This is a genomic window from Actinomadura napierensis, from assembly GCF_039529375.1.
Lineage (GTDB): Bacteria > Actinomycetota > Actinomycetes > Streptosporangiales > Streptosporangiaceae > Spirillospora > Spirillospora napierensis.
This window is the reverse complement of the sequence record NZ_BAAAMR010000014.1, coordinates 1-110,705: the sequence shown is the minus strand read 5'-3', so window position 1 is coordinate 110,705 and position 110,705 is coordinate 1. Positions and strand designations below refer to the sequence as shown.

Below are 110,705 nucleotides of genomic sequence, written 5' to 3'. Positions count from 1 at the left end.
ACGTCGACGACTTCCAGGCTCTCCTTGGCGTCGCCGGAGTTCTTCTTCTCGTTGATGGCGTCACCGAGCATGACCAGGCAGAACGGGCATGCGGTGGAGACGGTGTCGGGGTCGGTGGTCAGCGCCTCGTCCACGCGTTCGGTGTTGATGCGCTTGCCGATCCGCTCTTCCATCCACATCCGGGCGCCGCCGGCGCCGCAGCAGAACCCGCGGTCCTTGTGGCGGTGCATCTCCTGCGTCTTGACGCCGGGGACGGTGGCCATGATGTCGCGGGGCTGCTTGTAGACCTTGTTGTGGCGGCCCAGGAAGCACGGGTCGTGGTAGGTGATCTTCTCCTCGATCGGGGTGACCGGGGTGAGCTTGCCCTCCTCGACCAGGTGCGCCAGCAGCTGGGTGTGGTGGACGACCTCGTAGTTCCCGCCGATCTGCGGGTACTCGTTGGCCAGGGTGTTGAAGCAGTGCGGGCAGGTCGCCACGATCTTCTTCACGCCGGCGTCGTTGAGGGTCTCGACGTTCTGCTGGCCGAGCATCTGGAACACGAACTCCATGCCCAGGCGGCGGGCCGGGTCACCGGTGCAGGCCTCCATCGGGCCGAGCACCGCGAACTTCACGCCCGCGATGTGCAGCAGTTCGGCGACGGCCTTGGTGGTCTTCTTGGCCCGGTCCTCCAGGGCGCCGGCGCAGCCGACCCAGAACAGGTACTCGGTGTCCTCGGAGACCTTGTCGTCGACGACCTCGACCTCGAAGTCCAGCTCCTCGATCCACTCGAGGCGCTTCATCTCGGACATGCCCCAGGGGTTGCCCTTGTTCTCGAGGTTCTTCAGCATGACGCCGGCCTCGGACGGGAACGAGGACTCGATCATCACCTGGAAGCGGCGCATGTCCAGGATGTGGTCGATGTGCTCGATGTCGACCGGGCACTGCTCCACGCACGCGCCGCAGTTGGTGCACGACCACAGCACGTCGGGGTGGATGACGCCGTCCTCGCCGACGAGCTCCTTGTCGACCTGCATGGCGAGCTTCTGCTCGTCGGTGAACTTCTCCCGCTCCTCTTCGGAGGCGAGCATGTACGGGGCCTTGGCCAGGGCGTGGTCGCGCAGCTCCAGGATGACCATCTTGGGCGACAGCGGCTTGCCGGTGTTCCAGGCCGGGCACTGGGACTGGCAGCGACCGCACTCGGTGCAGGTCGCCATGTCGAGGAAGCCCTTCCAGGTGAAGTCCTCGATCTTGCCGCGGCCGAAGACGTCCTCGTCGGGGTCGGCCTCCTCGAAGTCCAGCGGCTTGCCGCCCGACATCATCGGCTGCGCGGCGCCCAGGCCGTCGGGGCGGCGCTTGAACATGACGTTCAGCGGGGCCAGGAAGATGTGCAGGTGCTTGGAGTGCACGACGAACACCAGGAACACCAGCGCGACGCCGATGTGCAGGAGCAGCCCGATCTCTTCCAGGATGTCCAGGGTGTGGGTGGACAGGCCGTCGAACAGGTGCCCCACGACCCAGGAGAAGTAGGCGCCCTTGCCGTAGTTCAGGTTGCCGTTGGCCCACCCGACGCCGCGGAAGAAGAACATCGTCCAGATCACGTTGAAGATCATGAACAGCGTGATCCACGCGCCGGACAGGTGCGAGCCCTTGAACCGGGACTTGCGGTCCAGCCGCTTGGGGGAGTTCTTGATCCGGATCGCCGTGAAGGTGATCAGGCCCGCGGTGCAGGCCAGCGCGATGGTGTCCTGGATCGCGCCGATCGGCGGCCAGGTCTGCAGCCACGGGATCTTGTGGTCCAGCCCGGCCAGCAGCGCGACCGCCGCCTCCAGGTAGACCGTGATCAGCAGGAAGAACGCCCACATGACGGCGGCGTGCGCGGCGCCGGCCAGCGACCACTTCAGCAGCTTGCGCTGACCCAGGACCTCGGTGACCTGGCCCTCGATGTCAGCCTTCTTGTCACGCTTGACCTGCAACACCCGGTCGGGGTCGGGCTGCCCGGCCATGGCCGTGTTGTACAGGAAGAGCACCCGCCGGGCGGCGAGCGCCAGGGCGACCGCCGTTCCGGCGAGCCCAATGACCAACGTGATCCAGAACACTGTTCCGTCCTCCTGGGGTACGGGCGATGGCAGTCAGCGTAGGGCTCGCGACAGACCGCGTCTCATCCGGGGCCCGAATACTACTCGGTAGTAGCTTATGTGGTCACGTGCGCTGGTCAGCACGTCTCTCGACCGGTCCGCGGCCCGGTAGGGCACGGACGGGGTGTTCCACCGTCCCCTCACCTTACGGATTTGGCGGACCGATGAGTATCGGGCGGTTTCCGAGTCAAATCCACAGGAGAAGGACTCGTCCAGCACGCTCCCGTCCAGCGGTACGTGCGGCGGGACCCACCGAAACGCATTCAAGGAGACCGGCGATGACCTCGAACCCCGACCTCGCGCCCGCGGCCCGGCGGCTCGCGGACCTGATCAGCACCGTCCGCGACGACCGGCTCGACGCCCCGACGCCCTGCTCGGACTCCTCGCTCGCCACCCTGATCGACCACGTCGACGGGCTGTCGCAGGCGTTCACCATGGCCGCCGAGAAGGACGTCCCCGAGGGCGGGTCGCAGCCGCCGTCCCCCGACGCGTCCCACCTGGCGCCCGACTGGCGCGTCCGCGTCCCCGAACGGCTCGACGCGCTCGCCGCCGCCTGGCGCGAACCGTCCGCCTGGGAAGGGATGGCGGAGGCGGGCGGTGTGCAGATGCCCGCCCAGGTCATGGGACGCGTCGCACTGAACGAGCTGGTCGTGCACGGCTGGGACATCGCCAGGGCCGGCGGGCAGCCCTACGTCTGCGGCGACGACGAGGTGCAGGAGTGCCTGGTCTTCGTCGGGCAGGCCGTCGAGCAGAGCGGCGGCAAGGGCACGCCCGGGCTCTTCGAGGCCCCCGTCCCCGTCCCGGACGGCGCGTCCCCCCTCGACCGGCTCATCGCCCTCACCGGCCGCGACCCGTCCTGGACGCCCTAGCCGCACCGGCCTCGGCGGCATGGGCGATCCCCCGGCACATGCCGCCGAAGACCCGGTCGTGGAACGGCTTGACCGCCCACCAGCCGGTCCAGGACGCCGCGGGCGCGCTAGGCGGCCCGGCACCGGCGTGACCGCCCCGACCCACAGGCTCGACAGCCACGGGCTCAGAACGGGCACCGGGACGACGAGCCGCCTGCCGAGCCCGGCGACGGCGGCGTAGCGCCGCATCATGTCGCGGTAGGTGAGCACGTCCGGCCCGCCGATGTCGAAACCCCGGCAGACCTCGGCGGGCAGGTCCGCGGACGCCACCAGGTAGTGCAGGACGTCCCGGATCGCGATCGGCTGGATGCGGGTGCGCACCCAGCGCGGGGTGACCATCACCGGCAGCCGCTCGGTCAGGTACCGCAGCACCTCGAACGAGGCCGACCCCGACCCGATGATCACCGCGGCGCGCAGCCACACCGCCGGCACCCCGGCGTCGAGCATGATCCGGCCCACCTCGGCGCGGGACCGCAGATGCGGCGACAGGTCCTCGTCCGGGGCCATCCCGCCCAGGTAGACCAGCCGCCCCACGCCCGCGTCCCGGGCGGCCGCGGCGAAGGTGCGGGCGGCACGGCGGTCGGCCTCGGCGAACCCGGCCTCGCCGCCGATCGCGTGGATCAGGTAATAGGCCACGTCCACGCCGTCCAGGGCCCGGCGCGTCGGCTCCGGGTCGGTCGCGTCGGCTTCGGCGATCTCCACCCGCCCCGCCCACGGGTGGTCGCGCAACCTGCGCGCCGTGCGGGTCATGCACCGCACGCGGTATCCGGCGTCCAGCAGCGCGGGCACCAGCCGGCCGCCGATGTAGCCGCCGGCCCCCGTCACGAGGCACAGACGGCCGTCACCCGTGCGATCGTCCATGGCGCGCTCCTGCCCGCGGTCCGTCCGCGGCCGGCGCACGCCATGGCCGGCCGCTTCGGACCGGGCCCCCGCGCCCCGCCCGTGCGGAGCGCCGTCTTTCCCCTGGTCGAGTGCTCCGTACCCCCCGCCCGCCCGGGCAAGCGCGGCCGGCCGGAGGCTCCGCGCCGCGGTCACGATCGGCGGGCATGGGCCTTCTCGCCGTCGCAACCTCTGAGCGGGGCGCTACCAGGGGATCGGGCCGTCGTCGTCCTGGAAGGTGCCGGTGGGGCCGTCGTCGGGCAGGGTCGCGAGCCGGACCGCGATCGCCGCGCCCTGCTCGGGGGTGCGGACGCCGCGGAAGCCGTTGAGGTCGGTCGCGCAGAAGCCGGGGCAGCCCGCGTTGATCAGGATGTTCGTGTCGTGCAGCTCCTTGGCGTACTGGACGGTGACGGCGTTGAGGAACGTCTTCGAGGTCGCGTACGCGGCGGCGATCGGGCCCGTCTGGGCGCCCGGAGTGGTCTGCCGGGTGAGGGAGCCGACGGTGCTGGACATGTTCACGATCCGCGGGGACGCCGAGCGGCGCAGCAGCGGCAGCATCGCGTTGGTCACGCGGATGACGCCGATCACGTTCGTCTCCACGGCCGTCCGCACGGTGTCCAGGTCGACCCGGGTGGGCTCCTGCGGCATGCCGCCGGTGATCCCGGCGTTGTTGACCAGCACGTCGAGGCGTCCGGCGCGCTCCTCGACCAGCCGCGCGGCGGCGGCCGCGCTCGCGTCGTCGGTCACGTCCAGCGGCACGCCGAACGCGTCGGCTCCCGCCGCGCGCAGCTTCTCGACGGCGGCCTCCCTCGGCCCCTCGCTGCGGGCGCCGACGCCGACGCTCCAGCCGAGCGCGCCCAGGCCGGCCGCGATCTCGTATCCGATCCCCTTGTTCGCGCCGGTGATCAGCGCGATCGTCTTTTCGGTCATGCATCGATCGTCACGCCTCCCCCTGCGTCCTGGCCAACACCGTCTGGGTGGGCCGCGATACCCGGCGGGTATCGTGGCGGGCATGGAGACGCGGGAGCTGCGGTACTTCGTCGCCGTCGCCGAGGAGCTGCACTTCGGACGGGCCGCCGAGCGGCTCGGCATCGCGCAGCCACCGCTCTCACGGGCGATCCAGCAGCTCGAACGGCGCCTCGGGGTGACGCTGCTGGACCGCACCAACCGCACCATCGCGCTGACCGAGGCCGGGACGGTGCTGCTGCACGAGGGCCGGGCGGCCCTGGACGCGGTCGAGGCCGCCGACCGCCGGACCCGCCGCGCCGCCGCCGCGTCCGGCGATCCCGGGATCGTCCTCGTCACCAAGGCCGGGGCGTCCAGCGAGCTGCTGCCGAAGCTGCTCGACGCCTACGCCGCCGAGCCCGGCGCGGTGACCGTCGACGTGCTCCTGTGCGCGCCGGGCGAGCAGGAGCGGCTGCTGCGCGACGGGCGGGCCGACGTGGCGCTGCTGCACCGGCCGTTCGACTCGGCGGCCGGGTTCGACACCGAGGAGCTGCGCACGGAGGAGCAGGTCGCGGTGCTGCCGGCCGGGCACCCCCTCACCGCCCGCGCCCACCTGCGGCTGGCCGACGTCACCGCGCTGCCCGGCCTGCCGATGCCGCGCTGGCCCGGCCCGGACGGCACGTACCCGGACGGCCCCGGTCCGCGAGTCCACGACCACGCGCAGCTGCTCCAACTGATCGCGCTCGGCCGGGCCGCCGCCGTCCTGCCGGAGTCGTCCCGCGCCCGGCTGCCCCGCGACCTCGCCACCGTGCCGCTGCTGGACGCGCCGAAGGTGACGACGGTGATCGCGTGGCCGCCGCACAGCCGGTCCCTGGCCCTCGCCGGCCTGGTCCGCGCCGCGACCCGCCTCTAGCGCCCGCGCTCCCGCCAGGCGCGCTCCCACTGCCGGGTCAGCATCGGATAGACGATCAGGTGGCGGAACGGCGCGATGAACGCCATGTACAGCCGCCCGAACCGGCCGTTGGGCTTGACCAGGACCGCCATCCGGAGCTCGTGGCCGCCATCTGCGGCCGGCGCCCAGCCGAGATGCATGACGCCGTGGACGGTCCGGTTCGCCATTTCGCGGACGTCCTCGTCGGCGAGCCGGTAGACGGGGGTGAACGGACCGTCCGGGGCGAGGCCGTCGGCGGTCGCGCGGAGGTCGGACGGGAGGCGGTCGCGGACGGGCTCGACGCGGCTGCCGAGGCCCGTCCGCGACCTGTCCACGCCGAGCAGGGCGCCGAGCTTCATGCGCACCGCGAGCAGGAGCCTGACCGGGGGCGCCTGGTTGGCGAACCCGCCGGCCGTCCGCATCGCTTCGAGCATCGCGGGGAAGTCGTCCGGCCCGGCGCCCGGGGTTCGGTACGACCACACGTCCTGCAGCTGGAAGTCGCGGGTGAACTCGTGGACACGCCATGGCCGCTCGGTGTGGGCCCGGTCCGGAAGCCTCATGGGCGCCGTCCTTCGTCCAGGTATACGGTTGCGTACAACAGCAGGCTAACGCCACTTATACGGGTGCGTATAGATGGCGGCGAGGTGAGGTGGGGCACTTGGCGGGCGCGACCCGGACGCCGCGGGAGCGATGGATCGAGGAAGGGCTGCGGGCCCTCGCCGAAGGCGGCCCGGACGCCGTGCGCGTCGAGGCGCTCGCCAAGCGGCTCGGCGTCACCAAGGGCGGGTTCTACGGGTACTTCGCCGACCGCGACGCGCTCCTGGAGGCGATGCTGGACGCCTGGGAGCGCGAGAGCACCGACGAGGTGTTCCAGCGCATCGCGGAGGAGGGCGGCGACCCGGCCACCCGGATCCGGCGCGCCGGGACGCTCACCTTCTCCGGCGACCGCCTGCTCCCCATCGACCTCGCCGTCCGCGACTGGGCCCGCCGCGACGAGGCCGTCGCCGAGCGCCTGCGCCGCGTGGACAACCGGCGCATGGCCCTGCTGCGGGAGATGATCGGCACGTTCTGCTCCGACCCGGCCGAGGTCGAGGCCCGCAGCCTGATCGCCTTCTGCGTGGCGATCGGGCACCACTTCCTCGCCGCCGACCACGACGGCCTGACCCGCGGCGACGTCCTCACCCGCGCCGCCGACCTCGTCCTGAACCCGAGCCGGTAGCGTTTTTTGAACACGTTCGATTTTCTGCGCTACGCTCCTGTACAGACGGAGGTGGAGCGCCATGAAGCTGGTGATTCCCGGCGGCACCGGGCAGGTGGGCACGATCCTGGACCGGGCGTTCACCGGCGCGGGCCATGAAGTGGTGGTGCTGACGCGGCGGCCCGCGCGGGACCGGGAGCTGCCCTGGGACGGGCGGACGCTCGGCCCCTGGGCGGAGGCGTTCGACGGCGCCGACGCCGTGGTCAACCTCGCCGGACGCAGCGTGAGCTGCCGCTACACCCCGGCCAACCTCCAGGACATGATGGATTCGCGGGTGCTGTCGACGCGGGTCGTGGGCGAGGCCATCGCCGCCGCCGCGCGCCCACCCCGCGTCTGGCTGCAGATGAGCACCGCGACCATCTACGCCCACCGCTTCGACGCGCCCAACGACGAGGCGACCGGCGTCATCGGCGGCGACGAACCGGACGTCCCGCGCTACTGGGAGTACAGCGTCCGGATCGCCAAGGCGTGGGAGCGGGAGCAGAAGCGCGCGGCGACACCGTCCACCCGGAAGGTCGCCCTGCGCGCCGCCATGGTGATGAGCCCCGACCGCGGCGGCGTGTTCGACGTGCTGCTGCGGATGGCGCGGCTCGGCCTCGGCGGGCCGGTCGCGGGCGGCGCGCAGTACATGTCGTGGATCCACGAGCGCGATCTCGTCCGCGCGGTGGAATTCCTGATCGACCGGGACGACCTCGCCGGGCCGGTGAACCTCGCCGCGCCCGCTCCCCTGCCGCAACGCGCGTTCATGCGGGAGTTGCGCTCCGCGTGGGGCATGCCGGTGGGCCTGCCCGCGACGAAGTGGATGGCCGAGATCGGGGCGCTCGCCCTGCGCTCGGACACCGAACTGCTGCTGAAGAGCCGCCGCGTCGTCCCCGGCCGCCTCCTCGACGCCGGCTTCACCTTCACCCACCCCGAATGGCCAGAAGCCGCCACCGACCTCGTCCAACAAATCCGCGCCCGCTGAGGTCCACGGCGCTTAGGCGTGCCTGGCAAAATGCAACGCGTGGCCATCAAACTTGAGAACGTCGGCATCACCGTTCGCGACCTCGAAGCAGCGATCTCCTTTTTCACCGACCTCGGGCTCACGGTCGTCGGGCGTGACACGGTCAGTGGCGAGTGGACCGACACCGCCGTCGGCCTTGATGGCAACCACGCCAACATTGCGATGCTCCAGACGCCGGACGGTCACGGTCACCTTGAGCTCTTCGAGTACATCCACCCCAATGCGATCGAGTCGGAGCCCACTCGTCCCAACGAGATCGGCATGCACCGCGTCGCCTTCTCAGTCGACGACATCGACAAAGCCCTTGAGATAGCCGCGAAACACGGGTGCCGTCCGCTTCGCGGCGTGGCCACCTATGAGGACATCTACAAGCTCACGTATGTCCGCGGTCCCAGCGGCATCATCGTGATGCTCGCCGAGGAGCTGAAGAAGAACTGACGTCCGATCGGCCCAATGAGGATGTGTCGCCAGCAGCTCGCGCTGGGAGCCATGCACCGGAAGCGCATGGCCGACCCACCTCCATAGCGCCGACGCACCCACCGGGAACCACATGACCGGGGGCTGTCCGCCGGCGGACCGGCGGACAGCGCGTTCCGTCAACTGGTGGTGCGAGTGATCTGGATGGCGGGGCTGACCTTGAACTCGCCGGTGAAGGTGATCGTCTCGCCCGACGCGCGCACTCCCGCGCAGCCGACGGAGCCGTTGTTGTTGGCCGTGGTGAACGGGGTGGCGACCGCGCTGTTGTACTTCAGGGTCTGGGTGCCGTTGGCGTAGCTCGCCGCGATCTTGCCGAACGAGAACCGGCAGTCGTCCGCGAAGATCGTGATGCCGAACGGGGAGCTCTGCGCCCCCGAGATGGTCGTCGTGCCCGTGGCGGCGTCGTAGCCGGTGGCGGTGTAGGAGATGGGCCCGACGCCGACGCCCACGTTCCCGAGGATGACGGCGGTGCCGCCGCCGGGGCGGGTGCACGGGCTGCCGAGGGTGTCGGTGTTGGTTCCGAGCGACGTGGTGGCGCCGGTGGCGGTCCTGCTCGCCATCTGCCCCCACTGCTTCACGCTGGTGCAGGTGACCAGGGTCGCGCCCGCCTGATTCTTGATGGTCACGGTACCCGTCGAGGCGGTGGTGTACTTGCCGTCGGCCGCCGGATTGACGACCTTCCAGGTGGTGGTGGCGGCGTGCGCGGCGACCGCCGGCGCGCTCAGCGCCAACGGAGCCGCCGCGGCCGCGGCGAGGGCGATGTGCTGGGAGAAGCGCCGGGAGAGGGGACGAGGCATAGGGGGAATGACCTCCTTCTGCCCGCATTCGCGGGCCGCCGGTGGAAGATCCACTGGCTGGCGGAGTCAACGTAACCCGAGGCCCCGACCAAGATCAATAATCAATTTCACCGGACGCGCGTCCCCGCACGTCAGAAGTTGCCGCCCACCCTCGCCCGGCATCCGGGGGTCGTTGCGGTCAGTCGCTCGACTCGTCGGCGGGCGACGGCTTGGCGATCACGAAGGTGCCCCGCCCGTGGACGCCTCGGACGAGGCCATGTTCACGGAGGAGCCTGATCGCCGCCTCCGCCGTGTTGACGGACACCTTGAACTCGTCCGCGACGGCTCGCACGGCGGGAATGCGGCGGCCCACGGGATAGACGCCGTCCACAATGCGCGCCGTGAGAACCCCCGCCACCTGGAGATACAGAGGCTCCATGCCGTCGAGATCGATACTCACATGGAAACACTAGGTCACCTGGAATCACGCTTGGACATATCATCACATTCAGAAACACCAGGGGACACTGGGTGTCACTGGGGGTAGCCTCAGCAGATGAAGCGGCCCCGGCGCGGTGGTGGTGCACTGCGCCGGGGCCTAGGAATCGACCGTCGATAGGAGGCGATCGACCCATGACCCCTGAGAGTAGAGCGCGGCTTGAGGCGCTGGGCGTGGTTCTGCGGGTGTACGGGCTTCAGGCGTCCATGACCGAGGACGGGTTGCGCGTCGTCAATCGGGCGGTGGCGGGGTGCTGTGCGGCGCATCCGGCCGATCTGATCAGCGTCGGGGCGCGGGAGGACGACGGCGGGCGGCTGTGGTTCTTCACGTCGTGGCGTCACCCGGTCGCGGAGGTGGAGCGCGTCGTGGACGCGGTGATGGTGATCCGGGGGCTGCTCGACGGGGAGCCGGGGGTGGCGTTGTGATCGAGGCGGTCACGGTCGTCGCGTCCGGGGCGGCGGTGCTGGCGGCGGTCATCGGCATGGTCGTGGTCGAACGGCGGCCTCGGTATCGGGGGCGGCATCGCTCGCTGTTGTGATCGCCGAACGGCTGAGCCTGTACCTGGCAGGTGTACCTCCAGCGGGGCGCTGGTTGGTCTGTGCGGCGCGGCGCAGGGTGGGCGGCATGACGACAGAGATTTCGCCGAGTGCCGCGCGGCTGGGGCTGCGCGGGTGGCTCGTCCTCATCACGTTGTGCGGCGCCACGTTCATGACCGGGCTGGACTACTCGATCATCACGGTGGCGCTGCCGGAGATCGGCCGGGACCTGGGGTTCTCCAGCACGTCGGCGCTGCAGTGGGTGGCCACCGCGTGCCTGCTGCCGACGGCCGCGCTGATGCCCCTGTTCGGGCGGGCGTCCGACATGGTCGGCAGGCGCCGGTTGTTCATGGCCGGGGTGGCGGGGTTCGCCGGACTGTCGCTGCTGGCCGCGCTGGCGCCGAGCCCCGGGCTGCTGGTGGCGGCGCGGGCCGGGCAGGGGGTCGCGGCGGCCATGATCGGTCCGGCCGCGCTCGCGCTGATGACCGGCGCGTTCCCCGAGGGGCCGCAGCGGACGCGGGCGCTCGGGGTGAACGGCGCGCTGCTGTCGCTGGGGTTCGTCATCGGGACGATCGGCGGCGGGCTCATCACCAGCGGGCTGAACTGGCGCTGGACGATGCTCATCCTGTTCGGCATCGGCTCGCTGGTCATGGTCGGGGCGGTCGCGGTGGTCCGCGAGACGGCGGGACGGAGCCGGACGCGGCTCGACGTGCCCGGTGCGGTGCTGGCGAGCGGCGGGCTGTTCGCCCTGGTGTACGGGATCTCGACCGGCGGGGACGATGGTTGGGGCAGTGCGCGGACGCTGACGGTACTGGCCGCCGCGGTGGTGCTGCTCGGCTCCTTCCTGGGTGTAGAGGCTCGGCATGCGGCTCCGCTCGTCCCGTTGCGGCTGCTGCGCCGTCCGACCGTCAAGTGGGGCATGGCCGTGGGGCTGGTCACCTTCGGGATGTGCGGTGGGGCGACGCTGCTGCTCAGCATCTACATGCAGGACGTCCTGGGCTACTCGCCCCTGGAGACCGGGCTCGGGTTCCTCGGCGAGGGCGTCGCGGCCCTGGCCGGCGGGACGCTCGCGGCCCGGCTCATCAACGCCCGCGGGACGGTCACGACGATCGCGGCCGGGCTCACCGTGCAGGCGGTGGGCACCGCGGCGATGGTGTTCCTGCCGGTCCACGGCGGTCTGGTGCTGTTGCTGGCCACCTCGGCGGCGATGGGCTTCGGGCACGTCCTGACGGTGGTGGCCGCCGTCACGACGATCACCTCGGGGCTGCACCAGGCGGACCAGGGCGTCGCGGGCAGCCTGGCCCAGATGCCCACGTTCGTCGGCGCGATCGGCGTGGCCGGGCTCACCGCGATCGTGGCGGCCCGCGCCGAGGCGCTCGCCCCGTCCACCACCGAGGCCCTGGCCACGCTGGGCGGGCTGCACGCCGCCTTCCTCGCGGCCGCCGCGGTCGCGGTGTTCGGCGCGGTGGCGGGCGGCGTCCTGCTCCATCGGACGGGCGGGCGGCCGGTTGAAGAGCCGGACGAGCGCTGCCTCGCGACGACCTAGGGAGCGGCTGCGGCGACGAGTTCGGCGAGTCGCCGCAGCCGTTCCTGTGACGGGGTGCCCGGTTCGGCCTGGAAGACGGTCACGCCCTGCCCCTCGTCGTCGGGCGTCCGGAGGAGTTCGGCGGTGAGGGTCATGACGCCCACGTCCGGATGCCGGTAGTCGCGTGAGATGGACGCGCAGTTGGAGACCGGATGCTCCGTCCACAGGGCGCGGAACTCCGGGCTGAGCGTCGTCAGTTCCTCGATCAGGGCGGTCAGCCCCTCGTCGCCGGGGAACCTGCTCAGCGAGCCCTCCAGGTAGGCGATGTCGTCGCGGGCCTTCTGCTCCCAGTCGACGAAGAGGCTCCGGGAGAAGTCGGTCTCCAGGAAGTCGATGCGGACGAAGTTGGGCTTCTCGTCGCCGTCGAAGTCCCAGTGCGGGGCCAGCAGGGCATGGGCCAGGCGGTTCCACGCGAGGAAGTCGCCCCGCCTCCCCACGGCGACGGCGGGGACGTCGGTGAACGAGTCGACCATCATCCTGATGCCCGGACGCAGCCGTTCCGGCTTGACCCGCTCCCGGGACCTGAGGACGCGGGCCAGCCGGTGGAGGTGGCCCTTCTCGTCGTCGTCGAGCCGGAGGACACGGGCGAGGGAGTCGAGGACCTCGTCGGAGACGTTCGGGCTCTGCCCCTGCTCCAGCCGCGTGTAGTACCCGACGCTGACCCCCGCGAGCGGCGCCAGCTCCTCCCGGCGCAGCCCGGCGACCCGCCGGTGCCTCACCCCGGGGCTCAGCCCCACGTCCTCGGGGCGGAGCCGGGCACGGCGGGACCGGAGGAACTCGCCGAGAGCGGAACTGGGATACATGACGGCGGATCAGACCCGTTCGAAGACGGCGGTGAGGCCCTGGCCGCCGCCGATGCACATGGTTTCAAGGCCGTAGCGGGCCTCGCGGCGGTCCATCTCGCGGGCGAGGGTGGCGAGGATGCGGGTGCCGGTCGCGCCGACGGGGTGGCCGAGGGAGATGCCGGAGCCGTTGACGTTGATGCGGTCCCAGTCGGCGTCCTTGACGTCCCATTCGCGGGTGACGGCGAGGACCTGCGCGGCGAACGCCTCGTTCAGCTCGATGAGGTCGATGTCGGCGAGGGTGAGGCCGGCGGCGGCGAGGGCCTTGGCGGTCGACGGGACGGGCCCGATGCCCATCGTGCGGGGCGGGACGCCCGCGCGCGCCCACGAGACCACCCGGACGAGCGGGCGCAGCCCGAGTTCGGCGGCGCGCTCGGGGGTGGTGACGATGCACGCGGCGGCGGCGTCGTTCTGGCCGCTGGAGTTGCCCGCCGTGACGGTGGCCTCGTCGTCGGTCTTGCCGAGGACGGGACGCAGCCTGCCCAGGGTCTCCATGGACGTGTCGGGCCGCGGATGCTCGTCGGTGTCCACAACCGTGTCGCCCTTGCGGGACGTCACGGTGACAGGGACGATCTCCTCCGCGAACCGGCCGGAGCGCTGGGCCTCGACGGCGCGCTGGTGGGAGCGGACGGACAGCTCGTCCTGCTCCTCGCGGCCGATGCCGTACTCGCGGCGCAGATTCTCCGCCGTCTCCAGCATGCCGCCCGGCACCGGGTGGTTGACGCCGCCGGCGGTGGTGCGGCCGCGCGCGAGGGTGTCGTGCAGTTCGAGGGACGGTCCGCGCAGGCCCCAGCGGGCGGAGGTCGTGTAGAACGGCGCGTTGCTCATGGATTCGGCGCCGCCCGCGATGATCAGCTCGCTGACCCCGGTCTGGATCTGCATGGCGGCGTTGAGCACGGCCTGGAGCCCCGAGCCGCAGCGGCGGTCGACCTGGAGGCCGCCGACCTCGATGGGCAGCCCGGCGTCGAGGGCGGCGACGCGTCCGATGGCGGGGGCGTCGGCGCTCGGGTAGCACTGGCCGAGGAAGACCTCGTCGACCGCGTCGCCGGGCAGCCCGGCGCGCTCGACCACGGCGCGGATCACGGTGGACGCGAGGTCGACGGGCTGGACGGTCTTGAACACCCCGCCGAAACGGCCGATCGGGGTCCGCAGCGGCTCGCAGATCACCGCGTCGCGCATGGTGCTCACTCCTCAATCCAGGCAAGGCGGGCACTTCGCAGGTTATGCCTTGGACGGCCGCCACCCGCGTCCGGGCTCGCGTCCGGTAGGGAGTTGAATGCAGGGCAGGCGAGCGAGGAGGCGCGATGCACGAGTGGGCAGAGCGGGCGGCGACCGTCCGGGTCATCGGGACGGGCGCGATGGGGCGCGGGATCGCGCAGCTCGCGGCGGCCGGGGGGCTGACCGTGGAGCTGGCGGACATCCGGTTCGAGGCCGTGGTGAGCGCGGTCGAGCACGTGGAGGCGATGTTCGACAAGCTGGTCGCCAAGGGCCGGATGACCGCGGACGACGCGGCGGCGGCGAAGGGCCGGCTGAAGGCGGTCGGCGAGCCGCTGACCCCGTTGCAGGGCTGCGACCTGGTCATCGAGGCCGTCCGGGAGGACCTGGACACCAAGCGGGAGCTGTTCGCGGCGCTGGAGAAGGCCGCCGACGAGCGGGTCCTGTTGGCCACGAACACCAGCTCGCTGCCCGTGACGGCGATCGGGGCGGCGCTGCGGGACCCGTCGCGGCTCGCGGGGCTGCACTTCTTCAACCCGGTCCCGCTGATGCGGCTCGTCGAGGTGATCCCGGGCGCGCGGACGGCCGGCTGGATCCCGGACGCGCTGGCCGACCTGGTGCGGCGGCTCGGCCACGAGCCCGTGATCGCGCCCGACGCGCCGGGCTTCCTGGTCAACCACGCCGGGCGCGGCCTGGTGACGGAGGCGCTGCAGATCCTGTCCGAGGGCGTCGCGGAACCGGTCGACATCGACCGCATCGCCCGGGACGTCCTGGGCCTGAAGATGGGCCCGTGCGAACTGCTCGACCTCACCGGGATGGACGTCTCGCACCCGGTGATGGAGTCGATCTGGACGGGCTTCTACACCGAGCCGCGGTACCGTCCGTCCCGCATCGGCCGCGCCCGCATGGAGGCGGGCCTCCTCGGCCGCAAGACGGGCGAGGGCTTCTACAAGTACGCGGACGGCGTGAAGCAGGAACCGGACGAGACGGCGGTTCCGGACGTTCCGCTGCGTCCGGTGTGGATCCACGACGTGGAGCCGAACGTCCGCGAGGGCCTCGGCGCGCTGCTGGCGGACGGCGGCGTGGAGGTCGAGACGGGCAGTGAGCCGTCCGGTGACGCCGTCGTGCTGGTCGCGCCGTTCGGGGAGAGCGCGTGGAGCATCGCCGGACGCGCCGGGCTGCCCGCCGACCGCGCCCTGGGCATCGACCCGTTCGGCGGGTTCTTCACCCGCCTCACCCTCACCGTGCATCCGGGCGTCGACCGGCAGGCCGGGCGCGCCGCGCTCGCCGCGCTGGCCGCGACGGGACGCGCCGTGTCGGTCGTGCGGGACGCCCCGGCGACCGTCGCGCAGCGGCTCATGGCGTCGGTGGTGAACGTGGGTTGCGGCATCGCCGAGCTGCGGCTCGGCCGCCCCGAGGACATCGACACCGCCGTCCGGCTCGGGCTCGGCTACCCGCGCGGGCCGCTGGAGATGGGCGACCAGGCCGGCGCGGCGCAGGTCCTGCGCGTGCTGGACGGCCTGCACCGCGCGACCGGCGACCCGCGCTACCGGCCGAGCGGCTGGCTCGCCGAACGGGCGGCGCTCGGCCTCCCCCTCACCGAGACCGGCACCGCCCCGTCCGACCTCCTCCGTTGAGTTGCGGCGAGTCGTCGTTATGGCGCGCCGCATAACGACGACTCGCCGCAAGTCAACGCATCCGATGGCGGTCAGGGGAGGGCGGGGGCCTTCGGGCCGGAGTCGGTCCACCCCACCGCGAGGTACCGCGTCCGCTGGAACTTGGACTTCACCTTCGCGGCGGCGCCGGTCTGCTCCACCGACTCCGACAGGACCAGCGAGGTCTTCGGGTCGATCACCAGGCGGTAGAGCGGCCCGCGGGTCGACTGGAGGACCAGCCCGACGCCCTTGCGGCCTCCCTCGTCGGCCGCCCGGCCCGCCGACGTGACGCCCGGCAGGGAGGCGAGGGCGCGGTAGGCGGCGCCGCGCACCTTCGGCCGGGTGGGCACCTCGGCCAGCAGCCCGGCGAGGCACTGCTGCAGGAAGCCGTTCCGCGCGCTCCCGGGCACCGGGCCGTCGTCGTTGTCCAGCATCGCGTTCCGCAGGGCGTTCTTCAGTGCGTCGGACTGCGCGGGGAGCGCCTGCGCCTGCTCGAACGACATCTCCTTGTCGCAGACCGAGACGGTATGCGGGCCCTTCATCTTCACCACGTCGCCGGGACGGGGGGAGGTCGACAGGACGAGGCCGCCGCCGCCCGGGGTGTCAGCGGTCCCGAGATCCCACCGGGTGGGCGAGCCGTCCCGCCGCCAGGCGAGCTCGTCGGCGACCGAGTGGGGGCGGGCGCCCACCTCCCGGTGGCCCGACCAGGCGACGCCGGCCGCGTTCGTCCACGTCTCGTTCACCACCAGCTTGTCCATCCAGTACCGGTTGCTCTTCGGCCCGACCTGGGTGGGAAAGGCCTGAAGCGCCCGGACATGCCAGTACTCGCCGGCGGCGGGGGCGGCGTCGGCCTGCTTCGCGGCGGCGAGCAGCACCGTCCGCGCGGACACGGGCCGCGCGTCGACGGGGTCGGGCGCGCGGGGCGTGGTCCCTGAGGACAGTGTCACCGCGCCCGCGACGACAGTGGCCGTGGCGGCGAGGCCGAAGCCGCTCCACAGGGCGGGACGGCGCCAGGCGCGGCGCGCCGGGCGCTGCGGCGCGCGCATTCCGTTGAGAAGGCGGTGGCGGACGGCGGCCTCGGTCTCCGGCGTGGGCGGTTCGTCCAGCATCGTGGCGATCATCTGGAGTTCGTCCATGGTCACATTCCTTCCGAGCCGGCGGGCAGGGCCGCGCGGAGCTTGCGGCGGGCGCGGTTGAGGCGGGAGCCGACGGTGCCGTACGGGACGCCCAGCACGTCCGCGATCTCCTCGTGGGAGAGCTGGGCGAGGGCCTTGAGCAGGACGACGTCGCGGTCCTTGCCGGACAGCCCGGCGAGCGCGCGGGCCAGGGAGGGTTGCAGGCTTTCGGCGGACACCGACGTCGCGACGCGGTCGTCGTGGCCGCCGGGGTCGCGGTCGACGCCGACTCGCGCGAGCACCCGGTAGCGGCGGGTCTCGGTGCGGCGGTGCTGGGCGATCAGGTTGGTCGCGATGCCGAACAGCCAGGGCCGGACGGCGCCGCGGGACGGGTCGAAGGAGGTGCGGCGGCGGAACGCGGCGAGGAACGTCTCGGCGACGACGTCGTCGGCCGCTTGCGGTCCGAGGCGTCCTGCGACGTAGCGGTGGATGTCGGCGTAGTGCAGGTCGTAGACGGCGGTGAAGCGGTCGCCGTCGCGGACGGACGCGGTGAGCAGTTCCGCGTCCGTCGGGGCCGTGTCGGGCGGGGCGGTCACTCGGCCGCCCGTTCGGTGGGGACCGGCATCAGGCACCTCCGGGGGGATCGTCGTCACTTCTACTCCGCCCGGTTCCTGATTCGCTTTCACGCGGGTTCGGTGACCTGCTCCGCCTCGGCGGAAGCGGCGGCCGGACGGGGGACGCCGCGCAGGACGAGCGCCGCGAACAGGGCGGCGGCGAGGGTGGCGCCGCAGCCGGCGAGCGACCCGGCCGACACCGCGTGGACGAAGGCGTCGCGCGCCTGGTGGGCGAGGGCGGGGTCGCCGAGCGCGAGGGCCTCGCCGAGCGAGTGCTTCGCGGCGGCGGGCGCGCCGTCCGGCAGGCCGCGGGCGTAGACGGCGGAGATGACGCTGCCGAGAACGGCGACGCCGAGCGCGTTGCCGAGCTCTTGGCCCGCGTCGTTCACCGCGGACCCGACGCCGGCCTCCTCGGCGGGGACGGCCGCCATCAGCAGGTTGTAGGCGGGCGGCGAGCCGAGGCCCATGCCGAACCCGATCACGACCAGCCCGGTGATGACCGGTCCGAAGCCGTCGCCGGGGCCGGCGAGGGCGAGGGCGCCGAACCCGGCGGCGATGACGAGCAGGCCGGTGACGAGGGTGGGACGTCCGCCGAGCCGGGGCTCCAGGGCGGCGCCGAGGCCGTTGCCGATCGCGGCGGCGACGGCGCAGGGCAGCAGGGCGAGCCCGGCCTTGAGCGGGCCGTAGCCGAGGACGAGCTGGAGCATCTGGGTGAGGGCGAACAGCGTTCCGGCGATGACGAAGCCGAGGACCGCGATGACGGCGGCGGAGCCGGAGAAGGCCCGCTGCCGCAGCAGGGCCAGGTCGAGCATCGGCTCGGGGTTGCGGCGCTGCCAGAGGACGAACGCGGCGAGGGCGGCGGCGCCGACGGCGAGGCTCACCAGGGTGCGGGCGCCGGTCCAGCCGTGCTCGGGCGCGGAGATGATCGCCCACACGAGCGCGGCCATGCCGATGGTCGACAGGACGGAGCCGAGGACGTCGGGCCGGCGGCGCGGGCCGCGCGACTCGGGCACCAGGACCAGCAGGCCGATGACGGCGACGACCGTGACGGGGACGTTCACCAGGAACACCGACCCCCACCAGAAGTGCTCCAGCAGCAGCCCGCCGAGCGCGGGCCCGCCGGCGACGCCGATCATGGACGCCGCGCCCCAGATCCCGAACGCCTTGGCGCGCTCGTCCGGGCCGAACACCTGCACCATGATCGACAGGGTGCCGGGCATCAGGAAGGCGCCGCCGAGGCCCATGACCGCCCGCATCGCGATCAGCTCGTCCGGGTTCGCGGCGAACGCGCCGAGCAGCGAGCCGCCGCCGAACAGCGCGAACCCGACCAGCATGGCGCGGCGCCGACCGAAGCGGTCGCCGAGGCCGCCGGCGGTGAGCAGCAGGCCGGCGAAGACCAGCGAGTAGGCGTCGATCGTCCACTGGACGTCGGACATCGTGGCGTGCAGGTCCTTCAGCAGCGACGGGATCGCCACGTTGAGGATCGTGTTGTCCACGGTCACGGCCAGCAGGCTCAGGCACAGGACGCCGAGGATCTGCCAGCGCCGGGGGTGCGGCGCGGGGGCGGCTGCGTTCATCGGAGGGCTCCTCGTACAGTGTTCGAGTTGACTCGCACACCGTACGACGAGACTCGCACACTGTTCAAGCCCCGGTACCCTGTACGAGAACGGCGAGGCGGGGAGGCTGGGGAGGCGCGCGATGGCGGAGACGAAGAAGGCGAAGAAGAAACCCGAGTCGGTGTGGACGAGGCCGGCGCGGGCCAAGCGCGAGCAGCCGTCGCTCGGCCGCGAGCAGATCGTCGACGCGGCGCTGGAGCTGCTCGACGCCGAGGGCCTGGACGGGCTCAGCATGCGGCGGCTCGGCACCCGGCTGAACTCCGGCGCCACGTCGGTCTACTGGCACGTCACCAACAAGGACGAACTGCTCGAACTGGCGCTGGACCGGGTGATGGGCGAGGTCCGCGTCCCGGCCCCGGACGGCGGCGGCTGGCGGGACGCCGTCGCCGGCTACGCCCGCAGCCTCCGCACGATGATCCACCGGCATCCGTGGACGGTGCCGCTGTTCGGCGTCCAGCCGATGATCGGCCCGAACGCCACCCGCGTCCTCGAAGAGGTGATCGTCGCGTTCGACGGCGCCGGCCTCACCGGCATGGACCTGGAGAACGCGATGTCGCTGATCGCCGACTACGTCATCGGCGCGGCCGGCAGCGAGGCGAGCTGGCAGAACACCCGCGACGCCGCGACCGGCGAGGACTGGCTGGAGACCCTCGCCCCCTACCTCGCCGAGATCGCCGACCGCCATCCCCGGCTCACCGCCCACATCAGGGACGTCTGGGCCCGGGAGACCGCCGACGTGCTGGAACAGCGCTTCGACTACGGCCTGTCCTGCGTCCTGGCCGGCATCGAAGCCCACCGCCCCCGTTGACTTGCGGCGAGTCGTCGTTATGGGACGTTCCATAACGACGACTCGCCGCAACTCAACGAAAAAGAGGGCGGGTCAGAAGGGGAGCTTCGCGGGCGGCTTCGGCCTGGCGTCGGTCCAGCCCGACGAGCGCACCAGCCAGTAGTCGATCACGAAGCCCGGCGCCTGCGACCGGTAGGCGCCGCCCGGCCGGGTCAGCACGCTCCGGCTGCCGAGCAGTTCACCCGTCGCCGGGTCGAAGATGATCTCCTGGTGGGACGTGTAGGAGCCCTGCTCGGCGGCGGGGTCGCCGAGCTCGCCGGTCACCTCGGTGGTGGTGTCGGCGGCGGCCAGCGCGGTCCCCCTGCGGCCCAGCCCGTCCACCACCGGCCCGATCGCCCGCACCCCGGGCTGCGCGGCGAGAGCCCGCATCAGCCCGGCCCGCACCGCGGGCGGGAGCGGCAGGTCCATCATCAGGCGCTCGGCGTTCAGGACCTTGGCACGCGAGCCGTCCGGTTCCTTCGCGATCTGCGCGCCGATCTCGGCGATCTTCGACTGGAGCTTCTCGATGCCCCGCGCCCTCTCGGCGCGCCTCTTCGGGTCGCCCGGGACGGGGGCCCGCCGCATCGACTCCGCCTGCCTCTCGAGCGCCTTCTTCCGCAACTCGAGCGGGGACGCCCTGTCGAGGAACCGCGCGGCGAGGCGCTCGGGGTCGGTGGGCAGGTTCTGCAGGTCCTTGACCGCGATGTCGCCGCCGGCATGGAACCAGCTGCCGCCGCCCTTGGCGTCCGGGTGGTCCGCCTTCCACGGAGTCGAGCGCCGGTCGTAGGTGGAGTAGTGGTCGTTGGACCACACGCGGAACTTCGACGGCGAACCGGCCTTGCGCCACAGCGCCTCGTCCTTCGGCGTCGGCGGGCGTGCGGGCAGGTCGCGCCCGAAGAACGCCTCGCCCGTGCCGGTCTTCGCGCCCGTCCACTCGAACGTCTCGCTGTGCGCGCCGACGATCGCGTACGCGCCGGTCTTCGGCCGCACGATGTAGGACAGGCCGTGGATCTGGTCGGTGTACCAGTATTTCCCGGTCGGCATCAGCTCCGCCTTCGCCGCCGCCGCGAGGACCGCCTGCTTGTTCAGGTCCACTCCGGACGGTGCCTTCGGCGGCTCCGGCGCCCCCTGGCCCGTCGCGACGACGGCGACGGTCGCCGCCGCGCCCACCGTGACCAGGCCCGCGCCGAGGCCGAGCGGCCACCGGGACCGCATCCGGCGGCGCGCACCGGGCGCCCGGACGCGCCGGCCGCCGGACATCTCGTCCGCCAGCATCCCGAACGCCTTCTCGGACGCCTCGGACGAGGGTCCCGGCGGCTCGGCCAGCAGCCGCCGCACGCCGTCCAGTTCGTCGATCCCGCTCACGCCGTCGCCTCCTCTGCGATCAGGGCCGGGTGGTCTCCGCCGAGCGACTCCCGCAGGCGGCGCCGGGCACGGTGCAGCCGGGACGCGACCGTGCCCGTCTTCAGGCCGAGCGCCTGCCCGACCTCCTCGTACGACAGGTCGGCCAGCGCCACCAGGAGCAGGACGTCCCGCTCCCCGCGCGGCAGCCGGGCCAGCGCGTCCGCGATGTCGGTGCCGGCGTCCCCGGCGGTGACGCGCGCCGCGACCAGGTCCTCGTGCCCGTCCTGGACGTTCTCGGCGGGCGTCCGCGCGAGCGCCCGGTAGCGGCGGCCCTCCGCGCGCCGGTGCAGGCCGACGAGCCGGGTGACGATCCCGTACAGCCAGGGGCGGACCGTCCCGCGCTCGGGATCGAACCGGCCCCGCTTGCGGAAGGCGATGAGGAAGGTCTCGGCGGCGATGTCGTCGGCCGCGTCGGAGCCGAGCCGGCGGGCCGCGTACCGGTGGATCTCGGCGAAGTGGCGGTGGAAGATCTCCGCGAACGCATCGGGTTCGCGCCGCGAACGGGCGATCACCTCCGCGTCGGAGCCGGGTCCCGGCGGGCCTCCGCGCTCCGGCGGGCGGTCGTGTGCCATGGAGGGATCCTCGCTGTGGGGGGAGGGAAGGTCACCCCGTTCTCAACCGATCCCCCGGAACGCCTTCGCCCCCGGCCGTACGGGTGGCCGGGGGCGGGGCGGCGGGGGGCGGTGGCGAGGATCAGAAGGGGAGCTTCGCGGGCGGCTTCGGCCTGGCGTCGGTCCAGCCCGACGAGCGGGTGGCCGAGTAGTCGATGACGAAGCCCGGCTTCATCTGCGCGTACCTCCCGCCGGGCCGGGTCAGCGTGTCCTGGACGGACAGCAGCGCGCCGGTCCGCTCGTCGAAGACGATCACCTGGCGCGAGCGGTACGCGCCCCGCTCGTCCTTCGGCCCGTCCGTGATCGTCGTGGTGCGCTCGGTGGAGGCGAGCGCGACGCCGCGGCGGCCCAGCGGGTCGGTGACGTGCCCGATCGCCTGGACGCCCGGCTGCGCGGCCAGCGCCCGCATCAGTCCCGCCCGCACCTTCGGCGGCATCGGGGAGTTGCCGAGGAGCGACGCGACCCGCCAGATCCTGGCGTAGGCGGCCTGCTCCGCGCTCGGAGCCCGTCCGCTCTTCGGGGACGTCCCGAGGCTCCTGCCCACCTCCGCGTCGCTCAGGAAGAGGCGGGCGAGCGCGGACGGGTCGGACGGCAGCCTCCGCAGCTCCTCGACCGACTTGCCGAGGAAGTCGCCGCCCCCGCGCGGGTCGATGCCGGCCTCCGGGCCGTCCGACCGCCACTGCGTCGCCTTGGTGCGGTAGGTGGTGAAGCCGCCGTCGGTCCGGACGCGGAAGCTCGACGGGGACCCCGCCTTGCGCCACAGCGCCGCGTCCCGCGCGGTCAGCGGGCGGGCCGGCAGGTCGCGCAGGTGGTGCCCCGCGCCCGTGCCGGACTTCGCGCCCTGCCAGCCGAACGACTCGCTCTGCGCGCCGACGATCGCGTACGCGCCGGACTTCGCCTGCACGACGTAGGACTGGCCGTCGATCTGGTCGGTGTACCAGTACTTCCCGATCGGCGCCTGCTCCGCCTTGGTGGCAGCCGCGAGCACCGCCTGCTCGTTGAGGTCGATGTTCTGGGACGGGCCGGGGCCGCCGGGCGAATCGGGGGTACCCGACGAGCCGATCGTCGCGATCCCCACGGCCGCCGCCGCTCCGGCCGCGACCACGCCGGTCACCGCCCAGCGGACGGGACGGCGCCCCCGCGCCCGTCCCCCGGCGGGCGCGGCCTCCGGGTCCGCCCGGAACGCCCGTCCGAGGTCGCGGTCCCGGCGCGCGCGGGCGGCGGCCGGGTCCGCCGGCGGGTCGAGCTGCGCGGGCCGGGCCGCGGCCAGCGCCTCCATCACGTCGTGCTTCATCGGACGGCCTTCCTTTCCGGGGTGACCAGGGACGGGCGTCGCGCGGGCACGCCGGGGTCCGGCGTCCGCGCCTCCGCGGTGCGCAGCTCGCGGGCCAGCGCGTCCCGGCGGTCCCGCGCCCGGTACGACTCGCGCAGCAGGTTGCGGGCGATGCCGAGCAGCCAGGGCAGCGGCTCGTCCGGCAGGTCGCGGACGCGCCGCCACGCGACGCAGAACGTCTCACTGGTGATCTCTTCGGCGGCCTGCACGCCGACCCGGCTCACGGCATAGGCGTGGACGCGCGGATGGTGCGCGTCGTAGAGCGCCGTGAACCGGGCGATCTCTTCGGGGTCCGACAAGGTCCGAGCCCTTCGTCCGGGGGTGCTTCACCCGGGTAGTGCTCCGGGCCCGCCGTTTCTTACCGGGGCATCCCGGATCAGCGGGCCGGGAAGGGCAGCGCGGTCGGCGGCTTCGGCTCGGAGTCCGACCAGCCGGAGCTGCGGAAGGTCTCGTAGCTGATGACGAAGCCGGGCTTGCGCGTCCGGTACGGGCCGCCGGGCGTGACCAGTTCGTCCTGCATGGACAGCAGTGCGCCGCTGCGCTCGTCGAAGACGAACACGCTGCGCCACGTGAAGGTGCCCTGATCCTCCTTCTTCGTGCCGTACTCGCCGTCGTCCGTGGAGGGCACGGCGTCGGCGGCGAGCGCGACGCCCGTGCGGCCCAGCGGGTCGGTGTCGCGGGCGATCGCGCGGACGCCCGGCAGGGCGGCCAGCGCCCGCATCAGGCCGGCCCGGACCTTCGGCGGCGTCGGGGCGGACAGGAATCCTCCCGCGATCCGCATCTTCGCGGCGGGCGTCATCGTCCGCTCCACCGCGCGGGGCGCCTTGGCGGCCTTCTTCCCGAACCGCTTCCTCAGCGCCTCGTCGGAGAGGATCAGCTTGGTGAGCGCGGCCGGGTCGGTGGGCAGTTCCTGCAGCTCCCGGGCGGTTTTCCCCCAGAAGAACTTGCCCCCGCCCTCGGGGTCCAGGCCCACTTCCGGACCGTTCGACCGCCACTTCGACGCCTTGGTGGTGTAGGTGGCGTGATGGTCGCCGGACCAGGTGCGGAAGCTCGACGGCGACCCGTCCGCGCGCCACACCGCCGCGTCCTGCGCGGTCAGCGGGCGGGCCGGAAGGTCGCGGTCGTAGTACATCTCGCCCATGCCGGGCTTCACGCCGTCCCAGCCGAACATCTCGTCGGCCGCGCCGACGATCGCGTACGGCGCGCCCGACTTCGAGCGCACGATGTAGGACTGGCCGGACACCCGGTCGGTGTACCAGTACCTGCCGGTCGGCGCCTGCTCCGCCTTGGTGGCCGCGGCGAGCACCGCCTGCCGGCCCAGGTCGATGTTCCCCGGCGCCTTCGGCGATCCCGGCTCGTCCGCCGCCCCCTGCCCGGTGGCCGCGATGGCGACGGCCGCCGCGGCACCGGCCGCGACCACGCCGAGGCCGATCCCGAACGGCCGTCCGAACCGGGTGCGGAGGCGGCGCGGCGCGCTCTCCCCGTCCCAGAGGGCGCGGGCCCGCTCGATCTCCGTCATGGTCGGCGGCGCGGGCTCGCCGTAGGCTTCCCGCACGGTCCGCAGCTCATCCATGGTCGTCCTCCCCGTCGCGCATCGGATTCGTCCCGCCGAGTGCCTCGCGGACCTTCTTCCTGGCCCGGCTGAGCCGGGAGCCGACCGTCCCGTACGGGACGCCCAGCGCCGCCGCGACCTCCTCGTGGCTCAGCTCGGCGAGCGCGACCAGCAGCAGCACGTCGCGCTCGCCCTTCGACAGTCCCGCGATCGCCCCGGCGAGCCGTCCGCGCAGGCCCTGCGCGCTGACGCGGGAGTCGATCACGTCGGCGTGGCCCTCGATGGCCCGGACGAGGCCGGGGCCCATCCGCTCGCGGGCCCGCAGCGCCCGGACCTCGCCGCGCCGGTGCTTGCCGATCAGGTTCGTCGCGATGCCGTACAGCCACGTCCGGACGTTCGCCCGCGCGGGGTCGTAGCGGTGCCGTCCGCGGAACGCCTCCAGGAAGGTCTGGGACGCGATGTCGGGCGCGGCGTCCGGGCCGAGGCGGTTCGCGGCGTACCGGTGGATCTCGGCGAAGTGGGCGTCGAAGACCTCGCCGAAGCGTTGCGGGTCGTGCAGGGACGGCCGCGGCGCCGGGCCGGCGCCGGCCCGGTCCGGCGTCGCGGCGAGGGGGTCCGCTGTCATGGGGTGCCTTTCCGTGGCGCGGATGGCGGTCACACACGTATCACCCGCAACCCGGTCCCACTTTCCCGGTTTCCTGCCGCCGCCGGGAACTGGAATAGGTCGCTCATACGTCCTGTTGTAGAGGACGTCAGCAAAGTTGAGTCCGCTCGACTCAAGTCATTTGACAACGAGGCGAGGGCCGGGCACTCTTGCGGACAGACAAGACATCGACCGGCCGCACCCCGGGGGCGACCGGGGCGCGATAACACCGGAAACGACGGAGGACGAGAGACATGGCACGTGCGGTCGGCATCGACCTCGGGACGACCAACTCGGTCGTCGCGATCCTGGAGGGCGGCGAGCCCACCGTCATCGCCAACGCGGAGGGGTCGCGGACCACGCCGTCCGTCGTCGCCTTCGCCAAGAACGGCGAGGTCCTGGTCGGCGAGGTCGCCAAGCGCCAGGCGGTGACCAACGTCGACAGGACGATCCGGTCGGTCAAGCGCGAGATGGGCACCGACTGGAAGACCAAGATCGACGACAAGGACTTCACCCCGCAGCAGATCAGCGCGTTCGTGCTGCAGAAGCTGAAGAGGGACGCCGAGTCCTACCTCGGCGAGACGGTCACCGACGCGGTCATCACCGTGCCCGCCTACTTCTCCGACCACCAGCGCCAGGCCACCAAGGAGGCCGGCCAGATCGCGGGCCTGAACGTCCTGCGCATCATCAACGAGCCGACCTCGGCCGCGCTGGCGTACCACCTGGAGAAGGAGAACGAGGCCACCATCCTGGTGTTCGACCTCGGCGGCGGCACGTTCGACGTGTCCCTGCTGGAGGTCGGCGACGGGGTCGTCGAGGTGAAGGCCACCAGCGGTGACAACCACCTGGGCGGCGACGACTGGGACCAGAAGGTCGTCGACTGGCTGGTGGAGAAGTTCAAGAACGCCAACGGCGTCGACCTGGCCAAGGACAAGATGGCGCTGCAGCGGCTGCGCGAGGCCGCGGAGAAGGCGAAGATCGAGCTGTCCGGTTCGTCCGAGACGCAGATCAACCTGCCCTACATCACCGCGTCGGCCGAGGGTCCGCTGCACCTGGACGAGAAGCTCACCCGGGCCGAGTTCCAGCGGATGACCTCCGACCTGCTCGACCGGACCAAGGCGCCGTTCCACTCGGTGCTCAAGGACGCCGGCATCACGGTGGGCGACATCGACCAGGTCGTCATGGTCGGCGGCTCCACCCGGATGCCCGCGGTGTCCGAGCTGGTCAAGGAGCTGACCGGCGGCAAGGAGCCGAACAAGGGCGTCAACCCCGACGAGGTCGTCGCGATCGGCGCCAGCCTGCAGGCCGGTGTGCTGAAGGGCGAGGTCAAGGACGTCCTGCTGCTGGACGTGACCCCGCTGAGCCTCGGCATCGAGACCAAGGGCGGCATCTTCACCAAGATCATCGAGCGGAACACCACGATCCCGACCAAGCGGTCGGAGACGTTCACCACCGCCGACGACAACCAGCCGTCCGTGGAGATCCAGGTCTACCAGGGCGAGCGCGAGATCGCCGCGTACAACAAGAAGCTCGGCACCTTCCAGCTGACCGGCCTGCCGCCGGCGCCGCGCGGCGTCCCGCAGATCGAGGTCACCTTCGACATCGACGCGAACGGCATCGTCAACGTCAGCGCGAAGGACCAGGGCACGGGCCGCGAGCAGTCGATGGTCATCACGGGCGGCAGCGCGCTGCCCAAGGACGACATCGAGAAGATGATGCGCGACGCCGAGCAGTACGCCGAGGAGGACCGCCGGCGCAAGGAGGAGGCCGAGGTCCGCAACCAGGCCGACACCCTCGCCTACTCGACCGAGAAGTTCCTGCGGGAGAACGACGAGAAGGTCCCCGCGGAGCTGAAGACCGAGGTGGGCGACGCGGTCGCCGAGGTGAAGAAGGCCCTGGAGGGCACCGACGTCGAGGCGATCAAGGGCAGCGCCGAGAAGCTCGCGCAGGTCTCCCAGAAGATGGGCGCGGCGATGTACGCGCAGAACCCCGAGGGCGCCCAGCCGGGCGCCGAGGACGCCGGCCCGACGGCCGACGCCCAGGGCGAGCAGGACGACGAGGTCGTCGACGCCGAGATCGTGGACGACGACAGCAAGCCGAAGGGTGATGCCTCGTGACCTCACCCGACAAGGGCGAGGAGAAGGAAGGCCCGGTGATCCGCGACAGGCGGCGCATCGATCCCGAGACGGGGAAGCTGCGGGAGCCGGCGGGCGAGCCGGCCCCGCAGGCCACGGCCGACGGCGACGCCGGGGCATCCGACGAGGAGGTCTCCTCGCTGAAGACGCAGCTGAACGAGCGGCTGGCCGACCTCCAGCGGCTCAAGGCCGAGTACGACAACTACCGCAAGCGGGTCGAGCGGGACCGGGTCGCGGTCCGCGAGCAGGCCCTCGGGCAGGTGCTGTCCGAGCTGCTCCCGGTGCTGGACGACATCGGCCGCGCCCGGGACCACGACGAGCTCACCGGCGGCTTCAAGTCCGTCGCGGAGAGCCTGGAGGCGGTCACCGGCAAGCTCGGCCTGGAGAGGTTCGGGGAGAAGAGCGAGCCGTTCGACCCGACCGTCCACGAGGCGCTCATGCACTCCTACTCGGCGGACGTGGCCGAGACGAGCGTGGTGGACGTGCTGCAGCCCGGTTACCGGATCGGGGAGCGGGTCCTGAGGCCCGCCCGCGTCGCGGTGGCCGAGCCCGACCCGAACGCCGGCGGCGACGACGAGAGCGGCGACGACGGCGACGAGTGATCCCGCCTCCGGGCGGAGCGAAGACGCCCGCCCGGGCCCGTCCCTGCGAAGACGGGCCCGGGGCCGGGCGGACGAAGATTCGACGCAAGTGGCGATAGCAGAGAGCGGGGCGCCGTGAGCACCAAGGACTACCTGGAGAAGGACTACTACAAAGTCCTCGGTGTCTCGAAGTCGGCCTCGCAGGAGGAGATCAAGAAGTCCTACCGGAAGCTGGCGCGCAAGTACCACCCGGACGCCAACAAGGGGGACGCCGACGCCGAGGACCGCTTCAAGGAGGTCTCCGAGGCGTACGACGTCCTGTCGGACGACAAGCGCCGCAAGGAGTACGACGCGGTGCGGTCCATGCCGGGCGGTTTCCGCGGCCAGCAGGGCGGCGGGGGCTTCCCCTTCGACCTGGGGGACATCTTCGGGCAGACCGGGGGCACGCAGACGGGCGGCGCGGGCGAGCGCATCGGCGACCTGTTCGGCGGCCTGTTCAACCGCGGCGGCGGCACCCGCACGACGGGGACCGGGACCGGGACGCGGCGGGCGCGGCGCGGCGCGGACGTGGAGACGGACGTGACGCTGTCGTTCGGGCGCGCGATGAACGGCGTGACCGTCCCGATCAAGCTGACCAGCGAGGCGGCGTGCCCGTCGTGCCGGGGCACCGGCGCGAAGGCCGGCACGGTGCCGCGGGTGTGCCCGAACTGCGAGGGCACCGGGCACGAGACCCGCAACCTCGGCAACTTCGGCTTCCAGGAGCCCTGCCGGGAGTGCCACGGCCGCGGGCTGGTCGTGGACGACCCGTGCCCGACCTGCCACGGCAGCGGCCGCAAGCAGTCCGACCGCACCATCCAGGCGCGCGTCCCGGCGGGCGTCGCGGACGGGCAGCGGATCCGGCTGAAGGGCAAGGGCGCGCCGGGCGAGAACGGCGGCCCGCAGGGCGACCTGTACGTGAACATCAAGGTCCTGCCGCACAAGGTGTTCGGACGCACCGGCGACAACCTGACGATGACCGTCCCGGTGACGTTCCCGGAGGCGGCGCTCGGCGCGGAGATCCGGGTGCCGACGTTCCAGGGCCAGCCGGTGACGCTGCGCCTGCCGGAGGGCACCCCGAACGGCCGCACGTTCCGGGTGCGGGGCCGCGGCGCGGCGCGCCGCGACGGCACCATGGGCGACCTGCTCGTCACCGTGGACGTGCAGGTGCCGAGCAAGCTGGACGACCGGACGCGCGAGGCGCTGGAGCGGCTCCGCGACGCGGGCGCCGGCGAGGACCTGCGCGGTGAGCTGCTCCAGCAGGCGAGGACGGAGTGAGCCAGTGGAACCGTTCGGCGACGACACTCCGGTCTATGTGATCTCGGTGGCGGCGCAGCTGTCCGGACTGCACCCGCAGACGCTGCGCACCTACGACCGGATGGGGCTGGTGTGCCCCGGCCGCACGGCCGGGCGGGGCCGCCGGTACTCGATGCGCGACATCGTGATGCTGCGCGAGATCCAGCGGCTCTCCCAGGAGGAGGGCGTCAACCTCTCCGGCATCAAGCACATCCTGGAGCTGCAGCGCGACAACGTGCGGCTCCGCGAGGAGCTCGCCAAGGCGCACGCCGCCCTGGAGGAGCTCGCGAACGAACTCGAATCGACCCGGTCGGTCGCGGCGCGCCTGGCGCAGCAGCGGCGGCACGGGGACCCGGGCGGCACTCCCGGCTCCGACCTGGTGCCGATCAGGCACACCAGCGTCGTGGTGTGGCACGAGCGCAACCGGGAGTAACTCTCTCAGGAGTACGGGGACATGGACGTCAAGCTGACGCAGAAGAGCCAGGAGGCGGTGTCGGTCGCGATCCGCCGGGCGGCGGCCGAGGGGCACCCCGAGGTGGAGCCGCAGCATCTGCTGGTCGCGCTGATCGGGCTGCCGGAGGGCACCGCGGTGCCGCTGCTGGAGGCGGTCGGCGCGGACTGGCAGGCGATCCGGCGGCGGGCGGAGGAGCAGCTCGCGGCGATGCCGAAGGCGCAGGGCTCGACGGTCGCGACGCCGCGGCTGTCGGGGCAGCTGAGCCGGGCGGTGAACACGGCGGGCGCGCGGGCGCAGCAGCTGGAGGACGAGTACGTCTCGACCGAGCACCTGCTGGTGGGCCTCGCGGCGGACGGCGGCCCGGCGGCGGGCCTGCTGAAGGAGTTCGGGGCGACGCCGCAGGCGCTGCTGGACGCGTTCGAGAAGGTGCGCGGGCACGCCCGCGTGACCAGCGAGAACCCCGAGGGCACCTACCAGTCGCTGGAGAAGTACGGCGTCGACCTCACGGCGGCGGCGCGCGAGGGGCGACTCGACCCGGTGATCGGGCGCGACTCGGAGATCCGCCGGGTCGTGCAGGTGCTGTCGCGGCGGACGAAGAACAACCCGGTGCTGATCGGTGAGCCCGGCGTCGGCAAGACCGCCGTCGTCGAGGGCCTCGCGCAGCGGATCGTCGCGGGCGACGTGCCGGAGTCGCTGCGCGGCAAGCGGCTCGTCTCGCTGGACCTCGCCGCGATGGTCGCGGGCGCGAAGTTCCGCGGCGAGTTCGAGGAGCGGCTGAAGGCCGTCCTGAACGAGATCAAGGAGTCCGAGGGGCGGGTCGTCACGTTCATCGACGAGCTGCACACCGTCGTCGGGGCGGGCGCGGCCGAGGGCGCGATGGACGCCGGCAACATGCTGAAGCCGATGCTGGCGCGCGGCGAGCTGCGGATGATCGGCGCGACGACGCTCGACGAGTACCGGGAGCGGATCGAGAAGGACCCGGCGCTGGAGCGCCGGTTCCAGCAGGTGTTCGTGGGCGAGCCGTCCGTGGAGGACTCGATCGCGATCCTGCGCGGGCTGAAGGGCCGCTACGAGGCGCACCACAAGGTGCAGATCAACGACTCGGCGCTGGTCGCGGCGGCGACGCTGTCGGACCGCTACATCACGTCCCGGTTCCTGCCGGACAAGGCCATCGACCTGGTGGACGAGGCCGCGTCGCGGCTGCGCATGGAGATCGACTCCCGGCCCGTCGAGATCGACGAGCTGCTGCGCGCGGTGGACCGGCTGAAGATGGAGCAGATGAACCTGGAGAAGGAGACCGACGAGGCGTCCCAGCAGCGCCTCGAACGCCTCCGCGCCGACCTCGCCGACAAGCAGGAGCACCTGAACGGGCTGAACGCCCGCTGGGAGCGGGAGAAGGCGGAGCTGAACCGGGTCGGCGAGATCAAGGAGAGGATCGACCAGCTGCGCGGCGAGGCGGACCGCGCCGAGCGCGACGGCGACCTGGAGACGTCCTCGCGGCTGGTGTACGGGGAGATCCCGGAGCTGGAGAAGCAGCTGGAGGCGGCGTCGGAGGCGACCGAGAACCGCGACACGATGGTCAAGGAGGAGGTCGGCCCGGACGACGTCGCGGACGTGGTCGCGTCCTGGACGGGCATCCCGGCGGGACGTCTGCTGGAGGGCGAGACGGGCAAGCTGCTGCGGATGGAGGAGGAGCTGGGGCACCGGCTCATCGGCCAGACCGCCGCGGTGAAGACGGTGTCGGACGCGGTGCGCCGTGCGCGCGCGGGCATCTCCGACCCGGACCGCCCGACCGGCTCGTTCCTGTTCCTCGGCCCGACCGGCGTCGGCAAGACCGAGCTGGCGAAGGCGCTCGCGGAGTTCCTGTTCGACGACGAGCGGGCGATGACCCGCATCGACATGAGCGAGTACTCCGAGAAGCACTCCGTCGCGCGGCTGGTCGGGGCGCCCCCCGGGTACGTCGGCTACGAGGAGGGCGGGCAGCTCACCGAGGCCGTCCGGCGCCGCCCGTACTCGGCGATCCTGCTGGACGAGGTGGAGAAGGCGCACCCGGAGGTGTTCGACGTCCTGCTCCAGGTGCTGGACGACGGGCGCCTCACCGACGGGCAGGGCCGCACGGTCGACTTCCGCAACGCTATCCTGATCCTCACCTCCAACATCGGGTCGCAGTTCCTGGTGGACCCGGCGCTGGAGAACGGGGCGAAGCGGGAGGCGGTGTGGGCCGCGGTCCGCGACTCCTTCAAGCCGGAGTTCCTGAACCGGCTGGACGACGTGATCCTGTTCGACGCGCTGTCCACCGAGGAGCTGACCCGGATCGTGGAGCTGCAGGTCGACCGGCTCGCCGACCGCCTCGCGGACCGGCAGCTCACGCTGAAGGTGACCGAGGCGGCCCGCGAGTGGCTGGCGCTGACCGGCTACGACCCGCTGTACGGGGCGCGCCCGCTGCGCCGCCTGGTGCAGACCGCGATCGGCGACCAGCTGGCCCGCGAGCTGCTCGCCGGCGACGTCCGCGACGGCGACGACGTGGTCGTCGACCTCGACGAGGCCGCCGACAAGCTCACGGTCCAGCCGTCCAGGGGCCTCACCCTCACGAAGTGAAAGAGTCCGATCGGACGGGCCGGCGCGTGACCGCGCCGGCCCGTCGCGTTCGCCGGGCGGGGCGTGGATTTCGGCCCTGACCCGCCCTGACCCGCTCAGATCTCGAGGTTCTCCTCGATGTCGCGGAGGCGGTGGCGGGCGAGCGCGAGGTTCGCGCGGCCCCGGTCGAGGGCCGTGTAGAGGAACAGGCCCTTGCCCTTGCGGCCGGTCACCGGCCGGATGACGTGGTACTGGCCGGAGAGGCTGATCAGGATGTCCTCGATCTCCTCCTTGATGCCGAGCTGCTCGATGGTGCGGAGCTTGGCCCGCACGACCTCGGTGTTCCCGGCGGCGGCGACGTTCAGGTCGAGCGCCTTGGAGCTGCCGAGGTGGCCGAGCGCCATGCCGCTGTTGAAGTCGACGACGGCCGCGCCGATGGCGCCGTCGATCGTCATCATGTCCTTGAGCGACAGGTCCAGGTTGGACATGGGTCTCCCTTTCCTTCGTGCGTCGGTGGGTGGGCGTTCAGGCGCGGTGCGGGGCCGCAGGCCGGGCGGCGAGGTGGGCGGCGATGCCGCGGGCGGTGGGACGGGCCTCCAGGTGCAGGCGCCCGACGTTGACGCCCGCCTCGGCGAGGACGGTCAGGGACGCGGCCGGTCCGGCGGAGTAGGTGACGACGTAGCCGTCCACGCCGCGGATGACGACCTCGTGGAACGCGCCGCCGTGCGCGGTCTGCGCGATGCGGTGCGCGAGCGACAGCCCGGACGCGGTCACCGCCGCCATCCCGGACGGTTCGACGGACGGCGGCAGGTCGTCGGCGATGAGCAGGCCGTCCACGGAGGCGACCAGGCTTCCGGTGAGGTGGGGGACGCGCGCCCGCAGCGTCCGCAGCTCCGTCATCACGTCCGGTTCGAGCGTCCGCGCGGTCACGGTCATGGCTGGTCGCGGCACCTTCGTCAGCCTTTCGATCGGTTTCCCGGAGCGCTCGCGCAAGGTCACCCGAGCTCCACGAGGGCGGAGCGGAGCCGTGCGAGCAGGTCTTGGTCGGCCGGCGCCCATCCGGTGGGCTGCACCCACGAGGCGGACGGCGCGGCAGGCGGCGGCGCGGCAGGCGGCGGCGCCGTCCCGCCGCGGTGGCGCTGGGTGCGCACCAGCGCCGCCGCGGCGAGGCCGCGGACCGCGAGCAGGCAGGCGAACGCCGTCCGCCCGAGGTCGCGGGCCAGTTCGGCGGGGGTGCGCCGGTCGTCGGCGTTGAGCAGGATCTCCGCCTGGAGCCCGGTGAGGATGACGCGCTGCCGCCGGACGCGGCGCACCGGCACGACGGGCGCCGCGTCCAGGTCCTCGTAGGGCCAGGCGGAGTCCAGCAGGGTGCGGCGCCGGCGCCGCTCGTGGACGAGCGTCGCCGCGGTGATCCGCCGGGCGGGCCCCCGTGCCGCGGGCCCTTCGGCGAACACCGGCTCGGCCCCCGAGCCGAGCAGGAAGTAGGCGGCGTCGAACATCGCGAGCAGCGCCGGCAGTTCGGGGTCGGGGCCGCCGAAGGCCCCGTTCAGCTCGCCGGGGCCGGGCGCGTGCCGGCTCACGGCGCGGGTGACGGCTCCGCCGTCGAGGTGGAGGGCGCCGTCGTCGCCGATCCGCAGCACGCCGGTGGCGCGTTCGCGTTCCAGCATGCCGAGCGTCCGTGCGACGCGGCCCTGTGCCCCGCCCTCGTCCTCGTCCTCGTCCTCGGCGGCGGCGGCCGTATTCCGGTCCGCCATGTCAACGCCCGGCCATTTCTTCGACGAGGCCTTTCAACCGCAGCCGGGCGAGCGCCAGATTGCCTTTGTCGCGGTCGACGAGCAAATGGACGAACAGGTGCCCGTCGAGGTCGGCTCCGGTGATGGCGAGCAGGTGGTATCCGGCGGATCCGCAGACGATGATCTCCTCGATGTCGTCGCCGGCGGCGGTGGCGCTGAGCGCCGGGGAGCCGAGCACGGCCCGCACGACCTCGGTCGCCCCGGCGGCGTCCTCGTGCTGGTCGACGAGGTCCTCGCGGCCCGCGCTCGCGACCGCGAGGCCGCTCGCGCAGTCGACCAGGGTCACCCGCTGCGCCCCGGGGATCGTCATCATCCGTGCCAGGCAGTCGTCGATACCGGCCACTCATTCCCCCACCGAATGAGAGTTGCAGGAAAACCACCATAACCCTGGCTTTGCCGCTCGCAACGCGAAAGAGGTAAAGCACCGCATCGGCCGCTCGACGGGGTACGAATACCATCGAGTATCGGAACCGGTCGGCAGCGTCCGGGGTGCGGAAGATGTCCGGAGGATTGGAATCGGCCCGAACGTCCCCGGCCATTCCGGGGTGACCGCAAACCGTCCGCCGGCGTCAACCGGCCGCGCGGTCCGCCTCCGCCAGGCGGCGGGTGAGGAGGCGGCGGTCGGGTTCCGCGCGGGCCAGGGCCAGCGCGTCCCGGTACGCCTGCGCGGCCTCCGCGAACCGGCCGAGCCGGCGCAGGAGGTCCGCGCGGGTCGCCGGGAGCAGGTGGTAGCCGTCGAGCCCGTCGATCGCGTCGACGAGCGCGAGGCCCGCCTGCGGGCCGTCGGCCATCGCCACCGCGACGGCCCGGTTCAGCCGGACGACCGGCCCCGGGTTCATCGCCTCCAGCCGCCCGTAGAGCGCGGCGATCTGCGGCCAGTCCGTGTCCGCCGCCGTCGCGGCGGTCGCGTGGCACGCCGCGATCGCCGCCTGCACCTGGTACGGGCCCGGCTCGCCGCGGCGCAGCGCCTCGTCCAGCAGCCGGACGCCGTCCGCGATCTGCGCGCCGTCCCAGCGCGCGCGGTCCTGCTCGTCGAGCGGGACCAGGTCACCGGCGGCGTCCTGGCGGGCCGCGCGCCGCGAGTCCTGCAGCAGCAGGAGGGCGAGCAGGCCGCGCACCTCCGGCTCGTCCGGCATCAGGCCGGCGAGGACGCGGGCCAGCCGGATCGCCTCGGCGCACAGGTCCGCGCGGACCGGGTCCTCGCCCGCCGTCGCCGCGTACCCCTCGTTGAACAGCAGGTACACCACGCCGAGCACCGACGCGGTGCGTTCCGGCAGCAGGTGCGGGGGCGGCACCCGGTACGGGATGCCCGCCTGCCGGATCTTGCGTTTCGCGCGGACGATCCGCTGCGCCATCGCCGGCTCGGCGACCAGGAACGCCCGCGCGATCTCCGCGGTCGTCAGTCCGAGCAGGGTGCGCAGCGTCAGCGCGACGCGTCCCTGCATCGGCAGCGCCGGATGGCAGCAGGTGAAGACCAGCCGGAGCCGGTCGTCGGGGATGCCGCCGGTGTCCGCCGGCTCGTCCGGGCCCGTCAGCACGCTCGCCTCCCGCAGCTTCTCGCGTTCGGCCGCGCCGCGCCGCAGCCGGTTCAGCGCGTGGTTGCGGGCGACGGTGGTCAGCCAGGCGCCCGGCCGGCGCGGCGCGCCCTCGTCCGGCCAGCGTTCCAGGGCGCGCGCGAACGCCTCCTGGGCGCACTCCTCCGCGAGGTCCCAGTCGCCGGTCATGCGGATGAGCGTCGCGACGACCCGGCCCCACTCCTCGCGGTAGGCCGCCGCGACCGCTCCCTCGATGTCCGTCAGTCCTCCAGCCACGGCCACAGCGGCCTGACTTCGATCGAGCCGCTTCGCGCCGACGGGTGCTTGGTCGCGATCTCCAGGGCCTCCTCCAGGTCGGCGCAGTCGATCAGGTCGAAGCCGAGGATCTGCTCCTTGGTCTCGGCGAACGGGCCGTCCGACAGCAGCGTCTCGCCGTCCCGGACCCGGACGGTCGTCGCGGTGTCGACGGGGCGCAGCCGGTCGCCGAACTTGCGGACGCCCCGGCCGTCCATTTCCGCGACCCACTTCTCGGTGTCGGCGATCATCGCCTCCCGCTCCTCCGGCGTCGGCTCGGGACCGCCTTCGACACCGCAGATCAACAGCATGTACTGCATGGTTCCTCCTCCTACTTCACTCTGACCGGTTCCGGCTCCGGAACTGTTCGCCGGGCCGGGGCCGCGAGCAGGACGCCCGCGACCAGTGCGCCGGCCAGGGCGATCCCGGCCGACACGTCGAACGCGCCGCGGAACCCCCGGGTGAGGGCTGCGGCGCCGGTCCCGTCCGTCCAGGACAGGACGGCGGTGGACGCGGCGGCGACGCCGAACGCGCCGCCGAGCTGGAACGCGGCGGTGTTGATCCCGGACGCGAGCCCCGCGTCACCGTCGCCGGCCCCGGCGAGGGCGGCGACCGACCCGGCCACCCCGGCCGCGCCGAGCCCGAACCCGAGCAGCGCCAGGCCCGGAAGCAGCCCGAACGCGTAGCCGCCGCCGGCCCTCACCTGGCCGAGCACGAGGCAGCCCGCCGCCATGACCGCGAGCGCCGCCACCGCGATCCGCCGGACCGCGAAACGCCCGAGCGCCGCCTGCGCGGCGTACGACCCGGCGACCGCCAGCACCGGCAGCACCGCCGTCGCGAACCCGAACGCCAGCGGCGAGTATCCGAGGACGTCCTGCGCGTACTGCGACACGGCGAACGACGTCCCGAACACCGCCGTCGCCGCCGCCAGCGTCACCGCCAGCGTCACCGCGTTCCCGCCGGTCAGGGCGCGGGAGCGGAACGTGCGCAGCGGGACGAGCGGCGCCGCCGACCGCGACTCGATCCGCGCGAACGCCGCGCCCGCGAGGACCGCCACGGCGAACGCGCCGATCGTCCACGGGCTCGTCCAGCCCTGCTCCGGTCCGCGGTCGACCCCGTAGACCGCCGCGGACACCGCCAGCGTCACCGTGACCGCGCCCGCCGGGTCGTACGCCCGCGCCGCGCCCCGGCTCTCGGCCAGCAGCAGCGGCCCGAGCACCAGCAGCGGCACCGCGATCGGCACGTTCAGGAAGAAGATCGCCCGCCAGCCCAGCAGGTCGGTCAGCGGCCCGCCGACCAGCAGCGCCGCCGTGCCGCCGAACCCGCCGACGCCGCCCCACACCGCGATCGCCCGGTTCCGCTCGGGCCCCTCCCCGAACGTCGCCGTCACGATCGACAGCGCGCTCGGCGCCATCAGCGCCGCCGACACGCCCTGCAGCACCCGCGCGCCGACCAGCAGCCCGCCCGTCCAGGCCAGCCCGCAGGCCAGCGACGCGACCAGGAACAGCGACGTCCCGGCGAGGAACGTCCGGCGGCGCCCAGCCAGGTCGGCGGCGCGGCCGCCGAGCAGCAGCAGACCGCCGAAGCCCAGCAGGTAGGCGCTCAGCACCCACTGCGCGCCGCCCGCCGCGAACCCGAGGTCCCGCCGGATCGACGGGACGGCCAGCAGCACGATCTGCGAGTCCAGGATCACCATGAAGTTGGCCGCGCACAGCAGCGCCAGCGCTCTCCACCTGCGCGGATCCGGCTCCGCCATCAGGGTCACCCTCCTCTTCGTCCGATGCCTTGCACAGGGACGACAAACGGGGACGACCGGAATCGACACCCCGGCCGGAAGTTTTTTCGCCCGCTGCTCGCGGTGCCCTCCGCAGCCCCGGCGGCGGGGAAGTCAAGGCCGTGAGTGCGCGAAGCACAGCCCCGGGGCGGTGAAGTTTCGTCGTCCGCGCGATAGCCGCCGAATTCCCGCTCTGGTTGCGTTCTCATTGCCGATGAGTGCTTATGAGGGAGGCCGCCGAATGGGGATCACCGACGAGCGCCACCCGGCGATAAGGCCGCGCCGGGTGGCGTTCGACTGGACCGCGACACCGCTGCACTGGATCCCGGACGCGCCGGTCGCCGCGCATTTGATCAATTACTTCCAGATTCTGCTGACGACCGGCGAGAAATGGTTCGTCCAATGCGTGCAGGACGCCGCGCCGCACATCACCGACCCCGTCCTGCGCGCGGAGATCAAGGGATTCATCGGCCAGGAGACCGTGCATTCGCGCAGCCACCAAGGCGTCCTCGAAGAGCTGCTCGCCCGGGGCGGCCTCGGCACCGGCCACATCATCGACGGCGCGCTCGCCGGGCTCGCGGACCGCGCCGCGCTGATGTCCCGGCTGGCGCGCACGTCGCCGCGCCGGTTCCGCCGCCGCCTGCTGTTCGAGCTCGGCGCGGTCAGCGCCATCGAGCACTACACCGCCGTCCTCGGCCAGTGGATCATCGCCAACGACCGGCTGGACGCCTGCGGCGCCGACCCCACCATGCTCGACCTGTTCCGCTGGCACGGCGCCGAGGAGATCGAGCACCGCTCCGTCGTCTTCGACGTCTACCGGGCGCTCGGCGGCGGCTACCCGCTGCGCTGCCTGACCTGGGCCGTCGCGACCGGCCTGCTCGTCCAGGCGCTGATCGCGGGCACCTTCGACCTGCTGCGGCGCGACCCGTCCGTCACGGGCCGGGTGACGGTCCGCCGCGTCTTCCGGTCGTACCGGCGGTCCGTCCGGGCGGGCCACATCGTCGGACTGGGGTCGCTGCTGCTGGAGAGCCGCGCCTACCTGCGGCCGTCCCACCACCCGTCGCAGGTCTGCTCGACGGAGGTGGCCCTCGACTACCTCAAGCACTCTCCGGCCGCCCGAGCCGCCGGCTACGCCTGAGGGCGTCACCAATCCTTCGAAAACCGGGTTCCCGCTCACCCACGTCCGGTACCGGCACCCGATCGTGCGAGGTAGCGTGGGCTGACAGGCCAAGCAAGCATATGTTTGGGGGGAACCGGATGGCCGCGCTCGAATTCGTCGACTCGCACGTGCACTTCTGGAAGCCGAGCGAGCACGAGGACTGGTACCCGGGCCTCAAGCGCTTCTTCCCGGAGGTGTACCGCGACTTCCTCCCGGACGACCACCGCGCCGGCGCCGCCGAGGCGGGCGTCGACGTGACCGACGTGGTGCACGTGTCCGCGACCTCCGCGCCCCGCGCCTACCTCGACGAGACGAACTGGCTGGACGCACTGCACCGGGCCGACCCGACCCACCCCGCCGCGATCATCGGAGCGCTCGACCCGCAGGCGTCCCCAGACGCCATCGAGCGGGACCTGGACGTCCAGGCAGCCGCTCCGGCGTTCCGGGGCGTCCGGGTGATCAGCGGCTTCGACCCGTCGACCGAGGCGGCGGCGCACATCCTGCGGCTGCTGGCCGACCGCGACCTGGGGTTCGACCAGATCATCCGCCCCGCCGAGGCGGACGCCTACCTGCCCCTCCTCCAGCGGACCCCGGACCTGGCGGTCGTCGCCGAACACACCGGATGGCCCGACGGGCAGGAGCCGTTCCAAGACTGGCGCGACGGGATGGCCCGGCTCGCCGCGCTCCCGAACGTCCACTGCAAGATCTCCGGCCTCGGCATGGCCCTGCGCACGATGGCCGTCGAGGACCTGCGCCCGTACGTCGAGAGCTGCCTCGAACTGTTCGGCATCGACCGCTGCTTCTTCGGCAGCAACTTCCCGGTGGACGGCGTCGGCGGCACCTATGCCGAGTTGCTCACGGCCTACCAGGAGATCACCGCGACGCTGTCCGAGAGCGAGCGGCGCGCGCTGTTCTCCGCCAACGCCCGCCGCCGCTACCGCATCACGCCGGTCAGCCGGTGAACGACTCGGGCCCGAACCGGCCCCACGCCACGAAGACGGCCATCGCGAGGTAGACCACGTTCGCCACGACCGCCATGCGCTCGTGCCTGCGCAGATGCGTGGTCATCGCGCCGACCATCAGCAGCACCCAGCACACGGCGGTCACCGGCACCATGACCGGCGCGACGTCGACCACGGCGGGCAGGACGATCCCCACCGCCGCCAGGATCTCGAGCGTCCCCAGCGTCTTGACGAAGCCGGCGCTCGCGTCGCCGGTCCAGCCCCCGGCGGGCGCCGCGGCCAGCTTCTCCTTCGGCACGACCAGCTTCGTGACGCCGCCGAACAGCATGACGGCGCCGAGCACTCCGGCAACGATCCACAGCGCGAGGTTCATGAGATGGCCCTTCACTCGAACATGTCGAGCACAAGACACCGCCGCCCCCGGTCCCCGTAACAGCCGCGTCCCGTGACCCGCACCACTTTCCGACGTTGCGGATCGGTCTCCCTCTCAGGTGTGGGTCGCGGGTTCCCCGTCCAGGACGATGCGTGGCCGATCCCGCGCCGTCCAAGCTTCCCGCATGAAGTTGATCTCGAAGAGCACCGGGATGCTGGTGGCCGGGCTCGCCGCGGTGACGGCAGGCGGACTGGTCGCCGTGCCGGCTGGACACGCCGGGACGCCGCAGGAGGCGACGGCCGGGTGTGTACCGGTGTCGGGTGCCGTGTGCGGGACGGTGCGGGTGCCGCTGGTGCGGGCGAACCCGGGACTGGGCGACACCACCGTGGCCTATGCGTTGATCGAGCACCGCGACACGTCCCGGCCCGCCCGGGGAACCGTGACGATCAATCCCGGCGGCCCCGGCGACTCGGCGATCGCGTCCGCCGCCACCTACGCGCGGATGTTCGGCGGTCTGCTGCAGGACCATGACCTGCTGCTCGTCGATCCGCGCGGGGTGAACCGATCCGATCCCGTCAGCTGCGGGACGCTCACTTCGCTGCCCGCGACGCGTGAGGCGTTCGTGCAGGCGGTCGGTGAATGCGGCCAGAAGCTGGGCGCTCGCGCGCGCGGCTATACGTCCGCCGAGATCGCCGACGACATCGACGCCGTCCGGGCCAAGCTGGGGATCAGGCGGCTGGACCTGTTCGGGGAGTCCTACGGCACCTACCTGATGACGGTCTACGCCCAGCGGCACCCCGAGCGGGTGCGCTCGCTCGTGCTGTCCAGCGCCTACCCGCTCGCCGTGGACATGTGGGGGCGCCCCAACGCGCGGGCCGCCCGCCGGGCGCTGCAACTGGTCTGCCAACGCAGCGCCGGCGCCTGCGACGGCGACCAGGTACTGCGCGACATCGCGCAACTCTCCCAGCGGCTGCGCGCCCGACCGATCCCCTACACCCTCGGCGGGCAGGAGCGGCGGCTCGACGACACGGCGCTGGCCTCCATCGTCTACGGCCTGGCCAAGACGGCGCCCGCCGGCATCGGCGACGTGCCCGCGATGGTCCGCGGCGCTCTGCACTCCGACAACGCGCTGCTGGTCGATGCCGCCAAGCAGGCGGCCCCGCTGAGCGGGTCGTCGCTGCCCCAGGACGACCCGCAGCCCTTCAACCCCGAACTGGCCGCGACCGTGGTCTGCAACGACTACCCGACGCTGTGGAACCGCAAGGCGCCGACGTCGGCCCGGCTCCGGCAGTTCTCGGCCGGACGCGCGGCACTGCCCGAGCAGGACTTTTGGCCGTTCGGTAAGCGAGCCTGGACCAGCATGAGCTACGACCAGGGCAACACCTGCATCCGCTGGCCCGACCGCCACGGCCCGAGCCAGCCGACCGGCGGGCCGTTCCCCGACGTCCCCGTCCTGGTGACGTCCGGCGACCTGGACGCCAACACCCCGACCGAGACGGGCCGGCAGGCCGCACGCCAGTTCCGCCGCGCCACGGTCGTGGAGGTGCCCAACGTCGGCCACGTGGCCGAACACGAACCCAGCGGCTGCGTGGCCGCCGTCCAGACCGGCTTCATCCGAAACCTGCGAGTCCCCGACACCTCCTGCCTGGCCCACATCCCGCCCGCCCCCGTGCGCCCCTAGGCGGCGGTCCAGTTCCAGTCGGTGAGGCTGGTGCGCATCAGGCGGGCGGCGGTCGAGAGGCGGCTGCCCGCGCCCCAGTGCAGGGTGAGCGCGCGGCGGCAGTCGGGGCTGTCGACGGCGATCCAGGCGACGGACGCGACGGAGTCCGTGCGCCGGGCGAGGGCGGGGACGAGACCGATGCCGAGCCCCGCCTTGATCAGCTCGGCGATGGCGCTCACCTCGTCGCCCTCGCAGACGATCCGGGGGGCCAGGTCGCGGGCGGCGAAGAGCCGGTCGAGCAGCCGGCGCTGCCAGTGCCCCCTGTGGGCGGCGATGAAGGGCTCGCCCGCGAGTTCGTCGACGGTCACCGAGCTGCGGCCCGCGAGCGGATGGTCGAGGGGAGTCGCCAGCCACACCTGCTCGTCCAGCAGCCGGACCGACTCCAGGCCGTCGCCGCGGACCGGCTGCGAGGCGGCGCAGAGGTCGACGTCCTGGGCATGCAGGGCGCGGGCCATGTCCGCGGCGGGCATCTGGTGGAGCTCGACCTCGATGTCGGGATGGGCCTGCTTGTACGCGGCGAGCGGCCCGGTGAAGGTGAGGAACGTCTCCGACGCCAGCCGGACGGTGCCGAAGCCCTCGCCGGCGGCCTCGGCGACCGCCCTCCGGCCTGCTTCGAGTTCGCCGAGGGCGCGTTCGACATGGCCGCGGAAGAGCTTCCCGGTGTCGTTGAGGCGCAGCCGTCCTGCCCGGTCGAACAGCGGCGTGCCGAGTTCGCTCTCCAGCCGGGCGATGGTGCGGCTCAACGACGGCTGGGCGACGCGGAGCTCCTCGGCCGCGCCGCTGAGGTGCTCCAGCCGCGCCACCACGAGGAACTGCCTGAGCGAGTTCAGATCCACGGCTGCTCCGTCCTCGTCATGCGTCCACGGTCATAACAGTTTAACAATATTGATCTTCGACAGAAGAACTTCACAGGCATAACGTCGGGGCGTCCACCAAGCCGGATCGTAAGGAGGGCGCCCCATGGCCACCGCAGCCGACAAGGCCCGCCCGGCCATACCGGCCAAGCCCGGCGCCGCGCGCCGGACGAGGCCCGCGTGGTGGGTCCTGCGGGCCGTCGTCAGCGCGCACATCGTCGCGATCTTCGGCCAGCCGGTGTTCGCCGGCGTGTTCCTGAGCGGCGACTACGACGGGCTGCGCCTGCACGAGGCGGGCGCCAACGTCACCACATCCCTCGGCTACGTCCAGCTGATCGCGGCGATCACCGTGTGGGTACGGCTGCGCCGAGCAGGACCGTTCCTTGCCACATCGGCCCTGGTCGCGGCCGAGACCGTGCAGTACTTCGCCGGAATGGACGGCGCACTGTGGCTGCACCTCCCGCTGGGCGTCGCGACCATCGCCGCGCTCGTCGTGCAGTTCGTCGACGTCTGGCGCCGCCCCCTCGGACGAAGGCCCTCGCGGACCGGAGCCGAACCGAAGCGGCAGGAGACCGACGATGAGTGAGCACGAGGACGACCGGCCCGACGGGGTCCGCGAGGTGGCCAGGCGCCACTTCCTGAGCATCGGCGGCGCGCTCGGACTGGTGGCGTTCACCGGCCTGACGACCGCCCACGCGCTGGCCCGCCGCCCGCCCCGTACCGGCGCCGAACTGCGCAGCGAGGCGCCGCTGCCGCCCCCGTTCCAGGTGCCGCTGCCGATCCCGCCCGTGCTCCGGCCGGTCGGCACCGCGGGAGGCGTCGACCGGTACGAGATCACCCAGCGCGAGACGACCGCGGAGATCCTTCCCGGGATCAGGACCCCGCTGTGGACGTACGAGGGCACCTTCCCCGGGCCGACGATCGAGTCCCGCCGCGGCAGGCCCGTCACCGTCCGGCACCGCAACGAGCTGCCCGTCCCGACCGTCGTCCACCTGCACGGCGGACGGACCCCGGCCGCCTCCGACGGATACCCGACCGACCTCGTCCTCCCCGGCGGATGGCCCGCCGTCCAGAGCGGCCACCATCACATGGGCGGCATGCGCGACCCGCGGGCGGTCGAGACCCGGCTCACGCGCGACTACACCTTTCCGCTGGACCAGCGGCCCACGCTGCTCTGGTACCACGACCACCGCATGGACTTCACCGCCCCCGCGATCTGGCGCGGCCTCGCCGGGCTGCACCTCGTCCGCGACGACGCCGAGGACGCGCTCGGCCTCCCCTCGGGACCGCGCGAACTCCCCCTCATGATCTCGGACCGCGCGTTCGGCGCCGACGGGACGCTCACCTACCCCGCCCTCGACCCCGCCCTGCGCGAGCGGCCGGGCGTCCAGGAGCCCTACCTCGCGGGCGTCCTCGGCGACGTGATCCTCGTCAACGGCGCACCCTGGCCCGTCCACGAGGTCGATGCCGTCCGGTACCGGCTGCGCGTCCTGAACGCCTCGAACGCCCGGCACTACGAACTGGAAGCGGTCACCGACGACGGGCGGCGGCTCGACCTCGTCCAGGTCGGCGCCGACCAGGGACTCCTCGCCGCGCCGGTCGTCCACGCGTCACTGCCGATCGCGCCCGCCGAACGCTACGACCTGGTCGTCGACTTCTCCGGCGTCCCGGTCGGCGGCCGCGTCCGGATCGTCAACCGGCTCGGCTCCGGACGCACCCGCGACGTGATGGCGTTCCGCGTCACGCGCAAGGCGAAGGACGGCAGCCGCGTCCCGCACGTCCTGTCCGCCGACCTGCCGTCCTGGCGCCGGTCCGACGCCGTCCGCGTCCGGGACCTGTCGTTCCGCGCCGGGCGCATGGACGGCGGCCACGGCTGGCTCATCGACGGGAAGCCGTTCGACCCCGCCCGCACCGACGTCACCACCCGGCTCGGCGACGTCGAGGTCTGGCGGCTGGTCGCCGACGTCCACCACCCCGTCCACCTGCACCTGGTCGGGTTCCGGGTGCTCTCGCGCGGCGGCCGTCCGCCGCTGCCCCACGACGCCGGCCTCAAGGACACCGTCTCCCTGCGCCCCGGCGAAGCCGCCGAGATCATCACCCGCTTCGACGGCTACCGCGGCCGGTACCTCTTCCACTGCCACAACGCCGAACACGAGGACATGGGGATGATGGCCAACCTCCAGGTCACCTGACCGGCCAAAAGCCGGTCAGACGAGGTCGAGGGCGCCGGAGCGGATGCGGGCGAGGAGGGCCGCAAAGGCCGCACGGTCCACGGTGACATGACCACCGTCCGCATCCTTGCTGTCCCGCACTCCGACACCGCTCCCCAGCGCAGCCACCTCGACGCAGTCCGTTCCGGAGTCTCCCGAGCTATAGCTGGATTTGCGCCACTGGGTCATCCCATCGACTCCTGTAGTTGCCTCAGACGAGCACGCGAAGCCTGGCGCGATAGCGCATCGGCTCCAAGCAGATCGTGCCGGACCCTCATCCGCTCGGCCTCATTGGGGTCCCGCATGAGTCTGCCACCCGCTGCGGCTTCCGTGTAGGCCAAGATCTCACGACCCACTGTGAAGATCTTGAACGATCCTCGTAGCCCGCTGTGGTAACCGACGGAGCGGGGGATGATGTTGATGACGACGTTCGGCATGTGAGAGAGCTCGATCAGATACTCGAGCTGCTCGCACATGATGTCGCTGCTTCCGACCACGCGATCGACCACGTTGTCATCGAGAAGCGCCCAAATGCGAGGCGGATTGGCGCGGCTCAGGACGGCCTTCCGCGCCATGCGTTCCCGGAGGTCTTTCTCGACGTCCGTGGAGCCGCCCATGGTGAACAGCGTCCGAGCGTAGGGCTCGGTCTGGAAGAGGCCCGGGACCAGGCCGGACTCGTAGATGCGGATCTCGGTGGCGATGGCCTCCAGCGCCACCTGCTCCTGGTACCAGTTCGCCTCGTGGCCGGCCTGCGCCCAGTAGAGGATCGTCGCGAGCAGCTCGCCGGTGCCGTACAGCTCGTCGAGCAGGGCGACCTGCTTCTCGTCGGGCTTGCGGTAGCCGCTCTCCCAGTGGGAGACGGTCTGCCGGGCCGCTTTGGTGATCTTGCCGACGTGGGCGCACGAGTAGTCGTGCTTCATCCGAAGAAAGTGCAGGTAGGAGGCCAGGAAGTCCCACATGGACGATCGTGGTTCGAGCGTCTCCCTGCGCAGCATCGCGCACTCCCCATTCTCGATCTTGTATCCGATGTCTGCGGATCCATGGCCACGGTAACGGTGGCCATTCACTCTTGGAGTCGAACAGGGAAAGATTCGCAGAAAGGGTGGTGATCGGGAAGTGGACGGGTTGGCGGACGCTTTCGAATGCTGCCTCAAACCGGTTCCGGAGTCGGCGCGGGAGGCGCGGCAGCTCGTCTCGGTGGCGTGGGCGCATTGGGGGCTGGGCGACGACTACATGGCGCGGTTGGTCGTGTCCGAGCTGGTCACCAACGCGATCACCGCGTCCGGGAAGGCCGGGGGCGACCTCGCGATAAAGGTTGTTTGCCGCCTATCCGGTAAATGTCCGGTAATTGAGGTGTGGGACGGGAGTGACGAGCTTCCGGAGATGCGCTATCCGGCGCTCGGCGACCTCGGAGGGCGCGGGCTGCCGATGGTGGCATGCCTTTCCGGGGGATGGACGGTGGAGAAAAGGCCCGGAAAGGGAAAAATCGTGCGGGTCGAGCTGGGTGGGGCCGCGTGACCGGGCCGTCAGACGGCGCGGCTCGTGCGCGGTCCGTCCAGTCCCCAGGAGACGATCCTCGCCGGGGTGATCCTGATGATCTCCCGGGAGAGGCCGGGCCGGGGCGGCTCCTGGCCGGTCAGCGCCACCGCCGTGCCCCGGACCTCGATGCCCCGGGGCGCCCACGGGTCGACCGTCGCCAGGTCGTCCACGACGAAGGCGACCGTGCTGCCCCGCTGGACGTTCCGGAACTTCTTCGATCCCCCCAGCGCGCCGCCGCCGATGACGATCGTGCCGGTGTCGGCGTCGACGAAGAAGTTGGTCGGGTTGTTCTGCACCTGCCCGTCGGGCGCGACGGTGGCCAGCCGTCCGATGTGCTGCGTGGCCAGGTAGTCGAGCTCGGCTCGGGTGAACGTCATGAGGAGGCGCCTTCCAGGTCGCCGGCCACGGTGGAGGCCGGGGTGTCGATGATGCCGTCGAACGCGTCGAGCACGGGTGTGTGCAGGTAGGTGCTCTGCATGCGGATGCGGTCGGGGCCGCCGGGGACTTCCCGGTTTGCTCGGCGGAGGTCGGCCATGGCGAGTCCGAGGCCGGCGTCGGCGAAGGCGGCCTCGACGCTTCCCGGCTCGGGCGGCTCCAGCGCGGTGTCGTCGAGGGTGAAGCCGAAGCGAGCGTTCTCGTCGCGGCGCATTTCCGCGATGTGCCCGGCGGTGCTGGTCAGGCCGAAGGCGAAGTACTCGTCGCCGAGGGCGTCGTGCAGGTGCTGGCCCATCGGGAAGCCCGTGAGCTGCCCGTTGAAGGAGATCGGCGCCTTCTGGATGTGGGCGTTGTGCGCCACCAGCACGACGCGGGTCCCGGGCTCGGAGTGCTCCAGGTGCCAGCGGACCGACCCGGCCATGTAGGCGTCGCGGGCCGAGGTGTCGGCGGTCAGGCCGGTCCCGGCGAAGAGGTCGGCCATGGCGCGGAAGGTGTAGTCGGCATGGCAGGCGCCTTCGAGGCTGCGCAGCGCGACGTCGTAGCCGTGCCGGCCGCCGCGGGAGACGTACAGCGGCCGGACGGAGCGGAACCGGATGAGCAGGCGCGTCAGGATCGCGCTGAGGGCGTCCTGCTCGGCGGCGGCCAGGCGCGCCCACGCCGGTGCGGCCACGGCCCCGGAACCGCCGGCGAACGATTCGGCGATCCGGACCGCCGTCTCGACCGCCGGCAGGACTTCGGGATCGACCTGGCGCAGGTAGTCGGCGACCGGCTCCAGGGCGGGAAGCAGCGACCCGCCGGCCGCCGGGATGTCGATGCCGGCGAAGCGCACCGGTGACGAGGCCGTGCGGTTGTGCCGGCGGATCCAGCGCAGGGGCTCTTCGAGCCCTATGGGGATCGCCGCGGCGAGGCGGGCCGACAGGTCGTCGTCCGCGCCCTCGCCCTGGGCCCAGGCGTCGAGGGGGAACCCTTCGCTGAAGCCGTACTCGAAGGCCAGGACGGTGAAACCGCAGCGTTCGGCCAGGAACCGCAGGATGCGCTGCCGCAGCTGCGCGAACTCGTGGACGAAGTGGGAGTGCTCGCCGATCGCGACGACGCGTGCGCCGCCGATGATGCCGCGCAGCGGCTCCAGGTCGTCGAGCGGCGCGTCGGGGTCGAGGTGGGCGAGCGGGACGGCATGGGAGTGCAGCCAGTCGGCGAACGGGTCGCCATGAGACGGAACGGGCATGGTGGCGGCTCGTTTCTCGGTGCGGGGATGCGGGCGGTCAGGGCCGGGGGGCCGCGGCCTCCAGCTCGTCGATGCCGCCGGACATGATCGTGCGGATGTGCTCGGTGAGGTGCGGGAGCGGCCAGTCCCACCAGGCCAGGGCCAGGAGGCGGTCGATGTCGGCGTCGCTGTGGCGGCGGCGCAGGAGCCGGGCCGGGTTGCCGCCGGCGATGCCGTAGTCGGGGACGTCGTCGACGACGACGGAGCCGGAGGCGATGATCGCGCCGTGGCCGATGCGGACGCCGGGCATGACCAGGGTCCGGTAGCCGAGCCAGACGTCGTGGCCCACCACGGTGTCGCCGCGTCCGGGCAGGCCGGTGATGAGGTCGAAGTGCTCGGCCCAGGAACCGCCCATGATCGGGAACGGGAATGTCGAGGGGCCGTCCATGCGGTGGTTGGCGCCGTTCATGATGAACCGCACGCCCTCGCCCAGCGCGCAGAACTTCCCGATGACGAGCTTCTCCGGCCCGTAGTGGTACAGGACGTTGCGGGTCTCGAAGGCGGTCGGGTCGTCCGGGTCGTCGTAGTAGGAGAACTCCCCGACCTCGATCAGCGGCGAGGTGACCAGCGGCTTGAGCAGTACTACCCGCGGCTGGCCGGGCATCGGATGCACCACGGTCGGGTCGGCGGGGACGGGCGGCATCGGGATCGCTTCCTCCTGGGGAGTCGTCTGCCGCCGCGCCGCCGGCGATGACCGCCTCCGCCACTATTGCGACAACTGATGCATTAAGATGCTGCCACAGCCGCCGTCCCCCGAGCAAACGGATGACCAGCGATGACCCCCGAAGCCCCAGGCCCCGAGGCCGATGGACCGGCGCCGCCGACCCGGCGCCGACCCGGCGGCCGCAGCGCCCGTATCCGCAGGCAGGTGCTCGACGCGGTCCTCGCGGAGCTCGGAGAGCACGGTTACGACGGGCTCACCGTGGAGCTCGTCGCCGCCCGCGCGGGCGTGCACCGCGCGACGGTGTACCGGCGCTGGGGGGACGTCGGCGGCGAGCTCCGTCACGTCCTCGACGCGGCGGGCGACGACGACTGGCGGCCACCGGACACCGGCTCGCTGGAAGGCGACCTGGCAGCGCTGAACCACGAGATCCAGGACGCGCTGACCGCGGAGCCGCCGGTCGTGGCGGCCCTGATCGCCGCCTCGTTCCGCTCCGAGCAGGCCGACCGCGCCCAGCGGCGGCTCTGGGACGACCGGTACGCCCGCTGCGAGGCGATCGTCGACCGGGCCGTCCGGCGCGGTGAGCTCCCGCCACACACCGACGCCCGCCGGCTACTCGTCACCGCCACCGCGCCGCTGTACCACCAGCACGTGCTCCTCCGCACGCCGCCCGACCCTGGCCTGCCCGGCCACGCGGCCAGGACCGCCGCCCTCGCCGCGTCCGCCGGCGCCTTCACCCCATCTCCATCGAGCGATCGTGCCGCCTTGGCCGCCGGAGTGCGCGGCGCGCTGGAGAGGTGCTGCCCGGGCTCGGACGCGCAGTTGAGGGGGTCGCTGGCGGCGGGCACCGCCGACGACTTCAGCGACATCGACATCGCGTGGGTGGTGCCGGACGCGCGGTTCCCGGACTGCCTGGCCCACCTGGTGGACGTGCTCGAAGAGGTCCAGCCGGTGGACGACGTCCGCAGCGACCCGGACTTCCACCACTCCGACCGCCGCCGCCTGCTGTTCGTCCGCTTCGCGGGGGTGCCGCTGTTCTGGCGGCTCGACCTGGACGTCCGCACCGCGTCGGTCGCGGACGACCCGGACTACGACGCGGGGAACCCGGCGGCACGCGCCCGTGCGGACGAGTGGTCACGGCCGGCCAGTGCCCTGGCCAATGCCATCGGCGCGGTCAAGGCGGTGGCCCGGAAGCGGGACGCGGAGGCCCGCGGCCTGCTGGACCGCGGGTTCGCCCGGATCGGCGAGGACGACCGCGCCACCGGCGCCTGGGCGAGCGACGTGACGCGGCTGGCCCAGGCCGCCGCGTCGCGCGACTCCTCCCTGTCGGCCCTGGCCGCCCAGGTCACCGCGCTCGCGGCCCGGCACCTCGACGAGACATGACCGGTCAGTTATCGAGGTGGCGGCGTAGTTCGGCGTCGTATTCGGCCATGGACGGCAGGCCCAACTCGGCGCGGCGGTCGTCCACGCCGTCGGGCTCCTCGATGGGCTGCGGGCCGAATCCCGCCGCGGTCATGCCGTACTGGGTGCCGTACCGCTGGGGGCGGCCGGCGTTGACCCGGACGCGATCCTCCAGGTAGGCGAGGTCCTTGGGATCGGCGTCGCCGCGCTCGACCGCCTTCAGCAGCGCCCCCAGCAAACGGCGTTGCGCCTGCCGCCGCCGGTCGGCGTGCTGGGCGAGCAGCCAGGCCGCGTGGGCCGCCTCCGTTCCGACCAGCGAGATCCCCGGCCACCCGCGCCGCCGGACGACGCGATCGAGCCAGGCGGCGTTCCTGTCGTCCACCCAGAGAAAGCGCAGGGCCTTGATAGGAGAGATGGAGGTCCGCGGGGTCGACTCGCGGACCCTCTGGTCGCGGGCGGCCCGGCGCAACAGATCCGCTTGCAGTCTCCGATCCACCAGCCCACTATCACCCCGGCCGGGCGCCGGGCCGGGGTCCACATCTGGACGGTGTGCCTGGGGCGGGGGACGGCGTTGGTCAGGCGTTGAGCCAGTGGCCTGGGAATTCGGCGCGGAAGCGGTCGAGGGTCTCGGGGTCGCGGGCGCGGACGCAGAGCACGTCGCCCCCGCCGTCGGCGATGAGGACGCCCCGTGCGAAGTAGAAGTTCTGGTACTCCGCCGGGAACGGCAGGAGGGTGAAGCGGCGGGTCAGCTCGTCGTCCTCGCCCTCGTGGAGCTCGCGGAAGTCGCACAGTCCCTCGGGGCCCTGCGTGGACTCCGACAGGACGATGTCCAGGACGGCCACCGAGAAGCGGTCGAGCCACGGCTCCCAGAGTTCGAGGTACTTGTCGGCCAGGTCCTCCCGCACGTGGACGGGCGGGTCCTCCTGGTCGAGATCGTCCAGGAGGACGCCCCAGCGTGCCGCGCCCTGGTTCTCGTCCCGGAAGATCACCGCTCCGTGCTCGACGGTCAGCTCGCCCGGACTGAGCAGCGTGTTGAGGTTGCTGTGCAGGTCGGGACGGCGGCCGAGCAGCGTGTAGGCCTCGCAGACGGCGGCGGGCAGCCGGAGGCCGAGGCGCTCCTCGGCCTCGGCCAGCTCGGCTTCGGGCGCGCCACCGTCCGCGCCGAGGGGCGTTCCCCAGCTCTCGGCGAACCCCATGAGGTAGGTCCAGGCGGCGGCCCGGTCGTGGAGTGCCGGCGGCAGGTCGCGGACGATGTCGAAGCCCACACTTCGACGTTATCCCTCTTCAGGCGGTTTTGACCGCTCCGCCGTCGATCAGGTGGTCGGTGCCGGTGGTGCTCGCGGCGAGCGGCGAGGCCAGGTAGGCGATGAGGGCGGCGACCTCGGCGGGCTCGACGAGGCGGCCGGTGAGCATGCCGATCCGGTCCGGGATCATGCCGATGAGCTGCTGCTGCTCCACGCCCAGGGCCGCGGCCAGCTCGGCGCCGTAGCCGTCCGGGGACTCCCACATGGCGGTGCGGGTGGCGCCCGGCGAGACGGTGTTGACGCGGACGCCCTGCGGCCCGAACTCCGAGGCGAGGGCCTTGCCGAACGCGGTCAGCGCCGCCTTCGCGGTCGTGTACGGGATGGGGCCGACGTGCGGGGTCCGGGCGCCGTTGGACGAGACGTTGACGATCGCGCCCGAGCGCTCCAGCAGGCTCGGCAGCGCGGCGCGCGTGGTGCGGACGGCGGCGAAGAGGTTCAGCTCGTACGTGCCCTGCCAGGCGGCGTCGTCGAAGGACAGGAAGCCGCCCGCCATGCCCCCGCCGTCACCGCCGCCGACGTTGTTGACGAGCACGTCGATGCCGCCGAGCTCGCCGAGCGCGGTCTCGATCAGGCGGGCGGGGGCGTCCGGCGCGGACAGGTCGGCCGCGACGGTGATCGCGCCGGTCTCCTTCAGGCCGGGGGTGATGGTGCGGGACGCCGCGACGACGCGCATCCCCTCGGCGGTCAGCGCTTCGACGGCGGCGAGGCCGATGCCCTTGCTCGCACCGGTCACCACGGCGGTCTTGCCGGTCATTCGCAGGTCCATGAGAACTCCTTCATGCATCACTGATGATGCGCTCAAGCTAGTAGATGCATCATCAATGTTGCAAGTAGTTCGTTAGATGGAACTTTGCTGTACTGTTTCGGCGTGAGCAGAGCGTTGCGTGCGGATGCGGAGCGGACCGTCCGGACGATCCTGGAGGCGGCCGAGCAGGTCCTGTCCGCCGATCCGGCCGCCACGATGGAGCAGATCGCGGAGGCGGCCGGCGTCGCCCGCACGACCGTCCACCGGCGGTTCGCGACCCGGGACGCGCTGATCGACGCGCTCGCCGCCTGGGCCACCCGGCGGTTCGCCGAGGCCGTCGACGCGGTGCCGGTCGAGGACGCGCCGCCGGTGGTGGCGCTGTACCAGGTCACCGCGAGCGTCCTGGAGGTCAAGATCGGCTGGGGGTTCGGGATGACCCGGGCCTCGGCCTCGCCGGACCCCGAGGTCGCGCGGGTGCACGCCGACGTCCAGGCCAGGTGCGAGCAGCTCTTCCGGCGGGCCCGGGACGCGGGGGCGCTGCGCGCGGACACCGATCTGGCGTGGGCGCGGCGCGTCTACTACGCGCTGATCCACGAGGCCAGCACCGGGGACGACGGCAAGGAGCCGGGCGTCCTGGCGACGCGGGTCGTGGACACGCTGCTGCGGGGCTTCGCCGCGCATCCCGAGCGGGCCGTGTGATTCCGCTCAGAGCAGCCAGAGCTTCCGTACGTAATGTACGGCTCGTACAGTCCCTGCCATGAGGCTTCTGATGCTGGGCGGGACGGAGTTCGTCGGGCGCGCCGCGACCGAGGAGGCGCTGGCACGCGGCTGGGAGGTGACCGTCTTCCACCGCGGCCACCACGAGCCGCCGGACGGTGCGACCGCCCTGCACGGCGACCGCACCACGGAAGACGGGCTCAAGGCGCTCGCCCACGGCGAATGGGACGCGGTCATCGACACCTGGTCGGCCGCACCGTCCGTGGTCCGCGACGCCGCGCGGCTGCTGAAAGGACGGGTCGGGCAGTACGTCTACATCTCCAGCCGGTCCGTCCACCCGTTCCCGACACCGGCCGGAGCCGACGAGGACGCCCCCGTCGTAGAGGGCTCCATGGACGACGGTGACGTCCCCTATGCGGAGGCCAAGCGCGGCGGAGAATTGGCGGCGCTCGACGCTTTCGGCAGTAGCGCTCTGCTCGTGCGCGCGGGTCTGATACTCGGCCCCTACGAGAACATCGGGCGCCTGCCGTGGTGGCTGACGCGGATCGCGCGCGGCGGGCGCGTACTGGCACCCGGCCCGCGCGACCTGGGGATCCAGTACATCGACGGCCGCGACCTCGCCATCTGGACGCTGAACGCCATCGAGCAGAAGCTGAACGGCCCCTACAACCTGATGAGTCCGCCAGGGCACACGACGATGGGCGGACTGCTGACGGCATGCGCCCGCACGACGGGATCGGACGCGGAGTTCCTATGGGCGTCCCCCGAGGCGATCCTCGAAGCGGGCATCGAACCGTGGACGCAGCTCCCGATCTGGCTTCCGCCCGGCGACACCTACGACACCCTGCAGCAGGGCAACGTCGACAAGGCGCTCGGCACCGGCCTGCGCTGCCGTCCCATAGAGGAGACAGTGGAAGACACCTGGACATGGCTGCAATCCATAGGCGGACACGCGCCGCAGCGTCCCGACCGTCCCACGGTGGGACTGTCCCCCGAGACGGAGGCGGCGTTCCTGGAGGTCGTCCAGCACTGACCGCCACGGGGTGGACGCGAAGTGCCGGGTTCCGCTAGAGAGACCTTCTATGACCGCTTTGGCACTCGGCCCCCATCTCCGGCACGTGAGCGACCGCACGGCGACGATCTGGGTGGAGACCGACCGCCCGTGCGAGGTCCGCGTCGTCAACGCCGACCACGGGCTGGACGCGGGCGCCCGCACGTTCACCGCGCACGGCCACCACTACGCGATCGTGGAGATCGACGGCCTGGAGCCCGGCGCGCGCATCCCCTACGAAGTGGTCATCGACGGCGAGACGGTCTGGCCCGAACCCGGGTCGGACTACCCGCCCGGCCAGATCAGGACGCTCGACCCGGACGGGACGCTGCGCATCTCGTTCGGGTCGTGCCGCCGCTCCCCCGGCACCGCCGAGCGGTTCGGGCACGACGCGCTCACCGCGTTCGCGCACCGGCTCCGCACCGGCGGCGACGCCGTGGCCTGGCCGGACGTCCTGCTGATGGTCGGCGACCAGGTCTACGCCGACGAGCTGACCGACGAGATGCGCGCGTTCATCAACAGCCGGCGCGCCGAGGGCGAGCCGCCCGTCGACGAGGCCGCCGACTTCGAGGACTACACCCACCTGTACAAGCTGGCCTGGCACGACGACCCGGCCGTCCGTTGGCTGCTGTCCACCGTCCCCACCTTCACGATCTTCGACGACCACGACATCCGCGACGACTGGAACACCTCCTACACCTGGCGGCAGCAGATGTGGGCGCAGCCGTGGTGGCGGTCGCGGATCACCGCCGGGATCGGCTCGTACTGGATCTACCAGCACCTCGGGAACATGTCGCCGCAGGAACGCGCGTCCGACCCGCTCCTCGCGGCCGTGCGCGGGGCGTCCGAGGGCGGCGGCGACGCGGGCGAGGTGCTGGACGAGTTCGCCGAGCGCGCCGACAAGCAGCCCGACAGCATGCGGTGGAGCTACGCGCACGACTGGGGCGGCACCCGGCTGATCGTCGTCGACAGCCGCTGCTCCCGGCTGCTGACGCCCGACCGGCGCGGGATGCTGGACGACGGGGAGTTCCGCTGGCTGGACGAGCAGTGCCAGGGCGGCATGGACCACCTGCTCATCGCCAGCTCGCTGCCCTACCTGCTGCCCCGGACCGTCCACCACGCCGAGTCGTGGAACGAGGCCGTCGCGGGCGGCGCGTGGGGGCGGCGCGCCGCCGTGGTCGGGGAGAAGATCCGGCAGGCCGCCGACCTGGAGCACTGGGCGGCGTTCGAGCGCTCGTTCCGCGAGGTGGCGGAGGACGTCATCGCGGTCGGGAAGGGAGAGCGGGGTCCCGCGCCGGCCAGCATCTCCTTCCTCTCCGGTGACGTCCACTACTCCTACCTCTCCCGCGTCACCGCCCCCGGCACGGCGTCGGACATCGCGCAGATCGTGTGCTCGCCGCTGCGCAACCCGCTGATCGGCACGTACCGCCAGGCCAACCGCATCGCTTCGCTGCGCGGCGTCAGCGGACCGTTCCGCGCGCTGGCGAAGCTGGCCAAGGTGCCCGCACCGCCGCTCCGGTGGCGGATGACCGAGGGCCCGTGGTTCGACAACGCCATCGCCACGATCGAGCTGACCGGCAGGAACTGCACCGTGCAGTGGGAGACGCCGCACGCCGAGACCGCCCTCACCGAGCTCGGCCGCACCTCCATCACGCGCTGACCAGGCGCTCCACCCGCGCCGACGCACGGAGCGGGGTGCACCCGTTCAGCCCCCTCGCCGGAACGGGCGCACCCCGGGCGGGCGGCTGGGGAACCGGCCCACGCCCCTCCAACGCCGGAAAGGGCCGTCCATGACGCGGTTACGCGAAATCGAACGTGTCGAGTCCCGGCGTGAGCCACAATGTGTGGTCAAGGCATCACAATGAGCTAGCATCGGTGGAGCGAAAAGCCCGCCAATGACGGCGCGCCGGTGAGGAGGCCACGGTGGAGGAGCCCGCCACGACCGGAGCCGGCGACGCGACGCTCCTCTCCCGGGTCCGGGACGGCGACGTGTCGGCGTACGCGACGCTCTACGAGCGGCACGTGGACGCGGCGCGCCGCCTCGCCCGGCACCTCACCGGCGGCGGCGCCGACGCGACGGCCGCCGAGGACGCCGTGCAGGACGCGTTCACCAAGGTCCTCGGCATGCTGCGGCGCGGCGGCGGCCCCGACAGCGGGTTCCGCCCCTACCTGCTCACCGCCGTGCGGCGGTCGGTGTACGACCGGGCGCGCGCGGACCGCCGCGTCCACCGCACCGACCGGATCGAGGAGTTCGACGAGGGCGCCCCCTTCGAGGACCCGGCCGTCGCCGCACTGGAGCGGTCGATGATCGTCCGGGCGTACCGGTCGCTGCCGGAGCGCTGGCAGGAGGTGCTCTGGCACACCGAGGTCGAGGGCGCGAAGCCGTCCGAGGTCGCGCCGCTGCTCGGCCTCACCGCCAACGGCGCGGCGGCACTCGCCTACCGGGCCCGCGAGGGGCTCCGGCAGGCGTACCTGCAGATGCACATGGACGCCCTGCCGGACGCGCGCCGGGAGTGCCGCCCGGCGCTGGAGAAGCTCGGCTCGTACGTGCGCGGCGGCCTGGCCGGGCGCGAGGCCCGCCGGGTCCGGCGGCACCTCGACGGCTGCGCCGACTGCAAGGCGGTGTGCGCCGAGCTCGCCGAGGTGAACGCGGCGCTGCGCGAGGCCCTCGGCCCGCTGGTGCTCGGCACGGCGGCGGGCATGGCGCTGGCGTCCAAGGGCGGCCTGTTCACCTGGCTGCGCCATCTGCCGAAGCGGCAGCAGCAGGCGCTCGCCGGCGGCGGCGCGGTGGCGGTGGCGGCCGCGGTGGCCGCCGCGATGATGCTGGTGTCCGGCGAGGAGCCGCTCCGGCCGGCGCACGACCCGCCCGCCGCCGTCCAGGCCGGCGCGGCCGCGCCGGCCGCGAAGCCGCCCGCGAAGCCGCCCGCGAGACGTCCCGCGCCGCAGCCTGTCGCGCCACCGCCGGTGGTGATGGTGAAGCCCGTGGCGCACCGGCCCGCGCCGCGGCCGAAGCCGCACGTCCCGGCGAAACCCGTCCGCAGGCCGCCGAAGAAGCACCCGCACGCGCGTCCGCCGGCACCTCATGTGCACAAGCGCCCTCAAGGGCTGTTCGTCCGTGTCGCGGTCGGGTCCGCGGGGCAGGGCGCCGGGGTGCACGTCCGGGTCGGCCGCGAGGTCCGGGTCGATGTCGGCGCCGGGATCGGCGGCGGGACGGGCGGCGGTGTTCGCGTCGAGGTCGGCGCCGGGCCGCCCGCGGGCATCCCGCCTCAGGTGACGGCGCCCGTCCTCGCGGACGGCCGACCCCATGGGCGGTTGAAGACACGGTCGCGGTCGCCCTACGGCTGAACCGGCGACCTGCTCCTTCCCGTAAAGATCATGGGGAAGGGCGGGGCGGGGCGGCACCGGCTGGTAGCGTCCGCCGCGGTTCCCAGTTTGTCGTTACTGGGGAGTCGCGAACCGGCGGTATGCCATGAAAGAGTGCGAATCGCCGTATTGGCCTACGGGGCTGACGGGCTTCACTACGCTATAGGCGCCCGAGGTCACTACGCCGGCCTGTGAGCTCCCGTGTAGAGGAAGGGCGGTGTCGCATGGATCGCTGCGCGCTGTTCGTAGACGCCGGCTACCTGCTGGCCGACGGCGCCATGGCGGTGCACGGCACCCGCCATCGCGAGACCGTCTCGTGGGACTTCGGCGGGCTGCTGCAACTGCTGAGCAACCTGGCGCGCGAACGCACCGGCATGCCCCTGCTGCGCTGCTACTGGTACGAGGCGACCGTCGAGGGCCGCCGCGCCCCCGAGCACGACGCGCTCGCCGACCTGCCCGGCCTCAAGCTGCGCCTCGGGCGCATCCGGCCCGGCCGCCGCGAGGGCGTCGACACCGAGATCCACCGCGACCTGATGACCCTCGCCCGCAACGGCGCGCTCGCCGACGCCGTCGTGGTCAGCGGCGACGAGGACCTCGCCCAGGTCGTCTCCGACGCCCAGGACCTCGGCCTGCGCGTCACCGTCGTGCACGTCGCCGTCGACGGCAACTGGACGATCTCCCGGGTGCTGCGGCAGGAGTGCGACGACCTCATCGAGATCGGCTCCGGCCACCTGCGCCCCTACGTCAACCTGCTCACCGGCATCGACAGCGGCGTCGGCTCCTCCACCGGGGCACACGCCCTCGGCGCGGGCCCGCTGTCCAACGGGCACGGCTCCAACGGCCACGGCCCCGGCGGCGCCGGCGCGCCGCTCGGCCCGCTGCACACCACCGCGCACAACGGCCCGCCGCCCTCGTCGCCGATCGGCGGGCAGCCGCCGCTGAGCCCCGCGGCGTCCGGCCTGGGCTCGTCCGGTTCGTCGAGTTCGTCGAGTTCGTCGGGCTCGTCCGGCGGGGGGCTGGGCGGCGGCAGCGGCGGCACCGGCGTGCCCACCGGCCCTCTGCCCCTTCCCGGCAGCGGTGGCGGCCTCGGCTCGTCGTTCGGTTCGCCGTCGCCCTCGTACGGCTCGTCGTCCTCGATGAACTCCGGTGGGCTGCCGCTGCCGTCCTCGCCGCTGCAGGCCCCGCCATCGGCCGGCTATTCGTCGGCGCAGGCCCCGGCGCCCGCGCCGGCGGGCGGCCAGCCGCCGCTGAGCGGCCCGCAGTACACCTCGTCCTCGCCGGTGCCGTCCCCGTCGCCGCCGCCCCCGCCGCAGACGCTGCCGCCCCAGTCGTCCGGCCCGTCGCCGCTGCCGTCGAGCCGCCCGCACGGCCCCTACACCGGCCCGCAGCAGATCGCGCCCGTCCCGGCGCAGCAGAACACCCCGACGCTCTCGGACGCGGTGAAGGCCGCGCACCAGGAGGGCCAGGACTTCGGCGAGTCCGTCGCCCGCGACGCGCCCGCGCTGTGGCTGGAGGCCGTCCTCGCCCGCAAGCCGCGCATGCCGTCCGACCTGGAGGCACGGCTGCTGCAGGGCTCCTCGCTGCCCATCGACTTCCTGCTCCACGACGAGGTCCGGCACGCGCTGCGCCGCGGATTCTGGGACGCCCTCGAACGTTCCCGCAGGTGAGCACCGCGCCCGCCGGGCACCCGCCGGCCACTTACGGGCGGGTAATGCACGATCATCAGTGATTCGCCCGCTTCGGCCGGGCCCCGGCGGGTAGCGTTGAACCGTGACGCATGTGACGGAAGACGATCTCGACGACCTGGAGTTCGACACCCTGCGCACCGGCGATCACATCTCGGCTGCCAAGCGGCTCTCCGAGCTGGCCGAGTCGGTGACGGGCGGGGTGTCGCGCGCCAACGTGCTGCTGCGCGCCGGCGAGCAGTGGCAGCACGCCGGCGACCACGCCAAGGCCGCCGACGCCTACCGCAGGGCCCTGGAGGACGGCGGCGAGGTGTACGGCGACCCGCGCGCCTACCTGGCCGACGCGCTGTTCGAGCTGGGCAGGGCCGACGAGGCGCGGACGCTCGTCGAGCAGATCCGCGCAGACCGGCCGCGCGACCCCGAGGTGTACCGCACCGTCGCCGAGGTGCTCTACGCGCAGGGCGACGCGTCCGGCGCGCACGACTGGGCCACCAACGGCGCCGACGTGGTGCTCGCGCTGCGCGACCGCGCCGTCGGCACCGGCATCGGCGACCCCGACGAGCCGCCCGTCCCCGAGGAGGAGTCCCTCACTCCGGGGCCCGACGACGTCGCCCTCGCCGAGGACAGCCTCGAAGCGCTCCTGCGCCTGCGGTACCGCGCCCGGGTCGATCTCGGCCGCAAGGAGGACGACTACGACGCCCTCCTCGACGACCTGCTCAAGAACTGACCCGCTCGAGGACTGACCTGCTCAAGGGCTGACCGCCTCGTGCGGGCGGGCGCGCGCGACCGGTGATCCGGGCGGCCCCTTACCCTGTGGGGATGCCTGAATCCGCCGCCGAGGCGCGCGCGCAGCCGGTGATGCTCACGTTCTTCGGCGTGCATCTGCTGGGCCGGCCCGTCGCGGTGTCCTCGGGCAGCGTCATCACGGTGCTCGACCGGGTGGGGATCGGGGAGCATGCGGTCCGCACGTCGCTGAACCGGATGGTCAAGCGCGGGCTCCTGGAGCGGCACCGGCAGGGCCGGAAGATGTACTTCGCGCTGACCCCGCACGCCGTCGGGGTGCTGGAGGACGGCCGGGAGCGGATCTGGCGCGCGGGCGTGGTCAACCGGCGGTGGGACGGCCAGTGGACGCTGGTCGGGTTCTCGCTCCCGGAGGACTGGCGGCGCGAGCGGCACGACCTGCGGTCCCGGCTGATCTGGGCGGGTTTCGGCCCCCTGCAGAACGGCCTGTGGGTGGCGCCCGGCCTGGTCGACGTCGCCGGGACGGTGGCGGGGCTGGGCCTCGAATCCCACATCCGGGTCTTCGGCGGCAGCGTGCTGGCGCCGACCGAGGTCCGCGACGTGCTGGAGCAGGCCTTCGACGTGTCCGCGATGGGCGCGCGCTACCAGGCGTTCGTGGATCGCTGGGACGCACCGGACGCCGCGTCCGGGCTGCCCGACGACCTCGCGCGGCAGCTCGTCCTGCACAGCGACTGGCTCGAACTGGTCCGCCGGGACCCGCACCTGCCGGCCGAGCACCTGCCCGCGGACTGGCCCGCGGTGCGGGCGGAGGCGGTGTTCCGCGGCCTCGCCGAGCGGTGGGCGCCGCCGGCGGCGGCGGAGGCCGCCCGGATCCTGGACACCCTCCCGCTCGACTGAAACCCCTGGTGATCGGCTCGGGGTCCGGCATGTGCCGATGTTCGTCACATTATTGACAGCCGTCAAGATTCGGACGTACATTCGCGGCGACCGTCCGGCTCGCTCCCCCTCATCAGGAGCCCCCATGTCCCTGCTTCGCCCTGGCGGCCGTCCCGGCCGGCTCGCCGTCGCCGGCGCCGCCCTCGCCCTCGCGCCCGCCCTCGTCGCCCCCGCGACCTCGGCCGCCGCCACGCCGTCCGCAGCGGCGGCGGACGGCACCGTCTCGCACTCCGGCAAGCTCGCCGACGGCGCCACCTGGACCGCCGAAGTGCCCGCCCGCTGGAACGGCACGCTCCTGCTGTTCAGCCACGGTTTCGGCCCGCTGGTCGCCCAGGACGCGCCGCGCCCCGGTGCCCGGACCGCCCTCCTGGCCGAGGGGTACGCGCTGGCGGGCTCGTCCTACGACCCGAACGGCTCGATGTGGGCGCTGAAGTCGGCCGAGCGCGACCAGTTCGCGACGATCGACGCCTTCCGCGCCGCCGCCGGACGGCCCCGTCAGGTCATCTCGGTCGGCCAGTCCATGGGCGGACTGATCAACGCGCAGATCGCCCGGGACGGCGCCGGACGCGTCGACGGCGCGCTCGGCCTGTGCGGCCTCGTCGCGGGCGGCGTCGACCTGGACAACTACCAGCTCGACGCCGAGTACGCGATATCCGCGCTGCTCGATCCGGGCGGCCGGAACAAGCTCGTCGGCTTCTCCGACGCCGACGAGGCCGCCGCCCTCGGCGTGAAGCTCACCGACGCGGTCACCAAGGCGCAGGCCACCCCGCAGGGACGGGCCCGCATCGCGCTCGCCTCCGCCTACCTCAACCTCGCCGACTGGGCCCCGGACCAGCAGCCGCCCGCCAAGGACGACTACGCGGGCCAGGAGAAGCAGCAGTACGCCTGGTTCGCCCAGGGCCTGCTGTCCTTCCTGACGACCGCGCGATACCAGGTCGAGCTGTCGGCCGGCGGCAACACCTCGTGGAACCGGGGCGTGGACTACACCACGCTGCTGCGGCGGTCCGCGCACGCCAAGCAGGTCAGCGCCCTTTACCGGTCCGCCGGGCTGAACCTCAAGGCCGATCTGACGAGCCTCACCAAGGGCGCCGGCGTCACCGCCGACCCGGCCGCCGTCCGGTCGCTGCGGCGGACGTCCACCGCCGGCCAGGGCCTCGGCGTCCCGCTGCTGGACGTGCACACGACGTCCGACCAGCTCGTGCCGGTCGAGCAGGAGAACGCGTTCGGCGCGTGGGTCCGGGCGGCCGGCGACTCGGCACTGCTGCGCCAGGCGTACGTGGCCCGGCAGAGCCACTGCAACTTCACCACGGCGGAGACCGTCGCGGCCGTCCACGCCGTCCAGCACCGGGTGACCACCGGACGCTGGACCGGGACGACCGCCGCCGAGCTCCAACGCGGCGCGCTCGCGCTCGGCCTGGACGGCGCGGCCTTCGTCCGGTACCGGCCCGGCGTCCTGGTCGGCGCGCGCCGCTGAATCCCGCATCGTCCACCCCCTCAGGAGTTCACGTGTCCACCACCGCGGAGACCTCGTCCCGCTCCACGCCGGCGCCCGGCACGGCCCTCGCCCTCGGCACGCTGATCGCCGGCTGCGTCGCGGTCTGCCTGGCGCAGATCGGCATCGCGATCCCGGCGACCCTCAACGGCCTGTTCCAGAAGGACCTGCACCCCGTCGGCTCCCAGCTCACCTGGATCTCCGACGCGTTCCTGCTGCCGGTCGCCGTGCTGGAGCTGACCTTCGGCGTGCTCGGCGACCTGTTCGGCCGCAAGCGGCTGCTCATCGGCGGCGCCGGGCTGATGGCGGTCGGCGAGCTGGTCAGCACCACCAGCTCCGGCGTCCACCAGCTGTGGACCGGGCAGGCGCTGGCCGGCCTCGGCGCCGCCGCGCTGTTCCCGACCTCGCTCGCGATGCTCGCCGCCGGGACGAGCGGCACCACCCAGCGGGCGCGGGTCATCGCGCTGTGGGCGGCGTCCCTGTCCACCGGCGGCTTCCTGGCCCCGCTGCTCGGCGGCATCACCGCGACCTACGGCTCGTGGCGCTGGTCGTTCATCGTGGTCACGGTCGCCGCGGTGCTCAGCGCGGTGGTCAGCACCGTGCTCGCGCGCGACTCCCGCGCGCCGGAGGGCCGGTCCCTCGACCCGGCCGGGCAGGTCACCATCGGCCTCGGCCTGTTCGCGCTACTCTTCGCGATCATCCAGGGCCCCGAGGACGGCTGGGGCTCCGCGCCCGTCGTCGGCGGGTTCGTGCTGGCCGCGCTGTTCCTGGCCGCGTTCGTGGCCGCCGAGCTGCGCGTCCGCTCCCCGCTGCTGCGGCTCGACCTGTTCGCCAACCGGGCCTTCGCCGTCGCCGCGATCGTCGCGGTCGTCGGCATGTTCAGCTTCCTCGGCACCGCCTACTCGGTGAGCATCCGGCTCGGCCCCGCGCAGGACCAGCCGCCCATGCACACCGCGATGGCGTTCCTGCTGCTCAACGGCCTCGCGCTCGTGCTGCTGCCGGTCACCGAACGGCTGCTGCACCGGGTCCCGCCCGGCCTGCTCACCGGCGGCGGGCTGATCCTCATCGCCGCCGGCGACTTCTGGACGGCGACGCTGCCGATCAGCGACCGCGCCATGACGTCGCTGATCCTGCCGCTCGGGCTGGTCGGCATCGGCTTCGCCGTCACCGTCTCCTCGATCACCGCGACCGCCGTCAACACCGTCCCCCACCACCTGGAGGGCATGGCCAGCGCGACCACGAACCTGCTGCGCGACTTCGGCTTCACCCTCGGCCCCGCCGTGATCGGCGCCGTGGCGCTGAGCCGCGCGAGCAGCGGGTTCACCGACTCGCTGAACGCCTCGTCCCTGCCCGCCGGCCTCAAGCACGCCGCTACGGAAGTGCTCCACGAAGGCGGGCCGCTCGGCATCAACAGCGCGTCGTCGGCCGCCCCGCCGCTCAAGCCCGTCCACTCGCTCGCACTGGACGCCGTGGGCCACGGCTACTCCATCGGCTTCGTCGTCTGCGGAGCCGCGGCGCTGGCGTCCGCCTTGCTCACTCTGCTGACGCTGCGCGGGTCGAAGCGTGGCGAGACTCCGGTGGACGCGCCCTGACGGCACCTACAGGGTCGCTATCAGCTCGCTCAGGGCCTGGGCGGCGGCCATCGGCGGCTCGTGCTCGATGACCGTCCAGCCGCGCAGACGGGACGCTCTGACGGTCTCGTCGCGGCCGGGAAAAGCCGCCTGGTCCGCGTGGGTGCGCAGATAGCCGCAAGGGGCCTCCGGCCAGTCCGGGGGCCCCGCGGGCATGTCGTGGTCGTGCGGGCCGGGCGGGCGCGGCAGGTCGGCGTCCACGAAGACGTACCCGCCGACCGGGCGGTGCGCGGCGCGCTGCGCGAGGGCGATCGCGGGCACCAGCGGGCCCGCTGCGCCGTGCGCGGCCAGCACGAGCGGCACCGACGGCCCCGCCGCCGAGATGATCAGCGAGACGCGGGCGACGTAGCGGGCCCCGTCGCCGTCCGCGACGTCCGGCGCGATCACGTCCATCCCGTAGGAGCGCAGCATCTCCGGCATGTCGCCCCAGGACGCGGCGGCGGCGCCCGGCGCGTGCAGCAGCACCACGGTTCCCGGCGTCATGGGCCCCCCTTCCCGCGGCCACGCTACATGGCGGCTGCGGCCGGCGGTCCGCGGATGAATAGGGTTCGTCATGTGAGCGATCGTGATGAACTGCTGCGAGAGATCAAGGACAAGGCCGTCGTGCACGGGGACTTCACGCTGTCCTCGGGCAAGAAGGCGTCCTGGTACGTCGACCTGCGCCGGGTCACGCTGGACGGCGCCGTCGCGCCGCTCGTCGGGCGGGTGATGCTGGACGAGACCGCCGACCTGGGCTACGACGCCGTCGGCGGCCTCACCCTCGGCGCCGACCCGGTCGCCGCCGCGATGCTGCACGCCGCCGCCGCGCGCGGCCGCCGGCTGGACGCGTTCGTCGTCCGCAAGGCCGGCAAGGCGCACGGCCTCCAGCGCCGCATCGAGGGCCCGGACGTGGCGGGCCGCCGCGTCCTCGCCGTCGAGGACACCTCCACCACCGGCGGGTCCGTGCTCACCGCCGTCGAGGCGCTGCGCGAGGCGGGCGCCGAGGTCGTCGCGGTCGCGACGATCCTGGAGCGCGGCGCCGCCGCCCGGATCGCCGAAGAGGGCCTGACCTACCGGCACCCCTACGAGGTCGCCGACCTCGGCCTCTCCTAGCCCGGCCGGTCCCGGCCGGGCCGGGCCCAGGCGGGCCGGGCCTGGGCGGGCCGGCTCAGCTCTTCGGGCGGACGTACCAGGTGGCGCGCTGCCCCGCCGGCTGCGGCGGCTGCACCTTGCCGTAGATCGTCACCTGCAGCGAGCCGCCGTTGTTCGCGACGACGTCGAGCGTCTTCTCGTCGAACTGGAGGGTGTCGCCGGGGTTCAGCACGCCGCTGCGCACCACCGTGCCCGTGTCGGGCACCCGGATGACCACCTTCGTGGCCTGGCCGGTCACTTCGATCAGCAGGGGGACGTTCGCCGCAGGGGTCTTCTGGGAGGGGGACGTGCCAGGGGAGGAGGGGGTGCTCTGGCCGCTCGGAGGCGCGGCCGTCGAGGGACCTTGCTTGTCGGGCGAGCCGGACACCGCGTTCACCAGTGCTATGCCGCCGACCACGAGAAGCGCTAAAGCGAAGACCACGGCGATGGCCGCGATCACGATGCGCGCGAGACCTATAGGGTCCGACCGATGACGTCCCACATGGGGAGGTTAGCGATAACTGTCACTGCTGAGCGACGGACGTGACTCTTCACGCTCATTCTTATTCGGACCGTTGCCACCGCCGCGCCGCCCCTTCATGATCTCCCGGACGATCGGGATGACCGACAGGACCAGGATCACGGCGACGCCCGGCAGGATGTACCTCTCGATGTCGGGCACCTCGGAGCCGAGGAAGTGGCCCAGCAGGAACAGCGCGTCCGTCCAGACGATCCCGCCGATGACGTTCCAGACCAGGAACTTGCGGGCGTCCATCCCGAGCATCCCGGCGAGCGGGTTCAGGAACGTCCGGACGATCGGGATGAACCGGGCCAGCAGCACCGCGCGGGCCGGCCCGAAGCGGTTGAAGTAGTACTCGGCCTTGTCCACCCACTCGCTGCGGAACAGCTTGGAGTCGGGCCGGTCGAACAGGCGCCGGCCGTAGCGGGCGCCGAGGAAGTGACCGAGCTGGGCCCCCGCGATCGCCGCCACCGGACCGCCGACCAGCAGCCAGGGCAGCGACAGCGACTGGAACTCCTGCCCGTTGACGGTCGAGACCGCCGTGAGGATCCCCGCCGTGAACAGCAGCGAGTCGCCCGGCAGGATGCAGCCGATCAGCAGCCCGGTCTCCGCGAAGATGATCGCGAGCACGCCGATCGTCGCGAACGTGCCGAACAGCTGCAGCCACGCGGTCGGGTGCAGCCACTCGGTGATGTCAAGGGGAATCGTCGTCAGATCCACACCGCGAGGGTACCTTTCCGCCCGTCGCGATTAGGCGGAACGCGGGCCCCGAAGAGATACTGAGCACGGACGGCATGCCAGACCGGAGACCGTGTGACCCGGGCCGCTCACCTGGGTAGACGGTCGTTCGGGTGCTACCGCCCGGCCGGATGCCCGGCGGCACCCTGCGTATGAAAGGACGCTGACAATGCCCATCGCAACGCCCGAGGTCTACGCGGAGATGCTCGACAAGGCCAAGCGCGACGGCTTCGCCTTCCCCGCCATCAACGTGACGTCGAGCCAGACGCTGAACGCGGCGCTGCGCGGCTTCGCCGAGGCGGAGAGCGACGGGATCGTGCAGGTCTCCACCGGGGGCGCCGAGTACCTGTCCGGGTCCACCGTCAAGGACATGGTGGTCGGCGCCAGCGCCCTCGCCGAGTACGCGCGGGTCGTCGCCGCCAAGTACCCGGTGAACATCGCCCTGCACACCGACCACTGCCCGAAGGACAAGCTGGACGGGTTCATGCGCCCGCTGATCAAGATCTCCCAGGAGCGGGTGGCGCGCGGCGAGGAGCCGCTGTTCCAGTCGCACATGTGGGACGGCTCCGCCGTCGAGCTGCACGAGAACCTCGACATCGCCGCCGGGCTCCTGGAGGAGTGCGCGAAGGCGCGCATCATCATGGAGATGGAGATCGGCGTCGTCGGCGGCGAGGAGGACGGCGTCGCCAACGAGATCAACGAGAAGCTGTACACCACCCCGGGCGACGCGATCGCGACCGCCGAGGCCGTCGGCGTCGGCGAGAAGGGCCGCTACATCCTCGCCGCGACGTTCGGCAACGTCCACGGCGTGTACAAGCCGGGCTCGGTGAAGCTGCGTCCCGAGGTGCTCAAGGAGATCCAGGACGCGGTCGGCGCCAAGTACGGCAAGGACAAGCCGTTCGACCTGGTCTTCCACGGCGGTTCCGGCTCCACGCCGGAGGAGATCCGCGAGGCGGTGTCCTACGGCGTCGTGAAGATGAACATCGACACCGACACCCAGTACGCGTTCACCCGCCCGGTGGCCGACCACATGCTCCGCAACTACGAGGGCGTCCTGAAGGTCGACGGCGAGGTCGGCAACAAGAAGCAGTACGACCCGCGCTCGTGGGGCAAGGCGGCCGAGACCGCGATGGCCGCCCGCATCGTCCAGGCCGCCGAGAACCTCCAGTCGGCGGGCAAGAAGCTGGCTTAGCCCAGGGGGGCGACCCCCTGGAACCCCCGTTGCGACCAACAGGCCGTTTCCCGCTCCGCTGGCGCTCCGCGTGAAACGGCCTGTTGGTCGTCGGGCGGGCCCGTGACGCGGGCTGGGGTTCGGTCTTCCGGGGCTGTGGGAGGCCGAGTCTTCCTGTGCGTTTTATGACGAAACCTCGGTAGGCTCGGGGGCGTGGCACTGCCCCGCACCTACGAGAGCCAGAACTGCTCGATCGCCCGCGCGCTGGAGGTCGTCGGCGATCGCTGGACGCTGCTGGTGATCCGCAGCGCGCTGGAGGGCGTCCGCCGCTTCGACGACTTCCAGGACGCCCTCGGCGTGGCCCGCAACGTCCTCACCGACCGGCTGACCCGGCTGTGCGACGAGGGGATCATGCGCCGCGTCCCATACCAGGAGCGGCCCGAGCGCCACGAGTACCGGCTCACCCGCAAGGGCGTCGAGCTGTGGCCGGCGATGATGACCCTGCTGATGTGGGGCGACCGGCATTACGCGCCCGACGGGCCTCCGGTGGTCATCGGGCACCGCGGCTGCGACGGCACCCTCACCACCCGCTTCACCTGCGACTCCTGCGGCGCCCCGCTGGGCCCCACGGACGTCGACCCCCGCCCGGGCCCGGGCGCGTAGCGGCATCCGGCCGAGAATCCACCGGCCGTTCACCGGGACAACAGTTGCTTCACGAAACCCCCTTGCGGTCCAATGGGTTTCATGAAGCAACTCAATGTGCGCAGCGTCGCCCACATTGCCGGGGCGACGCTGGACGACGTGCGCATCCGGCCGTACGGGACCACCGACCGCGACCGGCTCGTCCGGATGTCCGCCCGCGTCTCCACGGCCAGCCTCTACACGCGCTTCTTCTCCGGCACACCGCGCATCCCGGACCACTACCTCGCCGCCATGGACCGCCTCGACCACTGGGACCGCGAAGCCATGGTCGGCCTGGTGGACGGCGAGATGGTCGGGATCGCGGAGTACGTCCGGGACGTCCGCGCGCCGGGGCACGCGGAGATCGCCGTCCTGGTGGCCGATCCGTGGCAGCGCCGCGGGCTCGGCAGCCGCCTCGTCGGCTACCTCACCCAGCTCGCCGCCCGCCGCGGCATCACCGAGTTCGGCGCCGACGTCATCCTCAGCAACCGCTGCGCGCTGCTGTTCGTCCGGAACGGCTGGCCCGCCGCCCGCTCCCGCACCGAAGAGGGCGCCGCCCGCTTCCACCTCCCGCTCACGACCCCATGTCCGTGACCACCGTGGTCGCCGCGCCATCGCCGGCCACGGGTGATTCGGGCCGTGGGTTAGTGCCGAGCGAGGAGGCGTCGGCGCTCCGGGGTGTAGTGCCACCAGGGGCGGGCCGGACGTCCCTCGGCCTGGTCGACGGCGGACATGACGGTGTCGAGCAGGCACGGGTCCAGCCGTTGCCCGCAGGCGGCCGACATCTGCTCGTACAGCTCGACGGGGTCCCGGCCCGCCAGTTGCTCGACGCGGGTGATGCCGATGCGTTCGAAGTAGCGGGCCACCGCCCGTCCCACGTTCACCAGCCCGGTGAGGTTCGATTCGGCTTCCATGCAGGTCAGCGTAGATAGACGGGCTCCGGCCGGGCTTGCAGGAATCGGACATGTCCCGCGTCCGCCGCAATGCGGCGCGTGGTGAGCAGGGGTGTCCGCACGTGAGCGCGTGGCGGGCCGGGACCGGCGGGTCAGCGTTGGCCGGCCTTGTTGACGATCTTGGTCGTGACGAGGGTGAGCGAGTAGATGACGGTGCCGACCGGGGCCTGGTCGCCTCCGGAGGAGCGCGAGGTCGGGGTGTTGTGGCCGTTGCTGACGGTCTGCTGCGCGACCATCCGGTACGTGACCGGGTCGAGGAGGAACCGCTGGCCGTAGCCGCGCGACACCGCGATGGCCGGACGGCCGGCGCCGTCCGTGACGTTCCGGTCGACGCGGACGCCGGGGATCGTGGCGATCAGCCGGTAGAGGGCCGCCTGGGTCTTCGGCGGGACGCGCAGCGAGGAGTCCCACAGCGTCTGCGTGGCCGTGCGGAAGAGCTGCGCGTCGGGGTCGGAGAACTCCCGCTGGTCCGGTGGGATGTCGGTGTAGTCCTTCTCAAGCGCCGCACGGAGCTTCCCCGGGTCGGTGGGCAGTTCGGCGAGGCGCTCGTAGGACTTGCGCGCGAGCGCGGCGCCCCGGGCGGTGTGCCGGTACATGACCAGCTTTCCGTGCTGGATGTCCGCGTCCTCGGCGCCGTCCAGCCGCATCCAGTTCTCGTCGGTCACCGGCCGGGGGCCGTGCTCGGCCGCAATGCCGTACTCCAGCGTCTTCTCGTACAGCCACTGAGTGGGGCGCGGCCTCGTCCAGCGCTGCGTCTGGACGGTCCGCGCGGCATTGCCGAGGACCTGCGTCGCGCTCACCAGCCGCGCCGGCGGTGAGGGGGACGGCGCGGCCGGTGACCCGTCGCCGTCCGTGACGACCAGCGCGGTCGCGAGGGCGGCTACGGCCACGGCGCCCGCCGTCCCGGTCGCGGCGGCGCGGCGCAGCCGGCGCCTGCGCCCGCGCGCGATGCCCCCGCTCACCAGCGCGTCGACGCGGGGCTCCATCGTCTCGGCCGTGTGGCGCATCGCCTCGGCCAGCCTGTTCTCGAAGCTCATACCGTCGTTCCCTTCGAAGCTCACCGGTGCAGCGACTCGAGCTGGTCGCCGAGGGCCTCGCGCAGTTTCGCCATCGCGCGCATGGACCTGTTGCGGACGGCCCCCGGGCTCAGCCGCAGGGCGGACGCGACGTCCTCGACGCTCTGGTCCTCCCAGTACCGCAGGACCAGGACGGCCCGGTCCCGCGCGGGCAGCCCGGCGAGGGCGTCGAGGAGGGTCATCCGGAGCGCCCGGTCGGACTCGGCGGCGACCGCGTCCGGCAGCCGTTCCCGGGGCGTCTCCCGGTTGCTGCTCTTGCGGAGGTGCGACAGATACGTCCTCGTCAGCACCGTGCGGGCGTACGCCTCCGGGCTGTCCGCGCGCTGGACGCGCCGCCAGGAGGCGTACAGCTTCCCGAGCGTCGTCTGCACCAGGTCCTCGGCCAGGTGCCAGTCCTTGCAGAGCAGGCGCGCCGTCCGGAAGAGATCGGCGCTGTGCGCCGCGGCGAATTCCTGGAACCCGTGCGGATGTTCGACCATCGGCCTTCCCAGCGTCGTCCGTCGTCCTCTACACCACAGACGCCGCGGCGGGCGCGGTACGTCACGCGGAGCCGGACGCCCGGTGACGGCTTCGGGGCCCGCCGGGAACACGGCCGTGACCCGGGTTGATGCGGACCCTGCCCGTCGACTTACGATGACCCGCATGACCCAGAACCTGCTCGGCGGCCCGCCTCCGACCGAACTTCCGGACAACACCGAGGCCCGCGAGGCGCTGGAGAGCGGCGTCGACCCGTTCGAGGTCGCGGCGCGCCACCCCGACTACCCGGGCGCCTGGGCCGAACTGGCCGACCGCGCCTTCGCCAAGGGCAGCGTGATCGACTCCTACGCCTTCGCCCGCACCGGCTACCACCGCGGCCTCGACTCGCTGCGCCGGGCCGGGTGGAAGGGCCACGGCCCGATCCCGTGGGAGCACGAGGCCAACCGCGGCTTCCTGCGCGCCCTGCACGCCCTGTCCCGCGCCGCCGCCGCCATCGGCGAGGACGACGAGGCCGAGCGCTGCCGGACGTTCCTGCGCGACAGCAGCGCCGCCGCCGCGGACGCCCTCGCCGGCTGACCCACGCGTCGCACGCGTACCCGGCCGGTGAGGTGCGGTTTCTTTAACGGCCGGGTACGGGTACGCTTTGATCGCAAGAGGCCCCTTCGCGCGCTTGCGGCGACCGGGGCCTTCGTCGTGGGAAGGAAAAGTGGCATGCCTGCCATCGTTCTTGTCGGTGCCCAGTGGGGAGATGAGGGCAAGGGCAAGGCAACAGACCTGCTCGGGGGCGACGTCGACTACGTCGTCCGCTACCAGGGCGGCAACAACGCCGGCCACACCGTCGTCATCGGCGACAAGAGCTACGCGCTGCACCTGCTGCCGTCCGGGGTGCTGTCCCCGGACGTCGTCCCGGTGATCGGCAACGGCGTGGTGATCGACCCGGCCGTCCTGCTGCAGGAGATCGACGGGCTGCGGGAGCGCGGGATCGGCTGCGAACGGCTGCTGATCTCGGCGAACGCGCATTTGATCATGCCGCACCACCGGGCCCTCGACAAGGTCACCGAGCGCTACCTCGGCAAGGCGCGGATCGGCACCACCGGGCGCGGCATCGGCCCGGCCTACGCCGACAAGATCAACCGGATGGGCATCCGGGTGCAGGACCTGTTCGACCCGAACATCCTCACCCAGAAGCTCGACCTGTCGCTGCGCGAGAAGAACCAGGTCCTCACCAAGGTCTACAACCGGCGCCGCATCGACACCGGCCCGATCGTCCAGGAGTACCTGGCCTACGGCGAGCGCATCAAACCGTTCGTCGCCGACACCGAACTCGTGCTGAACCAGGCCCTCGACGACGGCAAGGTCGTCCTGCTGGAGGGCGCGCAGGGCACGCTGCTGGACATCGACCACGGCACCTACCCGTTCGTGACGTCGTCCAGCCCCACGGCGGGCGGGGCCTGCGTCGGCTCCGGCGTCGCCCCCACGAAGATCACCCGCGTGATCGGCATCCTCAAGGCCTACACGACCCGCGTCGGCTCTGGACCGTTCCCCACCGAGCTGCTGGACGAGCAGGGCGAGTACCTGCGCAAGACCGGCGGCGAGTACGGCGTCACCACCGGCCGCGACCGCCGCTGCGGCTGGTTCGACGCGGTGATCGCCCGCTACGCGTCCCGGGTGAACGGCATCACCGACTTCTTCCTCACCAAGCTGGACGTCCTGTCCGGCCTGGAGCGCGTCCCGGTGTGCGTCGCCTACGACGTGGACGGCCGGCGCGTCGACGAGCTGCCCGCCACCCAGACCGACTTCCACCACGCCAAGCCGATCCTGGAGTACCTGGACGGCTGGCAGGAGGACATCACCGGCGCCGAGAGCTTCGACGACCTGCCGAAGAACGCGCAGGCCTACGTCCGGGCACTGGAGGAGATGTCCGGCTCGCGGATCTCCGCGATCGGCGTCGGCCCCGGCCGCGACCAGACCCTCGCCCTGCGTCCCCTGGTGTAACACCTGACCCGCCGTTCCCCCGCACCTCACCGAACCTCCATCTGGGGTTCGGTGACGGGCTGTAGCGTCCCCCCGGTGACGACCATCGGGGGGACCGTCGAGCTGCACGGTCATCGGGGCGCGCGGGGGCTGCGCCCGGAGAACACGCTGCCGGCCTTCGCGCACGCCGTCGAGCTGGGCGTGGACGTGATCGAGCTGGACGTCGGCCTGTCGGCGGACGGCGCGGTCGTCCTCGGCCACGACCAGGTGCTGTCCCCGGCGAACCTCGCCGACACGGTCCCCGCCTGGCCGGACGACCCCGCGTTCCCCTATGTCGGCAGGCCCGTCAGGGAGCTGATGCTCGCGCAGCTCAAGACGGTCGACGCGGGCGTCCGGCAGCGCGACGACGCGTTCGCGCGGACGCAGCGCCCGCTGCCCGGCACGCCGATCCCCACGCTCGCCGAGGCGTGCGCGCTCCTCGCGCCGACCGGCGTCGGCCTGGCCGTCGAGCTGAAGACCGACCCCGACTGGACCGCCGAGGAGATCGAGCTGTTCACCGCGGCCGTCGCCGCCGTCCTGGCGGAGGCCGGCATGACCGCCCGCAGCCGGCTCCTGGCCTTCGACTGGCGCGTCCTGGCGGAGGCCCGCCGCAACCATCCGGCGCTCGGCCGCACCGCGCTGATCGAGCGCAAGACGCTCGCCCCGGGCACGCGCTGGCTCGCCGGCCTGCCGCCCGACGACCCGGTGGCCGCCGCCGTGGCGATCGGCGCGACCGCGCTGTCCCCCGAGCACGCCGTCACCACGCCCGGCCTGGTCGACGACGCCCACGCCGCCGCGCTCCCCGTCGTCGTCTGGACGGTCAACGAACCCGAGGACATGACCCGCCTCATCAAGTACGGCGTGGACGCGCTGGTAACCGACTACCCCGACCGCTTCCCCGGCCCGGAGCGCTACAGCCAGCCGTTGCGGCGGAAGCCCCGGTAGAGGGTGAGGCAGATGAAGGCGATGGCGCCGACGATCATCGGGTAGCCGAAGTGCCAGTGCGTCTCCGGCATGAAGTCGAAGTTCATCCCGTAGACGCCGGTGATCGCGGTGGGCACCATGAAGATCGCGCCCCAGGCGGAGATCTTGCGCATGTCCTTGTTGTCGGTGACCGTCACCTGCGTCATGTGCGCGTGCAGGATCGGGTTCAGCAGCTCGTCGTAGGCCTCGACCTGCTCGCGGACGCGGGTGAGGTGGTCCTCGACGTCGCGCAGGTACTCCTTGATCTCGGCGGGCACGAAGCGGCGGCCGGACAGGTTGCGCAGCGGGCCGGCGAGCGGGCCGACGGCGCGCTTGAGCTGGATGACCTCGCGCTTGAGCCGGTAGATGCGGCGGGCCTCGTCGGTGCGCTCGGGCGAGAAGACGGCCTCCTCGACCTCGTCGATGTCCTCCTGGACGGCGTCGGCGACGCAGACGTAGCCGTCCACGACGCGGTCGGCGACGGCGTGCAGGACGGCGGCGGGCCCCATCGCGAGGCGGGCCGGGTCCTTCTCCAGCTGGGCGCGGACGGGGCCGAGCTCGCCGTGCGTGCCGTGCCGGACCGTGACGACGAAGTCCGGGCCGCAGAAGATCATGATCTCGCCGGTCTCGACGACCTCGGCCGCGTCCGGGCCGGTGGAGACGTAGCCGACGGTCTTCATCACCACGAAGTGGACGTCGTCGTAGCGCTCCAGCTTGGGCCGCTGGTGGGCGTGGATGGCGTCCTCGACGGCGAGCGGGTGCAGGCCGAAGACCTCGGCCAGCTCGGCGAGCTCGGTGGCCGACGGCTCGTGCAGCCCGACCCAGACGAAGCCGGCGCTGTCGCCGTCGGGGGTGAGGCGTCCGTCGCGGATGAGGCGGACGGCGTCCTCGACGGTGCCGGTGGACGCGCGGTGGCCGTCGATGTAGGCGGCCCAGTCGATGACGGCGGAATCGCGGGCGCGCCCCCGTACCTGTGCCCCGTGGGTTCGCCCGCGCGTCTTGAACAGCGACTTGGTGGCGCGCGCCGGACGGACTCGTGTCATGGCCATGAGGTGCTCCTAACCCGCCGGCCACGCACGCAGGGGCGCGCTCTACCCAGGTCCGATCAGTGGAGCATGATCAGCGAGGGGAGCGCGCGAGGGCGACGGCCGGACGCCAGATGGAGGCGGACGGATGGACAGTCCAGTCCGGACTGTGAGGGTTCTCTGGCGAACTGCAAGTATCACCAGGACTCATCCCGACCACCTCCTTTCGCGCACCTCGACTACGGGGTGTCAAGCCCGTCGCAGCTTACCAGCCGACATTTAGGACGCCGGCCTGTTCGGCAAGGTTCACGCGAGACGTGTGTGACCGTCGCCTCACCGGCGTCCCGGCGGGGCGCGCGCCGCCCGCCGGCAGTGTCCATAACGCCTTTGTGCCCGGGCCTTATGCCCGTCTTACCGCGACCCACACCGGTGCGTCCGGACCAGTAAGCTCGCGTCACGTGCGAGTACTCGTCCTTGGATCGGGTGGCCGCGAGCATGCGCTCGCCCGCGCCCTGCACCGCGACCCTGCCGTCACCGCCCTCCACTGCGCCCCGGGCAACCCGGGCACGGCCGAGATCGCGGACAACCACCAGCTCGATCCGCTGGACCCGACGGCGGTGACGGAGCTGGCCGGGCGGCTCGGCATCGAGCTGGTCGTGGTCGGCCCGGAGGCGGTGCTGATGGCGGGCGTCGGCGACGCGGTGCGCCGGGCCGGCATCCCGTGCTTCGGGCCCGACAAGGAGGCCGCGCGGATCGAGGGGTCCAAGGCGTTCGCCAAGGAGATCATGGCGGCGGCCGGGGTGCCGACCGCCGACTCCCGGGTCTGCGAGAGCCCCGTGCAGGTGGAGGAGGCGCTCGACGCCTTCGGTGCGCCCTACGTGGTGAAGGACGACGGCCTGGCCGCCGGCAAGGGCGTCGTCGTCACCCGGGACCGCGACGTCGCCGCCGCGCACGCCGCCGCCTGCGGGCGCGTGGTGATCGAGGAGTACCTCGACGGCCCCGAGGTGTCGCTGTTCGCGCTGTGCGACGGCCAGCACGCCGTCCCGCTGCTGCCCGCCCAGGACTTCAAGCGCGCCTACGACGGCGACGAGGGCCCCAACACCGGCGGGATGGGCGCCTACACGCCGCTGCCGTGGGCGCCGCCCGGCCTGGTGGACGAGATCATGTCCCGGGTCGTCCAGCCCGTCGTGGACGAGCTGCGGCGCCGCGAGACGCCGTACGTGGGCGTGCTGTACGCGGGGCTGGCGCTCACCTCGCAGGGCGTCCGGGTGATCGAGTTCAACGCGCGGTTCGGCGACCCGGAGGTCCAGGTCGTCCTCGACCGGCTGGCGACGCCGCTCGGGGTGCTGCTCCAGTCCTGCGCCATCGGCGGCCTCGACCCCGAGACCGCGCTGGAGTGGCGGCCGGGCTCGGCCGTGACGGTCGTCGTGGCGGCCGAGGGGTACCCGGCGGCGCCGGTGAAGGGCGGGGAGATCACCGGCCTGGACGAGGCCGCGGCGGTCGACGGCGCCTACGTGCTGCACGCCGGGACCAAGTACGGCGCGGACTGGCGGCTCGTCGCGGGCGGCGGCCGCGTCCTCAACGTCGTCGGCACCGGCCCCGACCTCACCGCGGCCCGCGCCACCGCCTACGAGGCCGTCTCCAGGATCGCCCTGCCCGGCGCGCACCACCGCACCGACATAGCCCTCAAGGCCGCCCAAGCCTGACCATTCCAGCCAAGCCAGCACACGGGCGGGCACGCGGAGCGAGTGCAGCGAGCGCAGCGGGGGTCCAGGGGGTCGTCCCCCTGGGCAGATGGGAGAATCAACTTCGTGATCGAGCGGTACACACTTCCGGAGATGGGACGCGTCTGGAGCGACGCGCACAAATACGAGCTGTGGTGTCAGGTCGAGACCCTGGTGGTCGAGGCCCACGCCGAGGCCGGGACGATCCCGCCGGAGGTGGTGGAGCCGGTGCGCAAGGCGCCGCCGCCGACGCCGGAGGCCGTGCACACGATCGAGGCGGTCACGCAGCACGACGTGATCGCCTTCCTGTCGGCGTGGGCGGACAACACCGAGCCGCGCGAGGCGGCCCGGTACGTCCACTTCGGCATGACCTCGTCCGACCTGCTGGACACGGCGCTCGCGCTGCAGCTCGTCGAGGCGACCGACATCCTGCTGGCGAAGGCGGACACGCTGGTCGCGACGCTGCGCGACCACGCGCTGGCGCACCGGGCGACGCTGCGGGTCGGCCGGACGCACGGCATCCACGGCGAGCCGGACGTGTGGGGGCACCGCGTCGCCGACTTCGCGTTCGCGATGGCGCGCTCGCGGGACCGGCTGCGCCGCGCCCGCGAGGCGGTCGGCGTGATGGCGATCTCCGGGGCGGTCGGGACGTACTCCAACATCGACCCGGCCGTCGAGTTGCACGTCGCGCGCAAGTTCGGGCTGAAGAGCGCGGACGTGTCGACGCAGGTCGTGATGCGCGACGGCATCTCCGAGTGGGTCTCGGCGCTGGCGATCACGGCGACGGTGTGCGAGGCGGTCGCGCTGGAGGTCCGGCACGGGCAGCGCACCGAGGTCCGCGAGCTGTGGGAGCCGTTCGGCAAGGGCCAGAAGGGCTCGTCGGCGATGCCGCACAAGAAGAACCCGATCATCTCCGAGCGGCTCGCCGGGATGGCGCGGATCGTGCGGGGGCAGATCGTCCCGGTGCTGGAGGGCATCCCGCTGTGGCACGAGCGCGACATCTCGCACTCGTCGACGGAGCGGATCGCGCTGCCGGACGCGTCCATCGCGCTCGACTACATGCTGAACCTGACGAACCGGCTGATGTCGGGCCTCGTCGTGGACGAGGCGCGGATGACGGCGAACCTGGAGTCCACGGGCGGCCTGATCTACACCTCGACCGTCCTGCTGGAGCTGGTCGAGGCGGGCATGTCCCGCGACGACGAGGCGTACCCGCTGGTCCAGAAGGCCGCGATGGAGACGTGGGAGACGGGCGTCCCGTTCCGGGAGACGCTCCGCAAGCACGCCGCCGAAGCGGGCCTCGCCCTGGACGAGGCGCGGCTGGACGAGGTGTGCCGTCCCGAGCGCTTCGTGAAGCGCCTCGACGGCGTCTTCGACCGCCTGGCCATGCTGGCCTAGCACCCCGGAGCGACCGTGACGGCCACCCTGACCGAGCTGAACGCCTACCCCCTCAAGAGCGGCGGCGGCACCGCGCTGCGCAGCGCCGTGCTGACGTCCAGGGGCCTTCCCCACGACCGGGAGTTCATGCTGGCCGCGCCCTCGGGCCGGTTCCTGTCGCAGCGGGACCTCGCCGGGATGGCGCTGATGCGCCCGTCCTACGACGGCGAGGTCTTGACGGTGGACGCGCCCGGCACCTCCCCGCTCGTCCACAAGGCTGTGGACAACGGCGAGGTGCTCGACGTGACGGTGCACCGGCACGAGGTCCAGGGCGTCGACCAGGGCGACGAGGCCGCCGGCTGGTTCTCGGCGCTGCTGGACACCGACTGCCGGCTGGTCCGCTTCACCGGGCACCGCGCCACGTCGCGGGGCGGCGGCGAGCTGATGTTCGCCGACGGGTACCCGCTGCTGGTCGTCTCCGCCGAGTCCCTCGCCGACCTGAACGCCCGGCTGGACGAGCCGCTGCCGATGAACCGGTTCCGTCCGAGCCTGGTCGTCGAGGGCCTCGGCGCCTACGCGGAGGACTCCGTGCGCCTGCTGCGCATCGGGGAGACCGTCATCGAGATGGTCAAGGCGTGCGCGCGGTGCGTCATCACCACGACCGACCAGGAGACCGGCGAGCGCGGCCGAGAGCCGCTGCGGACCCTGGCGTCTTACCGGACCATCGACCGGGGCATCCGGTTCGGCCAGAACGCCGTTCCCCGTACGCTCGGCACCCTCGCGCTCGGCGACCCGGTCGAGATCCTCGAACGGCGGGACTAGCCGACGACTTCGCCGGTCTCGTCGCCGTAGCCGTCGCGCATGCGGGTCGGGACGATCTCGACGGTCAGGCCGGGCAGCGACGGGACCGGCGTGCGGCCCGCGACCGGGCGGAGCGCGGCGACGACGCCGTCCAGCCCCTCCGGCGGGACGGCGACCTCGAGCCGGCCCTCCTCCGGTTCCACGACCGCGTACGCGCCGGCCGGGTGGAACGTGAGCCGCGTGTCCTCGGTCTGCAGGAGCAGCGTCCGGCCGAACGGCAGGCGCCCCAGCAGCGACTGCGCGATCGCCTCCGCCTGCAGCGCGCCGATGCGCAGCGTTGTGGAACCGCCGTCCAGCTCCCAGTGCGCCGTGGTGACGTACAGGGCGCCGCTGCTCGACCCGTCCCGCGCGATGCCTTCGCGGACGGTACGGGCCAGCTCGGGGTCCGCGAGCAGCGATCGGCGGTCGATGTCGGTGACGAACAGCGGCAGGTACGGCTCCAGCGCGCGCAGGAGCGCCGTCGCATCCCACTGCCGGACCGCCTCGTACTCCTCGGTCGCGAGCCCGACGACCTGCAGGAACCGGACCCGGCCGTGCGGCGTGCCGATCTCGCCCAGCTCCGGGTCGGTGACGAACGCGACGGCGCGGATGTCGGAGTCCTCGCGGTCGGCGGCGATCGGGCCGTTGACGTCCATGTGGTGCCCGGGCTCGAACCAGTTGCCCGAGCCGAACACGTACCGGGCGAAGTTCTGCAGCAGGTTCGCCGGCCAGGCCGGCGGCTCGGCGTCCGCCGGGTCGCGGGCGAGCCGGAACGTGAACTCGAATCCCCAGCCCGACTCGTCGGGGTCGGCGGACTCCTTGGCGTACAGCTCGGACATCCCGTACGAGACGAAGTGCCAGTGCGGCACCGGCTCGGTCCGGGCGTAGACGCTGATGCCGTCGAGCGGGTCGGGGCCGCCCAGCGCCCACTTGACCACGGTGCCCAGGTGGTACGGCGGGACGTCCCCGTAGAGGGGGCGCAGCGCGGCGTCGATGGCGTCCCAGCCGGGCGTGTCGTCCATGGACGATCACCCTAGACCCCGCCGGCGGCACCCGTCCCGCGCTCCGCCTCGGCTCGGATTTTCCCGTGGAATGCGAACCTTTGGGACGCTCTGGGGGTCTCACCGAGCAGACTGGCGCGAGGGTGGCGCAGTCGGACACCCCATCCCCGGTCCGGTGGTTTACTGGGGTCGCGTTGGCGCAGCGGGACCGTTCGGCGCGCCCGGCCCCCGTGGTCCCACCTTCATCGGGCAGGCACCTTAACCGCGTTTCAAAGGAGATATGGCGGAATGAGCATGGGCCACGAGGTTCGGTATCGCGTGCGCGGCGGCCGGCAGCTGCACGGCACCGTCTTCGTGCAGGGCGCCAAGAACGCCGTCCTGCCGATGATCGGCGCCTCACTGATGGCCTCGCGGGGCCGCACGGTGCTCCGGAACGTTCCGATCATCGAGGACGTGCGGCGGGCGGTGGAGCTCGCCCGGGCGGTCGGCGCCAAGGCCGAGCTGCACGAGACCGAGCGGACGCTCGTGATCGACGCCTCCTCGCTCACCAGCCCGGTGCTGCCGGCCGACATCGCCTCCCGGTTCCGCGGCTCGTTCCTGTTCGTCCCGGCGCTGCTGCACCGGCTGGGCGAGGCGGTCATCGAGGGCGTCGGCGGCTGCAACCTCGGCAGCCGCAACCTGGACTTCCACTACAACGGCTTCAAGCGGATGGGCGCCACGGTCACCGAGCACGTGGCCGACAACGGCGACGGCATCATCCACATCAAGGCCGGCGACCTGCGCGGCGGGACGCTCTACTGCGACACCCCGTCGCACACCGGCACCGAGAACCTGATCATGGCGGCGGCGCTGGCGCACGGCACCACGCTGATCAAGAACGCGGCGCTGGAGCCGGAGGTGCTGGACAACATCGCCATCCTGCAGGCGATGGGCGCGAAGATCAGCGGCGGCGGCACCGGGTTCATCACCGTCGAGGGCGTGGACGAGCTGACCGCCGTCGAGCACACCGTGATGCCCGACCGGATCGACGCGGGCGTGTTCGTGATGGCCGCCGCGATCACCGGCGGCGACCTGAACCTTGTCGGCGCCACCCTGGAGCACCTCGGCGTCGCGGCCGACAAGCTCGAGCAGATGGGCGTGGAGTTCCACCAGCAGGGCGCGGTCCTGCAGGTCCGCCGGGAGCGCACGCTCCGCCCGATCAACGTGATCACCGACGAGTACCCGGGCTTCGCCACCGACCTGCAGTCGCCGATCATGGCGCTGTCCTGCCTGGCCGAGGGCCCGTCCTACATCTACGAGCGGATCTTCGACGGCCGGTTCAAGCTGGCCGACGAACTGCGCAAGATGGGCGCCGACATCGAGGTCGACGGCAACCGCGCGAAGGTGAACGGTCCGCGCGGGCTGCGCGGCGCCGAGGTGGAGGCGCACGACCTGCGCTGCGGCAGCGCGCTGGTGCTGGCGGGCCTGGCCGCCGAGGGCGAGACGACGATCACCTCGGCCTACTACCTGGACCGCGGGCACGCGCACACCGCCGAGCGCCTCTCCCAGCTCGGCGCCGACATCGTCCGCGAAGCGGACTGACCGGCGCCTGGAGCGGAGCTCCAGCGGAGCGGAAGGCGACGGAGAGTCGTCCTCCGGAAGCGCAGGGGGACGTCCCTTGCAAACGGCAGAGCATGCGACCGGCCCGGCGGGACTCCCGCCGGGCCGGTCTGCTGACTGAGCGGTCATTCCGGGCGGTCGAATCGGCCGCATGTGGCCTTGCTCCTGACCCAATCAGGAGTGGTCTCTGACCGGCCTTGTCACAGCATGACAGGAAATCGGTGGGCTGTCCGTCACCGTCCGGTTACCCAGAGCGGCGCCGCGGTCCCTCACCTGCCGGGACGGGCGGCCCGCTGATCAGCGGAAAAGCGGCATGGAACGATCTAGAGCCGACCGCTTCCCGGGCCGGTAAAAAATCACCGGAGCGGGGCGTCAGGGCCGTCCGCCCGGATCACTCGTCTTTCCGGGCCGGCCGGCACCGGGTCGATCAGGTTTCGGCCCGCGCGTAAACCAAACGGACTCCGCAGGGGTCTCCTCAGTGCGCCCTAGCGCCCCGAGGAGGCCCCTGCGGTGTTTTCGGGTCTTGTTTTTCAACTTCGGACGTCCGAAGATGCAGGATCAAGACTGACCGATTGGTGACAAATTACTGACCAGGGGGTCGCGTAGGTTACTTTTTCGCCGCACTCTTGATTCGATTTCGCGTCTGGGCGTCACACATCGCCGCCCTGACCCGATCTGCCCACTGAGGAACGAATCGCACGGGAACTGCGGTGCTGGGTCAGAAGGCAGGGGCGACAAGCCATGAGACGACCGTTGGGCGGAGCGTGCGCGAACGCGTGGCCGGGGCCGTGCCCCCGAGAGGATGGACCGGAAGCGAGCGATCATCGATGACGGCGGCACGAACGGGCTCGGTCACGCCGGATCTCACCATCGGCGTCGTCGGCCCCCATGACCTGGTCGAGCGGGTCATGCTGATGGGGCACGGCCCCACTCCGGTGCCGAGCCGGCTGGTGGCCGCCGCCTACCGCGACGAGCAGGAGGCGGCCGACAAGGTCGTCCGGCTGGGGTCGGGGGTGGACGTGTGCCTGTTCGCCAGCCCCGTCCCGTACGACTTCGCGCGCAAGGCCGGCGTGCTCACCATGCCCGCCACCTACGTGCCGCTGAACGGCGCCGCGCTGCAGGGCGCGCTGCTGCGCGCCTCCCTCGACGAGCGCTTCGACCCGTCCCGGGTCAGCATCGACGTGCTCGGCCGCGCCGAGGTCGAGGAGGCCTACGCCGAGATCAGCCTCGGCACCGAGCAGGTGCACCTGCGCGAGGAGGCCGCCGGGCCCGGCACGCTCGCCGCCTTCCACGAGCGGCTGTGGCGGCGCGGCGCGACCACCGTCGCGATGACCTGCGTCCACGCCACCGCCGAGCGGATGGAGATGGCCGGGGTGCCGACCATCCGGGTCCGCCCGACCGGCGCCGCCATCCGCAGCTCCCTGCAGACCGCCGCGCTCCTCGGCGCCCACCACCGGCTGGAGGAGTCGCAGCTCGTCGTCGTGCTGGTGGACGTCCCGACCCTGCGCGAGACCCCGCGCCGCGTCACGCCCCGCTACTGGCGCGACGAGCTGAAGCTCGCGCTGCACCGCGTCCTGCTCCAGGAGGCGCACCGGATGAACGCGTCGGTGTGGCCGCTGGACGACCACAGCTATCTCGTCATCGCCACGCGCGGCTCGGTCACCTCGACCACCGAGGGTTTCCGCACCCCGCCGTTCGTCGAGCGCGTCCGCGAGGAGCTGGGCCTGGCCATCGAGGTCGGCATCGGGATGGGGCGCACCGCGCACGAGGCGGAGAACCACGCGCGCGCCGCGCTCGCCCGCTCGCAGAGCTCCCAGCGCGCCCAGGGCTTCGCGCTCGACCGGGACGGCCGCGCCCTCGTCCCGGCGCCGCGCACCCCGCCGCGCAGCCAGCCGCAGGCCAAGCCGAAGGGGCTGGAGATCCTCGCGCGCCTCGCCGACAAGCTCGGCGACCAGGAGCAGCCGCTGATCGTGGACGCCGAGAACGCCGGCAAGATGCTCGGCGTCACCCCGCGCACCGCCCGCCGGCTGCTGCGCACCCTGGTCGAGGAGGGCCTCGCCTGGCCGCTGCCGCCGAACCGCACGCCGCAGCCGGGCCGTCCCCGCCAGCTGTACCGGCTGATCGTCGAGAAGCTCGGCAACCCCGCCAAGTCCGGCTGAGCGCCCGCCCGCCGTCTCCCCTCTCCGTCGACCGAGGCGGTGCGGGCCGCCCGCCGGTCGCCCCTGCTCTGGCGCCCGGCACCGTCGTGCTGTAAAACAGACATCAGTGTTCTTTTGGTTCTGGCGCCGCGGCCGGCGCCGGGACCGGCTCCCAGCACACTGACGGAAGGCGGCGGCGGATGGCAGGGTCATCGGACGCGAACGGCACGACGCCCGGCGGGTACACCCGCCGCGGGCTCCTCAGGATCGGCGCAGGCGTCGCGGTCGGGGCGGGAATCGCCGGCGCGACCTGGGGCGAACTCGGCCGGAACCGGGAGGCGGCCGCCGCACCGGCCGGCAACCCGGGCGACCCGACCAGCCCGACGATCGCGGTCAAGGTCAAGAACCTCAGCGGGCCCGCCGAGACCGGCCCGTTCAACGCGCCGTGGACCGACCTCGGCATCCCCGTCCGGTGCCCCGACGGCACCATGCTGTTCGTCTGCGGCGACACCTTCGACGGCCCGCATGTCCCCGGCCCCGGCGAACCCTCGTACTGGCGCGCGCCCGCGGGCCTCCGCTCCGGCAACGGGGACGTCAACAACCTGCGCATCGACGGGAGCGTCGGCGGATCCAACGCCCGGAGCCTCGTCGACGAGCCGCACAACCCGGTCGGCGACGGCAGGTTCACGACGGCGATCCCGTCCGACGCGTTCGTCGTCAACGGCGTGATGTACATGCACCTGATGCGCGGCGTCATCTACGACACCCACCACACCGACTTCTGGCGCTCGTTCGACAACGGCGAGACGTGGGAGTACCTGTGCCAGTGGCCGGGTGACATGCACGGCGGGCAGTTCCAGCAGAAGACCTACGCCGTCGCCGACGACGGGTACTGCTACGTCCTGTCCTCGGTCTTCAACCGCGACCGGGACTCGGGGCTGCTGCTGCACCGGGTCCGCCAGGACGCCCTCGGCGACCCCGGCGCCTACGAGCCGTGGGGCTACGACGGCGGCTGGCGCTGGGGCGCGCCTCCGACGACGGTCATGGCCGACCGCCGCTACGGCGAGATCTGCTTCCGCGCCATGGACGGCAAGTACGTCCTCACCTGGCTGGACGCCGCGACGGCGACGATCCGGGCCATGGTCTTCGCGCTGCCGACCTCCGACCTGACGCGGACACTGGAGCAGACGATGATCGTCAACGGACCGGCGCAGGCGCAGGTGGCCAACGTCGTCACCGCCCCGTACGGCGGGTTCGTCGTCCCCGGCTCGACGTTCGGCAACTTCCACATCATCGTCAGCCAGTGGTACGACCCGACGAACTACCGGTTCATGCAGTACCGGGTGTACATGGCGTCCTGAGCCCGGCCCGCGCCACCGGCCTCGTCACCGGCCCGCGCGGGCCTCGGCACCGCCGGTCTCCTTCGCGACCGCCTCGCGGACGGCCGGGACGATCTCTCTCGCCCAGCGGCCGAGCGACGTCTCGTCCGGCGTTCCGCCCTCGGGCGAGAAGAGCATGAAGCCGGACGCGCCGTGCTCCAGCACCGCGCCGGTCAACTCCTCGGTCCACTGGTCCGCGGATCCGCCGATCCAGCGGCCGTCGGCTTCACGGGTGGCGGGCAGCGGCCGGTCGGTGATGCGTCCGGGGAAGTTGAAGACCGTGCGGATCTCGCGCGGGTCGCGGCCCACTTCGGCCGCTGCCTCGTCGATGACCGGCCGCGACGTCCGGTACCGCTCGCTGAGCCAGTCGGCCGCGTGGCCGGGGAGCCAGCCGTCGGCGACCCGCCCGGTGGCGGCCAGCGACTTGCGGCCGACCGAGCCGGTCCACACCGGCGGCGCGGCCGCCGGAGCCGGCGCGATCTCGTTCACCTGGTAGTGATCGCCCTTGTAGGTGACGGGCGAGCCGCCATCGGAGAGCTTCTTGACCAGGACGATCGCCTCCTCGAACGCGTCGACGGCGTCGGCCGGGGAGAGCCGCGCCACGCCCATGTCGGTGATCCGGTCCCACAGGCCGCCCGCGCCCATGCCGAGGACGACGCGTCCGTCCGACAGCTCCGAGAGCGTCGTGACCGTCCGCGCCAGCATGGGGGCGGGCCGGGTCGGCAGGTTGGTGACGTTGGCGAAGCCCGCGATGCGGTCGGTGCGGCCGAGGAGGAAGCCGATGGTCGCGTAGGCGTCCAGGCGCTCGCCGATGTAGGGGTGGTCCGACAGCGAGAAGAGGTCCAGGCCGTCGCGGTCGGCCTGCTGGACCATGCGCATCAGCGCGGGACGGTCGCCGAAGGTGCTGTGCGCGCCGAAACCGAAGACGACGTCGTGTGCGGACATGGCTCTGCCTTCTTTCGTTCGATGAGATCGGGATGCCGCCGGCTTCAAGCCGTGGGGCCGAACTGCTCGATGAAGCGGCCGGTGAACAGGTCGGTGCCCTTGTACTCGGCGACCATCGCGGGCGAGGCGACGGACGGGCCGTCCGGCGACGGCAGCTGCCCGACGCCGCCACGCGTGCCGAGCGGGAGCAGCATCATCGGGAACGGCAGCGGCTCGTAGGTGGCCGTGGGGCGGTCGCCATTCAGCTGGGCCTTGATGTTCTGCACGACGACCTCCGCGTGCCGCATCGCCCAGCCGGCCATCTTCGCCTCGGCGACGTCGGTGATGTCACCGACCGCGTAGACGTGGTCGTGCCCCTTGACGTTGAGGAACTCGGTCACGGGCACCCGGCCCTGCGGTGTCGGGGTCGTGAGGCCGCCGTCGGCGAGGTAGCCGCTGTTGGTGCTCACGCCGAAGGCGCGGAACCAGATGTCGGCGGCGATCTGCTCGCCGCCGGCGGTGGTGACGGTGAAGGCGCCGGCCTCGCCGGGCCCGGTGCTCGGCGGCGCGGCCAGGGCGGTGCCGAGGCGCAGGTCGATGCCCAGCCCGTCGAGCTGGCGGCGCAGGTCCTCGACAACCTCGGGCCGGAAGCCGGGCAGCAGCTCTGCGGCCGGGTCGGCCACGGTGATGCGCTTGTCCGGCCAGACCTCCTTGATCTCCCCGGCCAGTTCCAGGCCGACCGGGCCGGCGCCGAGGATCAGCACCCGGCCCGCCTCGCGCAGTTCCTTGTGGGTCCGGCGGAGGTCGTCCAGCGCCTCGTCGACCGTGTCGGAACCGGGCTTGGCGGGATAGGCGTAGCTGGATCCCGTGGCCAGGACCAGGTAGTCCGCATCGACGCGCCCGCCGGACGCCAGGGTGACACCGCGGGGGTCGACGGAGACCGCGCGGTCGCGGACCACCCGGCCGCCCTCGGTGAGCAGCGTCTCGAAGGGGAAGAACATGCTGGCGGCCCAGTCGGGCCGGGTCAGCGCCCGCAGCGACGCCGCCGCGTTGACGAACGCGTCCCGCGGGTCGATGAGGACGACGTCGGCCTCGGACTGCAACGCCTTGGCGACCGACGCGCCCCCGTAACCTCCGCCGATGACCGCGACAGTACGACTCATGACGACACCACTCCCATAGCAAAAAGCTTGTTGTTCGTAGTACGAACGGTAGCAGTTCGCACTACGAACAACAAGCGGTGCCGCTGGAGCGGTTATTCCGCGATGTCAGCCCGGATGCCCGGCGGCGGCCCCCTCGTCCGGTTCCTTGAAGACCACCGGGACCTCGTTGTCCAGCACGACGCGGCCGAGCAGCTCGGCGAGCGTCTCGCGCTCCTGCGGGCCGAGCCCGGACGGCAGCTCGTCGATCCGCCGGCACGTCTCGGCGTAGAACTCGTCCACGAGCGCGGCGCCCCGCGGGGTCAGCGCGACCCGCACCGCGCGCGTGTCCCTGGGGTCCGGCTCACGTCGCACCAGGCCGTTGCGCTCGGTGCGGTCCACCAGGCCGGTGAGGCTCGACTTCGCCAGCCCCAGCGTCGCGCCCAGCTCGGTCATGCCGTACGACCGCCCCATCAGCACGCACAGCAACTGCCCCTGCTGCTGGGTCAGCCCGTACTCGCGGGCCGACGCCGCGTACACGGCGTCCACCAGGAAAGAGGACCGCACAAGCGCGGCCACGACCCCGATCCGGCCATCATCATCCTTAGCCACAACCCCAGGCTAACACCGGAAACCCACCATAATTCGCGCGACGAACTATGCCCGCCCCAGCGCCCCCGATACGGCCGCCGCCCTAGCCATCCACTCCACCGGACGAGACCCCCCGCACGAACGCACGCCAAGCCCCGACCCCGAAGACCAGCTTCGGCCCGTCCGGGTCGGTCGAGTCCCGGACGGCGACGGCACCGGGCAGACCGGCAACCTCAACGCAGGTGTCGTTACCAGTGCCACTGTGCGTGCTCTTACGCCAGACAGCCCGGCTCAAATCAAGAGACATCGGCACGCAACTCCTGTCCGGAAAAGCTTCAGCTCGCCAGCCCACCGAACTCCCGCCTGAACCCTCAGCAGTCCAACCCGCTGGACGCGGCGCAACGCACGAACGCACGCCATGCGGCGACCCCGAAGACCAGCTTCGGCCCGTCCGGATCCTTGCTGTCGCGCACCGCAACGGCACCGGCCACGCCGGCGACCTCAACACAGTGCTGATCGGCTTGAGCGCTCCGACTGGACTTGCGCCAAACAGCACACGCCAGGTCACCGAACATCGACCCTCCTGGACGACGGCTCAGCAACCCAGCTCGCCGGATCTGATCCGGCGCATGAACACGCGCCACTCGGCGAGCCCGAAGACGAGCCTTGCACCTTCAGGGTTCTTCGAGTCCCGCACGCCGATGCGCCCCGGAAGCGCCGCGACCTCAATGCACTGGCCGCCGTTCGTCGAACTGTGACTGCTCGTCCGCCAGCCGGCCCGGGACTGGTCATGTGCCGGCATCCGGCCCCCATCCCCTTATTTCATCCTGTACTCGTCCGCGATAGCCGCGAGGAGGTTCACCGACGCGTCACGGTCAAGCGCCTCACCGCGCACTTCGTCAAAGCATGAACGGTACGCGGCGGTCTCCTGCCGCTTGTCGAGCAGCAGAGAACCCGTTCTGTGCTCCAAGTAAGCATACTCGGACGGAACGGACTCTCCGAGGTCAAGCGATAGCAGCATGAAGGCCCCGAACATCGCCGCATGGGCGCCGACCTCGTTCACCAGGATCTGGATCATGATGTTGCGCCGCTGGGCCTGTTCGACGAGGTGGACGAGTTGCTCGTGCATGACTTCCCGCCCGCCGACCCGTCGACGCAGGACCGCTTCATCGAGTACGGCGTACAGATGCGCAGGCCCGTCACGCGTCAAGATCGCCTTGCGTGCCATGCGAGCTTGGACTCGCCGTCCGACTTCTTCCTCTGTCGCCACGTGCGGCTCGGCTCGCATCAGCGCCTCGGCGTAGCGCTCGGTCTGCAAGAGTCCTGGAACCACCTGGCATTCATAGTTACGCAACTCGCACGCTTCGGATTCAAGCCCGATGTACGTCTCGAAGCCCATCGGGAGAACGTCACCGAACTGATGCCACCAGCCGCGTTGCCGGGCTCGGCGAGCGAGCAGGGTCAACGTGTCACGATCCTCCGGGCTCACCTCGTACAGGTCCAGGAGCTTACGCAGGACGGTCGCCGGGACGCCTGTGCGCCCCTTCTCGAATCTCGTGATCGCGGATGCGGCCCGCGTGATGTGGTTCGCCGCCTCTTCGGCCGACACGCCCTTTCGCTGTCGGACCTCCCGCAAGCGGATGCCGAGTAGCAGACGGCCGACGGTCGGGCTCTCGCCTTGCGTCACAGCTTTGCCTCCTTCGCCCGACATCATGCCGACGCCTCGCCCCCAGGGAAACGATCAAGCACGGAGCGTCACATGCACCTTGCAAATAGAATTCTATTGCGTCACTCTATGGATGTGCTACCACTCGTAGTGTTGCGCGCACGGAGAGCGAAAACGGGAGGTAGTACCCACACAGACCACCGCGCGGTCGAGGCTGAGATTGGAACCCTCCCTCGACCGCGCGGCTTCCATCCCCACGAAGGAGGAGGCGTCAGCCATGGTAGACGCGAGGGCGGCGGCGGACGAGGCGAACGACGGCGGTGGCGTCGTCCTGGGCGATCTGTGCCCGGGATGGCATACCGAACGGATCGAGCGGCGACTCGTTGCGCGCCGCTTGGACCGCGTGTCCGACTATCAGCTCGGATGCGGCTGCCTGGAGGAGATCACGGCCGGGACCGTGGCGGAGCTGGTGATCCTCTGCGACGTCCAGAACCAGGTCTTCCAGCGGGTCGCGCTCGCCGAGGCGATCGCGCAGGGCTTCGGCCGGGGCCGGTCGTGATCGCGGCCGGCGTTCACAGCCCCTGGGCGGCGACGCAGATCGATCCGGACGTCGTACTCGCGGAGGTCCGCCGCTTGTACCCCGGCGTCACGGCGTGGGCGGGCGAGTTCACCGGGTCGTACTGGGTGCTGCTCGACGGCGAGTTGCGAGAGTTCAAGGACCCGCATGGGCTCATCGCCTGCATCCGCCTCCGCCTCGCCCTCGCCCGCCCGGAACCGCTCGAACTCCCCGAACGGATCGGGAACCCGCCCGCCGCCCCGTGCTCTTGTAGGAGATCCGGTGTCCCGGCCCCGCTCGACCGGCCGGAAGAGTCATGGCGCCGACTCATCAGGGCCGTCCGGCGGCTCTTCGCCGGCGGCGAGACAGCGAGCGCTTTTCGGGTGTGAAACACAGTGAAACCCCTGGACCTCGATATCGCCACAGGGTGATGATTCGGCCACGCATGGTGTCCAGGGCCATCCTCGGTGTCGCTCACGGCGCTTGGACGCGTCACCGCCCTGCGTCCCAAACGGAGAGGACGAGCAATGGATCGTGTTGATCCACATCAGGTTGACTTCGTCGGCGGGGACCCCGAGTCCCAGACCGGCGAGTGCCCGGCGGTCTGGCGGGTACCGGACGGCGCCTACATCCGCGGCAAGACCGTCAACGACCCGGCGCTGATCGGTGAACTCAACACCGACATCGGCAAGGGTGAGGACGAGTCCGACGTGTGGGTGCCCGACAGGCTGTTCCCCGTCATCCGTGAGGCCATCGACGGCACCTACGACAAGGGCCGGCAGGGGCCGGGGCAGCCGTCCTTCGAGTACCTGATCGAGGGTGTGACCCGGTCGGTGATCCGGCTGGAAATGCGAGACGCCTATGACCACACCGTGGAAGGTTTCGCAGCCTGGAAAGCGACCGGCGACATCTCAACGTTCGACTGGGGGAACTGGCTCGACATCGTCCGGGGAGCCGTGGCCCGTGGCGTGCGGTGGCGGCGGGTGCGGATCGTGTCCGAACCGCTGAGCGAGTACATGAGATGGGAGTACGACTGCACCGTCGAGAACGTGAACGCGGGTGAGGACATACGGTGGCTTCCGAGGACGAGGGCGGCCGACCTCCTGCTGCCGCCGGCAGACTGCTGGATCTTCGACTACCGGCTGATCCGGTGGAACTTCCAACGCGGTGACGACACCAATCCTCGGACCTACGCGTTCAGCTCCGACCCCCGTCTCGTCCGTGACATAGCGGGCGGCTTCGAGATGGCATGGGATCGAGCGGTTCCTCACGCCGATTACAAGCCCGCCGTCGGTGACCCTTCTTAGGACTCCGCGCTTCCCTCACTGAGATTCTCCAGTGCGGCGGTGATGAGCGCACGCGCTGGATCGCCATGTACCGCGAGGGCGCTGAGGCGTTTCCATGCCTGGTGGTACATGGCGACCTCGGCCGGATGGTCGAGCCTCAGGTATCCGGACAAGAGTTCGATGGTCACGGTGTCGTTATCGATGATCTCGAATGACTCACGCACGCGGTATCCGGCTCGGTCGGCGCTCTGCGGAATCACCCCGAACGACACGGACGGCAGCCTGCCCGCGTCCAGGAGCTTGAGAAGCTGCTCGCGATGCACTTCGACTTCGAACATGCGATATCGAAGCGCTGCCTCTTCGAGGAGAAACGCGAACCGTTTACGCGTGCGCAGGATGCGCTGCCTGGCCATGCGCTCTGCCACGGCCTCGGCCACGTCGTCCACGTCCAGTCGCCGTTCCTCGCGGACTCCGCGCAGGACGTTCGTCATGAACGCCTTCGTCTGCAGAAGCCCATGCGGCAACTTGGTCTGATAGCTGCGGTATGTACTGAGCCGCTCGAAAATGTCACCGGACCCCAGCTTTTGCGTGGGGTTCAGTCCGACCTTGTGGGCTTCCTCCCTGTAGGAGATCCACATGCGGGCGACGCCCGCCGGGCCGGTCCGTCCAGGTCGCGTGCGCGCGGGCGACCGATGGACGGCTCCAGTTCCACTACCACCCGGCCGGCGGCGAGCTCGGTGATGCCGAGGTGGTTCTCCAGCCGGGCCAGGCGTCGGAGGTCGCTCAGGCGATCGCCGTGGCGTTGTCAGTTCACCCCGAGCCGGGCGTGATGCCCGGGTCCGTTCACGGAGGGACAGATGACCGTTACGCAAGTTCGGTCGGCCACGGCCGCCGAGGCGAAGGACCCCCGCGAACTCGTCGCCCCTGAGGTCTTCGCGCTGCTGGTAGAGGACCTGCGGCGCTACCAGCACGTCACCAAGGAGTACGCGGAGCGAATGGTGGAGCAGGCGCTCGTTTTCCTCAAGGCGCAGGCCGGGATCGTCCGGGCCCGCGCGGAGGGGCGACCGTGGGTGCGCATCGTGCCCACCGTCCCGGTCGACCCGGCCTGGCACGCGTTCATGCTGCGCTCGCAGGCGTATGCCGCGTTCTGCGTCGAGCACGCCGGGCAGTACATCCACCACGTGCCGTTCCAGGACGAGGCGATCCTGTCGGGTGACACGCTCGAAGTGACCATTCCGGAACTGCGCCGGACCGGCTACCGGATCGACCTGGAGTTCTGGCACGGCGAGCGCAACCCCTGCTGCCCACCCGAGTGCGCACCGCCGAAGAACATCTGATGACCGAGTCGGGTGCAGGTCCGTCCGGTCACGGCCGGCGGAGAGGGGCGACGGGGCACCGGGTCGCCCCCGACGCCGCCAAGGGCTCTGTGCGGAACCCGACGCATTACCACTGCTACAAGTGGTCGGGCGGCGGTCAGGAGTGGGATCGCCTCGGCCGGGCGGACACGCTCGACGTGAACAGCCCCGACCGTCCGCCCGTCCGCACGAACGACTGGCTGATCAAGGCACCTCGGTTCATCGCGGCCGTGCACGACCGTGCCGAGGACGCCCGCGACTGGCTGATCGCCGAGTGGCGGCTGGCATGCCCGAGCGCGATGAACCCCGTCCCCGACTGGACGAACGGCGAGGACCGCGACCGGCGGGCTCTGATGAGCATCAGGTCCGGGTGCTGGCCCGTGTACGGCCAGTGGCTCGCCGGAGGGACGATCCTGTTCTTGTCCGTTGTCGGCACCGACCGACCGTGCCACTGATCAGATGCCGTCTCCTCGTTCGCCGTGGTGTGCCGCCCTGGGCGGCACACCACAATCGTCCGACGGGGGTTTCGGGGATGGTTGGGGCGGCCGGAAATGGGCTTTTGGGTGTCCGGATTCGGTTTGGCGGGGAGGGTGTTGACCGATCATCTTTCGCCGTTCATCATGGCGGTCACGTGAGGCATCAACGCTGAGCCCGGGCGCGACTCCGGGCGGGTTATCGGCGTTGGGCGCGTGCTCTCATACCGGTTCCTGCCGTATCCGGATTCCCGGGGAGCGCGCCGTGCACTCGACAAGTCCGATCGCTGTGGCCGGCGCGGTGCGCCTGCCGCCGATCCGTGCGGACCCGCGGCCCCGGACGGCTTCCGCAGAGCAGGTCTTCGCTCGTCCTGGACGCCCCGGGCGTTCGGCGCTCGAGGTGTGATCGCCACCCCGCCTTTTTCATACCCCGCCATTCCCTTGCTGAACACGCGCCATTCGATGGGCGCGGGATTTCGCATGCCCTGATCCGTTAATTGGTCTTGCGGTCTAATAGAAACTGTTGCGTGTCTCAATCTGGTCACGCACTTGAATTCGCCCGGAAGAGCTGTGCTTAATGCGGATGCCACCCCCTTGACACCTCGCGAAGGGAGCCACAGGTGTCACGTGTTCGAAAGCTCGCAGTCGTCGGAGCCGCTTCGGCGTCCGTACTCGCGCTGACGATGGCGCCGGCGTCCGCCGCCGGAACGACCATCCACAGCGGCAGCAGCACCGGCCCCGCCTACTCCGGCGGCGTCGTCGCGACCAACCTCGGCAACGTCTCGGTCGTCACCTCGCTCAGCAACGCCACCTGCACGTCCGCCATCCAGAACGGCACCATCAACTCCGACGGCACCGCCCTGAACGTCACGTCGGCGTCGTTCAGCGGCTGCACCAGCAGCCTCGGCTCGGTGACCGTGACCGCGCAGAGCCTGCCCTGGACGGGCGGCTCCGTGGTCTACGCGCCCGTCGCCGGCGGCAAGGACGGCACCATCACCGTCGCCAACTACACCGTCGGCGCCACCGTCTTCGGTCTCAGCTGCGTCTACTCCGGAACCCTCACCGGCAACGGCTACAACCCCGACAACCCCACCCGTCCCGACACCTCGGTCGCGCAGGCCCAGGCCCAGATCACCAACGGCACCGTGACCAAGAAGAGCGGGTCCTTCCTCTGCCCCGGCACGGCCACGGTGACCGCCGCCTTCCAGCTCGTCGGCAGCGGCGGCGAGCAGCTCTGGGCGGCTGCGAGCTGATCCGGTGACCGGGCCGTTCAGTCCCTCCGGGGGCGGGACGGCCCGCTCGGCGGCGTCAGTTGCGGTGCGGGAACGCCTTCGCGACGGCCAGGAAGGCGTCGTTCTCCTCCGGGGAGCCGATGGAGACGCGGGCGCCCTCACCGTCGAACGGGCGGACGCTCACGCCCTCCGCGTCGCAGGCGGCAGAGAACTCCATCGTCCGGTCGCCGAGCCGCAGCCACACGAAGTTGGCCTCCGTCGGCGGGACGGTCCAGCCGTCGGCGAGCAGCATGCCCCGCACCCGGTCGCGCTCCTTCACGGTCCGCTCGACCCGCTCCAGCAGCTCGTCCGTGGCCTCCAGCGACGCGATGCCGGCGGCCTGCGCGACCGAGTTCACGCTGAACGGCAGGAACGTCTTGCGGATCGCGCCCGCCACCTCCGGCTGCGCGACGAGGTACCCGATCCGCAGCCCGGCCAGGCCGTAGGCCTTGGAGAACGTCCGCAGGACCGCCAGGTTCGGCCGGTCGCCGTACAGCGTGAGCCCGTCCGGGACCTCGTCGTCGCGGACGTACTCGCGGTACGCCTCGTCCAGCACCACCAGGCAGTCGGCGGGGACGCGGTCGAGGAACGCCTCGATCTCGGCGCGCCCCACCGCGGTGCCGGTCGGGTTGTTCGGGTTGCAGAGGAAGACCAGCCGCGTCTTCTCCGTGATCGCGTCGGCCATCGCGGGCAGGTCGTGCGTCTCGTCCTTCAGCGGCACCTGGACGCCCGTCGCGCCCGACAGCGACACCAGCAGCGGGTAAGCCTCGAACGACCGCCACGCGTACACCACCTCGGCGCCCGGCTCGGCGACGGCCTCCAGCAGCATCTGCGTCATGCCGACCGAGCCGCAGCCCACCGCGACGTGGTCGGCCGGGACGCCGCAGAACCCGGCGATCGCCTCGGTCAGCGCCGTCGCGTTGTTGTCGGGGTAGCGGTTCACGTTCGCCGCCGCCGCGCCGATCGCGTCCAGCACCGAGGGGAGCGGCCCCTCCGGCGACTCGTTGGACGAGAGCTTGAACGAGCGGCCCTCGGGCGACACCACGACCTTCCCCGGCCGGTAGGCCACGAACCGGTCGAGAACGGAGCGGAAGCGCGGAGTGGTTGCCTCGGACACCGTTGTCCTCCAGGGATGCACAGGGGTGTTGGGTCAAGACTACGGAATACGCCAGGTCCCCGGCCAAAGCGGGACGTATCGGGCGAGGTCAGGGGGTGCTCGCCTCGCGCATCATCCAGCACACCGCGACGATCCGGACGAACTCCCAGTCGCGGGTGCTGTCCGGCCACCAGCCGCGGTTGAACGCCTCCTCCGCGAACGCCCGCAGGTAGTCCATCAGCGCGTCCTCGTCCGGCTCGCCCAGCTCGTCGCGCAGGCTCGCGACGTGCTGGTCGACCGCCGCCGCCAGCCCCGGGGACCCGGCCATCTCCTCGACGCCGGCCTCCCCGATGTCCCTGACGAGCAGGCCGAGCACTTCGGACGAGTCACCGTTCATAGGTCGCAAGCTAGCAATCCCGTCCGGATGCCCGCGACATCACCCCAGGTCAACCCTGCGATCTTTTACCCTCCGGGACGCGGTCGCGGGCCCGCGGCCAGCCGCGCGGGCGCAGCATCGGCGGCCGCAGCTGCTCGGCGTCGCCGCGCCGGTACAGCCGCGCCGGGCGGCCCCCGTCGCGCGTCGTCGTCCGGTCGGTGGGGATCAGGAACCGGTCCGCGCCGGTGACCTTGCGGTGGAAGTTCCGCGGGTCCAGGGCCGTCCCCCAGACGATCTCGTACACCCGGCGCAGCTCCGCGACGGTGAACTCGGGCGGGCAGAACGCGGCGGCGAGCGAGGTGTACTCCAGCTTGGCCCGCGCCCGCTCCATCCCGTCGCACAGGATCCGCCGGTGGTCGAACGCGGCCCGGTCGTGGCCGAGCAGGTCGTCGACCGCCGTCCACAGCACCTGCGCGCGGCTGGAGGCGGGCAGGTCCGGCGCGAGGCCGAGGTAGGCGACGCTCACCACGCGCTGCCGGGGGTCGCGGTCCGGATACCCGTAGGTCGCGAGCTGCTCCAGGTGGATGCGGACGTCCGCGAGCCCGGCCCGTTCCGCCATCAGCCGGGACGCGGCGGCCGGCAGGTCCTCGTCGAGCTGGATGAAGCCGCCGGGCAGCGACCACGCGCCCTCGTAGGGCGGCCGGTCCCGCCGCCACCGCAGCGCGGACAGCCGCTGCTCCCGCACGGTGAGCACGACCAGATCGACGGAGACGGCGAGCCGCGGGACGGACATGCCTGGAGTCTATTGGGGCGCGGCCCCCGGAACTCCCGTCCCGGACGGGGCTCCGCGAGCGCCCCGGGCATGCCGGAGGCCCGGCCGCGGCGGCCGGGCCTCCGTCGTCCCGTGCGTCGTCTCTCGCCTCGCGCGTCAGCTCTCGTCGGGTGCGGACGGCGCGGGAACCGGCGGGACCGGCGGGACCGGTCCGTTCCCGTTCACCGTGTTCTGCCCGTTCTGCCCGTTCATGCCGGCCAGCAGCTGGCGTGCCACGCCGAGGCCGGTGCCGCCGAGCGTGAGCGCCTTGGCGAGCATGTCCTCGATGCCCTCCGCGCCGTTCAGCACGACCATGTTGTCGACGTTGCCGAACACGCCCGCGCCGGCCTGGACGATCTCCGGCCACTTCTCGGCGAGCTGCTGGGCGATGACCGCGTCGGTGTTCTGCGCCAGCGCGTCACCGCGCGCCTTGATCGCCTCGGCCTCCGCCAGGCCCTTCCGCCGGATCGCGTCCGCCCGCGCCTCACCGAGGATGCGGGTCGCCTCCGCCTCCCGCTGCGCCTTCAGCTGCACCTCGGTCGCGGCGGCCTGCGCGTAGGAGATGCGCTCCTCCCGCTCGGCCTCGGCCAGCTTGACCTGCTCGTACGCGCGCGCGTCGGCGGGCTTGCGGATCTCGCTCTCCAGCCGCTTCTCGGTCCGCTCGGCCTCCAGCTCGGCGTTGCGGGTCTCCTTGAGGATGACCTCCTGCCGGGCCTGCTGGGCGGCCTGCTGCACCTGGCCCTCGTACTCGGCCTTCTTGATCTCGGTGTCCCGGATCACCGCGGCGTTCTCCCGCAGCGCCTCCTGCTCGCGCGCGGTTGCCTCCTGGTCCCGCTCGGCCTCCGCGATGCGCGCTCCCGCGGCGATCTTGGCGGCGTGCGGGCGGCCCAGGTTGGTGATGTACCCGGTCTCGTCGTCGATCTCCTGTATCTGCAGCGAGTCCACGACGAGGCCGAGCTTGCTCATCTCGTCGGCGGCCGAGCCGCGGGTCTCGGAGGTGAGGCGCTCGCGGTTGAGGATCAGGTCCTCGACGGTCAGGTTGCCGATGATCGAGCGCAGGTGCCCGGTGAACAGCTCGTGGATCGCGCCGTCCATCGACTTCTGCTGCTCCAGGAAGCGGCGGGCCGCGTTGGCGATCGACACGAAGTCGTCGCCGACCTTGTAGATCACGACGCCGCGGACCTTCACCGGGATGCCCTGCTGGGTCACGCAGTGCACCTCGAGGTTCGCGGCGCGGCTGTCGAGCCGCAGCCGGCGCGAGGTCTGGAAGCCCGGCAGCACCGACGTGCCCTTGCCGGTGATGATCTTGAAGCCGAGGCTCTCCACCCCGTCGATCGGCTTGGACCGGGCGCCCAGGCCGGAGATGATCAGCGCCTCGTTCGGCTCGGCGACCCGCCAGACCATCTTGAACAGCACGATCAGCACGATGATGGCGACGACCACGGCGATCGCCACCGCGACTACGGGCATGCGGCCTCCTCACTCTCGGCGGGCGGCCGGCCGGGGAAGGCGGGTCCCGTCCGCGTTTCCCAGTAGACGCAGCGGACCGGAGATCGGTTCGCCCCCTTACGGGGCAGTATTCACGAACTGAGCGCGTGCGCCACGTACACCGTCCGCGGCGGGTGGTACTCGACCACGACGATGATCGAGCCGACCGTGATCTCCTCGCGCGGGTCGACCGGGTGCGCGTAGAACGCCTCGGAACCGCCGCGGATCGGGATCATGACCTCGCCGACCAGCCCGGGGCCGATCCTGCCGGTCACCCGGCCCTCCTTGCCGATCAAGGGCTTCCCCCGCTCGTGTTCGTCGTCCTCGCCCTCGGCGGCCGGGCCCGGGGGCCCGCTCTTCCGCCCGCGGTCATGACACTAGATGTCCGCGCGGGTCCGGTGAAAGCGGCTAGCTGAGGATCTTGCGGGCCTGGGCGACGGAGGCGCGGGCGAGGCCCTCGGCCTCGGCGCGGGTGGCGTTCGGCCCGAAGACGGTGACGGTGCCGAGGTAGTGGCGGCCCTGGAACACCACGTACCAGGTGTTCGTGCGCTGGTCGCCGCTGGTGGTGACGACGCCGACCGTCCGCGAGCCGTCGCCGACGTCGCCGCGCCGGGCCTCGGAGACCTCGTGCTCGGCCCACTGGCCGCTGAGGCGGGTGCGGAACGTCAGGCAGCCGGTGGGGACGCGCGCCTCGACCTGCTTCCCGGCGTCGGCGTCCGCGACCCCCATCAGCGTCTCCGTGGCCGTCTGGCCGTCGCTCTTGGCGAACGTGACGAGCGCGGTGGGCACGTCCGCCGCGACCTTCCCGCCGCCGGACTGGGCGTCCGCGCACGCGGGCTTGTCGAGCGTCGCCTCCTGCCGCACCTGGGCGGCGTTGCGGAGCGCCTTCAGCGAGCCGTACTCGCCGGAGTCGGGCTCGCCGCGCCGGTAGCCGGTGACCTGCTGGAGCAGCGCCTGGCCGAGCTGGTCGGAGGTGTAGCCCGTGCCGGCCGGCGCGGCGCGGGCGGTGCCGCGGACCTGTCCGGCGCCCGTGCCGCCGGAGCCGCCGCAGGCGGACGCGGCGGCGACCGCCGCCAACACCGCGATCGGGAGGAGCCTGTGCGCCATGCCCGCGACCCTAGGCGGAACGCCCGCCCGACGACCCGGACGACACGCTGTGCGGGCCGCACGAGCACCCCATCCGGGCGGGAATCAGCCCGCGGGCGCCCATTGCGGGGCATTCCACAGGGCCGCGATCTCCGCGGCGCGCCGTTCGTGCGGGGCCGGGTCCGCGCCGACGAGGCGGGCGAGATCGGCCAGGGTGCGGGCGGGCGGCGGGAGGGCGACCGCCAGGCTGCCCAGCCCGGCAGGCGGGCCGTCCCGGTGTGGCAGCAGCACCTCGTACAACTCGGCCGCGCCCCGTTCGTCGCCCAGCGCGACCACGGTCATGGCGCGGAACGTGCAGAACATCGTGAAGAAGTAGTCCGGCTGGATCGGCGGGGCGGACGCGTGGAGGCGGCGCGCCTCGCCGAACCGTCCGGCGGCGGCGTGCGCGGCGGCGAGGACGTCGGCCGTCAGCGGCGACATCTCGGGCGCGAGGTTCCCGGCCTCGTCGGCGAACCCGGCCAGGGTGCCGCGCGACACCGCCAGCGCCGCGCGCGCGATCAGCGCGAACCCGGCGGTGTGCAGCGACCCCTGGTCCGCCATGGCCCGGGTCGCGGCGGCGTAGTGGCGCTCCGCGTCGTCCAGCCGGCCTTCGGTGAGGGCGAGCGCGGCCTCGGCGACCTCGCAGACGACGCTCGCCTCGGGCATCCGGTAGCGGCGGGCCAGGTCCGCCGCCTCGGCGATGCGGGCGCGCACCTCGGCCGGGCGCTCCTCCCACACGGCGGCGGCGGCGAGGTTGAACGTGCCCGACCACAGCGCCGCGGGCATGTCGTGCTCGGTGCCGAGGGCGCGGAGCTCGCGGGCGAGCGCCGCCAGGCCGCCGGTCCGGCGGTCGTCGTGCTCGCGGCAGAGCGTGAACAGCGTCAGCACGCGCAGCTTCGGGTCGCCCAGGCTCCGCGCGATCTCGACGGCCTCCTCGGCGGCGGCCCGCGCCCGCGCGTCCCCGGTGCCGGTCAGCTCGGCGGCGTAGGCGTCCAGGAGGCGGCACCGCACGTCCGGTGCGAGGCCGTCGCGTTCCAGGAGCCGGGACAGCAGGCCGACCAGGTGCCCGTCGACGGCCCCGTACGGGCGCAGCTGCCAGGGGGCCGGCTCCGTCCACGCGGTGAACGCCGCCAGCAGCAGGTCGTCGTTCCCGGCCTCCTCGGCGAGGTCGACGGCGCGGCGGCGGGTGGCGCGGGCGTCCTGGACGGCGCCCGCGCGCGCTTGGGCGCGCAGCAGGCGGCCCAGCAGGTCGACGCGGTCCGCGGCGGCCCGGCCCGGCAGCCGCTCGAACGACTCCAGCGCCTGGGTGAGCAGCTCGACGGCCGTCTCGTGCGCGTACCGGCGTTCCGCGAGGTCGGCGGCCCGGACGGCGTACTCGACGGCCTTGGCGGCGGTCGCGGCGGACGCGGCGCGGTGGAAGTGGTACGCCAGCGCCGGCGCGTCGTCGGAGGCCAGCCGCTCCAGGGCGGCGCCGAGCCGGGCGTGCATGCGGGTGCGGCGCAGCGCGCTGAGGTCGGCGACCATCGTGTCCCGGACGAGCGCGTGCGCGAACCGGACACGGCCCGGGGCCCGCTCGGTGAGCAGGCCCGCGACGAGCCCGGCGTCGAGCGCGTCCAGCACCGCGTCCTCGCCGGCGTCGGCGGCCAGGACGAGCGCGTCCACGTCGGCCTCGCGGCCGGCGAGCGCGGCCAGCCGCAGGACCGCGACGGCGGGTTCGGGCAGCCGGGCGAGCCGGCGGCGCAGCACGTCCCGCACGCCCTCGGGGACCTCCGAGGTCGCCACGAGCGCGCCCTCGCTGCTGAGCAGCCGCGCGCTCTCCCGCACGTAGAAGGGGTTGCCGCCGGTGCGCTCGGCGAGGGCGGAGACCGTCGCCGCGTCCACGCCGCCGGCGCATTCGGCGGCGATCAGCCGGGCGACCGCCGGCTCCGCCAGCCCGCTCAGGGGCAGCCGCAGCGGCGACCGGCGGGCCAGCACCGCGAGGGTCTCGGTGAGGCGCGTGCCGGCCTCGTCGGCGCGGAACGCGGCGACCACGAGCAGCGGCGCGTCGCCGGAGAGGGCGGCCAGCAGGGCGAGGGTCTCGGCGTCGGCCCAGTGCAGGTCGTCGAGCATGACCGCCAGCGGGCGCCGCCGGGCCGCGTCGTTCAGCCAGGCCCAAACGGCCCGGTGGAGGCGGAAGCGGCCGGCAGTGGTGTCGCGGGGCTCGCCGGCGGACGCGTCCCGCAGCAGCGGAGCCGCCTCGGCGGGCGCCGGGACGTGCCGGTCGAGCGCGGTGAGGGCCTCCGTCCACGCCCATGCGGGGGGTGCGCTCTCGCTCTCCGGGCAGCGGCCCGTCACGACCAGGCGGCCCTGCTGCTCCAGGACGCCGGCGAGCCGGGTGAGCAGCGCGGTCTTGCCGAGTCCGGCTTCGCCGGTGACGAGCGCGACGCGCACGCCGCCCTCGGCCGCGAGGCCGGTGAGGGCGGCCAGCTCGTCGTCGCGGCCCAGGAAGGCGGGGCCGCCGGGGGCGGGCTCGGGGACCGGCATGGGGGCGGGGGCGGGGAGGTCGAACGCTTCGGTGCGCTGCTGGAGGATCGCCGCCTCAAGATCGGCCAGGGCGGGGCTCGGGTCGAGGCCGAGCTCGCCGGCCAGCGTCGCGCGGACCTCGCGGAGCGCGGCGAGCGCGTCCGCCTGGCGCCCCGACCCCCACAGCGCGAGCGCCAGCAGCCGCCAGCCCTCCTCGCGGAGCGGCTCGGCGCGGGTCAGGAGTTCCGCCTCGGGCACGGCGGCAGCGGCGTCGCCCGCGCGCAGCAGGGCGGCGACGTGCCGTTCCCGGGCGGCCAGACGCAGCTCGTTCAGGTAGCCGATCTCGGCCCGCGCCCACTCCTCGTCGGCGAACTCGGCGAACGCCGGGCCGCGCCACAGGGCCAGGGCCTCCGCCGGCCGCTCGGGATCCCGGGCAAGCGCCGCGAAGTGCCAGGCGTCCACGGCCTCCTCGGGCAGGCGCAGCGCGTAGCCGGGCGCGGCGGACACCAGCACCTGGGCGGGGGCGCGCGGCGGACGCCCGGGCTCCAGCAGCTTGCGCAGGTTGGAGACGTAGGCCTGCAAGGACGAGACGGCCTGCGCCGGGGGCTCGCCGCGCCACAGGTCCTCGATCATGCGGTCGACCGGCACGACCTCGCCGCGCGCGGCGACCAGCAGCGCCAGCACCGCCCGCTGCCGCGGCCCGCCCAGCGCCGCCCGCACGCCCGCCACCTCGGCCTCGAAGGCCCCGAGCACCTGAATCCGCACCATCCCGGACAGATCGTAGCCACCCGCCCGCGAGCCGGTCTCCAAGCCGGTTTCCAAGCCACGCTCCAAGCCGGTTCCAAGACGGTCCGGGCAGCGTTGCCGGCATGAGCACCGACACCGTCCACACCGCCCGGTCCTTCACCCACTCCATGGTCGTCATCCACCGCGGCATGCGCCGCGAGTCGCGCCTGCTCGCCGAGCTGATCGGCGCGACCCGCCCCGGCGACCGCCGCCGCGCCCGCGCGCTGACCGCGCACCTCTCCGACTACCTGCTCGGCCTGCACAACCACCACCACGGCGAGGACGAGCTGATCTGGCCGCTGCTGCTGTCGCGGGTGGACCTGGACGCCGACATCGTGATCCGGATGGAGGCCCAGCACGAGAAGGTCGCCGCGACCATCACCCGCCTGAACGACCTCGCCGGACCCTGGGCGCGGTCGGCGGACGCGGCCGGCCGCGACGCCCTGGTCGCCGCCCTCGCCGAGCACCGCGCCCTCCTGGTCGAGCACCTGGACGACGAGGAGGCGCACCTGCTGCCGCTCGCCGAGCGCCACCTCACCGAGGCCGAGTGGAACGCCCAGGGCGACCACTTCGCCGAGCACACCCCCAAGACGAAGATCCTCACACTCCTCGGCGTCGTCCTGGAGGACGCGACGCCGGACGAGCGCGCCGAGTTCCTAGCCGGGCTGCCCGCCCCGGCCCGCGCGTTCTGGCGGCTCTACGGCCAACGCCACCACGCCGCCCGGATGCGGCGCCTCCGCGAGGACGTCCGCACGTCCCGCACCGGCGCCGGCATCGCCCTGCTCACCGGCGTCGGCATCGGCTACGTCGGGCTCTCGTACATCCTCGACCCGACCGGCACCGCGCAGGGCTTCGGGCTGCCGTCCGTGCCGTCCGGCGACGCCGCCGCCTGGCTGAACATCAAGGGCGTCCGGGACCTCGGCACCGGCCTCGCCGTCCTCACGCTGCTGGCCCGCGGGAAGCGCGAGGCGCTCGGCCTGGTGATGCTCGCGTTCTCGACGATCGCGGCCGGCGACATGCTGACGGTCCTCGCCCACCACGGCTCCAAGGCGACCGCGTTCGGCGTCCACGGCGCCACCGCCGCGGCGGTGCTCGCGTCGGGCCTGCTGCTCCTGCGCGCCGCCCGCCGCCGCTGACCGGCAGGCGGCCCGGACGCCACGACCCGCGTTCGCCCGGTGACTGTCCGCGATCATTGGGTAGGGCACGGGGTGGCGTCCGGGACCGGGCGCATGAGCACACCCGGGGGAAGAGACAGAATGTTCCGCAGAGTTTTGGTGCTGCCCGTCCTGCTGCTGACGCTGGTCGCCGCGTCCGGGTGCGGCGGCGGCGACAAGAGCGCCGACAACGTCGCCGCGGGCAGGGGCGCCGCCGCGACCTCGCCGGCCGCGTCGCCGTCGTCCTGCCCGACCGAGACGACCAAGCACTTCGCCAAGACGCGGTTCGCTGCGGACGCCGGCCTCGCGTTCGGCGCCTTCCACCGCTACATCTGGAAGCCCTACCAGGCGGGCAGCTTCAAGCAGGGCGCGAACGGCCGGACGAAGGCGTTCGCGAAGGCCGCCGCGGCGGGGCTGTTCGCCGCCAACCGGCTGAACGCGGCCCGCAAGCTCATCGGCGCCGACCCGAAGCTGTGCAAGGCGCTGAAGGTCCCGGCGGAGAAGGTCTCCGGGATGTTCAGCTCGCTGGCCGGCAAGTTCAAGTCGGGGCAGCTGAACCCGTCGGACATCGGCTCGGTGGGCTCGGCGGTCGACGGCCTGAAGTCCGACGCCAAGAACCAGGCGGGCGCCGACATCAAGGAGAAGACCCCCAACCTCGGCGGCTGACCCCGACCGAGCAGAGCGAGCTACTGCTCTTCTTCGTTGGCTCGTTCGTTGTAGATGGGGGCGTACTCCTGGCCCGACATCTTCTGGATGGTCTCGACGATCTCGTCGGTGATGGCGCGGCGGGCCTTGGCGGGCGGGAGGTCGCCGTAGTGGGAGAAGTCGATCGGCGGGCCGATGCGGACGGTGGGCCGCGGGCCGAAGACGCGGGGCCGGGACGTGCCGATCGGCTGGATCTTCTCGGTGCCCTCCAGCGCGACGGGCAGGACGCGGGCGCCGGTGGCGAGGACGAGCCAGCCGACGCCGGTGCGGCCCCGGTAGAGGCGGCCGTCGGGCGAGCGGGTGCCCTCGGGGTAGATCGCGAACGCGCCGCTGTTGTCGAGGACCTCGGCGGCCTGTTCGAGGGCGCCCATCGCGGCGCGGCGGGCGCCGCGCTTGACCGGGACGTGGCCGAGGTTGGTGAGGAACCAGCGGACGAAGCCCCGCCTGAGGCCGCCGCCGGTGAAGTAGTCGGCCTTGGCGATGTAGGTCACCGGGCGCGGGACGGCGAGGGGGATGATGAAGCTGTCGATGAACGACAGGTGGTTGCTGGCCACGATGAGCGGCCCGTAGCTGGGCACGTTCTCGCCGCCGACCACCCGCGGGCGGAAAAGCAGCCAGAGGATCGGACGCACCACTCGCGTCATGAACGTGTAGAACACCCAGCCTCCTGTATTTCGCACCGCCACTGTAACCTCTGTCCCGATCCGTGCCCCGGTCAGCACCTGCTTTTCTTGCCGTCCCGGAGGTAAGGAATGGTTCAATCGCTGGTCACGGTGGGTGCCGTCGGGCTATTGGGGGACTTGATCCGAGGGTGGGACTTCGGTCACATTGGGGTGGTGCGGCAATCGTGAAACCATTTCTTACCGCACAGTAGGTTTCTCTGCGGTAAGTTATTCGGGGGCACCGGCGCGCGGCGCGGCCGGCGGGAGATGGGGCTCCGGCCCCCGCCGGGCCGGGTACGGGTGTTACGGTCCGGGACGGGGGAGGGCGACCCGGACCTTATCCCGGGAAGTGCTTGGATTGCGGGCACGGGTGCGCAATCCTGAGGAGTCGCCTGAGTCGGGCCTGGTGCCCGTGGGAGCGGGGCGAGAGGTGGCCATGGACTTCGACATCAGCCTGATGAAGGACGAACGCTGCACCCTCGTCCGGGTGCAGGGTGACATCGACGTGGTCTCCCGCGCGCGTTTCGAGGAGGCCCTCTTCGAGGTGGTGGACTCCGGCGAACCCCTGGTCGTCGACATGCGGCAGGTCACGTTCTGCGACTCGACCGGGCTGAACGCGATCGTCGCGGCGAACCGGCGCGCCGGGGAGCACGGCACGACCGTGTCGCTGGTCGCGCTGCCGCCGCGGGTGCAGCGCGTGTTCCGCATCACCGGGATCGACAAGTTCGTCCCGATCTACGACACGCTGCGGGAGGCGATCGGCGCACTGCCGTCCGCCACGTCCTGACGCGTCAGCTGCAGCCCTCGAACTGCGGCACGCTCGTGGTGAGCTTCAGGCCGGACTCGCCGAACCACTTGCGCAGCAGCCGCGCGGCCGTGCCGTCCTGGTACATCGCGGTGATCGCCCGGTTGACCTGCTCGCAGCCCTCCAGGTCGCCCTTCTTCAGCCCGACGCCGTACTTCTCGTCCGTGAACGGCGCGTTGATGATCTTGCCGGGGTGGCCGGCGGCGAACCCGGCGAGGATGAGGTCGTCGGTGGACACCGCGTCCAGCCTTCCGGCGGCCAGGTCGTCCATGCAGGCCCCGTAGGTCGGCGCCTGCACCGGCACCGCGGCGGTCTTGCGCTCCTCGATCACCCGCCGCCAGGAGTTCGACCCGGTCACCGCGCAGATCTTGCGGCCCTTCAGGTCCCGGACGTCGCGGACCGCGGCGTCGCCGGGCGCGACCAGGGTGTCCTGGTGCGCGACGTAGTAGGGGCCGGCGAAGGTGACGGTCCGCTTGCGCTTGGCGGTGATCGAGTACGTCGCGACGATCATGTCGACGGTGCCGTCGGCGAGGGCCTTCTCGCGGACCGAGGAGTTCGTCGTGCGCCAGGTGATCCGGTCCTTCGGCACGCCGAGCCGCGCGGCGATGTAGGTGGCGACGTCGACGTCGAAGCCCTCGTACGTCCCGTTCTTGGTCTTCACGCCGAGGCTCGGCTGGTCGGCCTTCACCCCGATCGTCAGCGAGTGCTTGTGGGCGATGGTCGGCTTGTCGGCGCCGCCGAGCCCGCACGCCGACAACAGCCCGGCGGCGGACAGGACGGTGCAGGCGAGGGCGGCGCCCCTGATGGAACGGACGCGGATGGAACGGGTTCGGGGGGCGCGCATGGGTCGTCGTCTCCTCCGGTCAGCGGAACTCGGCCAGCCGGGGACGGACCCCCGCGATGATCAGCAGGGCGATGACGGCCACGGCCGGCGGGACTGCCTTCCAGCCGCGCAGCCCGCCGTCGGCGTCCTTGATCGCCTTGGTGAAGGCGCCCTGGTGCACGGCGATGAGCGAGCCGAGCGCGTCGTCGTAGGCGTCGAAGTCGTGGATCGCGCCGCTCTGGCGGCCCATCCGCAGCGTGATGGCGCCGCTGCGGTCCCCCGACGCGGCGAGGGAGCGCATCCGCTGGTCGTCGGCCTGGACGGCCTGGTACGCCCGGAGCGTGCTCTGGAGCGCGGCGGCCTCCCGGCCGCGGTCCGCGGTCTGCGCCTCGTCCCCGAAGAAGCCGAGGAACGGCACCTTCTGCCCGGATCCCGCCCGGTAGGAGCCGACCTCGCCGCCGACGCCGGCGTAGTAGTTCTCCAGGTTCAGCGGCTTGTCCCCGATGTCGGGATAGAACACCGAGAGCGACTTGTCCAGGTACGTCTGCTCGTAGGTGTCGGCGCGGCCGGGGTCGAGGAGGTAGCGGCTCTGGTCGGCGAACGCGCTGTGGCTGACGGCCCGGGCCCGCGACAGCGACAGGACGGAGTCGAAGCCGTCCTCCTTCGCCTTCCTGATGTGCCCGGCCTGCGCCGACAGCAGTCCCGCGCCGACGACGGCGAGCGCGACGGTGCCGAGCGTCGCCAGCACGAGCGCCGGGTTCAGCATCCGCCGGAACGTCCGCGCCAGGTACAGCTGCGTCGCGACCAGCAGGAGCAGTGTGAGCACCCCGGCGGCGATGACCCAGTCGCGCCCGGCCAGCACCGCGGATCGCTTCGTCTCGTACGCCTGCCGGACGTGCGCGCCGGTGTCGAGGGTGATGTTGTACGCCTTCGGCAGCAGCTCCAGCTTCATCAGGTCGGTGGCCTGCCGGTAGGCGTCGACGACCTGCTTCGGCGGCTCCCCCGCCGGATGGGCGGCCTGGTCGTTCAGCTGCATCGCCGACCCGACGAGCCGCTCGTACCGGCCGAGCCCGTCCAGGACGTCCTGGACGGTCTGCCGCAGCGCCGGGTCGCGCCCGGCGAGCTGCGCGGCCTGCACCGCCGCCGCGTCCGCCTCCGCGCGGCGCTGCTCGTACACCTTGAGCGTCTGGTCGTAGCCGATGCCGAGGTCGTGCTGCCGCCCGATCAGCAGGATGTTGGACACCTGCGCGTCCATGTCGCTGAGCGCGAAGTACAGCGTGCTGGTCGCGACGACCTGCGGGCCGGCGTCGTGCCCGATCGTCTGGACGGAGTCGCGCGCGTTCCCGACCGCGACCGTCAGCAGCGCCAGCAGCGCGACGAGCGCGGCCAGGACGAGCGCGACGTGCGCGCGGATCCGGCCCGGGATCGTCCGCAGCCAGCGGCCCCGCGCGAACGTGGCGAGCCGGCCGCGGCGAGCCGGGGCGGCGACCGCCGCGGCGGCCTCGGCGGCCTCGGGCGGAGGGGCTTCGGGGGGCGTCGCCGGATCCGCGGTCGTCATCGTCATGGCGGGCCCTCCTGAAGGGACAGCGTGATGGTCGTCCAGGCGCCGACGTGGACGCGGTCGCCGTCGCCGACGGGCACCGGCACGTTCACCGCGATCGGCTCGGTGCCGCCGTTCACCGTCGTGCCGTTGGTGGAGCCGGGGTCGACGAGCGTCCAGCCGCCGTCCGGCCGGGCGAGCAGGACCGCGTGCAGGTGCGAGACGCCGGGGTCCTCCGGCGGGCCGCTGAGGTCGATCTCCGGGGCGATCGCGCGGGACGCGCTGAACCGGCCGATCCTGACCTGCGCGCCGCGCAGCGGGACGCGGCGCTCGGGGCAGTACGGCGGGAACTCCAGCGACGCCGAGTCGGGGCCCTCCTGCGCGATCACCGAGTCGTAGTAGCCGCGGTCGGCGGCGATCACGGCGGACCAGCCGGACGCCGCGGGCTGCTCGGGCGACTCCGGCGGCTCGGGGCCTTCGGGCTCGGGTTCCGCGTGCGCGTGGGCGGAGCCGGTCGCGAAGTCGTAGCCGCAGTTCTCGCAGAACCGCCCGCTGCGGGGCAGATCGCAGTCCGGGCAGGTCTCGGCCTCGGCCTCCTCCTCCGGCGGCGGCGCGGCGGCCGCGCGGTCGCGCGCCGCGGCCTCGACGATCGGCCCGCCGCCGCGTTCGACCATGGTGAACTCGGCGCGCGGCACGCCCTCCATGAGGTCGCCGCACACGTCGCAGTAGTCGTCGGCCGTGGACACGTGGCCGCTCGGGCATACCGGCATGGGCCTCAGCTCCCGGCCTCGTCCGGCGGCGTGCCCGGTGGCACGGGCGGGGGCACGTGCGGCGGGAGGTCGTCCTTGCGGGTCCGGACGGTCCGCACCGAGCGGGTGTCGAGCGACATCTCGTCGGCCTTGGCGACGTCCGCCTTCAGCCGGACGGTCCCGGTCGCGGGGTCGATGACGTCCACCACCTTGTCCAGCAGCCCGGCGATCTGCTCGTTGCCGACCTCCCGGGCGAGCACCACGGCGCGGCCGAGCCGGGCGGTCGCGGTGTCCTCGTCGCCCTCGCGCCGGGCCTCCAGCCCCTCCTGGATGGCGTCGGCGAGCTCGGACTGGCCGGTGTGGTGCGCGACGCGCCCGTTGATCCGCGTCGACCTGGCCTCGTCGTCGGTCCACTCGGCCAGGACGTTCCCGGACGCCAGCTCCCGCTCGGCCTCGCCCTCCGCGCCCGGGGCGATCAGCTTCACCCACGCGGCCCGCATCTGCCGCCCGACATCGCCCGGCTCGACCTCCACGCACAGGTGGTACTCGCGGTTCTCGCTGCCCCACGCGCCGAGCGGGTAGTCGACGGTCTGCGCCCCGGACTCGGCCCGCCGGCCGGTCAGGTCCTCCACGGCCGGGACCATCTGCTTCAGGAAGCGCAGTTCGGCCTGCTGCGGCGTCCACACGCGCAGCGCCACGTCCGCGACCTGCTTGCTCATCGCCGCCCGCGTCATCGCCAGGAAGTCGGCCTCCAGGTCCTTGGGGTCGGGGACGTCCAGGAACCCGCCGAGCAGCGCCGAGGTGATCTTGCGGAGCTCGGCGACCTCCCAGTCGGTGCCGACGCCGCGCGCGTCGCACAGGAAGCGGCCCGAGCACACCCGCAGCGCCGCGTCCAGCTCCTCGTCGCTCTCGTGCTGGTTCTTGCCGTCGGTGAGCAGGATCGCGTGCCTGACGGCGCCGTCCCGGCCCTCGAACAGCCGGTTCGCCAGCCGCAGCCACGAGCCGATCGCGGTGCCGCCCGCCGCGTCGAGCCGCGCGACCGCGTTGGCCGCGCTGCGCCGCGTGGACGCGCTCGCCTCGACCAGCCGCTCCCCCTGCGGGTAGATCATCCGGGGCCGGTTCGCGCCCGCGACGACCGCGAACCGCACGCCGTCCCGCAGCACCCCGACCGCCGCCTTCGCCGCGCGCCGGGCGGCGGCCATCTTGCCGCCGTAGGACATCGACCCGGACGTGTCGATGATGATGACCTCCGCGGCGTCCGAGCCGATGCCCGGCCCCGCGTCGGTGTCCGTGTCCGCGCCGGCGGAGCGCGCCTCGACGGTGACGATGGCGTGCATCTCCCGCCCGCCCGCCGGGAGGTAGGGGTTCTGGTCCACGCGGATCGTGAACTCGGGACGTTCGCTCATCTGCCGGGCTCCCTCGTCGTCGGCTCGGGCGGCGGGAACTCGATGACCACCACCGTGACGTTGTCGTGTCCCCCCGCGTCCAGCGCCGCCCCCAGCAGCCGCCGCGCCGCCCCCATCGGCCCGCCCCCTGCCTCCGGCCCGCCCGCCGCCTCCGGCCCGCCCGTTCCGGGGCCGGCCAGCGCGAGGGACGCCAGCGCCGCCGCGTCCGGCACGCCGTTCCACAGCCCGTCGCTGCAGATCATCACCAGCCCCGGGCCGGACGGCTCGAACGAGGCCAGATGCGGGTCGAACGCGCCCGCCTCCGCGCCCATCCACGCCGTCAGCATGTGCGCGCGGCGGTCCGCCGACGCCGCCTCCGCGCTCAGCTCGCCGCGCGCCACCGCCCGCACCGCCCACGAGTCGTCCCGGGTCAGCGGGAACGACCCGGCCGCCGACAGCCAGTAGGCGCGGCTGTCGCCCAGCCAGCCGACCGTGACCCGGTCCGCGGCGACGACCGCCGAGACGAACGTGCACGCCGGGCCGGACCCGTCCCGCGCGCCGTCCGCGAGCGCCGCGACGGCGCGGCCCGCACGCTCG

General features: G+C 72.5%; 114 protein-coding genes and 1 pseudogene (1 of these 115 running past the window's edge). 52 read left to right on the top strand and 63 right to left on the bottom strand.

Features of this window, described 5'->3' with window-relative positions; all coding sequences use genetic code 11:
- On the bottom strand, positions 1-2,075 hold the 5' portion of the coding sequence (locus ABD296_RS11095; protein ID WP_344264496.1) for a (Fe-S)-binding protein. It extends 73 nt beyond the left edge of the window; the window shows 2,075 of its 2,148 coding nt (coding positions 1-2,075); the start codon lies at positions 2,073-2,075; the stop codon falls past the left edge of the window.
- 317 nt (positions 2,076-2,392) lie between these two features.
- Between ABD296_RS11095 and ABD296_RS11090 the strand changes: the two genes are divergently transcribed.
- Positions 2,393-2,983: a TIGR03086 family metal-binding protein gene (locus ABD296_RS11090; protein ID WP_344264493.1), complete on the top strand. Its 591-nt coding sequence runs from the start codon at positions 2,393-2,395 to the stop codon at positions 2,981-2,983.
- Positions 2,984-3,082: 99 nt separating this feature from the next.
- Here the strand turns inward: ABD296_RS11090 and ABD296_RS11085 are convergent.
- Together ABD296_RS11085 and ABD296_RS11080 are read right to left on the bottom strand one after the other, a co-directional pair.
- Positions 3,083-3,883, bottom strand: a pseudogene (locus ABD296_RS11085) (NAD(P)H-binding protein); the annotation flags it as partial.
- Between the two features lie 222 nt (positions 3,884-4,105).
- Positions 4,106-4,831 (bottom strand): SDR family oxidoreductase, encoded by a 726-nt coding sequence (locus ABD296_RS11080; protein WP_344264490.1) that lies wholly within the window; start codon positions 4,829-4,831, stop codon positions 4,106-4,108.
- Positions 4,832-4,913: 82 nt separating this feature from the next.
- On the opposite strand from ABD296_RS11080, the gene ABD296_RS11075 reads away from it, so the two are divergent.
- Positions 4,914-5,759, top strand: a complete 846-nt coding sequence (locus tag ABD296_RS11075) for a LysR family transcriptional regulator (RefSeq protein WP_344264487.1) — start codon at positions 4,914-4,916, stop codon at positions 5,757-5,759.
- Here ABD296_RS11075 and ABD296_RS11070 read toward each other — a convergent pair.
- On the bottom strand, positions 5,756-6,337 hold the full coding sequence (locus ABD296_RS11070; RefSeq protein WP_344264484.1) for a DUF2867 domain-containing protein: 582 nt from the start codon (positions 6,335-6,337) through the stop codon (positions 5,756-5,758). The genes ABD296_RS11075 and ABD296_RS11070 overlap by 4 nt on opposite strands.
- A gap of 89 nt (positions 6,338-6,426) precedes the next feature.
- On the opposite strand from ABD296_RS11070, the gene ABD296_RS11065 reads away from it, so the two are divergent.
- From ABD296_RS11065 to ABD296_RS11055, 3 genes are all read left to right on the top strand, one after another.
- Positions 6,427-6,996, top strand: a complete 570-nt coding sequence (locus tag ABD296_RS11065; protein ID WP_407061467.1) for a TetR/AcrR family transcriptional regulator — start codon at positions 6,427-6,429, stop codon at positions 6,994-6,996.
- A 61-nt stretch (positions 6,997-7,057) separates the two neighbouring features.
- Positions 7,058-7,999 (top strand): TIGR01777 family oxidoreductase, encoded by a 942-nt coding sequence (locus ABD296_RS11060; protein WP_344264478.1) that lies wholly within the window; start codon positions 7,058-7,060, stop codon positions 7,997-7,999.
- Positions 8,000-8,038: 39 nt separating this feature from the next.
- On the top strand, positions 8,039-8,476 hold the full coding sequence (locus ABD296_RS11055) for a VOC family protein (RefSeq protein ID WP_344264475.1): 438 nt from the start codon (positions 8,039-8,041) through the stop codon (positions 8,474-8,476).
- Between the two features lie 158 nt (positions 8,477-8,634).
- Here ABD296_RS11055 and ABD296_RS11050 read toward each other — a convergent pair whose 3' ends face one another.
- Together ABD296_RS11050 and ABD296_RS11045 are read right to left on the bottom strand one after the other, a co-directional pair.
- Positions 8,635-9,312, bottom strand: a complete 678-nt coding sequence (locus tag ABD296_RS11050) for a hypothetical protein (RefSeq protein WP_344264472.1) — start codon at positions 9,310-9,312, stop codon at positions 8,635-8,637.
- A 178-nt stretch (positions 9,313-9,490) separates the two neighbouring features.
- A complete protein-coding gene (locus tag ABD296_RS11045) occupies positions 9,491-9,751 on the bottom strand; it encodes a GntR family transcriptional regulator (RefSeq protein WP_344264469.1) in 261 nt (86 codons plus the stop codon).
- Between the two features lie 173 nt (positions 9,752-9,924).
- On the opposite strand from ABD296_RS11045, the gene ABD296_RS11040 reads away from it, so the two are divergent.
- On the top strand, positions 9,925-10,215 hold the full coding sequence (locus ABD296_RS11040; protein WP_344264466.1) for a hypothetical protein: 291 nt from the start codon (positions 9,925-9,927) through the stop codon (positions 10,213-10,215).
- 199 nt (positions 10,216-10,414) lie between these two features.
- Positions 10,415-11,872, top strand: a complete 1,458-nt coding sequence (locus ABD296_RS11035; RefSeq protein WP_344264463.1) for an MFS transporter — start codon at positions 10,415-10,417, stop codon at positions 11,870-11,872.
- Here ABD296_RS11035 and ABD296_RS11030 read toward each other — a convergent pair.
- Positions 11,869-12,714 carry a helix-turn-helix transcriptional regulator gene (locus ABD296_RS11030; RefSeq protein WP_344264460.1) on the bottom strand — a complete coding sequence of 282 codons (846 nt, stop codon included), beginning with the start codon at positions 12,712-12,714 and terminating at the stop codon, positions 11,869-11,871. The genes ABD296_RS11035 and ABD296_RS11030 overlap by 4 nt on opposite strands.
- Before the next feature lie 9 nt (positions 12,715-12,723).
- A complete protein-coding gene (locus ABD296_RS11025; RefSeq protein WP_344264456.1) occupies positions 12,724-13,932 on the bottom strand; it encodes an acetyl-CoA C-acetyltransferase in 1,209 nt (402 codons plus the stop codon).
- Positions 13,933-14,057: 125 nt separating this feature from the next.
- On the opposite strand from ABD296_RS11025, the gene ABD296_RS11020 reads away from it, so the two are divergent.
- Positions 14,058-15,605 carry a 3-hydroxyacyl-CoA dehydrogenase gene (locus ABD296_RS11020; protein ID WP_344264452.1) on the top strand — a complete coding sequence of 516 codons (1,548 nt, stop codon included), beginning with the start codon at positions 14,058-14,060 and terminating at the stop codon, positions 15,603-15,605.
- Positions 15,606-15,676: 71 nt separating this feature from the next.
- Here the strand turns inward: ABD296_RS11020 and ABD296_RS11015 are convergent, their stop codons facing one another.
- The 3 genes from ABD296_RS11015 to ABD296_RS11005 form a co-directional block, all read right to left on the bottom strand.
- On the bottom strand, positions 15,677-16,759 hold the full coding sequence (locus ABD296_RS11015) for a CU044_5270 family protein (protein ID WP_344264449.1): 1,083 nt from the start codon (positions 16,757-16,759) through the stop codon (positions 15,677-15,679).
- Between the two features lie 2 nt (positions 16,760-16,761).
- On the bottom strand, positions 16,762-17,334 hold the full coding sequence (locus tag ABD296_RS11010) for an RNA polymerase sigma factor (protein WP_344264446.1): 573 nt from the start codon (positions 17,332-17,334) through the stop codon (positions 16,762-16,764).
- An 86-nt stretch (positions 17,335-17,420) separates the two neighbouring features.
- A complete protein-coding gene (locus ABD296_RS11005; protein WP_344264443.1) occupies positions 17,421-18,929 on the bottom strand; it encodes an MFS transporter in 1,509 nt (502 codons plus the stop codon).
- 121 nt (positions 18,930-19,050) lie between these two features.
- Between ABD296_RS11005 and ABD296_RS11000 the strand changes: the two genes are divergently transcribed.
- Positions 19,051-19,776, top strand: a complete 726-nt coding sequence (locus tag ABD296_RS11000) for a TetR/AcrR family transcriptional regulator (protein WP_344264440.1) — start codon at positions 19,051-19,053, stop codon at positions 19,774-19,776.
- Positions 19,777-19,848: 72 nt separating this feature from the next.
- Here ABD296_RS11000 and ABD296_RS10995 read toward each other — a convergent pair whose 3' ends face one another.
- The 6 genes from ABD296_RS10995 to ABD296_RS10970 all read right to left on the bottom strand — a co-directional run bounded on the left by ABD296_RS10995 (position 19,849) and on the right by ABD296_RS10970 (position 25,319).
- A complete protein-coding gene (locus ABD296_RS10995) occupies positions 19,849-21,159 on the bottom strand; it encodes a hypothetical protein (protein ID WP_344264437.1) in 1,311 nt (436 codons plus the stop codon).
- Positions 21,156-21,770, bottom strand: a complete 615-nt coding sequence (locus ABD296_RS10990; RefSeq protein WP_344264434.1) for an RNA polymerase sigma factor — start codon at positions 21,768-21,770, stop codon at positions 21,156-21,158. Before ABD296_RS10990 ends, ABD296_RS10995 begins: the two co-directional genes overlap by 4 nt.
- A gap of 121 nt (positions 21,771-21,891) precedes the next feature.
- A complete protein-coding gene (locus ABD296_RS10985) occupies positions 21,892-23,103 on the bottom strand; it encodes a CU044_5270 family protein (RefSeq protein WP_344264431.1) in 1,212 nt (403 codons plus the stop codon).
- Entirely contained in the window at positions 23,100-23,441 is a 342-nt protein-coding gene (locus ABD296_RS10980) for an RNA polymerase sigma factor (RefSeq protein WP_344264428.1), read from the bottom strand. Before ABD296_RS10980 ends, ABD296_RS10985 begins: the two co-directional genes overlap by 4 nt.
- A gap of 77 nt (positions 23,442-23,518) precedes the next feature.
- On the bottom strand, positions 23,519-24,715 hold the full coding sequence (locus ABD296_RS10975) for a hypothetical protein (protein ID WP_344264425.1): 1,197 nt from the start codon (positions 24,713-24,715) through the stop codon (positions 23,519-23,521).
- Positions 24,708-25,319 (bottom strand): RNA polymerase sigma factor, encoded by a 612-nt coding sequence (locus tag ABD296_RS10970; RefSeq protein ID WP_344264422.1) that lies wholly within the window; start codon positions 25,317-25,319, stop codon positions 24,708-24,710. The genes ABD296_RS10975 and ABD296_RS10970 overlap by 8 nt, the downstream gene beginning before the upstream one ends.
- 272 nt (positions 25,320-25,591) lie before the next feature.
- Here ABD296_RS10970 and dnaK point away from each other — a divergent pair, with 272 nt between their 5' ends.
- The 5 genes from dnaK (at position 25,592) to clpB (ending at position 32,437) form a co-directional block, all read left to right on the top strand.
- Positions 25,592-27,454, top strand: a complete 1,863-nt coding sequence (gene dnaK, locus ABD296_RS10965) for a molecular chaperone DnaK (protein ID WP_344264419.1) — start codon at positions 25,592-25,594, stop codon at positions 27,452-27,454.
- Positions 27,451-28,074, top strand: coding sequence for a nucleotide exchange factor GrpE (gene grpE / locus ABD296_RS10960; RefSeq protein ID WP_344264416.1), 624 nt, complete (start codon positions 27,451-27,453; stop codon positions 28,072-28,074). Before dnaK ends, grpE begins: the two co-directional genes overlap by 4 nt.
- A 114-nt stretch (positions 28,075-28,188) precedes the next feature.
- Positions 28,189-29,367 (top strand): molecular chaperone DnaJ, encoded by a 1,179-nt coding sequence (dnaJ, locus tag ABD296_RS10955; RefSeq protein WP_344264413.1) that lies wholly within the window; start codon positions 28,189-28,191, stop codon positions 29,365-29,367.
- 4 nt (positions 29,368-29,371) lie between these two features.
- Complete coding sequence (locus ABD296_RS10950) at positions 29,372-29,818, top strand: heat shock protein transcriptional repressor HspR (RefSeq protein ID WP_344264410.1); 447 nt, start codon at positions 29,372-29,374, stop codon at positions 29,816-29,818.
- A gap of 21 nt (positions 29,819-29,839) precedes the next feature.
- Positions 29,840-32,437: an ATP-dependent chaperone ClpB gene (gene clpB, locus ABD296_RS10945; protein ID WP_344264408.1), complete on the top strand. Its 2,598-nt coding sequence runs from the start codon at positions 29,840-29,842 to the stop codon at positions 32,435-32,437.
- A 95-nt stretch (positions 32,438-32,532) separates the two neighbouring features.
- Here clpB and ABD296_RS10940 read toward each other — a convergent pair whose 3' ends face one another.
- From ABD296_RS10940 to ABD296_RS10910, 7 genes are all read right to left on the bottom strand, one after another.
- On the bottom strand, positions 32,533-32,904 hold the full coding sequence (locus tag ABD296_RS10940; RefSeq protein ID WP_344264405.1) for a hypothetical protein: 372 nt from the start codon (positions 32,902-32,904) through the stop codon (positions 32,533-32,535).
- A gap of 37 nt (positions 32,905-32,941) precedes the next feature.
- A complete protein-coding gene (locus tag ABD296_RS10935; RefSeq protein WP_344264402.1) occupies positions 32,942-33,352 on the bottom strand; it encodes a roadblock/LC7 domain-containing protein in 411 nt (136 codons plus the stop codon).
- 59 nt (positions 33,353-33,411) lie between these two features.
- On the bottom strand, positions 33,412-34,170 hold the full coding sequence (locus ABD296_RS10930) for a hypothetical protein (protein WP_344264399.1): 759 nt from the start codon (positions 34,168-34,170) through the stop codon (positions 33,412-33,414).
- A gap of 1 nt (position 34,171) precedes the next feature.
- Entirely contained in the window at positions 34,172-34,552 is a 381-nt protein-coding gene (locus ABD296_RS10925) for a hypothetical protein (protein ID WP_344264396.1), read from the bottom strand.
- A 226-nt stretch (positions 34,553-34,778) separates the two neighbouring features.
- Positions 34,779-36,020, bottom strand: coding sequence for an RNA polymerase sigma factor (locus tag ABD296_RS10920; protein WP_344264393.1), 1,242 nt, complete (start codon positions 36,018-36,020; stop codon positions 34,779-34,781).
- The gene (locus ABD296_RS10915; RefSeq protein ID WP_344264390.1) at positions 36,005-36,358 is read right to left on the bottom strand and encodes a YciI family protein; all 354 of its coding nucleotides are present in this window, start codon (positions 36,356-36,358) and stop codon (positions 36,005-36,007) included. Before ABD296_RS10915 ends, ABD296_RS10920 begins: the two co-directional genes overlap by 16 nt.
- An 11-nt stretch (positions 36,359-36,369) precedes the next feature.
- Positions 36,370-37,794 (bottom strand): MFS transporter, encoded by a 1,425-nt coding sequence (locus tag ABD296_RS10910; protein WP_344264387.1) that lies wholly within the window; start codon positions 37,792-37,794, stop codon positions 36,370-36,372.
- 259 nt (positions 37,795-38,053) lie between these two features.
- Here ABD296_RS10910 and ABD296_RS10905 point away from each other — a divergent pair, with 259 nt between their 5' ends.
- On the top strand, positions 38,054-38,950 hold the full coding sequence (locus ABD296_RS10905; protein ID WP_344264384.1) for a metal-dependent hydrolase: 897 nt from the start codon (positions 38,054-38,056) through the stop codon (positions 38,948-38,950).
- Between the two features lie 119 nt (positions 38,951-39,069).
- A complete protein-coding gene (locus ABD296_RS10900) occupies positions 39,070-39,933 on the top strand; it encodes an amidohydrolase family protein (protein ID WP_344264381.1) in 864 nt (287 codons plus the stop codon).
- On the opposite strand, the gene ABD296_RS10895 is transcribed toward ABD296_RS10900, so the two are convergent.
- Complete coding sequence (locus ABD296_RS10895; protein WP_344264378.1) at positions 39,923-40,306, bottom strand: DoxX family protein; 384 nt, start codon at positions 40,304-40,306, stop codon at positions 39,923-39,925. The two genes, ABD296_RS10900 and ABD296_RS10895, sit on opposite strands and share 11 nt — an antisense overlap.
- Positions 40,307-40,490: 184 nt before the next feature.
- Between ABD296_RS10895 and ABD296_RS10890 the strand changes: the two genes are divergently transcribed.
- Complete coding sequence (locus ABD296_RS10890; protein WP_344264375.1) at positions 40,491-41,987, top strand: alpha/beta fold hydrolase; 1,497 nt, start codon at positions 40,491-40,493, stop codon at positions 41,985-41,987.
- Here the strand turns inward: ABD296_RS10890 and ABD296_RS10885 are convergent.
- Entirely contained in the window at positions 41,984-42,862 is an 879-nt protein-coding gene (locus tag ABD296_RS10885; RefSeq protein ID WP_344264372.1) for a LysR family transcriptional regulator, read from the bottom strand. The two genes, ABD296_RS10890 and ABD296_RS10885, sit on opposite strands and share 4 nt — an antisense overlap.
- Before the next feature lie 124 nt (positions 42,863-42,986).
- On the opposite strand from ABD296_RS10885, the gene ABD296_RS10880 reads away from it, so the two are divergent.
- Together ABD296_RS10880 and ABD296_RS10875 are read left to right on the top strand one after the other, a co-directional pair.
- Positions 42,987-43,466 (top strand): hypothetical protein, encoded by a 480-nt coding sequence (locus tag ABD296_RS10880; protein WP_344264369.1) that lies wholly within the window; start codon positions 42,987-42,989, stop codon positions 43,464-43,466.
- Positions 43,459-45,072 (top strand): multicopper oxidase family protein, encoded by a 1,614-nt coding sequence (locus tag ABD296_RS10875; protein ID WP_344264366.1) that lies wholly within the window; start codon positions 43,459-43,461, stop codon positions 45,070-45,072. The genes ABD296_RS10880 and ABD296_RS10875 overlap by 8 nt, the downstream gene beginning before the upstream one ends.
- A 15-nt stretch (positions 45,073-45,087) precedes the next feature.
- On the opposite strand, the gene ABD296_RS10870 is transcribed toward ABD296_RS10875, so the two are convergent.
- Together ABD296_RS10870 and ABD296_RS10865 are read right to left on the bottom strand one after the other, a co-directional pair.
- The gene (locus ABD296_RS10870; protein ID WP_344264363.1) at positions 45,088-45,279 is read right to left on the bottom strand and encodes a DUF397 domain-containing protein; all 192 of its coding nucleotides are present in this window, start codon (positions 45,277-45,279) and stop codon (positions 45,088-45,090) included.
- Complete coding sequence (locus ABD296_RS10865) at positions 45,276-46,085, bottom strand: helix-turn-helix domain-containing protein (RefSeq protein WP_344264360.1); 810 nt, start codon at positions 46,083-46,085, stop codon at positions 45,276-45,278. Before ABD296_RS10865 ends, ABD296_RS10870 begins: the two co-directional genes overlap by 4 nt.
- A gap of 121 nt (positions 46,086-46,206) precedes the next feature.
- Here ABD296_RS10865 and ABD296_RS10860 point away from each other — a divergent pair, with 121 nt between their 5' ends.
- Positions 46,207-46,608 carry an ATP-binding protein gene (locus tag ABD296_RS10860; protein ID WP_344264357.1) on the top strand — a complete coding sequence of 134 codons (402 nt, stop codon included), beginning with the start codon at positions 46,207-46,209 and terminating at the stop codon, positions 46,606-46,608.
- A gap of 8 nt (positions 46,609-46,616) precedes the next feature.
- Here ABD296_RS10860 and ABD296_RS10855 read toward each other — a convergent pair whose 3' ends face one another.
- From ABD296_RS10855 to ABD296_RS10845, 3 genes are read right to left on the bottom strand one after another with little or no spacing between them, the layout of a single operon-like run.
- Entirely contained in the window at positions 46,617-47,006 is a 390-nt protein-coding gene (locus ABD296_RS10855; RefSeq protein ID WP_344264354.1) for a PPOX class F420-dependent oxidoreductase, read from the bottom strand.
- Complete coding sequence (locus ABD296_RS10850) at positions 47,003-48,289, bottom strand: erythromycin esterase family protein (protein ID WP_344264351.1); 1,287 nt, start codon at positions 48,287-48,289, stop codon at positions 47,003-47,005. The genes ABD296_RS10855 and ABD296_RS10850 overlap by 4 nt, the downstream gene beginning before the upstream one ends.
- Positions 48,290-48,326: 37 nt before the next feature.
- Complete coding sequence (locus ABD296_RS10845; protein WP_344264348.1) at positions 48,327-48,971, bottom strand: CatB-related O-acetyltransferase; 645 nt, start codon at positions 48,969-48,971, stop codon at positions 48,327-48,329.
- 132 nt (positions 48,972-49,103) lie between these two features.
- Between ABD296_RS10845 and ABD296_RS10840 the strand changes: the two genes are divergently transcribed.
- Positions 49,104-50,372: a TetR/AcrR family transcriptional regulator C-terminal ligand-binding domain-containing protein gene (locus tag ABD296_RS10840; protein WP_344264345.1), complete on the top strand. Its 1,269-nt coding sequence runs from the start codon at positions 49,104-49,106 to the stop codon at positions 50,370-50,372.
- A gap of 4 nt (positions 50,373-50,376) precedes the next feature.
- Here the strand turns inward: ABD296_RS10840 and ABD296_RS10835 are convergent, their stop codons facing one another.
- The 3 genes from ABD296_RS10835 to ABD296_RS10825 all read right to left on the bottom strand — a co-directional run bounded on the left by ABD296_RS10835 (position 50,377) and on the right by ABD296_RS10825 (position 52,460).
- Positions 50,377-50,886, bottom strand: coding sequence for a DUF6624 domain-containing protein (locus ABD296_RS10835; protein WP_344264342.1), 510 nt, complete (start codon positions 50,884-50,886; stop codon positions 50,377-50,379).
- A gap of 79 nt (positions 50,887-50,965) precedes the next feature.
- Positions 50,966-51,655 carry a hypothetical protein gene (locus tag ABD296_RS10830; protein WP_344264339.1) on the bottom strand — a complete coding sequence of 230 codons (690 nt, stop codon included), beginning with the start codon at positions 51,653-51,655 and terminating at the stop codon, positions 50,966-50,968.
- A 19-nt stretch (positions 51,656-51,674) separates the two neighbouring features.
- Positions 51,675-52,460 carry an SDR family NAD(P)-dependent oxidoreductase gene (locus ABD296_RS10825; RefSeq protein ID WP_344264336.1) on the bottom strand — a complete coding sequence of 262 codons (786 nt, stop codon included), beginning with the start codon at positions 52,458-52,460 and terminating at the stop codon, positions 51,675-51,677.
- A 102-nt stretch (positions 52,461-52,562) separates the two neighbouring features.
- On the opposite strand from ABD296_RS10825, the gene ABD296_RS10820 reads away from it, so the two are divergent.
- The 9 genes from ABD296_RS10820 to ABD296_RS10780 all read left to right on the top strand — a co-directional run bounded on the left by ABD296_RS10820 (position 52,563) and on the right by ABD296_RS10780 (position 64,016).
- The gene (locus tag ABD296_RS10820; protein WP_344264333.1) at positions 52,563-53,138 is read left to right on the top strand and encodes a TetR/AcrR family transcriptional regulator; all 576 of its coding nucleotides are present in this window, start codon (positions 52,563-52,565) and stop codon (positions 53,136-53,138) included.
- A 58-nt stretch (positions 53,139-53,196) separates the two neighbouring features.
- On the top strand, positions 53,197-54,189 hold the full coding sequence (locus ABD296_RS10815) for an NAD-dependent epimerase/dehydratase family protein (protein WP_344264330.1): 993 nt from the start codon (positions 53,197-53,199) through the stop codon (positions 54,187-54,189).
- Between the two features lie 49 nt (positions 54,190-54,238).
- Positions 54,239-55,867, top strand: a complete 1,629-nt coding sequence (locus tag ABD296_RS10810) for an alkaline phosphatase D family protein (protein WP_455363853.1) — start codon at positions 54,239-54,241, stop codon at positions 55,865-55,867.
- A 263-nt stretch (positions 55,868-56,130) separates the two neighbouring features.
- Positions 56,131-57,552 carry a sigma-70 family RNA polymerase sigma factor gene (locus tag ABD296_RS10805; RefSeq protein ID WP_344264324.1) on the top strand — a complete coding sequence of 474 codons (1,422 nt, stop codon included), beginning with the start codon at positions 56,131-56,133 and terminating at the stop codon, positions 57,550-57,552.
- Positions 57,553-57,794: 242 nt separating this feature from the next.
- A complete protein-coding gene (locus ABD296_RS10800; protein WP_344264321.1) occupies positions 57,795-59,237 on the top strand; it encodes an NYN domain-containing protein in 1,443 nt (480 codons plus the stop codon).
- A 103-nt stretch (positions 59,238-59,340) separates the two neighbouring features.
- A complete protein-coding gene (locus ABD296_RS10795) occupies positions 59,341-59,982 on the top strand; it encodes a tetratricopeptide repeat protein (RefSeq protein WP_344264318.1) in 642 nt (213 codons plus the stop codon).
- Positions 59,983-60,074: 92 nt separating this feature from the next.
- Positions 60,075-60,893 (top strand): PaaX family transcriptional regulator, encoded by an 819-nt coding sequence (locus ABD296_RS10790; protein WP_344264315.1) that lies wholly within the window; start codon positions 60,075-60,077, stop codon positions 60,891-60,893.
- Positions 60,894-61,017: 124 nt separating this feature from the next.
- On the top strand, positions 61,018-62,406 hold the full coding sequence (locus ABD296_RS10785) for an alpha/beta fold hydrolase (protein WP_344264313.1): 1,389 nt from the start codon (positions 61,018-61,020) through the stop codon (positions 62,404-62,406).
- 32 nt (positions 62,407-62,438) lie between these two features.
- The gene (locus ABD296_RS10780) at positions 62,439-64,016 is read left to right on the top strand and encodes an MFS transporter (protein ID WP_344264311.1); all 1,578 of its coding nucleotides are present in this window, start codon (positions 62,439-62,441) and stop codon (positions 64,014-64,016) included.
- A 6-nt stretch (positions 64,017-64,022) separates the two neighbouring features.
- Here ABD296_RS10780 and ABD296_RS10775 read toward each other — a convergent pair whose 3' ends face one another.
- Positions 64,023-64,538 (bottom strand): lipase family protein, encoded by a 516-nt coding sequence (locus ABD296_RS10775; protein ID WP_344264309.1) that lies wholly within the window; start codon positions 64,536-64,538, stop codon positions 64,023-64,025.
- Between the two features lie 72 nt (positions 64,539-64,610).
- Between ABD296_RS10775 and pyrE the strand changes: the two genes are divergently transcribed.
- Positions 64,611-65,147 carry an orotate phosphoribosyltransferase gene (gene pyrE, locus ABD296_RS10770; protein ID WP_344264306.1) on the top strand — a complete coding sequence of 179 codons (537 nt, stop codon included), beginning with the start codon at positions 64,611-64,613 and terminating at the stop codon, positions 65,145-65,147.
- A 55-nt stretch (positions 65,148-65,202) separates the two neighbouring features.
- On the opposite strand, the gene ABD296_RS10765 is transcribed toward pyrE, so the two are convergent.
- Positions 65,203-65,667, bottom strand: a complete 465-nt coding sequence (locus ABD296_RS10765; RefSeq protein ID WP_344264303.1) for a hypothetical protein — start codon at positions 65,665-65,667, stop codon at positions 65,203-65,205.
- A gap of 9 nt (positions 65,668-65,676) precedes the next feature.
- Positions 65,677-66,405, bottom strand: a complete 729-nt coding sequence (locus ABD296_RS10760) for a DedA family protein (RefSeq protein ID WP_344264299.1) — start codon at positions 66,403-66,405, stop codon at positions 65,677-65,679.
- A 187-nt stretch (positions 66,406-66,592) separates the two neighbouring features.
- Here ABD296_RS10760 and fbaA point away from each other — a divergent pair, with 187 nt between their 5' ends.
- The 3 genes from fbaA (at position 66,593) to ABD296_RS10745 (ending at position 68,869) form a co-directional block, all read left to right on the top strand.
- Complete coding sequence (gene fbaA / locus ABD296_RS10755; protein ID WP_344264296.1) at positions 66,593-67,615, top strand: class II fructose-bisphosphate aldolase; 1,023 nt, start codon at positions 66,593-66,595, stop codon at positions 67,613-67,615.
- A 192-nt stretch (positions 67,616-67,807) separates the two neighbouring features.
- Positions 67,808-68,257 (top strand): winged helix-turn-helix transcriptional regulator, encoded by a 450-nt coding sequence (locus tag ABD296_RS10750; RefSeq protein ID WP_344264293.1) that lies wholly within the window; start codon positions 67,808-67,810, stop codon positions 68,255-68,257.
- A gap of 81 nt (positions 68,258-68,338) precedes the next feature.
- On the top strand, positions 68,339-68,869 hold the full coding sequence (locus ABD296_RS10745) for a GNAT family N-acetyltransferase (protein ID WP_344264290.1): 531 nt from the start codon (positions 68,339-68,341) through the stop codon (positions 68,867-68,869).
- A 50-nt stretch (positions 68,870-68,919) separates the two neighbouring features.
- Here ABD296_RS10745 and ABD296_RS10740 read toward each other — a convergent pair whose 3' ends face one another.
- The 3 genes from ABD296_RS10740 to ABD296_RS10730 all read right to left on the bottom strand — a co-directional run bounded on the left by ABD296_RS10740 (position 68,920) and on the right by ABD296_RS10730 (position 70,783).
- The gene (locus ABD296_RS10740) at positions 68,920-69,189 is read right to left on the bottom strand and encodes a helix-hairpin-helix domain-containing protein (protein WP_344264287.1); all 270 of its coding nucleotides are present in this window, start codon (positions 69,187-69,189) and stop codon (positions 68,920-68,922) included.
- Positions 69,190-69,320: 131 nt separating this feature from the next.
- Positions 69,321-70,265 (bottom strand): CU044_5270 family protein, encoded by a 945-nt coding sequence (locus tag ABD296_RS10735; protein WP_344264284.1) that lies wholly within the window; start codon positions 70,263-70,265, stop codon positions 69,321-69,323.
- A gap of 20 nt (positions 70,266-70,285) precedes the next feature.
- Entirely contained in the window at positions 70,286-70,783 is a 498-nt protein-coding gene (locus ABD296_RS10730) for a SigE family RNA polymerase sigma factor (protein ID WP_344264281.1), read from the bottom strand.
- A 154-nt stretch (positions 70,784-70,937) separates the two neighbouring features.
- On the opposite strand from ABD296_RS10730, the gene ABD296_RS10725 reads away from it, so the two are divergent.
- From ABD296_RS10725 to ABD296_RS10715, 3 genes are all read left to right on the top strand, one after another.
- Complete coding sequence (locus tag ABD296_RS10725; RefSeq protein ID WP_344264278.1) at positions 70,938-71,357, top strand: DUF3151 domain-containing protein; 420 nt, start codon at positions 70,938-70,940, stop codon at positions 71,355-71,357.
- A gap of 135 nt (positions 71,358-71,492) precedes the next feature.
- Complete coding sequence (locus ABD296_RS10720) at positions 71,493-72,776, top strand: adenylosuccinate synthase (RefSeq protein ID WP_344264275.1); 1,284 nt, start codon at positions 71,493-71,495, stop codon at positions 72,774-72,776.
- A gap of 75 nt (positions 72,777-72,851) precedes the next feature.
- Positions 72,852-73,739 (top strand): glycerophosphodiester phosphodiesterase family protein, encoded by an 888-nt coding sequence (locus ABD296_RS10715; RefSeq protein WP_344264272.1) that lies wholly within the window; start codon positions 72,852-72,854, stop codon positions 73,737-73,739.
- Here the strand turns inward: ABD296_RS10715 and ABD296_RS10710 are convergent.
- A complete protein-coding gene (locus tag ABD296_RS10710) occupies positions 73,706-74,806 on the bottom strand; it encodes a magnesium and cobalt transport protein CorA (RefSeq protein WP_344264269.1) in 1,101 nt (366 codons plus the stop codon). The two genes, ABD296_RS10715 and ABD296_RS10710, sit on opposite strands and share 34 nt — an antisense overlap.
- Positions 74,807-75,240: 434 nt before the next feature.
- Here ABD296_RS10710 and purD point away from each other — a divergent pair, with 434 nt between their 5' ends.
- From purD to ABD296_RS10695, 3 genes are all read left to right on the top strand, one after another.
- Positions 75,241-76,488 carry a phosphoribosylamine--glycine ligase gene (purD, locus tag ABD296_RS10705; protein WP_344264266.1) on the top strand — a complete coding sequence of 416 codons (1,248 nt, stop codon included), beginning with the start codon at positions 75,241-75,243 and terminating at the stop codon, positions 76,486-76,488.
- A 105-nt stretch (positions 76,489-76,593) separates the two neighbouring features.
- Positions 76,594-77,904 (top strand): adenylosuccinate lyase, encoded by a 1,311-nt coding sequence (gene purB, locus ABD296_RS10700; RefSeq protein ID WP_344264263.1) that lies wholly within the window; start codon positions 76,594-76,596, stop codon positions 77,902-77,904.
- Between the two features lie 15 nt (positions 77,905-77,919).
- Positions 77,920-78,705, top strand: coding sequence for an MOSC domain-containing protein (locus ABD296_RS10695; RefSeq protein WP_344264260.1), 786 nt, complete (start codon positions 77,920-77,922; stop codon positions 78,703-78,705).
- On the opposite strand, the gene ABD296_RS10690 is transcribed toward ABD296_RS10695, so the two are convergent.
- The gene (locus tag ABD296_RS10690; RefSeq protein ID WP_344264257.1) at positions 78,702-79,745 is read right to left on the bottom strand and encodes a suppressor of fused domain protein; all 1,044 of its coding nucleotides are present in this window, start codon (positions 79,743-79,745) and stop codon (positions 78,702-78,704) included. The two genes, ABD296_RS10695 and ABD296_RS10690, sit on opposite strands and share 4 nt — an antisense overlap.
- A gap of 273 nt (positions 79,746-80,018) precedes the next feature.
- On the opposite strand from ABD296_RS10690, the gene murA reads away from it, so the two are divergent.
- From murA to ABD296_RS10675, 3 genes are all read left to right on the top strand, one after another.
- Complete coding sequence (murA, locus tag ABD296_RS10685; RefSeq protein ID WP_344264532.1) at positions 80,019-81,305, top strand: UDP-N-acetylglucosamine 1-carboxyvinyltransferase; 1,287 nt, start codon at positions 80,019-80,021, stop codon at positions 81,303-81,305.
- A gap of 845 nt (positions 81,306-82,150) precedes the next feature.
- On the top strand, positions 82,151-83,482 hold the full coding sequence (locus ABD296_RS10680; protein WP_344264254.1) for a transcriptional regulator: 1,332 nt from the start codon (positions 82,151-82,153) through the stop codon (positions 83,480-83,482).
- Positions 83,483-83,661: 179 nt separating this feature from the next.
- Entirely contained in the window at positions 83,662-84,822 is a 1,161-nt protein-coding gene (locus tag ABD296_RS10675) for a DUF4185 domain-containing protein (protein WP_344264251.1), read from the top strand.
- Positions 84,823-84,846: 24 nt separating this feature from the next.
- Here the strand turns inward: ABD296_RS10675 and ABD296_RS10670 are convergent, their stop codons facing one another.
- The 7 genes from ABD296_RS10670 to ABD296_RS10640 all read right to left on the bottom strand — a co-directional run bounded on the left by ABD296_RS10670 (position 84,847) and on the right by ABD296_RS10640 (position 89,181).
- A complete protein-coding gene (locus tag ABD296_RS10670) occupies positions 84,847-85,785 on the bottom strand; it encodes an LLM class flavin-dependent oxidoreductase (RefSeq protein ID WP_344264248.1) in 939 nt (312 codons plus the stop codon).
- Positions 85,786-85,829: 44 nt separating this feature from the next.
- Positions 85,830-86,927, bottom strand: a complete 1,098-nt coding sequence (locus ABD296_RS10665) for an NAD(P)/FAD-dependent oxidoreductase (protein WP_344264245.1) — start codon at positions 86,925-86,927, stop codon at positions 85,830-85,832.
- A 105-nt stretch (positions 86,928-87,032) separates the two neighbouring features.
- The gene (locus ABD296_RS10660) at positions 87,033-87,515 is read right to left on the bottom strand and encodes a MarR family winged helix-turn-helix transcriptional regulator (RefSeq protein ID WP_344264242.1); all 483 of its coding nucleotides are present in this window, start codon (positions 87,513-87,515) and stop codon (positions 87,033-87,035) included.
- A gap of 82 nt (positions 87,516-87,597) precedes the next feature.
- Positions 87,598-87,801 carry a DUF397 domain-containing protein gene (locus ABD296_RS10655; RefSeq protein WP_344264239.1) on the bottom strand — a complete coding sequence of 68 codons (204 nt, stop codon included), beginning with the start codon at positions 87,799-87,801 and terminating at the stop codon, positions 87,598-87,600.
- A gap of 64 nt (positions 87,802-87,865) precedes the next feature.
- On the bottom strand, positions 87,866-88,069 hold the full coding sequence (locus tag ABD296_RS10650; protein WP_344264236.1) for a DUF397 domain-containing protein: 204 nt from the start codon (positions 88,067-88,069) through the stop codon (positions 87,866-87,868).
- Between the two features lie 20 nt (positions 88,070-88,089).
- Entirely contained in the window at positions 88,090-88,296 is a 207-nt protein-coding gene (locus tag ABD296_RS10645; protein ID WP_344264233.1) for a DUF397 domain-containing protein, read from the bottom strand.
- A gap of 15 nt (positions 88,297-88,311) precedes the next feature.
- Positions 88,312-89,181, bottom strand: a complete 870-nt coding sequence (locus ABD296_RS10640) for a helix-turn-helix domain-containing protein (protein WP_344264230.1) — start codon at positions 89,179-89,181, stop codon at positions 88,312-88,314.
- A 256-nt stretch (positions 89,182-89,437) separates the two neighbouring features.
- Between ABD296_RS10640 and ABD296_RS10635 the strand changes: the two genes are divergently transcribed.
- The 3 genes from ABD296_RS10635 (at position 89,438) to ABD296_RS10625 (ending at position 91,023) form a co-directional block, all read left to right on the top strand.
- A complete protein-coding gene (locus ABD296_RS10635) occupies positions 89,438-89,719 on the top strand; it encodes a hypothetical protein (protein WP_344264227.1) in 282 nt (93 codons plus the stop codon).
- Positions 89,716-90,105 carry a hypothetical protein gene (locus ABD296_RS10630; protein WP_344264225.1) on the top strand — a complete coding sequence of 130 codons (390 nt, stop codon included), beginning with the start codon at positions 89,716-89,718 and terminating at the stop codon, positions 90,103-90,105. The genes ABD296_RS10635 and ABD296_RS10630 overlap by 4 nt, the downstream gene beginning before the upstream one ends.
- Positions 90,106-90,183: 78 nt before the next feature.
- The gene (locus ABD296_RS10625; protein WP_344264223.1) at positions 90,184-91,023 is read left to right on the top strand and encodes a DUF6879 family protein; all 840 of its coding nucleotides are present in this window, start codon (positions 90,184-90,186) and stop codon (positions 91,021-91,023) included.
- Here the strand turns inward: ABD296_RS10625 and ABD296_RS10620 are convergent.
- Positions 91,020-91,640 carry a DUF5753 domain-containing protein gene (locus ABD296_RS10620; protein ID WP_344264221.1) on the bottom strand — a complete coding sequence of 207 codons (621 nt, stop codon included), beginning with the start codon at positions 91,638-91,640 and terminating at the stop codon, positions 91,020-91,022. The two genes, ABD296_RS10625 and ABD296_RS10620, sit on opposite strands and share 4 nt — an antisense overlap.
- A gap of 219 nt (positions 91,641-91,859) precedes the next feature.
- Between ABD296_RS10620 and ABD296_RS10615 the strand changes: the two genes are divergently transcribed.
- The 3 genes from ABD296_RS10615 (at position 91,860) to ABD296_RS10605 (ending at position 94,083) form a co-directional block, all read left to right on the top strand.
- A complete protein-coding gene (locus tag ABD296_RS10615; protein ID WP_344264219.1) occupies positions 91,860-92,339 on the top strand; it encodes a glycine-rich domain-containing protein in 480 nt (159 codons plus the stop codon).
- Positions 92,339-92,812, top strand: coding sequence for a hypothetical protein (locus ABD296_RS10610; RefSeq protein ID WP_344264217.1), 474 nt, complete (start codon positions 92,339-92,341; stop codon positions 92,810-92,812). Before ABD296_RS10615 ends, ABD296_RS10610 begins: the two co-directional genes overlap by 1 nt.
- Before the next feature lie 638 nt (positions 92,813-93,450).
- Positions 93,451-94,083, top strand: a complete 633-nt coding sequence (locus ABD296_RS10605) for a hypothetical protein (protein WP_344264215.1) — start codon at positions 93,451-93,453, stop codon at positions 94,081-94,083.
- A gap of 55 nt (positions 94,084-94,138) precedes the next feature.
- Here ABD296_RS10605 and hisC read toward each other — a convergent pair whose 3' ends face one another.
- The 7 genes from hisC to ABD296_RS10570 all read right to left on the bottom strand — a co-directional run bounded on the left by hisC (position 94,139) and on the right by ABD296_RS10570 (position 102,321).
- On the bottom strand, positions 94,139-95,218 hold the full coding sequence (hisC, locus tag ABD296_RS10600) for a histidinol-phosphate transaminase (protein ID WP_344264213.1): 1,080 nt from the start codon (positions 95,216-95,218) through the stop codon (positions 94,139-94,141).
- Between the two features lie 88 nt (positions 95,219-95,306).
- Complete coding sequence (locus ABD296_RS10595; protein WP_344264211.1) at positions 95,307-95,594, bottom strand: DUF6401 family natural product biosynthesis protein; 288 nt, start codon at positions 95,592-95,594, stop codon at positions 95,307-95,309.
- Positions 95,595-95,643: 49 nt separating this feature from the next.
- The gene (locus ABD296_RS10590) at positions 95,644-96,366 is read right to left on the bottom strand and encodes an NUDIX hydrolase (RefSeq protein WP_344264208.1); all 723 of its coding nucleotides are present in this window, start codon (positions 96,364-96,366) and stop codon (positions 95,644-95,646) included.
- A 135-nt stretch (positions 96,367-96,501) separates the two neighbouring features.
- Positions 96,502-97,854, bottom strand: coding sequence for a flotillin family protein (locus ABD296_RS10585; RefSeq protein WP_344264205.1), 1,353 nt, complete (start codon positions 97,852-97,854; stop codon positions 96,502-96,504).
- 110 nt (positions 97,855-97,964) lie between these two features.
- Positions 97,965-98,147 (bottom strand): hypothetical protein, encoded by a 183-nt coding sequence (locus tag ABD296_RS10580; protein ID WP_344264202.1) that lies wholly within the window; start codon positions 98,145-98,147, stop codon positions 97,965-97,967.
- 133 nt (positions 98,148-98,280) lie between these two features.
- Positions 98,281-98,979, bottom strand: a complete 699-nt coding sequence (locus ABD296_RS10575) for a hypothetical protein (protein WP_344264199.1) — start codon at positions 98,977-98,979, stop codon at positions 98,281-98,283.
- 84 nt (positions 98,980-99,063) lie between these two features.
- Positions 99,064-102,321: a BTAD domain-containing putative transcriptional regulator gene (locus ABD296_RS10570; protein WP_344264196.1), complete on the bottom strand. Its 3,258-nt coding sequence runs from the start codon at positions 102,319-102,321 to the stop codon at positions 99,064-99,066.
- A 47-nt stretch (positions 102,322-102,368) separates the two neighbouring features.
- Here ABD296_RS10570 and ABD296_RS10565 point away from each other — a divergent pair, with 47 nt between their 5' ends.
- Positions 102,369-103,421 carry a DUF4267 domain-containing protein gene (locus ABD296_RS10565; RefSeq protein ID WP_344264193.1) on the top strand — a complete coding sequence of 351 codons (1,053 nt, stop codon included), beginning with the start codon at positions 102,369-102,371 and terminating at the stop codon, positions 103,419-103,421.
- 120 nt (positions 103,422-103,541) lie between these two features.
- A complete protein-coding gene (locus ABD296_RS10560; protein WP_344264190.1) occupies positions 103,542-104,105 on the top strand; it encodes a hypothetical protein in 564 nt (187 codons plus the stop codon).
- Between the two features lie 20 nt (positions 104,106-104,125).
- On the opposite strand, the gene ABD296_RS10555 is transcribed toward ABD296_RS10560, so the two are convergent.
- Positions 104,126-104,803 carry a lysophospholipid acyltransferase family protein gene (locus ABD296_RS10555; RefSeq protein ID WP_344264187.1) on the bottom strand — a complete coding sequence of 226 codons (678 nt, stop codon included), beginning with the start codon at positions 104,801-104,803 and terminating at the stop codon, positions 104,126-104,128.
- Positions 104,804-105,242: 439 nt separating this feature from the next.
- On the opposite strand from ABD296_RS10555, the gene ABD296_RS10550 reads away from it, so the two are divergent.
- The gene (locus ABD296_RS10550; protein WP_344264184.1) at positions 105,243-105,593 is read left to right on the top strand and encodes an STAS domain-containing protein; all 351 of its coding nucleotides are present in this window, start codon (positions 105,243-105,245) and stop codon (positions 105,591-105,593) included.
- A gap of 4 nt (positions 105,594-105,597) precedes the next feature.
- Here ABD296_RS10550 and ABD296_RS10545 read toward each other — a convergent pair whose 3' ends face one another.
- The 5 genes from ABD296_RS10545 to ABD296_RS10525 all read right to left on the bottom strand — a co-directional run.
- Complete coding sequence (locus ABD296_RS10545; RefSeq protein ID WP_344264181.1) at positions 105,598-106,455, bottom strand: glutamate ABC transporter substrate-binding protein; 858 nt, start codon at positions 106,453-106,455, stop codon at positions 105,598-105,600.
- Between the two features lie 19 nt (positions 106,456-106,474).
- On the bottom strand, positions 106,475-107,998 hold the full coding sequence (locus tag ABD296_RS10540) for a hypothetical protein (RefSeq protein ID WP_344264178.1): 1,524 nt from the start codon (positions 107,996-107,998) through the stop codon (positions 106,475-106,477).
- A complete protein-coding gene (locus ABD296_RS10535; RefSeq protein ID WP_344264175.1) occupies positions 107,995-108,744 on the bottom strand; it encodes an FHA domain-containing protein in 750 nt (249 codons plus the stop codon). The genes ABD296_RS10540 and ABD296_RS10535 overlap by 4 nt, the downstream gene beginning before the upstream one ends.
- 5 nt (positions 108,745-108,749) lie before the next feature.
- The gene (locus ABD296_RS10530) at positions 108,750-110,129 is read right to left on the bottom strand and encodes a VWA domain-containing protein (protein WP_344264172.1); all 1,380 of its coding nucleotides are present in this window, start codon (positions 110,127-110,129) and stop codon (positions 108,750-108,752) included.
- A partial coding sequence (locus tag ABD296_RS10525) for a PP2C family protein-serine/threonine phosphatase (protein WP_407061466.1) occupies positions 110,126-110,705 on the bottom strand: 580 nt, incomplete at its 5' end. The genes ABD296_RS10525 and ABD296_RS10530, both read right to left, overlap by 4 nt.

Excerpts from the sequence above, each read along its gene's own strand:
- ABD296_RS11090 (WP_344264493.1), top strand. The coding sequence starts at position 2,393 with ATGACCTCGAACCCCGACCTCGCGCCCGCGGCCCGGCGGCTCGCGGAC.
- ABD296_RS11080 (WP_344264490.1), bottom strand. The coding sequence starts at position 4,831 with ATGACCGAAAAGACGATCGCGCTGATCACCGGCGCGAACAAGGGGATC.
- ABD296_RS11075 (WP_344264487.1), top strand. The coding sequence starts at position 4,914 with ATGGAGACGCGGGAGCTGCGGTACTTCGTCGCCGTCGCCGAGGAGCTG.
- ABD296_RS11070 (WP_344264484.1), bottom strand. The coding sequence starts at position 6,337 with ATGAGGCTTCCGGACCGGGCCCACACCGAGCGGCCATGGCGTGTCCAC.
- ABD296_RS11060 (WP_344264478.1), top strand. The coding sequence starts at position 7,058 with ATGAAGCTGGTGATTCCCGGCGGCACCGGGCAGGTGGGCACGATCCTG.
- ABD296_RS11050 (WP_344264472.1), bottom strand. The coding sequence starts at position 9,312 with ATGCCTCGTCCCCTCTCCCGGCGCTTCTCCCAGCACATCGCCCTCGCC.
- ABD296_RS11040 (WP_344264466.1), top strand. The coding sequence starts at position 9,925 with ATGACCCCTGAGAGTAGAGCGCGGCTTGAGGCGCTGGGCGTGGTTCTG.
- ABD296_RS11035 (WP_344264463.1), top strand. The coding sequence starts at position 10,415 with ATGACGACAGAGATTTCGCCGAGTGCCGCGCGGCTGGGGCTGCGCGGG.
- ABD296_RS11030 (WP_344264460.1), bottom strand. The coding sequence starts at position 12,714 with ATGTATCCCAGTTCCGCTCTCGGCGAGTTCCTCCGGTCCCGCCGTGCC.
- ABD296_RS11025 (WP_344264456.1), bottom strand. The coding sequence starts at position 13,932 with ATGCGCGACGCGGTGATCTGCGAGCCGCTGCGGACCCCGATCGGCCGT.
- ABD296_RS11020 (WP_344264452.1), top strand. The coding sequence starts at position 14,058 with ATGCACGAGTGGGCAGAGCGGGCGGCGACCGTCCGGGTCATCGGGACG.
- ABD296_RS11015 (WP_344264449.1), bottom strand. The coding sequence starts at position 16,759 with ATGGACGAACTCCAGATGATCGCCACGATGCTGGACGAACCGCCCACG.
- ABD296_RS11005 (WP_344264443.1), bottom strand. The coding sequence starts at position 18,929 with ATGAACGCAGCCGCCCCCGCGCCGCACCCCCGGCGCTGGCAGATCCTC.
- ABD296_RS11000 (WP_344264440.1), top strand. The coding sequence starts at position 19,051 with ATGGCGGAGACGAAGAAGGCGAAGAAGAAACCCGAGTCGGTGTGGACG.
- ABD296_RS10990 (WP_344264434.1), bottom strand. The coding sequence starts at position 21,770 with ATGGCACACGACCGCCCGCCGGAGCGCGGAGGCCCGCCGGGACCCGGC.
- ABD296_RS10985 (WP_344264431.1), bottom strand. The coding sequence starts at position 23,103 with ATGAAGCACGACGTGATGGAGGCGCTGGCCGCGGCCCGGCCCGCGCAG.
- ABD296_RS10975 (WP_344264425.1), bottom strand. The coding sequence starts at position 24,715 with ATGGATGAGCTGCGGACCGTGCGGGAAGCCTACGGCGAGCCCGCGCCG.
- ABD296_RS10970 (WP_344264422.1), bottom strand. The coding sequence starts at position 25,319 with ATGACAGCGGACCCCCTCGCCGCGACGCCGGACCGGGCCGGCGCCGGC.
- dnaK (WP_344264419.1), top strand. The coding sequence starts at position 25,592 with ATGGCACGTGCGGTCGGCATCGACCTCGGGACGACCAACTCGGTCGTC.
- clpB (WP_344264408.1), top strand. The coding sequence starts at position 29,840 with ATGGACGTCAAGCTGACGCAGAAGAGCCAGGAGGCGGTGTCGGTCGCG.
- ABD296_RS10940 (WP_344264405.1), bottom strand. The coding sequence starts at position 32,904 with ATGTCCAACCTGGACCTGTCGCTCAAGGACATGATGACGATCGACGGC.
- ABD296_RS10935 (WP_344264402.1), bottom strand. The coding sequence starts at position 33,352 with ATGACCGTGACCGCGCGGACGCTCGAACCGGACGTGATGACGGAGCTG.
- ABD296_RS10930 (WP_344264399.1), bottom strand. The coding sequence starts at position 34,170 with ATGGCGGACCGGAATACGGCCGCCGCCGCCGAGGACGAGGACGAGGAC.
- ABD296_RS10915 (WP_344264390.1), bottom strand. The coding sequence starts at position 36,358 with ATGCAGTACATGCTGTTGATCTGCGGTGTCGAAGGCGGTCCCGAGCCG.
- ABD296_RS10910 (WP_344264387.1), bottom strand. The coding sequence starts at position 37,794 with ATGGCGGAGCCGGATCCGCGCAGGTGGAGAGCGCTGGCGCTGCTGTGC.
- ABD296_RS10905 (WP_344264384.1), top strand. The coding sequence starts at position 38,054 with ATGGGGATCACCGACGAGCGCCACCCGGCGATAAGGCCGCGCCGGGTG.
- ABD296_RS10900 (WP_344264381.1), top strand. The coding sequence starts at position 39,070 with ATGGCCGCGCTCGAATTCGTCGACTCGCACGTGCACTTCTGGAAGCCG.
- ABD296_RS10895 (WP_344264378.1), bottom strand. The coding sequence starts at position 40,306 with ATGAACCTCGCGCTGTGGATCGTTGCCGGAGTGCTCGGCGCCGTCATG.
- ABD296_RS10890 (WP_344264375.1), top strand. The coding sequence starts at position 40,491 with ATGAAGTTGATCTCGAAGAGCACCGGGATGCTGGTGGCCGGGCTCGCC.
- ABD296_RS10880 (WP_344264369.1), top strand. The coding sequence starts at position 42,987 with ATGGCCACCGCAGCCGACAAGGCCCGCCCGGCCATACCGGCCAAGCCC.
- ABD296_RS10875 (WP_344264366.1), top strand. The coding sequence starts at position 43,459 with ATGAGTGAGCACGAGGACGACCGGCCCGACGGGGTCCGCGAGGTGGCC.
- ABD296_RS10870 (WP_344264363.1), bottom strand. The coding sequence starts at position 45,279 with ATGACCCAGTGGCGCAAATCCAGCTATAGCTCGGGAGACTCCGGAACG.
- ABD296_RS10865 (WP_344264360.1), bottom strand. The coding sequence starts at position 46,085 with ATGCTGCGCAGGGAGACGCTCGAACCACGATCGTCCATGTGGGACTTC.
- ABD296_RS10855 (WP_344264354.1), bottom strand. The coding sequence starts at position 47,006 with ATGACGTTCACCCGAGCCGAGCTCGACTACCTGGCCACGCAGCACATC.
- ABD296_RS10850 (WP_344264351.1), bottom strand. The coding sequence starts at position 48,289 with ATGCCCGTTCCGTCTCATGGCGACCCGTTCGCCGACTGGCTGCACTCC.
- ABD296_RS10845 (WP_344264348.1), bottom strand. The coding sequence starts at position 48,971 with ATGCCGCCCGTCCCCGCCGACCCGACCGTGGTGCATCCGATGCCCGGC.
- ABD296_RS10840 (WP_344264345.1), top strand. The coding sequence starts at position 49,104 with ATGACCCCCGAAGCCCCAGGCCCCGAGGCCGATGGACCGGCGCCGCCG.
- ABD296_RS10825 (WP_344264336.1), bottom strand. The coding sequence starts at position 52,460 with ATGGACCTGCGAATGACCGGCAAGACCGCCGTGGTGACCGGTGCGAGC.
- ABD296_RS10815 (WP_344264330.1), top strand. The coding sequence starts at position 53,197 with ATGAGGCTTCTGATGCTGGGCGGGACGGAGTTCGTCGGGCGCGCCGCG.
- ABD296_RS10810 (WP_455363853.1), top strand. The coding sequence starts at position 54,239 with ATGACCGCTTTGGCACTCGGCCCCCATCTCCGGCACGTGAGCGACCGC.
- ABD296_RS10800 (WP_344264321.1), top strand. The coding sequence starts at position 57,795 with ATGGATCGCTGCGCGCTGTTCGTAGACGCCGGCTACCTGCTGGCCGAC.
- ABD296_RS10790 (WP_344264315.1), top strand. The coding sequence starts at position 60,075 with ATGCCTGAATCCGCCGCCGAGGCGCGCGCGCAGCCGGTGATGCTCACG.
- ABD296_RS10785 (WP_344264313.1), top strand. The coding sequence starts at position 61,018 with ATGTCCCTGCTTCGCCCTGGCGGCCGTCCCGGCCGGCTCGCCGTCGCC.
- ABD296_RS10775 (WP_344264309.1), bottom strand. The coding sequence starts at position 64,538 with ATGACGCCGGGAACCGTGGTGCTGCTGCACGCGCCGGGCGCCGCCGCC.
- fbaA (WP_344264296.1), top strand. The coding sequence starts at position 66,593 with ATGCCCATCGCAACGCCCGAGGTCTACGCGGAGATGCTCGACAAGGCC.
- ABD296_RS10745 (WP_344264290.1), top strand. The coding sequence starts at position 68,339 with ATGAAGCAACTCAATGTGCGCAGCGTCGCCCACATTGCCGGGGCGACG.
- ABD296_RS10740 (WP_344264287.1), bottom strand. The coding sequence starts at position 69,189 with ATGGAAGCCGAATCGAACCTCACCGGGCTGGTGAACGTGGGACGGGCG.
- ABD296_RS10735 (WP_344264284.1), bottom strand. The coding sequence starts at position 70,265 with ATGAGCTTCGAGAACAGGCTGGCCGAGGCGATGCGCCACACGGCCGAG.
- ABD296_RS10730 (WP_344264281.1), bottom strand. The coding sequence starts at position 70,783 with ATGGTCGAACATCCGCACGGGTTCCAGGAATTCGCCGCGGCGCACAGC.
- ABD296_RS10725 (WP_344264278.1), top strand. The coding sequence starts at position 70,938 with ATGACCCGCATGACCCAGAACCTGCTCGGCGGCCCGCCTCCGACCGAA.
- ABD296_RS10720 (WP_344264275.1), top strand. The coding sequence starts at position 71,493 with ATGCCTGCCATCGTTCTTGTCGGTGCCCAGTGGGGAGATGAGGGCAAG.
- ABD296_RS10710 (WP_344264269.1), bottom strand. The coding sequence starts at position 74,806 with ATGGCCATGACACGAGTCCGTCCGGCGCGCGCCACCAAGTCGCTGTTC.
- ABD296_RS10690 (WP_344264257.1), bottom strand. The coding sequence starts at position 79,745 with ATGGACGACACGCCCGGCTGGGACGCCATCGACGCCGCGCTGCGCCCC.
- murA (WP_344264532.1), top strand. The coding sequence starts at position 80,019 with ATGGGCCACGAGGTTCGGTATCGCGTGCGCGGCGGCCGGCAGCTGCAC.
- ABD296_RS10680 (WP_344264254.1), top strand. The coding sequence starts at position 82,151 with ATGACGGCGGCACGAACGGGCTCGGTCACGCCGGATCTCACCATCGGC.
- ABD296_RS10675 (WP_344264251.1), top strand. The coding sequence starts at position 83,662 with ATGGCAGGGTCATCGGACGCGAACGGCACGACGCCCGGCGGGTACACC.
- ABD296_RS10670 (WP_344264248.1), bottom strand. The coding sequence starts at position 85,785 with ATGTCCGCACACGACGTCGTCTTCGGTTTCGGCGCGCACAGCACCTTC.
- ABD296_RS10665 (WP_344264245.1), bottom strand. The coding sequence starts at position 86,927 with ATGAGTCGTACTGTCGCGGTCATCGGCGGAGGTTACGGGGGCGCGTCG.
- ABD296_RS10655 (WP_344264239.1), bottom strand. The coding sequence starts at position 87,801 with ATGTCTCTTGATTTGAGCCGGGCTGTCTGGCGTAAGAGCACGCACAGT.
- ABD296_RS10650 (WP_344264236.1), bottom strand. The coding sequence starts at position 88,069 with ATGTTCGGTGACCTGGCGTGTGCTGTTTGGCGCAAGTCCAGTCGGAGC.
- ABD296_RS10645 (WP_344264233.1), bottom strand. The coding sequence starts at position 88,296 with ATGCCGGCACATGACCAGTCCCGGGCCGGCTGGCGGACGAGCAGTCAC.
- ABD296_RS10635 (WP_344264227.1), top strand. The coding sequence starts at position 89,438 with ATGGTAGACGCGAGGGCGGCGGCGGACGAGGCGAACGACGGCGGTGGC.
- ABD296_RS10620 (WP_344264221.1), bottom strand. The coding sequence starts at position 91,640 with ATGTGGATCTCCTACAGGGAGGAAGCCCACAAGGTCGGACTGAACCCC.
- ABD296_RS10615 (WP_344264219.1), top strand. The coding sequence starts at position 91,860 with ATGACCGTTACGCAAGTTCGGTCGGCCACGGCCGCCGAGGCGAAGGAC.
- ABD296_RS10610 (WP_344264217.1), top strand. The coding sequence starts at position 92,339 with ATGACCGAGTCGGGTGCAGGTCCGTCCGGTCACGGCCGGCGGAGAGGG.
- ABD296_RS10595 (WP_344264211.1), bottom strand. The coding sequence starts at position 95,594 with ATGAACGGTGACTCGTCCGAAGTGCTCGGCCTGCTCGTCAGGGACATC.
- ABD296_RS10590 (WP_344264208.1), bottom strand. The coding sequence starts at position 96,366 with ATGTCCGTCCCGCGGCTCGCCGTCTCCGTCGATCTGGTCGTGCTCACC.
- ABD296_RS10585 (WP_344264205.1), bottom strand. The coding sequence starts at position 97,854 with ATGCCCGTAGTCGCGGTGGCGATCGCCGTGGTCGTCGCCATCATCGTG.
- ABD296_RS10575 (WP_344264199.1), bottom strand. The coding sequence starts at position 98,979 with ATGGCGCACAGGCTCCTCCCGATCGCGGTGTTGGCGGCGGTCGCCGCC.
- ABD296_RS10565 (WP_344264193.1), top strand. The coding sequence starts at position 102,369 with ATGAGCACCGACACCGTCCACACCGCCCGGTCCTTCACCCACTCCATG.
- ABD296_RS10560 (WP_344264190.1), top strand. The coding sequence starts at position 103,542 with ATGTTCCGCAGAGTTTTGGTGCTGCCCGTCCTGCTGCTGACGCTGGTC.
- ABD296_RS10550 (WP_344264184.1), top strand. The coding sequence starts at position 105,243 with ATGGACTTCGACATCAGCCTGATGAAGGACGAACGCTGCACCCTCGTC.
- ABD296_RS10545 (WP_344264181.1), bottom strand. The coding sequence starts at position 106,455 with ATGCGCGCCCCCCGAACCCGTTCCATCCGCGTCCGTTCCATCAGGGGC.
- ABD296_RS10540 (WP_344264178.1), bottom strand. The coding sequence starts at position 107,998 with ATGACGATGACGACCGCGGATCCGGCGACGCCCCCCGAAGCCCCTCCG.
- ABD296_RS10535 (WP_344264175.1), bottom strand. The coding sequence starts at position 108,744 with ATGCCGGTATGCCCGAGCGGCCACGTGTCCACGGCCGACGACTACTGC.
- ABD296_RS10530 (WP_344264172.1), bottom strand. The coding sequence starts at position 110,129 with ATGAGCGAACGTCCCGAGTTCACGATCCGCGTGGACCAGAACCCCTAC.